Annotated in this window: 69 protein-coding genes, 1 CRISPR repeat array and 1 riboswitch; of the genes, 28 read left to right on the top strand and 41 right to left on the bottom strand. The window is 53.8% G+C overall.

Annotation, left to right across the window (positions count from 1 at the left end):
* Positions 1-89: 89 nt before the first annotated feature.
* Entirely contained in the window at positions 90-467 is a 378-nt protein-coding gene (locus RRY12_03055) for a cupin domain-containing protein (GenBank protein ID MEG2183634.1), read from the bottom strand.
* A 271-nt stretch (positions 468-738) separates the two neighbouring features.
* Between RRY12_03055 and RRY12_03050 the strand changes: the two genes are divergently transcribed.
* Positions 739-2,574: a hypothetical protein gene (locus tag RRY12_03050; protein ID MEG2183633.1), complete on the top strand. Its 1,836-nt coding sequence runs from the start codon at positions 739-741 to the stop codon at positions 2,572-2,574.
* A gap of 128 nt (positions 2,575-2,702) precedes the next feature.
* On the opposite strand, the gene RRY12_03045 is transcribed toward RRY12_03050, so the two are convergent.
* From RRY12_03045 to nuoE, 5 genes are all read right to left on the bottom strand, one after another.
* Complete coding sequence (locus tag RRY12_03045) at positions 2,703-6,620, bottom strand: FG-GAP-like repeat-containing protein (GenBank protein MEG2183632.1); 3,918 nt, start codon at positions 6,618-6,620, stop codon at positions 2,703-2,705.
* 200 nt (positions 6,621-6,820) lie between these two features.
* Positions 6,821-8,566: an NADH-dependent [FeFe] hydrogenase, group A6 gene (locus tag RRY12_03040; GenBank protein ID MEG2183631.1), complete on the bottom strand. Its 1,746-nt coding sequence runs from the start codon at positions 8,564-8,566 to the stop codon at positions 6,821-6,823.
* A gap of 31 nt (positions 8,567-8,597) precedes the next feature.
* Positions 8,598-10,388 carry an NADH-quinone oxidoreductase subunit NuoF gene (nuoF, locus tag RRY12_03035; GenBank protein MEG2183630.1) on the bottom strand — a complete coding sequence of 597 codons (1,791 nt, stop codon included), beginning with the start codon at positions 10,386-10,388 and terminating at the stop codon, positions 8,598-8,600.
* Between the two features lie 19 nt (positions 10,389-10,407).
* The gene (locus RRY12_03030; protein MEG2183629.1) at positions 10,408-10,788 is read right to left on the bottom strand and encodes a (2Fe-2S) ferredoxin domain-containing protein; all 381 of its coding nucleotides are present in this window, start codon (positions 10,786-10,788) and stop codon (positions 10,408-10,410) included.
* Positions 10,789-10,807: 19 nt separating this feature from the next.
* The gene (nuoE, locus tag RRY12_03025) at positions 10,808-11,284 is read right to left on the bottom strand and encodes an NADH-quinone oxidoreductase subunit NuoE (GenBank protein MEG2183628.1); all 477 of its coding nucleotides are present in this window, start codon (positions 11,282-11,284) and stop codon (positions 10,808-10,810) included.
* A gap of 472 nt (positions 11,285-11,756) precedes the next feature.
* Here nuoE and fdhF point away from each other — a divergent pair, with 472 nt between their 5' ends.
* From fdhF to RRY12_03010, 3 genes are all read left to right on the top strand, one after another.
* Entirely contained in the window at positions 11,757-14,453 is a 2,697-nt protein-coding gene (fdhF, locus tag RRY12_03020) for a formate dehydrogenase subunit alpha (GenBank protein ID MEG2183627.1), read from the top strand.
* Positions 14,450-15,133 carry a molybdenum cofactor guanylyltransferase gene (locus RRY12_03015; protein ID MEG2183626.1) on the top strand — a complete coding sequence of 228 codons (684 nt, stop codon included), beginning with the start codon at positions 14,450-14,452 and terminating at the stop codon, positions 15,131-15,133. The genes fdhF and RRY12_03015 overlap by 4 nt, the downstream gene beginning before the upstream one ends.
* 248 nt (positions 15,134-15,381) lie before the next feature.
* A complete protein-coding gene (locus RRY12_03010; GenBank protein MEG2183625.1) occupies positions 15,382-16,317 on the top strand; it encodes a DMT family transporter in 936 nt (311 codons plus the stop codon).
* A 79-nt stretch (positions 16,318-16,396) separates the two neighbouring features.
* A CRISPR array of direct repeats spans positions 16,397-17,087; the repeat unit is 32 nt; unit sequence GTTTTCGTCCCCTCGCGGGGGTGAGTTGAAAT.
* A 164-nt stretch (positions 17,088-17,251) separates the two neighbouring features.
* Here the strand turns inward: RRY12_03010 and cas6 are convergent.
* The 7 genes from cas6 to RRY12_02975 all read right to left on the bottom strand — a co-directional run bounded on the left by cas6 (position 17,252) and on the right by RRY12_02975 (position 25,083).
* Positions 17,252-18,004 (bottom strand): CRISPR system precrRNA processing endoribonuclease RAMP protein Cas6, encoded by a 753-nt coding sequence (cas6, locus tag RRY12_03005; protein ID MEG2183624.1) that lies wholly within the window; start codon positions 18,002-18,004, stop codon positions 17,252-17,254.
* Position 18,005: 1 nt separating this feature from the next.
* Positions 18,006-19,112: a type III-A CRISPR-associated RAMP protein Csm5 gene (csm5, locus tag RRY12_03000; protein MEG2183623.1), complete on the bottom strand. Its 1,107-nt coding sequence runs from the start codon at positions 19,110-19,112 to the stop codon at positions 18,006-18,008.
* Positions 19,109-20,098, bottom strand: coding sequence for a type III-A CRISPR-associated RAMP protein Csm4 (gene csm4, locus RRY12_02995; GenBank protein ID MEG2183622.1), 990 nt, complete (start codon positions 20,096-20,098; stop codon positions 19,109-19,111). Before csm4 ends, csm5 begins: the two co-directional genes overlap by 4 nt.
* Complete coding sequence (gene csm3 / locus RRY12_02990; protein MEG2183621.1) at positions 20,079-20,756, bottom strand: type III-A CRISPR-associated RAMP protein Csm3; 678 nt, start codon at positions 20,754-20,756, stop codon at positions 20,079-20,081. The genes csm4 and csm3 overlap by 20 nt, the downstream gene beginning before the upstream one ends.
* A 17-nt stretch (positions 20,757-20,773) precedes the next feature.
* Positions 20,774-21,265 (bottom strand): type III-A CRISPR-associated protein Csm2, encoded by a 492-nt coding sequence (gene csm2 / locus RRY12_02985; GenBank protein ID MEG2183620.1) that lies wholly within the window; start codon positions 21,263-21,265, stop codon positions 20,774-20,776.
* Between the two features lie 3 nt (positions 21,266-21,268).
* Positions 21,269-23,665: a type III-A CRISPR-associated protein Cas10/Csm1 gene (gene cas10, locus RRY12_02980; GenBank protein ID MEG2183619.1), complete on the bottom strand. Its 2,397-nt coding sequence runs from the start codon at positions 23,663-23,665 to the stop codon at positions 21,269-21,271.
* A 65-nt stretch (positions 23,666-23,730) separates the two neighbouring features.
* On the bottom strand, positions 23,731-25,083 hold the full coding sequence (locus RRY12_02975) for a hypothetical protein (GenBank protein MEG2183618.1): 1,353 nt from the start codon (positions 25,081-25,083) through the stop codon (positions 23,731-23,733).
* 248 nt (positions 25,084-25,331) lie between these two features.
* On the opposite strand from RRY12_02975, the gene RRY12_02970 reads away from it, so the two are divergent.
* Both RRY12_02970 and RRY12_02965 read left to right on the top strand, forming a co-directional pair.
* Positions 25,332-26,858: an L-serine ammonia-lyase, iron-sulfur-dependent, subunit alpha gene (locus tag RRY12_02970; protein ID MEG2183617.1), complete on the top strand. Its 1,527-nt coding sequence runs from the start codon at positions 25,332-25,334 to the stop codon at positions 26,856-26,858.
* A gap of 445 nt (positions 26,859-27,303) precedes the next feature.
* On the top strand, positions 27,304-28,749 hold the full coding sequence (locus tag RRY12_02965; GenBank protein MEG2183616.1) for a sodium:solute symporter family protein: 1,446 nt from the start codon (positions 27,304-27,306) through the stop codon (positions 28,747-28,749).
* Between the two features lie 87 nt (positions 28,750-28,836).
* Here the strand turns inward: RRY12_02965 and citF are convergent, their stop codons facing one another.
* The 5 genes from citF to RRY12_02940 all read right to left on the bottom strand — a co-directional run bounded on the left by citF (position 28,837) and on the right by RRY12_02940 (position 35,196).
* Positions 28,837-30,399 (bottom strand): citrate lyase subunit alpha, encoded by a 1,563-nt coding sequence (gene citF / locus RRY12_02960; GenBank protein MEG2183615.1) that lies wholly within the window; start codon positions 30,397-30,399, stop codon positions 28,837-28,839.
* Positions 30,399-31,283 carry a CoA ester lyase gene (locus RRY12_02955; GenBank protein MEG2183614.1) on the bottom strand — a complete coding sequence of 295 codons (885 nt, stop codon included), beginning with the start codon at positions 31,281-31,283 and terminating at the stop codon, positions 30,399-30,401. The genes citF and RRY12_02955 overlap by 1 nt, the downstream gene beginning before the upstream one ends.
* 4 nt (positions 31,284-31,287) lie before the next feature.
* Complete coding sequence (citD, locus tag RRY12_02950; protein ID MEG2183613.1) at positions 31,288-31,551, bottom strand: citrate lyase acyl carrier protein; 264 nt, start codon at positions 31,549-31,551, stop codon at positions 31,288-31,290.
* A 65-nt stretch (positions 31,552-31,616) separates the two neighbouring features.
* Positions 31,617-32,822 carry an NADP-dependent isocitrate dehydrogenase gene (locus tag RRY12_02945; protein ID MEG2183612.1) on the bottom strand — a complete coding sequence of 402 codons (1,206 nt, stop codon included), beginning with the start codon at positions 32,820-32,822 and terminating at the stop codon, positions 31,617-31,619.
* Positions 32,823-32,859: 37 nt separating this feature from the next.
* Positions 32,860-35,196, bottom strand: a complete 2,337-nt coding sequence (locus tag RRY12_02940) for a hydratase (GenBank protein ID MEG2183611.1) — start codon at positions 35,194-35,196, stop codon at positions 32,860-32,862.
* A 339-nt stretch (positions 35,197-35,535) separates the two neighbouring features.
* A riboswitch (cobalamin riboswitch) is annotated at positions 35,536-35,704 on the bottom strand.
* 397 nt (positions 35,705-36,101) lie between these two features.
* Here RRY12_02940 and RRY12_02935 point away from each other — a divergent pair.
* Positions 36,102-38,933 (top strand): EAL domain-containing protein, encoded by a 2,832-nt coding sequence (locus tag RRY12_02935; GenBank protein MEG2183610.1) that lies wholly within the window; start codon positions 36,102-36,104, stop codon positions 38,931-38,933.
* A 133-nt stretch (positions 38,934-39,066) separates the two neighbouring features.
* Here RRY12_02935 and RRY12_02930 read toward each other — a convergent pair whose 3' ends face one another.
* Positions 39,067-39,540 carry a translation initiation factor gene (locus RRY12_02930; protein MEG2183609.1) on the bottom strand — a complete coding sequence of 158 codons (474 nt, stop codon included), beginning with the start codon at positions 39,538-39,540 and terminating at the stop codon, positions 39,067-39,069.
* A 205-nt stretch (positions 39,541-39,745) separates the two neighbouring features.
* Here RRY12_02930 and RRY12_02925 point away from each other — a divergent pair, with 205 nt between their 5' ends.
* From RRY12_02925 to RRY12_02885, 9 genes are all read left to right on the top strand, one after another.
* Positions 39,746-40,513, top strand: coding sequence for a GNAT family N-acetyltransferase (locus tag RRY12_02925; protein ID MEG2183608.1), 768 nt, complete (start codon positions 39,746-39,748; stop codon positions 40,511-40,513).
* Positions 40,514-40,530: 17 nt separating this feature from the next.
* The gene (locus tag RRY12_02920; protein ID MEG2183607.1) at positions 40,531-40,815 is read left to right on the top strand and encodes a hypothetical protein; all 285 of its coding nucleotides are present in this window, start codon (positions 40,531-40,533) and stop codon (positions 40,813-40,815) included.
* 451 nt (positions 40,816-41,266) lie between these two features.
* Positions 41,267-42,097, top strand: coding sequence for a phosphate ABC transporter substrate-binding protein (locus RRY12_02915; GenBank protein MEG2183606.1), 831 nt, complete (start codon positions 41,267-41,269; stop codon positions 42,095-42,097).
* 44 nt (positions 42,098-42,141) lie between these two features.
* Positions 42,142-42,978, top strand: coding sequence for an ABC transporter permease subunit (locus RRY12_02910; protein ID MEG2183605.1), 837 nt, complete (start codon positions 42,142-42,144; stop codon positions 42,976-42,978).
* Entirely contained in the window at positions 42,975-43,901 is a 927-nt protein-coding gene (locus RRY12_02905) for an ABC transporter permease subunit (GenBank protein ID MEG2183604.1), read from the top strand. Before RRY12_02910 ends, RRY12_02905 begins: the two co-directional genes overlap by 4 nt.
* A 1-nt stretch (position 43,902) precedes the next feature.
* Positions 43,903-44,658: a phosphate ABC transporter ATP-binding protein gene (locus RRY12_02900; GenBank protein ID MEG2183603.1), complete on the top strand. Its 756-nt coding sequence runs from the start codon at positions 43,903-43,905 to the stop codon at positions 44,656-44,658.
* 300 nt (positions 44,659-44,958) lie between these two features.
* Complete coding sequence (locus RRY12_02895; protein MEG2183602.1) at positions 44,959-45,615, top strand: hypothetical protein; 657 nt, start codon at positions 44,959-44,961, stop codon at positions 45,613-45,615.
* Positions 45,616-45,792: 177 nt separating this feature from the next.
* Positions 45,793-47,853 (top strand): polyphosphate kinase 1, encoded by a 2,061-nt coding sequence (gene ppk1, locus RRY12_02890; protein MEG2183601.1) that lies wholly within the window; start codon positions 45,793-45,795, stop codon positions 47,851-47,853.
* Positions 47,850-48,887 carry a hypothetical protein gene (locus RRY12_02885; protein ID MEG2183600.1) on the top strand — a complete coding sequence of 346 codons (1,038 nt, stop codon included), beginning with the start codon at positions 47,850-47,852 and terminating at the stop codon, positions 48,885-48,887. The genes ppk1 and RRY12_02885 overlap by 4 nt, the downstream gene beginning before the upstream one ends.
* Before the next feature lie 129 nt (positions 48,888-49,016).
* Here RRY12_02885 and RRY12_02880 read toward each other — a convergent pair whose 3' ends face one another.
* The 3 genes from RRY12_02880 to RRY12_02870 all read right to left on the bottom strand — a co-directional run bounded on the left by RRY12_02880 (position 49,017) and on the right by RRY12_02870 (position 53,068).
* Positions 49,017-50,510 (bottom strand): amino acid carrier protein, encoded by a 1,494-nt coding sequence (locus tag RRY12_02880; protein ID MEG2183599.1) that lies wholly within the window; start codon positions 50,508-50,510, stop codon positions 49,017-49,019.
* A gap of 357 nt (positions 50,511-50,867) precedes the next feature.
* On the bottom strand, positions 50,868-52,049 hold the full coding sequence (locus RRY12_02875) for a saccharopine dehydrogenase C-terminal domain-containing protein (GenBank protein MEG2183598.1): 1,182 nt from the start codon (positions 52,047-52,049) through the stop codon (positions 50,868-50,870).
* A 371-nt stretch (positions 52,050-52,420) separates the two neighbouring features.
* Positions 52,421-53,068, bottom strand: a complete 648-nt coding sequence (locus tag RRY12_02870; protein ID MEG2183597.1) for a GntR family transcriptional regulator — start codon at positions 53,066-53,068, stop codon at positions 52,421-52,423.
* Between the two features lie 239 nt (positions 53,069-53,307).
* Here RRY12_02870 and RRY12_02865 point away from each other — a divergent pair, with 239 nt between their 5' ends.
* Complete coding sequence (locus RRY12_02865; protein ID MEG2183596.1) at positions 53,308-54,660, top strand: aspartate aminotransferase family protein; 1,353 nt, start codon at positions 53,308-53,310, stop codon at positions 54,658-54,660.
* A gap of 105 nt (positions 54,661-54,765) precedes the next feature.
* Here the strand turns inward: RRY12_02865 and RRY12_02860 are convergent, their stop codons facing one another.
* Together RRY12_02860 and RRY12_02855 are read right to left on the bottom strand one after the other, a co-directional pair.
* Positions 54,766-55,464 carry a lipid-binding SYLF domain-containing protein gene (locus tag RRY12_02860; protein MEG2183595.1) on the bottom strand — a complete coding sequence of 233 codons (699 nt, stop codon included), beginning with the start codon at positions 55,462-55,464 and terminating at the stop codon, positions 54,766-54,768.
* Between the two features lie 141 nt (positions 55,465-55,605).
* Positions 55,606-56,301: a lipid-binding SYLF domain-containing protein gene (locus tag RRY12_02855; protein MEG2183594.1), complete on the bottom strand. Its 696-nt coding sequence runs from the start codon at positions 56,299-56,301 to the stop codon at positions 55,606-55,608.
* A gap of 158 nt (positions 56,302-56,459) precedes the next feature.
* Here RRY12_02855 and RRY12_02850 point away from each other — a divergent pair, with 158 nt between their 5' ends.
* Both RRY12_02850 and RRY12_02845 read left to right on the top strand, forming a co-directional pair.
* Positions 56,460-56,960, top strand: coding sequence for an HIT domain-containing protein (locus RRY12_02850; GenBank protein ID MEG2183593.1), 501 nt, complete (start codon positions 56,460-56,462; stop codon positions 56,958-56,960).
* Positions 56,945-57,607, top strand: coding sequence for a YigZ family protein (locus tag RRY12_02845; protein ID MEG2183592.1), 663 nt, complete (start codon positions 56,945-56,947; stop codon positions 57,605-57,607). The genes RRY12_02850 and RRY12_02845 overlap by 16 nt, the downstream gene beginning before the upstream one ends.
* Positions 57,608-57,634: 27 nt before the next feature.
* On the opposite strand, the gene RRY12_02840 is transcribed toward RRY12_02845, so the two are convergent.
* The 3 genes from RRY12_02840 to ftsZ form a co-directional block, all read right to left on the bottom strand.
* Entirely contained in the window at positions 57,635-58,030 is a 396-nt protein-coding gene (locus RRY12_02840) for a hypothetical protein (protein MEG2183591.1), read from the bottom strand.
* A 207-nt stretch (positions 58,031-58,237) separates the two neighbouring features.
* The gene (locus RRY12_02835; protein ID MEG2183590.1) at positions 58,238-58,738 is read right to left on the bottom strand and encodes a putative metallopeptidase; all 501 of its coding nucleotides are present in this window, start codon (positions 58,736-58,738) and stop codon (positions 58,238-58,240) included.
* A 266-nt stretch (positions 58,739-59,004) separates the two neighbouring features.
* Entirely contained in the window at positions 59,005-60,312 is a 1,308-nt protein-coding gene (gene ftsZ, locus RRY12_02830; protein MEG2183589.1) for a cell division protein FtsZ, read from the bottom strand.
* A gap of 138 nt (positions 60,313-60,450) precedes the next feature.
* On the opposite strand from ftsZ, the gene RRY12_02825 reads away from it, so the two are divergent.
* Both RRY12_02825 and RRY12_02820 read left to right on the top strand, forming a co-directional pair.
* Positions 60,451-61,548, top strand: a complete 1,098-nt coding sequence (locus RRY12_02825) for an AI-2E family transporter (protein MEG2183588.1) — start codon at positions 60,451-60,453, stop codon at positions 61,546-61,548.
* A complete protein-coding gene (locus RRY12_02820; GenBank protein ID MEG2183587.1) occupies positions 61,549-62,118 on the top strand; it encodes a manganese efflux pump MntP family protein in 570 nt (189 codons plus the stop codon).
* Between the two features lie 48 nt (positions 62,119-62,166).
* On the opposite strand, the gene RRY12_02815 is transcribed toward RRY12_02820, so the two are convergent.
* Complete coding sequence (locus RRY12_02815) at positions 62,167-63,234, bottom strand: DUF362 domain-containing protein (protein ID MEG2183586.1); 1,068 nt, start codon at positions 63,232-63,234, stop codon at positions 62,167-62,169.
* Positions 63,235-63,495: 261 nt separating this feature from the next.
* On the opposite strand from RRY12_02815, the gene RRY12_02810 reads away from it, so the two are divergent.
* Positions 63,496-63,843: a cupin domain-containing protein gene (locus RRY12_02810; GenBank protein ID MEG2183585.1), complete on the top strand. Its 348-nt coding sequence runs from the start codon at positions 63,496-63,498 to the stop codon at positions 63,841-63,843.
* Positions 63,844-64,241: 398 nt separating this feature from the next.
* Here RRY12_02810 and RRY12_02805 read toward each other — a convergent pair whose 3' ends face one another.
* The 7 genes from RRY12_02805 to RRY12_02775 all read right to left on the bottom strand — a co-directional run bounded on the left by RRY12_02805 (position 64,242) and on the right by RRY12_02775 (position 72,568).
* Positions 64,242-64,637 carry a desulfoferrodoxin family protein gene (locus tag RRY12_02805; GenBank protein MEG2183584.1) on the bottom strand — a complete coding sequence of 132 codons (396 nt, stop codon included), beginning with the start codon at positions 64,635-64,637 and terminating at the stop codon, positions 64,242-64,244.
* 207 nt (positions 64,638-64,844) lie between these two features.
* Complete coding sequence (locus RRY12_02800) at positions 64,845-65,399, bottom strand: DciA family protein (protein MEG2183583.1); 555 nt, start codon at positions 65,397-65,399, stop codon at positions 64,845-64,847.
* The gene (gene mnmG, locus RRY12_02795; protein MEG2183582.1) at positions 65,377-67,269 is read right to left on the bottom strand and encodes a tRNA uridine-5-carboxymethylaminomethyl(34) synthesis enzyme MnmG; all 1,893 of its coding nucleotides are present in this window, start codon (positions 67,267-67,269) and stop codon (positions 65,377-65,379) included. The genes RRY12_02800 and mnmG overlap by 23 nt, the downstream gene beginning before the upstream one ends.
* A 17-nt stretch (positions 67,270-67,286) precedes the next feature.
* Positions 67,287-68,345 (bottom strand): DNA replication and repair protein RecF, encoded by a 1,059-nt coding sequence (recF, locus tag RRY12_02790; protein ID MEG2183581.1) that lies wholly within the window; start codon positions 68,343-68,345, stop codon positions 67,287-67,289.
* Positions 68,335-69,501: a DNA polymerase III subunit beta gene (dnaN, locus tag RRY12_02785; GenBank protein ID MEG2183580.1), complete on the bottom strand. Its 1,167-nt coding sequence runs from the start codon at positions 69,499-69,501 to the stop codon at positions 68,335-68,337. Before dnaN ends, recF begins: the two co-directional genes overlap by 11 nt.
* A 228-nt stretch (positions 69,502-69,729) precedes the next feature.
* Positions 69,730-71,079, bottom strand: coding sequence for a chromosomal replication initiator protein DnaA (gene dnaA / locus RRY12_02780; GenBank protein ID MEG2183579.1), 1,350 nt, complete (start codon positions 71,077-71,079; stop codon positions 69,730-69,732).
* 766 nt (positions 71,080-71,845) lie between these two features.
* Positions 71,846-72,568 carry a hypothetical protein gene (locus RRY12_02775; GenBank protein ID MEG2183578.1) on the bottom strand — a complete coding sequence of 241 codons (723 nt, stop codon included), beginning with the start codon at positions 72,566-72,568 and terminating at the stop codon, positions 71,846-71,848.
* Between the two features lie 224 nt (positions 72,569-72,792).
* On the opposite strand from RRY12_02775, the gene RRY12_02770 reads away from it, so the two are divergent.
* The 6 genes from RRY12_02770 (at position 72,793) to RRY12_02745 (ending at position 77,815) form a co-directional block, all read left to right on the top strand.
* Positions 72,793-73,323: a chromate transporter gene (locus RRY12_02770; protein MEG2183577.1), complete on the top strand. Its 531-nt coding sequence runs from the start codon at positions 72,793-72,795 to the stop codon at positions 73,321-73,323.
* Positions 73,323-73,859 carry a chromate transporter gene (locus tag RRY12_02765; protein ID MEG2183576.1) on the top strand — a complete coding sequence of 179 codons (537 nt, stop codon included), beginning with the start codon at positions 73,323-73,325 and terminating at the stop codon, positions 73,857-73,859. Before RRY12_02770 ends, RRY12_02765 begins: the two co-directional genes overlap by 1 nt.
* 512 nt (positions 73,860-74,371) lie before the next feature.
* Positions 74,372-75,373: a TRAP transporter substrate-binding protein DctP gene (dctP, locus tag RRY12_02760; GenBank protein ID MEG2183575.1), complete on the top strand. Its 1,002-nt coding sequence runs from the start codon at positions 74,372-74,374 to the stop codon at positions 75,371-75,373.
* A gap of 116 nt (positions 75,374-75,489) precedes the next feature.
* Complete coding sequence (locus tag RRY12_02755) at positions 75,490-76,092, top strand: TRAP transporter small permease subunit (GenBank protein ID MEG2183574.1); 603 nt, start codon at positions 75,490-75,492, stop codon at positions 76,090-76,092.
* Positions 76,089-77,405: a TRAP transporter large permease gene (locus tag RRY12_02750; GenBank protein MEG2183573.1), complete on the top strand. Its 1,317-nt coding sequence runs from the start codon at positions 76,089-76,091 to the stop codon at positions 77,403-77,405. Before RRY12_02755 ends, RRY12_02750 begins: the two co-directional genes overlap by 4 nt.
* Positions 77,406-77,542: 137 nt before the next feature.
* Positions 77,543-77,815 carry a hypothetical protein gene (locus RRY12_02745; protein ID MEG2183572.1) on the top strand — a complete coding sequence of 91 codons (273 nt, stop codon included), beginning with the start codon at positions 77,543-77,545 and terminating at the stop codon, positions 77,813-77,815.
* A 147-nt stretch (positions 77,816-77,962) separates the two neighbouring features.
* Here RRY12_02745 and RRY12_02740 read toward each other — a convergent pair whose 3' ends face one another.
* The 6 genes from RRY12_02740 to rsxC are packed head-to-tail and all read right to left on the bottom strand — an operon-like array spanning position 77,963 to position 83,053.
* Positions 77,963-78,829, bottom strand: a complete 867-nt coding sequence (locus RRY12_02740) for an RnfABCDGE type electron transport complex subunit B (GenBank protein ID MEG2183571.1) — start codon at positions 78,827-78,829, stop codon at positions 77,963-77,965.
* Positions 78,830-78,841: 12 nt separating this feature from the next.
* On the bottom strand, positions 78,842-79,420 hold the full coding sequence (gene rsxA / locus RRY12_02735; protein MEG2183570.1) for an electron transport complex subunit RsxA: 579 nt from the start codon (positions 79,418-79,420) through the stop codon (positions 78,842-78,844).
* Positions 79,420-80,169 carry an electron transport complex subunit E gene (locus RRY12_02730; protein ID MEG2183569.1) on the bottom strand — a complete coding sequence of 250 codons (750 nt, stop codon included), beginning with the start codon at positions 80,167-80,169 and terminating at the stop codon, positions 79,420-79,422. Before RRY12_02730 ends, rsxA begins: the two co-directional genes overlap by 1 nt.
* 4 nt (positions 80,170-80,173) lie before the next feature.
* On the bottom strand, positions 80,174-80,794 hold the full coding sequence (locus RRY12_02725; protein ID MEG2183568.1) for an RnfABCDGE type electron transport complex subunit G: 621 nt from the start codon (positions 80,792-80,794) through the stop codon (positions 80,174-80,176).
* A complete protein-coding gene (locus tag RRY12_02720) occupies positions 80,787-81,716 on the bottom strand; it encodes an RnfABCDGE type electron transport complex subunit D (protein ID MEG2183567.1) in 930 nt (309 codons plus the stop codon). Before RRY12_02720 ends, RRY12_02725 begins: the two co-directional genes overlap by 8 nt.
* On the bottom strand, positions 81,716-83,053 hold the full coding sequence (rsxC, locus tag RRY12_02715) for an electron transport complex subunit RsxC (GenBank protein ID MEG2183566.1): 1,338 nt from the start codon (positions 83,051-83,053) through the stop codon (positions 81,716-81,718). Before rsxC ends, RRY12_02720 begins: the two co-directional genes overlap by 1 nt.
* Positions 83,054-83,400 lie beyond the last annotated feature (347 nt).

The following is an 83,400-nucleotide window of genomic DNA, read 5'->3' as shown; positions in this document are numbered from 1 at the left end:
TATCCCCGCGCCTATTACTGCGCCTATCGTCATCGCCGTCCCCTGCGGCCATGTTATGCTTTTTTTAAGCTCTCTTTTTTCTTCCATTGTCAGCAGACCACTTCGTCTTCGGCGCTCCACGGCGGCGAAACGACGCAGAGGAACTCCAGCTTTTCGTCCCTGTCGTTTTCCACATACTGCACCGCCCCGGGCGGTATCACCACGGCGCGCCCCTTTTTCAGCTCCGCCGCCTCGCCGTTCACATAGATAGTGCCGCCGCCGCTTAAGATGAAGTAGACCTCCGTCGACTTTATCAGCCGGTGCGGCCTCGTGCTGTCGTGCGCCATCACCTCGGCATGGGCTAAAGAATAGCTGTCAAACGGCAGCTCCATCTTCGCCGGGTGAAGCACCTCCGCTATGGAACAGCAATCTCCCGCTAAAAAGCGCTTTTCCTTATTGATGTCTTTTATCATTAGTCCGCCGCTCATTTGACGCACCTCTTTCTTGTACAATATGAGGCCGGCACAGCGGCCTCGGAGTTTGAACGCCTCTATTCTATAATGGGGCTGCCCTTCTTGTCTATAAAACATGTGGCGACGCACGACGCACCCGCGGCGCGCAGAGCGAAAAGTGACATAAAGGGCCAAAAGCATGTATAATAACAATAAAATGGCATTGCCAATCGACGCGCCGCCACACAATAAATATTGCTTAAAAAAGGCAAAAGAAACATAATAGCTGCGAGGGGGAATGATCAACATGCTCTTTTATGAAAAGCTTTCTGCGATAAAGCAATTACTCAACGTAACAAACTCCGAGATAGCAAAAGCCTCAGGGCTGGACGCCTCCTGCGTCAGCCGCTGCTCACGCGCAGGCTATGTACCGTCGCGTTTTAGTTCAAGCATAAGGCGCATGGCAAACGGCATAGCAAGCCTGACGGAGGCCCGGGAGGCAAAAGACTCCATAAGAGAGCTATGCGTCGCCTTCAAAAGCGAGAACCTGACCGCAGCGCTCCTAAGATGGCTCAACGCCGATGATTCCGGCCTAAAAAAAGAGCGCGCCGTTGCAGGGGCAAGGAAAAAGGGCGGCGACAAAAAAATAAAACAGGCGGAGTCGGAGCTGATATCCCAAAAATTGGACTACATTATGGAGGTGCTGGGCGCCTCAAATTCATCGCTTGCGCGCTACATCAATGTCGACTCCTCATCCATATCGCGTTACCGCCGCTGTAAGAGAAACACAAACGCAATGGAGCCGACCATTAAAGAGTCATGCCGCTACTTTGCCTTTCTCTGCCGCTCCCAGGGCATACCGGCGGCGCTGGCAGAAGTGGCTGGCATAAAAAAAGAAGAAAGCGCCGACGAAGAGTCCGTGGCGGCCAAGCTTTTTGAATGGTTTTTCAGCGGCAGCAAAGCGCGCCTCGATTCGACACAGCTTTTTTTCAGCCAGATAGAAACTATCGAAGAAACAACGGAAAACGAGACATACCTGGACGCCGAAGCCGCCGGGCCGCCGGCGGAGAGAGTCAGCCTGTCGGAAGAGATGTATTTTGGGCAAAGCGGGATAAGGGCCGCCTTCGCAAAATTCGCGTCAGCCGTCATGAAATGCGACAGACCCGCCGAGCTATGCGTCTATGCCGCCGACTTCAGTTGGTTCGCAAGAGACGCCGCCTTCTGCCGCGAGTGGAGCTCCATCATGCTCGACATCGCGGCAAAGGGACATAAGATAAAGGTGATACACCATCTCGGGCTTGAAATAGAAGAGATGTTCCGCGTCGTAGAGATGTGGATGCCGCTCTATATCACGGGGCGCATATCCCCCTATTACCTGACGCAGCCACACAGGTCGATATTCAGCGAACACATGGGGACGGTGGACGGGCTGTGCTCGCTCCAGTTCTCCTGCCTGAAGGAAAATGAATCAGAGACGGCGGCCTTTTTCTCTGAGGATCCGCTCAAAGCCTCCTACATAAAAAGACAGTTCGACGGCCTGTTTGCATTCTCAAAGCCGCTCATGGAGATATACACCAGGGACGACATCAAAAAATTATACAAAGACGTCGACAAACGAATCAGGCAAAGCGGCGATATAATCAAAGTGATGCCGGCGCTTTCTCTTGAGTCGATGCCGGAGCATCTTGCGAAAAAAATATTTGAAAGGCACGCGGCGTGCGCCAAAGAACGCGCCGCGCTGACAAATTATTACAGAGACAGAAGAGCCGCCTTCATGCGCTCGCTTGCAGAGGTGGAGGTGACAGAGGTATACCCCAAATATACGGAAGAGGAGATCAAAAGCGGAAAGCTCCGCCTTTGCCGCCATTGGCTGGCTGGCGACGAGGAGAGCTATTACACGCCCGAAGAATACCGCCAGCATGTGGAGGCCATCCAGCAGCTCGCAAAAGAGCATGGCAATTATCACTGCATCTCAAAAAGGGATTTCCCCTTTAAAAACATCGACCTCATATCAAAGCAGGGAGAAATCACCTACATCATAAAAAATGACAGGCCCTTCGCCGCCTTTTCATTCCTCAACTCATACATGAACTACGTCATCGAAAGGTATATCGAACGGTTTGTCAAAATAAAAGAAAAATAGAAGCAATGACAGACGGTCCGCAAGGGCATCGGCAAAGCGCCGCGGCGGGGGGTTGTCCGACCCCCCGCCGCGGCGCTTTTGTCACCCTTTTTGTCACCTTTGCCGCGCTTTTTACACGGCCTCTTGATTTATCTTTTTTTCTTCAGAGCGAAGGGCAGTAGCGCGCCCAGCGCAAGGAATCCCAGGCCCGCGTCGCAGCCGCCGCTTGAACTTGGCGTTACGGGACTTTTGACGGGGAGCGCAAGGAACGGAGAGATCACCTGGACATAGACGCCGGTGCTATTTTCGGCGTATTGGCGATCGATCGGCACCCTTATCTTCGTTATCCTCTTCTCACCGGGCAGCAGCGCTCCGAATGAACGCCCCCGCAGAAGCCGCTCGCTTCCGTCTTTCTGTTTGCTTATCACAAGGACCTTGGCGTCGGGCAGAGCGATGTTTCCTGAAATAGCCACCTCCGCCTCGACAAAATGCTTGTCGCCCTCCGTCACCAGCTTCGCCGAGCCTTTGACCAGCTCCGCTTTGAGCGGGGCGCCAGCTCCGCGTTCGCCTGGTTTGGCCGACAGGCTGGTTGATTTCTTACTGAAATATTTGGCTGGGTCAAAGAGGGCGCACGCGACATATCCCCAGTCGTTATCGTCGTGTATCTGAGAACCTGCCGGAGCTACGAGCTTCACGTGCAGATAACCGGTCTTCACACCATCCGTGTTGTTTTGCATGTCAGCGATGTCGGGAGCAGTGTCCCACGTAAACTCGATCTCCTTGAAGAGCTTGCTGGCTTTGTCCCAACCGTCAAGCTCAAAGGGGGTTGTCTCTGCCACTTTTCTTTCGGGCGTCAGCTCGTCTGCGGTATAGCCGGGCGTCCAGTAGAGCTCAGCCTTTACGTCCTTGATACCTTTGAAGCTGTAGTTGTACACCCTCACCTTGATCTTATATTTTTCTCCAACGGCGACGGCTCTGCGATTTACATCCTCGTAGGTGATATACTCGGAGACATCCGAGTAATTATCACATATCGAAAGCCCGCGAAGCGTGCGCGTCTCCTCCGTGCTCCAGTCGGATGATACCGGATCTTTTTTATACTCCCATGCACTGGTATCCAGACGCTTCGGCAGATTGAGCGCCGGGTCGGCCTTCTTCGAGTATGGACCGTCTACGGGATCCCATATCCCCACATATCTATCCGCGAGCTTATCAATAAGGTTGCACTGTAACAGGGCGCCCGTCTCATCTATCAGTGTCCCCGTATTCAGGTCAAAGCGCATGTCATTCAATTCTTGACCTAGGTATACGTTCTGATAGCTGCTCGGCGCACAGTGAGTAACAAACTTGCTGCACTGGGAGAAGTTTGACTGCGAGACGGAGGTATTGCTCCGCCCTCCATCGATGCCAAACGACACCATGGTGTTGAGCGCGCCCTTTCCCGTATATTTATTGACGTTGCCCATTTTAGCCCCTATTCCGCCTTCGGCGCCAAATTTATTCGTAACGCTCGCCACGTCGCTATTGGTTTCGTTGTGCATTATATCTGTTTCAGAGTCGACGTCGGGGTACTTGTCTCCTCCTATCGTTACTATCGCTCCAGGAGCGGCGGTCTGACGCGTCGGATATTTTGGAAGCTCCTTGATGCTTCTTGGATATGAGAAGAGGTTGTAGTTCTGATGCACCGGCTGATACCAGTCGATTTCGCCTCCAATTCCGGTTTTCGGGTCTTTGGAGTCATCGGGGACGCATATCTGCAAAACCAGGTCGCTCGGCTTCTCGGTGACGTCTACGCTTAGGCCGTATTCCTCCCCGCTCACTACCCTTGTCTCATTCCGCCCCTTGCCTTCGACGGGGTAAATGACGGGGTAGCGATAAATTGTCATGACGTCGGGTTTATAGACGATGCAGTCCACGTCCGTGGTGAGGATAGACATGGACATGCTTGTTTGATAGGCGATGTCCTTCGTATTTGATTGCGCCTCAGTAGAGGCTATGCTTCCGCCCGCATTTGCGGAGGCGCCGCCACTCTGCAGCCACTTGCGCACTTTACCGTATCCGTTTTCGGGGGGCGTTGGAAAAGCGCCGCCGCCGTCAATCTTTGCGCCCACGCTCCAGGATAGAGTCTCCGCCTGCGTGTTGCTTGAGACCGTCCCTTCAGTGTCCTTCACATATACGGCCGTACTATAGACACTTCCCAGGTTGCCATCCACCTTCTTTGCCCTCTGCGAGAGCACGTCGATCGTTTGGCCGTCGATGATGTCAAAGTGTTTTGGAGGGGCCTGCAGTTCGACCAGCATCTGTAGGTGGTCGTTAATGGTCACCACCGTAGGCTCGCCCAGGATCATCGTTTCGTGGTCAAGGTCGACGGCCGTTACGCTGACAGGGACGGCCGGGTTGCCGAGTTCGGTTTTGAAACCCGCCTCCGTGCTGAACGCTCCGTTGACGTAGTCCATGACGGCATAGTCTATGCCATTACCGCCCATCTGCGCAATGCCTATCTGTTTCACATTATTCTGCGTGCATTTGTAGTTGCCAAGCGCAAGGTCGTGGTGGCCGCTATTTTCAGATAATACCCAGCCATAGGCTGAATTAGTGTTCAGGTTCAAGGTCTTGCTCCCGGGACCTTCCAATTTTTTGTCCCATTCCTTGAGGCTCACATATAAAACACCGCCTTGTTTGCCAGACCACCCGGGATGAGAATAGACAAGCTCGTCTCTGCCGTTGCCGTCGAAATCGCCGGCCTCCGCGCGAATGACGGAGGTAAGGTCGTTGCTGCGCCAAAGATTAGAGGCCTCATCCCAGAAGTTGAACATCAATTCTATCGTATTGCCGTTCAGCCTGTAGAAATAAAAGCTCAGGTTGTTTCTGTTTTTCTCATCGGGGTCGTGTTTATTTGTACCATTATATTCACCGCGCACGACGACAATCTCGGACCTGCCGTCGCCGTCAAAGTCGCCTACCGTGATATCGGCCCCTTCGGTAGTACGCTCGCTTTTGTTAGAACTATCGGCTATCTTATGGTACGGGTCGCTTTCGCCGTTGAGTTTAAGGGCGCCTCCGCTGCACCTCACCATTGTCAGCCAGAGGGCGTCGCTGCTGGAGTAGACTATAGGGATCTCAAGCGAGGTGCCGTCTTTGTCAAGATCTGCCGCCGCAAACCGCGCCTGCATCGGCATATAGGCGTCGTTTGCCTGATAAGGGTCGATACTGGCCACAACCATGGTACTCTGTGGCGTTGGCTTTGCGTCGGAGGCCGCACAGTCGAAAAGGTTTTTCCCGTCGAACATATCCACATTGATCGTTATGTTGTACATATTGGGCTGCACACAAGGACGAAGGACAAAGAGGTCACTGTAGCCGTCATTGTTCACATCCCTCATCAGAGCGTCAAGACAAGAGCCTGTGAATATATTGCTATCCGCTCCTCCTTTGGGGTGGTAAACAATGTAGGAAGTGGGGACATCAAGTGCCAGCATCTTGCTTATAGTCACTTTATCTTCGTCCACGTAGCTGTAATTTAATGTACAGTTGCCACCCCAACCAAGCAGCACCTCCGCCATGACGGCCGACGGGACTGTGACGCTGGATGGCTCCATTTCGTTGAGAGGGGAGACCTCTACCGTCACAGGGCGCACGCCGGAGACGCCAGCGCGCAGCTGTGCCTCTGGCATCTTATATTCCATGATAGTTTGTTCGGGGCCTCTTTGCACCGGCCTAAGCGCCTCTATCGTGGCGGAATTTTCGCCGCTCTTGGGCAGCGCGCGAAAAGAAAAGTGCGTGGGGGTGATGCCGCCCATCTTCGCATAGCCTATAACCATTTGATTCTTCTTCGCCACGGAGAGGAAGCTGTTTTTGGCGGCATCCGCCCCCGCCTGATATACGCTCGGTTCCATCGTATTAAGAGGGCCGAAGGGCAGACCCCGGATCGTCTCTGCCTGCTCCTGGGGGGTGGGGTCCTTGTCGTCTGCGGTCGCAAACGGCGCCGACCTGTATCCCGCAAAGGCTATAAAAGCTACGATCAGCAGCAAAGATAGGTGGAGCAAATACTTTTGATATCGCCTCATTATAAAACCTCTTTCTTATCTGATGTGCAAACTGAAGCTAAGCATACCTAAAAAACTAATAGGCCGCAACAAAATATGTGCGGCAACAAAAAAATGGCAGTGCCAAAAGCAGCAAAATTCACATGAAGGCAGCGGCGCCGCGCAGACGCAAACGGGAGGCCTTGAGGCCTCCCGTTTGCGTCTATCATATTTTTTGTAAGCTAAAACTCTCTGGGCTGTGCTCCATAATGCGTGTGGAGAAGGTGGTGTGACTTCTCGCCGAGAGGTTTGCCGAGCCATTTTTCGTATAGCGCGACGATGTCGGGGTTCTTGTGCGACTGGCGCAGTTCCTTCGCTTCGTCGACGCTGTAGAGAGCCTTTGTGCGCGCGGCGCGGATTTCCGCGTTGACGGGCTGGGGCTGTCCGCCGCCGCCGATGCATCCGCCGGGGCAGGCCATGACTTCGATGAAGTGATAGTCGGCTTCGCCCGCGCGAACTTTGTCCATGAGGGTCTTTGCGTTTTTCAGCGTATGGGCGACCGCTATTTTCACTGTGACGGTCTCGCCGTTGATGGGAACGTCGACGGAGGCCTCTTTGATGCCTTCCATGCCGCGGACGGGTTCAAAGATGATCCCGGGGATGTCTTTGCCGTCGTTGAGCACGGCGTAGACTGTGCGAAGCGCCGCTTCCATGACGCCGCCGGTCACTCCGAAGATAGCGGCAGCTCCCGTGGACGAGCCAAGCGGGTTGTCGTATTCTTCTTCGGGAAGGTTCTCGAAGTCGATGCCCGCGTTCTTGATCATGCGGCCAAGTTCACGCGTTGTAAGAACTGTGTCGACGTCGGGGATGCCGGGGTTGCTCTGAAGCTGCGGGCGCACACATTCGGCCTTTTTGGCTGTGCATGGCATGATGGATACGCTGTAAACATCTTCCGGCTTAAGTCCCTGGGTCTCTGCGAAATAGGTTTTCGCTACCGCGCCGAACATTCCCTGCGGCGATTTGGCCGTTGAGAGGTGCGGGAGGAGGTCGGGATATTTGATCTCGATGAAGTTGATCCAGCCCGGCGAGCAGGAGGTGATCATGGGCAGGCATCCGCCGTGGAGGACGCGGTCGAGGAACTCGTGTCCCTCTTCCATTATCGTAAGGTCGGCGCTGAAGTCGGTGTCGAATACTTTGTCAAAGCCGAGCCTGCGAAGGGCTGCCACCATTTTGCCGGTGACGACCTGTCCGGGTTCGAGGCCGAGCGCTTCGCCCAGGGCGACGCGTGTGGCGGGAGCCGTCTGTACGACGGTGTATTTTTTCGGGTCGGCGATGGCGGCGAATACTTTTTCGGTGTCGTCGCGCTCGCAGATGGCGGCTGTCGGGCAGACCGCGGCGCACTGTCCGCAGTAGGTGCAGGCGACGCCGTCGAGGCCGCGTCCGAAGGCGGGTTCGACTATCGTTTTGAAGCCGCGGTTGACAAAGGCGTAAACGTCGAGGCCCTGGCGTTCGTGGCACGCTCTGATGCAGCGTCCGCAGAGGATGCACTTATTGGGGTCGCGCACGAGGCTGGGATTGCTCTCGTCTTTTGTGGCTGAGCGTTTGTCGCCTGCATAGGGGACTTCGCGAATGCCGAGGTCGGCCGCCGTACGCTGCAGCTCGCAGTCGTTGTTCTTCTGGCAGAAGAGGCAGTCCTGCGGGTGGTTCGCAAGGAGCAGCTCCATTACCGTTTTGCGCGTCTCGCGCACTTTGGGCGTGTTGGTGTGAACGATCATGCCGTCCGCCACGGGATAGACGCAGGCTGCGCCAAGTCCGCGCGCCTTTTCTATTTCAACGATGCAGACGCGGCACGCGCCCTCTTTAGCCAGCTCTGGGTGGTAGCAGAGCTGAGGAATGCGGATTCCGGCTTTGGCAGCGGCTTCGATCACGGTAAAATCGGATGGCACCTCTACTGTTTTGCCGTCTATAGTAACCTTAACAAGTTCCATATTATTTTTACTCCCCTTCCATTAGCCGAAATTAGCCGCGCACAATCGCCTTGAACGGGCATTTGGTGAAGCATACGCCGCACTTGATGCACTTTGCCTGGTCGATGACGTACTGCTTCTTCGGTTCGCCGGTGATCGCGTTGACAGGGCAATTCTTGGCGCAGATGCCGCAGCCTTTGCAGGCTTCGGTGATCTTGTAGCTGAGAAGATGCTGGCACTGTCCCGCTGGGCACTTCTTGTCTTTGATGTGCGCTTCGTATTCGTCTCTGAAGTAGCGAAGCGTGGAAAGGACCGGGTTCGGAGCCGTCTGGCCGAGTGCGCAGAGCGCGCCGGCTTTGATGGATGAGGCCAGTTTTTCCAGCTTTTCGATGTCGCCTTCTTCGCCCTTGCCGTCCGTTATCTTGGTGAGGATCTCAAGCATGCGCTTCGTTCCCTCGCGGCATGGCGTGCATTTGCCGCAGGATTCGGACTGTGTGAAGGTGAGGAAGAATTTCGCGACGTCTACCATGCAGGTGTCTTCGTCCATTACGACGAGGCCGCCGGAGCCCATCATTGCGCCCGCCGCGATGAGCGAGTCGTAGTCGACGGGGGTGTCGAGCAGTTCTTCCGGCATACATCCGCCGGAGGGGCCGCCTATCTGCACGGCTTTGAATTTCTTGCCGTTCAGGATGCCGCCGCCTATTTCAAAGATGATCTCGCGCATCGAGATGCCCATCGGCACTTCGGCAAGTCCGGTGTTGTTTATCTTTCCGGTAAGCGCGAAGACCTTTGTGCCCTTTGACTTTTCGGTGCCGAGCTTTGCGTATTCTTCGGCGCCGACGCGGAAGATGTAGGGGATGTTCGCGAATGTTTCAACGTTGTTGATGTTTGAAGGCTTGCCCCAGAGTCCCTTTACAGCGGGGAACGGAGGACGCGGACGCGGCATGCCGCGGTTGCCCTCGATGGACTGCATGAGGGCCGTTTCTTCGCCGCAGACAAAGGCTCCCGCTCCCTCTTTGATGTGGAGGGTGCAGCTGAAGTCTGTGCCTAAGATGTTCTGGCCAAGAAGCCCGGCCTCTTCGGCCTGGGCGATCGCCTGCTTCAGACGCTTGATGGCAAGCGGGTATTCAGCGCGGCAGTAGATGTATCCTTCGTCGGCTCCGATGGCGTAGGCGCCGATTATCATGCCTTCCAGGATGGCGTGCGGGTCGCCTTCAAGCAGCGAGCGGTCCATGAACGCGCCGGGGTCGCCCTCGTCAGCGTTGCAGATGATGTATTTCTTCGGGCCCGGTGATTTCTGGCAGAAGCCCCATTTCATGCCTGTGGGGAAGCCGCCGCCGCCGCGGCCGCGAAGGCCGGTCTTTTTCATCTCTTCGACGACCTGCTCGGGCGTCATTGTGAGGAGCACCTTTGCGAGGCCTTCGTAGCCGTCCGCGCCGATGTATTCGTCAAGCGAGTCGGGGTTGATGTGTCCGCAGTTTTTGAGGACGAGACGGTGCTGCTTTTTGTAGAAGGCGATGTCGGCATAATCGGGCACGCTCTTTGCGGTGAGCGGCTCCTTGAAGAGGAGACGGCCAACTACGCGGCCCTTTATGAGATGTTCGTCGACTATTTCGGGAATGTCGGACTCCTGAACGTGCGTGTAGAAGGTGCCTTCAGGATAAATGATTACCAGCGGACCCTGCTCGCAGAATCCCTGGCATCCGGTTTCTACTATTTTTACTTCTTTATCAAGGCCTTTTGCCTTGAGTTCTTCTTCGAGTTTGGCGATAACTTTTTTTGAGCCCGAAGAAACGCATCCTGTGCCGGTGCAGACCAGTACGTGAGCTCTTACGAGAGCCATTAGAATTCCTCCCTTCGACCTATGCTTCTTTGGCGGGGATCTTAGCTACTACCAGATCTTCCACCACTTGCCCGTTGACGAGATGGTCAGCTATGATGCGCGGCACGTCCGTGGGGCTCACGGGGCCGTAGGTGACTCTGTCTTCTCCAGGGCGCACTATGTCGAGAAGAGGCTCTTTCTGGCACATACCGATGCAGCCGGTCTGGAGCACGGCCACGTCATGGATGTTGCGCTTTGCAAGCTCTTCGAGAACGGCGGTCATAATTTGACGGGCTCCGGCCGCTATGCCGCAGGTGCCCATGCCGATGATTATCTGTCTTTCGTTGAGCTTCCTGGCCTCTGTATGTTTCTTTGCTTCATCTTTTATTTTGCGAAGATCTTCAAGACTCTTGATTGCCATTTAGTGTTCCTCCCTTATCTTAAGCGTACTTGCCCAGAATCACATTGACGGATTCCGGCGTAAGCCTTCCGTGCGTCTCGTCATTCACGACGATGCACGGCGCAAGGCCGCAGGCGCCTATGCAGGCGACTGTTTCAAGCGTGAACTTGAGATCCGGGGTCGTTGTTTCTTCTTCTTTGAGGCCTATCTTGTTGCGAATGGCCTCAAGCACCTTCTTGGCTCCGCGGACATGGCAGGCTGTGCCCTGGCACGACCTGATGATGTTTTCTCCGCGCGGTTCAAGATGGAACTGTGCGTAGAAGGTCACCACGCCAAATATCTGGCTGATGGGGACACTCAGTTCTTTGCTGATCTCAATCAGGACCTCTTTCGGCAGATAGCCGAAGATTTCCTGAGCCTGCTGAAGCACGGGAATGACGCTGCCCTTAGTGCCGCGGTATTTGCCTAGGAGCTCTGCAAGCTGCTCCCACTGCTTTTCCGACGCTTTCTCCACCATAAAACGCACCCTCCTTAATTATCTCCCTTTCAGACCCTCCCGCCTGAAAGGGCGCAGATGTAACCACAAAGTTACATATAAATTCGCAAGTCCAAAACTCTTTTGGAGCTTATATCTACCGCGCTTATGCGCGCGATAGAGAGCACTTGCGAAAAAGTACACAAAGCATAACTATTATATCCCCTCATCACAGGTAACTGCAATAAGAATTTCATTTTTTACTGTAGAATGTACAAAACTCATCAAGAATCTGGCAAACATCGTTCCAAATGATTTTAATTATTGGTATATTCCCGTTACTATCGGACATTCACAACGCTCCTATTATCTTTCATTCGGCAAATAATGCAATAGGGGCGCGCGTTTTTACCGATGAATTTGTAAAACAAAAGGAGCGGGCGCTTCATTTAAGGTTATTTTCTTATATAATTAGGCGGTGGGGAGAAATAAATTGTTTTGTAATTGGGGGAGAATGAATAACATGGGAAAGGCTGTCATAAATGGCAAGAGCGTCGAGTTTACAGAGGGAATGACGATCCTTACGGCGGCCCGCGCCGCCGGCATTTATATACCGTCGCTGTGCGACCACCCGGCGCTTGAGGTCTCCGGCGCGTGCCGCATCTGCCTCGTGGAGGTCGAAAATTCGCCGAAGCTGATGGCGGCCTGTTCTACGCCGATAACGGAAGGCATGGTCATCCGGTCGGAGAGCGAAAAGGCCGTCGAAACGAGGCGCGGCGTCGTGGAGCTTATGCTGCTGCGCCATCCGCTTGAATGTTTTTCGTGCACGTCAAACGGGCGCTGCGCTTTGCAGGACGCAGCCTACGAGCTAGGCGTGGAAAGCTCCGGCTTTGCGGAACATCCCGCGGCGCGCGTGCATAATATAGAAGACGAAAATCCGTTTTTCATACGCGACACTGACAAGTGCGTGCTGTGCGGGCGCTGCATCCGCGTCTGCGACAGGGGCGCGCAGTACCGCTCGATAGATTTTCTGGGGCGCGGCATCGGCACCTCGGTACAGGGGCCGGGGGACTTCGGTCTGGAGGAGTCTGACTGCAAGTTCTGCGGCCAGTGCGTGGCGATTTGCCCCGTCGGGGCGCTTGCGGACAAGCCCGCAATGTGCGGCGGCCGCTCGTGGGAGCTGGAACGCGTGCGCACGGTATGCCCATACTGCGGCGTCGGCTGCGAGCTGATAGCCGAGGTGAACAAGAAAACGGGACGCCTTGCGAACGTCACTACCGACCACGCCAACTTTGATTCTGTAAACAAGGGGCGAAGCTGCGTAAAGGGGCGCTATGCCTGGGGCTTCGTAAATTCCACAGAACGCCTGACCACGCCGCTCGTCAAAGAAAACGGCCTCTTTCGCGAGGCTTCGTGGGACGAGGCGCTTGACCTCACGGCGCGCGGCCTTGCGCGCAACAGAGGGAGCGTTGGCTTTTTCGCCTCGGCGCGCTGCACCAACGAGGACAACTATCTGATGCAGCGTTTCGCGCGCGAGGTGATGGGCACCAACAACGTCGACCACTGCGCGCACCTCTGACACTCCGCCACTGTTGCGGGCCTCGGTGAGGCCTTCGGAAGCGGAGCTATGACAAACGACTTTGAATCTATAAAATCTGCCGACGCCATCATGGTCATTGGGTCAAACACGACGGAGACGCACCCCGTCATCGGGGCGATGATAAAGGAGCGCGTGCGCCAGGGCGCGGCGCTCATCGTCTGCGACCCGCGGAACATCGAACTTGCCACGATAGCCACGGTGGCGGTGCACCAGCGCTGCGGCACGGATACGGCGCTGCTTAACGCGATGATGAACGTCATTATTGAAGAGGGGCTTTTAGACGAAAAATTTATAGCAGAACGCTCGGAGGGCTTTGAGGCGCTTCAAGCTGTGACGGCAAAATACACGCCTGAGGCCGCCGCTGAGATAACGGGCGTGCCCGCGGAGACGATACGGAACGCGGCGCGCGCCTACGGAAAAGCGCCGAACGCCGCCATCTTCTACACGATGGGCATAACGCAGCACACAAGCGGCACAAACAACGTAAGGTGCCTCTGCGACCTTGCCATGCTCTGCGGCAATCTGGGACGCCCCGGCACGGGAGTGAACCCGCTGCGCGGCCAGGGCAACGTGCAGGGCGCCTGCGACATGGGATGCCTGCCGCTGACACTGCCCGGATACATCAAAGCCTCATCTCCCGAGGGCGCGCAGAAGGTGCGCGAGGTGTGGGGCTGCGAGCTGCCGCAGAAACAGGGGCTTTCCGTAGCTCCGATGATGGAGGCGGCGGCGCACGGCGAACTGCGCGCGCTCTTCATCATGGGGGAAAACCCGGCAGTGACGGACGCGGACGCAAAACACACGGAGGCGGCGCTTGCCGCGCTTGACTTCCTCGTAGTGCAGGACATCTTCCTGACGGAGACGGCGGCCCTTGCGGACGTTGTGCTGCCCGCCGCCTGCTGGCCAGAAAAACGCGGCACCTGCACCAACACGATACGCGCGGCGCAGCTTCTGAGAAAGGCCTGCGACGCGCCCGGCGAGGCGCGCGACGACTGGCGCACCTTCGTAGAGCTGGCGCGCCGGCTTGGATACGACTGGAAATACGAAAGCCCCGAGGAAATCTTTGAGGAGATAAGACGGTTCGTCCCCGCCTACGCTGGAATGAACTACGCGCGGCTTGAAAAGGGCTTTATACAGTGGCCGTGCCCCGATGAATCCCACCCGGGCACGCCGATACTGCACACGGAGAGGTTCGCCCGTCCCGGCGGGAAAACTCTGTTTCTGCCCTGCGAATGGGAGCGCCCGCACGAATGGCCCGATGCGGAATATCCTTTCATTGCCTCCACCGGACGCACGCTCTTCCATTATCATTCAGGCTCGATGACGCGCCGAAGCGCGGCGGCGCTTAAGCAAAACGAACTCTATATAGAGATAAACCCGGCGGACGCGGCAGAGCTGGGCGCAGAAGAGGGCGACTTCATCACAGCGGAGTCAAGGCGCGGCGCAGTCACTGGGCGCGCCTCCGTGACGCGCAAAGTGCCGGAGGGCATGGTATTCATACCGTTCCACTTCGCGGAGTCGCCGACCAACCAGATAACGGCGGCGGCGCTTGACCCAACCTCAGAGACTCCGGCCTTTAAGGTCAACAGCGTGAAACTGAGAAAGGGAAAATGACCGGAAGATTCGCCGACGCCTCGCTGCTTTTGCTTGCAGGAGGCGCGGGAAGCAGAATGGGCGGCCGAAACAAACTCTTTTTGAAGACGGGCGGCCTATACCTTGCGGAGCTTGTGCTGGAACGCACCGCTTCGCTATTTTCCGAAACGCTGCTGCTTGCCGCGCCCGGCGAGGCGGAGCTTGCGGCGGAGGTGCTTTCCGCGCTCTCTGCAAAATTTGATTTTCGCGTGGTAGAGGACAGGGCAGCCGGCAGAGGCCCGCTTGAGGGCCTCTGCCGCGGGCTTTCTGAGATGCGCGGCGAATGGGGCTTTCTCTGCGGCTGCGACATGCCGGCCATTGAACCGGCGGCTGTGGCGGTCATGGCGGCAAACCGCACGCCCGGAAGTCAGGTCGTAGCGGCCGAAGTAAACGGCTACATAGAGCCACTGCACGCCTTTTATCACAGGTCATGCCTGCCGCTTGCGGAGGCCGGGCTGCATTGTGGCGATAAAAAGATAAAATGTTTCTACGCTGAAGCGGCGCTCAAAAAGGTGAGCGAAGAGGCGCTTTACGCCGCCTGCCAAAACTTCCGCCGCTCCTTTTTAAACATAAACAGGCCGGACGAACTTGCCCGTTTTGAAAAAACCCGCGCACAATCTGTTTCCGTCATTGCGCCGACGGCGCAGACCCCGCCTCCTTGAGATAGCCCGCTCTTGCCTGCGCCGCCGGCAAAAACGGCTTCTATTGGGCAGGCACTACAGCCATCGCACTTACGGCGGGTCTTGGAGCAGCCAGCGCCTGACGGAAAGGCCTTTTGCGGCGGCCTCTCTTTGCGGCGCGGCAGGCTGTCGCTTCGACATCGGCGCGTTGCGCGCCGCCTGCGTTTGTGGCAAGATATATAGACAGCTTTTTAGAAAATTGAAAAATGACAGAGGAACGGGGCTTTTCAATGCGTCAAAAACTTCAGGAAAATACGGCGGCATCTGCGCGCGCGTGCTGCGCTTTTGATTACGCAAGTATATTGTGCGCCGTCATAATATGGGGCGGCAGCTTCGCCGCCACGAAATACGCGCTGGCCGAGGCCTCTCCCTCCCTCATCCTATTTTTGCGCTTCGTATTCGCAGTGCCGGTGCTCGCCGTCGGCTGCTGGTACGAAGGCAGTCTGCGCCTGCCCACAAAATATGAATTTATGGTGCTCGCCTTCATAGGCTTTCAGGGCATATTCTTCCATCAGGGCATACAGGCCTTCGGGATGCAGACGGCGGGCGCGGGCAACTCAAACTGGATGATGGTAGCCTCCCCCGCGATGGTGGCGCTGCTTGGCTGGCTCTTCTTAAAGGAAAAACTCTCGCTCACCGGAGCTGCCGGAATCGTCATATCAACAGCCGGAGTGCTCTTGGTGCTTGCCATGGGAACGGTGAAGGAAACGGCGGAGACCGGCTCCTTTGGCACGATCGGCGACTACGTGATGCTCTTTTCCGTGCTCAACTGGGCCGTCTTTTTAGTGCTCTCGCGCAAATACCTGCGCGCCGAAATAACGCCCGCCTTCGCCATCTTCTGGGAGATGAACTTCGCTCTGCTCTACGCCGCCGTCACCACATTCGCGGCAGGCACGGACTTTTCCGTCACAGCGCACATATCCTGGCAGACATGGGCCTCGCTCATGTTCCTTGGCGCCCTCTCCTCCGGCTTCGCCTACCTGCTGTGGTACAGAGCGCTGTCGGCAATGCCAGTAGCCCGCCTGATAGTCTTCCAGTTCCTCCAGCCCGTGGCCGGCATGATAATCTCCTACCTGCTGATAGGAGAACGCTACACCCCCTGGCTCGCGCTGGGAGCCGCCCTGATAATGAGCGGCATTTGGCTGGTGAATAGGAGGGGGAATTAAAACCCCACCCGATACCGCAAAGACTGCCTATAAAAATCTCTCGTCCGCGCTTTCGCCGTTAAAGGCCAAAGCGCGGATTTTTCTTGTCCCCTCGCGGGGGTGAGTTGAAATCCAACATTTGATAAATATAGATATATCCGCAAAAGTTTTCGTCCCCTCGCGGGGGTGAGTTGAAATCTTACGGCCGGGAGCGCTGTTTTCAACGGGGTGGTTTTCGTCCCCTCGCGGGGGTGAGGTGAAATAAAACCATATTTAGCGACAAACCGCCTTGTAACGTTTTCGTCCCCTCGCGGGGGTGAGGTGAAATTTTGCGGCGTCCTCTTTCGCCTTTGCCTCATGGAGTTTTCGTCCCCTCGCGGGGGTGAGTTGAAATTTTGTTGCGACGCGCACCTTGCACGGCGCGCAGGTTTTCGTCCCCTCGCGGGGGTGAGTTGAAATCTTGTTTGTCGCAAAACTAACATACCAGCGAGGAGGTTTTCGTCCCCTCGCGGGGGTGAGTTGAAATTGTGCGTTGCTGGCGTGTGGCAAAAGTCGGACTAGTTTTCGTCCCCTCGCGGGGGTGAGTTGAAATCTCCAACGCACGGGCCTCGTTGGGGCTCATAAAGCGTTTTCGTCCCCTCGCGGGGGTGAGTTGAAATCGGTTTGCGAAAGAAAATCATCGTGTGTGTAACAGTTTTCGTCCCCTCGCGGGGGTGAGTTGAAATGCAGGATGAGACATCACCGCTGGGATACGCCATGGTTTTCGTCCCCTCGCGGGGGTGAGTTGAAATATTATCTTATTTATTTACAGAAATAGCCTGCGTTTTTACCTTGCTTTCCGCGAACTTCCATTTTTCATGGTCCAAAAGCGTCGTCTTAAATGGAAAAGCGCGATTTTCTCTTGCAGTGCGTACATCGCGAACCTCGCAGCAAAATTTTGCGCCTGTTTATTATATCATTTTGAAGATTCTTTTACGCTCAAGCCGCCCATTCCCAGCGTCGTCTTTATTCCCACGCCGCGGAGCGTCCCAAGTGAAAGAAAGGCCCTTAGAAGCTGAAGCATCGGAGCGGAGAGACGCGCATTGAGCGTGACCGTCCCAAGGAAGGCCGGGATCTTGTTGCCTTTTAGAGGGTAGTAATAACTTTTCAAATTATAGCTTGTTATTTTAACGCCAGCCTCCAGCATTGACATTGCGTCTTCGTCGTCCATTGAATTGTCCTCAAAAATATAGTTCCACGAAAGAGCCGCACTGTGAATTATATGTCTTACCGTGGGAAAGATTTGATATTCTCCGGCGCTTCTGTATGACGACGGGGATAAAAAACGAAGGCAGAATCGGGAGGCGTCGCGGTTTGTCCCGGGGATATCAAGAAGCTCGGAGATGTTTTTTATTTCTACCGTTTTGCGCTCTCGGACGCAGAGCCGCATCTCCTTTGATTTGAGCAAAAATTCCCCTCTATTTTCCAGCAGCGACGCAAGTTCCGGCTGCGGCTCTTTGAGCAGCGTCACCTTCCATAGGGCGCTTTTTCCTCTCTCTTCCGGTATGAGGTATTGGGAAAGAACGGGCCTTTCTTCGTCGTGTAGGCTTTGAGCCGCATCGGAAGTTAGCATTTCAAGCAGCATTCCGTAAAGAGGATACCCGTCCTCAAAGGAAAGCGGCGCTTTGCCGCTTTCCTGACGCAGGGCGAGTATGTATTCTTTGATCATTTCAGGCGCGCTCCTTTATTTCCGTCATCTCCACGCGGCAGAGCCCCATTTGGCCTTTTACGATTCTTCCGCCTTCGTGCTCTTGGTATTCTGTATATTTCAGCGTATGAGGAGATATGCCTCTGTCCCGATCTTGGTCATGTTTGTGCTTGCTGTAGCGGGAGTGCATGATGGAAGCTGTTGTTTCTAGCGCCCTTTCAAAGTCTCTTCCCGGATAGAGGATATTTTTACTGAAGTATCCGCTGCCGCCGCCAAGGAATATGCAGTTGGTAAAGTCGTTTTCCGCCGCTTCTTTTGGCGTTTTGAATTTTTCCACGTATGTCTTGCGGTAGTAGTGACCAAACTCTTCTATGGCCTTTTTGATGTATTCCGCGTTTAATGAACCGGCCTCTGGTTTGAGCGTGAGGATGAGTTCCGCCTGCGCGCCGGGGCGCAGAGATTCGCGCGCTATATTGAGCCTGCCCTCATCGCCTCCGGTGGAGAGGTCTACTTTCCTGCAAAGCAAAAGCGCCGTGTGGTCAAGCGGCGCGCTGTCGGAAATGGCAACGGCGGACATGACGCTGTTTAGCGCGTTTGCCCCGTCGTTTGTACGCTTCAGCGTATGGAGATATTTTTCTTCTATTTTGGCGGCGGCCTTTGTATCCGCCACTATCTGCGGCAGGGGGGCATTGACGGCCGAATCTCGGAGCATTTTTGTAAGGAGGATAGTTCGCAGCGCGCCTTTAAAAGAGCTTCCGGGGATGTATGGGCGGCCGTCTGCGTTTTTTATGAAGGTTTTTATTTCCATCAGCACCCCCTTCTTCTTGATAGCCACACCCGCGTCAACGGTGTATGTGATAAGTCCGGGAATGTTTTCCGGCCTTATGCGCATTTCGTCAAAAAACTTTGAAAGGTAGCAATCTGTCCTGTTTGAGAGCATGAAGCTCTCAAACGCCTGGGTTTTGTTTTTCGCTACTATCCACCCCAGCAGCGCCTCCTGATTTATGACGGATATTTTCCGCGTCCTGTTGTCGTAAAGGTATTCATTTTTGTAGTAGCTCTGCCCTGAGCCGATGAAGAGAGGGGAGGCGGCCGTCAGTGTTATTTTGTAGTTTTTAGGCGCGTTCATTGATAGTCCACCCCCAGAAAGATGGGCTTGGAGTAGCGGTAAACAGGGTGCGCCCCTCCGCTTGCCACATTGTAGAGAGAGCCCTTGTATTTGCGGCGAAAGAGCGAGCCGGCGCCGAGAAAATATTGCGTATCTTTTTTACGTGCCGCTCCGTATTCTTCGGAGGTTACGAAACCGCCGCGCCGCCTTACGGTGGTGAGAGCGCCAGTTAGAGCCTCCTCCAACTCACCGTCGGTCGGCAAGGAGGTTGTGAGGCTCAGATAGGAGGCCGCGTTTTCCGCAGACAGCATACGCCAGAGCGCCGTCGTCTGTGCATCAACAGCCTCGTTTACGTTTTCCATTTCTATTTCGTCGCCCAGGATTTTAAATTTGCCGTATCCGGAGCTTACTTTGCCGCCTATTCCTCCAGCTCCTAAAAGGCGCAGCAGGCGCTTTATTTTTGTCAGTATTTCTTGATTTTCAGACAGGACGATCCCGTAGAGGCCGCATTTCGCGTTGAATACTGTGGCTGCCACGCAGTAAGGGCTGCTTTCCTCCCGCCCTTTTAAGGAAACTTTTTCTATGCTTTCGGCCGACGCAAAATCTTTGAATATGCCGTCAATTTCGAAGGCCGCTTTGCCCCGCATTGAACTTGCATAGTCATCGAGTTTCAGAATGGGGATGTATTCAAGGCTTTTCATAACTTTCTTTTTGTCAGCCGCAAGCGTTTCACTGAACGCCGCAGGGAGCATGGCCGGCTTTGGAATATAGAGCTCCTCTCCGTGATACGGAAAAAGGTCGCTGAAGAGCGCCTCTCCCTCTTTCGCGGCGGCGCACAGCTCCGATGCGGCCTCCGGCCCACCGTCTACGGCGGCCTGTGAACAAAGCGCGGAGAAGAGCGTGTCCGCGCATATTGAGGCGCTGGAGCTGTCCAGTGATTTTGCGCTTTCTCCCGCGCCGCAGTGCAGAGGCGTCCGGAATGAGAGCTTATAAAGATAGCAGTTCATAATCCTCTATTTCCTTGAAGAATGCTCTTATTGGCTCAAGCTCTTCGTTCTTGAGGCTGCTTTCCACTAAAGAGAAGTTTATTTTTTTAAAGCTGACGCGGCCGCTCCCGCGGCTTCCATGGCCGCCAAGGTAGTCTATCTGTAAAAGGCGCATGGCGGTCGCTAGATTTTTCATGTCCTCTTCGAGTTCCTGCGGGCTCTCGGGCAGGTCGTAGGTGATGACTACGGAAAATTCTACGCCGCTTATGACGCGCTCTATTTGGCGAGGGTTAGGTGCGCATGTAATGCGGTCAAGCGAATTTTCATACTTGACCTCGCGCAGCCCCACCGCCGCCAGCTCGACTGCGTTTGCAACGAAAGAATCCGCAAACTGCAGTCTGGACCTAATTACCTTGGGCTCGCTCGCTCCAAAAAGCCTTTTGATTTCATCGCAGTCTTTGTTAGGCTCCGCGGCTTTTTGGCTGCCTTGCATCTGGGCGGCAAGCAGCGTGCGCAGTTTTCCTTTTAGACTGCTTCCAGGGATTATCGGCTTGCCGGTGCGCGGGTCTTCCGCCACGGGTTTGTTTACCGCGCCGATGGGAGAGAAGGCGTCGTTTCCGCCGATATGCAGACCTGTCAGCACTTTAAGCGTGGTGTTTATTTTTATTTTTCCATTCATTATTTGCCAGCCTCCTTCTAGTTTTCTCCGCCAAGATATCTATGCCACGCAACAAGCGCTTCCATATATTCGGCAAATTTTAAAAACTCTGCCCTGTTCTGTATTCCTTTTATATAATTGAGCAGCTTGGCTTTTTCTACAAACTTTTTGACGTCGGAGTCCCGTCCCGCGTCGTAGGCTATGCGTACACGGGCCATTTGCAGTCTCTGGACGTTTTGCGGCTTCAATTCAGCGTTTTTGTTGAGCCGCTCATCGTTTAGGATCTCTGTTATAAGGGTGAGCATCTTTCTGATTTTTGTGACGGTGATGTCAAATTTTGTCCTGCCGCCTGTTAAATTCATTAAGGAAAGCATCACCTCTTCCGCCTTGTCTACATAGTCGGACGGCAGTTTTTCCGCCGCAATCGGCTGTGCGGACGGCTGCTGCTGCGCGCCTGTTCGCTGAGCGCCCGATGTGTGTGGTTGCTGCTGAGACTCGGAATTGTTTCTGTTGCATACATGATCAGGCATTGATTATGCTCCCCTCTCTCTTGTTAGATAGACATATATTTGTATTGCGGTGATCAGTTCGCCTCTTGCCTTTGGCTCCGTCGCCCACTCATAAATTGTTTGTGAGAACTGGCGGTAGGCCTCCTTTTTTGTCTCGTCGCTCTTGGGCTCCAGCCGCGTCAGCAGGTAGGCGCATCGCGCAATGTTGATTTTGTTATCGGCTCCCCGCAATAGTTGGAGCAGTTTGTATAGGAAGGCCCGGCCGCGCTCAGAATCTTCTGCGTCAAGAAACCCGCCTATCAGGCGCAGTTTTGGCGTAACGCCCGCGGAAAAATCGTCCCATTTATAGGTGTGGCTGCCGTCCGCTGTAAAGAGCGTGATGGAATCTTTTCCTTCCGCCTGCTTTGATTTTGCTTCAAGCTCCGCAGCAAGTCGCGCCCCCCGGTATATTGGAAATTTATAGGGGTAGACGGCTATGCCAGCCGATAGGGTAAGGCTCCCGCCTGTGAATTTTTTAAAGGCGTCGCGTATTTCGACCGCGCTTTCCACTATGTCGTCCCATGCTCCCACCATGAAAACGTCGTCGCCGCCGGAATAAACGATGAGCGCTTTTTTGGCGTGGGGGGAGGCTCCAAAGAGCGAGAAGCAAGGAGCGCCTTCGTCTTTTGCATTCAATAACGTATTTAAATGATATTTGAAGAACATAGAAAGCTGTCTGGAAAGAGCCGCGGTGCGCGAAAGCGTTTTGTAGCGTTCTTTCTCTTCTGCGCTCAACGCGGAGCCTGCGCGCTCAAAGCCGGAGGTGAAGGCGCGCCCGAGGTTGTCCACGTCGGCGCGCAGTATGGCTATCCTTTTGATTCCGGCGGCCTCCGTTGCAAGCCTGTCAAGGTTTTTGTCGTAAACATAGTCTCCCATATATAGGTTGGTGCTGTAGTTCCAGCCGGTATGCGGGTTGTTTTTGCTGTATATTCTTATGACGCCGCCGGTTTTTATTTCAGCAAGTGCCTCTTCGTAGCTTTTAAACTGTATGTACCTGGGCTTTTCGTTGTTATAGATATTGGGGAGGTTTATACATTTGCCTCGCTCCGGCTTCGTCTCACTAACTGCTGCGAATATGTCCGTTTTGAGGATGTCGGAGGATATTTCCGCAAAGGACGCACACCAGGAGCAGATATCCTCCTCCAGACGCAGCGTTTCAGATTTTCCGCATATCCTGCATTCGCGAGCTCCGCTTTGGTTCCCGGCTTTGTTTAGGGCGCGCAGCTCCTGCGCGTCATACCGGCGCAGCTTCTTCTCGGCGACCGTGCGGCTTAAGGTTTTGTATAGGGCGCTGTACGGCGATTTTTCCGCGGGTATGTTTTTCAAGGTGTTTGCGGAGACGGGGCTCCATGCACAGGCTAGATATAAGAGGTTGTCAAACTGCTCTCTAAGCCAACGGTTGACGCCTCTTTCAAACTTTTGAAGCGCGTCCCGCGTTTTACTTGTGTTTGGCAGCAGCAGATAGCTGTGCCCGCCCCCTGTGTATATGAGGTTGGCCCGCGAGAGCCCGCATTCTTCCAATATTTCGTCCATCAGATATTCCATGAGCAGTTCAAGGATGAAAGACCTGCTGCGCAGCGACTTTAGCGCGTCTTTTGAGCCTACCTGGTAGATGAATTTCTGGATGCCGGAGAAGTCACAGGAGAAGAAGAGAAATGCCTCTTCTTTCATAAATTCCCGTTCGTTTTCTAACAGTTCTTTTTTATAGTTTTTTCTGTCGGATTCATCCAAATAGGCGCATATCGAAGCGGCTACCGCCGCCGTTATTTTGCTGTGGTCAAACAGTGAAATATCCGCCACCTCTTTTGTGCAGGTGCTCGACGGTACAAAAGAGAGGATGTTTTCAAGCTGGCATAGGAGAGAATTAATATAAGAGCTGCTGGAGCCGATGCTCTCCAATTCATCTTTCAGCGCTCTGGTCTTTTGCTGGTAGAGCGGAGCCGTCAGCTTTGCCACCTTTTCCGTGGGATAGTTTGCCGCAGGGGAAAGAGAAAGCGGTTCGTATGACAACGCGCGGCGGCCGCCGTTCATCAGATTGAATACGGAGGCTAGCGGAAGAGTCTTTATAAACGGCGCTTGCGCGGCATTCTCTCCCTCCTCCTGCGCCTCTTCGCGGCGGTCGGTTCCGGCTGCGATGTTGTCGGCGATGTAAACTATATAGGCCGGAGAAGATGGGGAAAGCTTGGCTCCTACAAGCGCCTTTTTGTGATGATAGCGCAGACAGTCCAGAATGTCGCCGGCCTCGGAAAATGGGGCTATATTTTTCAGCCACCTATAACCGACCGCGCTGTGAGTGCCGCTGTCTATTTCAGCTCGGTAGACGACCTTTCCTATATCATGGAGCAGGCCGCCTATCGCCGCCGTCTTTTTAGATTCGACCACTTTATCACCCTCCGCTTCATAATATCTGCTGTAGACAACTACGGTCAAACAGCTTTAACGACTTTCTATGCTATGAGCGCGTCTTTTAGTTGCCTGTTCATATCGCTATAAGAGCCGGCTATTCTGCCTTTTGGGATGCCGCAAAGTTCCGCCGCCTCAAAGAGCATTTTCAAAATATCTTTAGGGGTGGCGGAGAGGCCTTTTTCTTTTATCTTTTTCTCTATCAATTCCGGCGTAATGGCTATGATTTCGTGAGCCGCGATATTTCTGACGGCAGATTCTATTTTTCTTATATTTTCTAGGAGAGTCAGGGTCTTCTTGTCTGAGCAAAAGGCCTTTACAGCGCAAAGAAGGTTTTCCGAGGAAAGGTAGCCGTCTTTAAAACCGTTGAATTGACAGTCAAGGGCTTCAAGTATCCTTACGCCCTCTTTTGTAGTTTCGAGCTTGGCGTGGGTAAGCCATAGGCTGTATTCGCCGCGTTTCTCGCAATATTTTTTCATATCGATCTTAAAATGTTTCTGCATATAATATTCAAACAGATCCGCAATGAGCGGAGTGATGCCTCGGATAAAATCAGCTAATTCTTGACGCTTTATTTTTATGTCAAGCCACAGCAGATATTCGGCAATATTTTTCAGCCCCGCCTCCTCCACTGGGATGATTTTAAAGGGGGAATTTTTTAAATAAGAGGGGATGGCGTTTAGGTTGAGCTGCTGACGAGCGGCGGCCGCTCGCAAAAGGTTCATGGCGTCAGGTGTTATCTTGTCTTCCATCTCCTCCGCGATAGAAAGGGCGGCGGTGTAGTCAAAAGCTGCAATGTGTTTAAAAATACTTTCTTTTTTTATTCTCGCCGTAAGATTTAGGCTGCTTGAGAGCTCCGACCTGTCTATAAATGTCGCGTCGTCGTTGTCTGCGTTGCAACCCCATTCAGTTTCTAAGTCGAAAATTTGGGCAACGTCTTTACATGTATTACTTTTTTCTTCAGGAGTGGCAACCTGAATCGCCTTCATCCCCCTTATTGAGCCAAGGGCCGACAGCATCTGGAGGGCGCTCTTCATTGCAGGGGTGCCGGAGGAGACGTTCAGGAGTATTTCGGTGTCGCTGTCTTCCTTTTTTATATCTAACAGGCGCTTTTCCAGGTCTTCATAAAATGGGTCAAATTTGTGTACGTCCTTTTTAAATGGGCAGCGCTGGATTTCTATTTCAAAGCTATGCCCCAGCTTTTCGCCCAGCAGCTCAAGAGCGGCCGTATAACGCCGATCTTTGTTTTCATAGGCCAGCATTTCATCAGAAAAATAAATGATGATTTTTGACGGCCTGTATAATCTCGCGATATGGAGCAACGCTCCGTCGCGGCAGTTTGCTATGGGGTCTGTAGATCCTACAGGAGAGAAGAGAACTTTCTTGTTCTTTTGCATCGTTATCCTCCTTTTTGTCGTCTAAAAAAGTGAATAAGTTGCCGGTCTCTTTGCATGATTATATCAGAATTTACACTCAATCAGCAAAAGGATGATTTTAAGATATTGAAACAATTGAGCGTTTTATAAAACCTTTATTTCATTGCAAGTTGCTATGTGATAATCTAATCAGACAATCAGCGTTTTTTGTTTCTGGGCTTTCTATTAAAAAATATGGACAGACATTTTTATAAAGAGGAGTGTTGTAAATGGCCGTTAGTATTCTTAACAATGTGATAGGGCCTGTTATGCCTGGCTCTTCCAGTTCGCACACGGCGGGGCCGTATCATATTGCCAAGCTTTTTAGAGGCTTTGCGGGGATGCTGCCGGAGCAGATAACCTTTACTTTTGCCCCGGGAAGCTCGATTGCCGGGTGCTGCCGCGAACAGGGCAGCGATTTAGCTCTTATTATGGGTATTTTAGGATTGCCTTTAACTGACCATAGATTTAAGCGGGCAAAGGAATTATGCCGTGAGGCTGGCGTCGCCGTCCTCTTTGACGTTGCGCCCTTCTCGGAGGCATGTCATCCAAACAGTATAAAGATAAGCGCCGAAATGGGCTTTGGGGCGATGCTTACCGCCGTTGCCGATTCCACGGGCGGGGGCGCTTTTTTGATGCGCCGGCTCAACGGCTGCCCCGTTGAGATCGACGGCGGCGCGAATTACCTCTTTATAGAGTCTCAGGAGGAGCTTGAAGCAGGGGTGACAGGTGGCGCGGGTGAAGTCCACACGTCACAGGCCGACGGCAAATTCTTCACGCTGCTTTCATCTTACACGCGCTTTTCGCCCGACCTGATAGAAAAGCTGCGCAAGGAGGAGAGCGTGGTTGATATCAAGCGCGCGGAGGCGGTCTTCTTCCCGCCGGTAGGCTATGAGATATATACGGACGGCGCGGGGATGGTGAAATACGCCACAGAGACGGGGCTCTCTCTTGGGGAGGCGGCGCTTGAATACGAGTCGCGCCTCCTTGGGAAATCAAAGGAAGAATTAAACGCGGCTATGGACGCACGGCTTGCAGTTATGGAGGCAGCGGTGGCGCTTGGGCTTTCTGACGACTGCCCGGGCATGTTCCTGCTGCGACCTTCCGCGAAAAAAATAATGGAGGCGGAGGCCGCCGGCCGCCTTGCGCTTGGCGGCATTCACACTAAGGCCGCGGCGCGCGCTATGGCTGCGATGCAGGTCAACAGCGGACAGGGGATAGTCTGCGCCGCGCCGACGGGCGGCTCTGCCGGGGTGCTCCCGGGCGTGGCGGTGACGCTGCTTGAAGATTTAAAGATGCCGCGCAAAACGGTGCTTAACGCGATGTGGGCGGCGGGGGCGGCGGGATGGGTGCTTGCAAAGCGCGGCACTTTTGCCGCAGAGGTCTGCGGCTGCCAGGTGGAGATCGGAGCTGCGGGCGCAATGGCGGCAGCCGCTGTGACCTGCGCCGCAGGTGGCACGGCCGCGCAGGCTGCGGACGCGGCAGCTATAATGTTCCAGAACGCGATGGGGCTGGTCTGCGACCTTGTGCAGACGACCGTTGAGCTGCCGTGCCACACGCGCAACGCCTCGTTCGCCTCGCAGGCCTTCGTCTGTGCAGACCTCATTCTGGGCGGCTACGTCAACCCGATAGGCATCGACGGCACGGTGGACGCGGTCTATTCAAGCGGAATGATGCTGCCGCCGGAGCTGCGATGCACCTCGCTTGGCGGAATAGCTGCGGCACCCGAAGCAAAAGCGATGAAACGGCTGAGATAGCTGCCGTCAGAAAGATGTTCAAAAGTTTAGCTTGACATCTTTTTGCGGCTCGTGTATTATTCACTTTACTTACGAAAAGCGGTAAAGATTTTCGACGCGAAAAGGAGGCTTTTGTGATGGGAGAGGCAATATCTAAAAAACGTTATTACTATTATTACTCTTATGCTTATCCCCGCACATACGATGCCTCGGGGCTTTTGGTGTTTTCCGCGAAGTAACAGACCGCATAGAGTAATTCATGTGAGTGCCACTTCAAAGGACCGCCGCCCGCAGGGGCAGCGGCCCTTTTTTGTATGCTCGCGAAAGAATTTTATAGTTTATATAGAGAATTTGAGAGGAGAATGTAATATGTTTGGAACGGATCTTTGGGTAGTTTGCGCGGGAGCCTCGCTTCTTTGGAGTACGGCCTGGTCGGTCGTAATGATCGCAAGGAGGGCCGTATAAAATGTTCACCTTCGCGCCGCTTTGGATAGGCTACGCTCTTATACTCGTCCTTATAGCAAAATACTCGCGCAGCCACGACGCGCTGCTTCCAGGAAAGGTCGGCGTCGCGGTGCAGGCGCTGGCATACGTCGCCACCTATATTTCAGCGGTGGCGCTCGTAGGCTTCGGCGGCCTCTGTTACCTTTTCGGGCTTCAGATGCTTCTTGTGGCGGCGGGCAACGTATGGTTCGGAACGTGGTTCGTGTACAAATACCTTGCTTGGCCGACGCGCCTCTGGCAGAGGAAGCTTGACGCGCGCACGCCCGCGGAGCTGCTTGCAAAGGCCTATCAGATACCGGTGCTACAGACGTTCATCGGCGCTATATCCGTCGTTCTCTTGGTCATTTACGGCTCTGCGGTCTTCAAAGGCGCAGCTGTGATGGTGGCGGGGGTTCTTCCAATCTCAGAAAGCGCGGCGCTTTTTGCGCTGGTCGCCGTGGTAGGACTTTCGGTGATCTGGGGCGGTCTGCGCGGGGTGCTTTATACGGAGGCCATTCAGGGACTTGTGATGATAATAGGCGTAGGCGCGCTGCTTATCGCGCTGCTCAAAGCGGTGGGCGGCCCCGTCGCCGGATTGCAGCAGCTTGCAGCTCTTCCGCCGGCTAAGGGCGCGGACAACGGATTTCTCGCCTTAAGCAGCGGGGCGGGCGGCCTCAATGTGATCTTCCTCACGATAGTGACCTCTGTCGGAATCTGGGCGCAGCCGCAGCTTATACAGCGCCATTTCGCGCTGCGCAGCGTTGAAGAGACGAAGAAGGCGGCCCCTCTTGCGATGCTTGCGCTTTCCGTCGTCGTAGGCGGAGCATATTTCGCAAGCGCCCTTTCACGCGTAATGCTCGGCGACGGCATAACAAACCCCGATACTGTGCTTCCGACGCTGGTTCATCTGCTGCTTCCCGCGCTGGGACAACAGTTTTTCGCTCTGGCCATCGTCTCCGCCTCCCTTTCGACGGCCTCTGCGCTGCTTCATATAGCAAGCGGCAGCCTCGGACGCGACGTCTTTAAAAAGGAGCTGAAGGGCTGGTCGTGGCGCGCGGTGGTTATCCTCTGCACTCTGGGAAGCGGCCTCTTTGCTCTCAAGAGCTCGTCAATAATCGCCGTCATCTGTGCGACGAGCTGGACGCTGCTTGCCTGCGCGATAATGGTCCCATACCTCGGACTGCTCGCCTTCGGCCCAAAAGCCGGCCCGCAGGCGGCGCTTTTCAGTTCGCTGGGAGGCTTCTTCGGCTCCATAGCCTGGTACGCCGCGGCCTACGCCTCAACGTCAAAGGCAATTACAGGCCTTGCCGCCCCCGCCCTTCTTGGCGCGATACACCCGATAGTCCCCGGAGTGCTGATCTCCGCCGCGGTATTTGCGCTCTGCGCGGCTTTTGCACAGGCCCCCGCTCTGGAAAAATCACAGGCATAATCCCTTTTCTCCAAAAAGAGCAGGAGGCCGCGCGGACAGATACCGGCGCGGCCTCCTGCTCTTTTTGATTGTAAAAACTGCCTATGCCTATTTCGCCGCGTACACCCCGTCGATCAGAGTTCCGTCTCTGTATTCCACGGCGGCCAGTAGTTTGTCGTAGTTGAATTCTATCGGCTTGGGGACGCCGGTCAGTTTTTCTATTTCGTTTTTTAGATCCGTTATCTCTATTACTGGAAGCTTCGCCTTTCGCGCGGCCTCCGTTATCTCGGGGCGGCGGCTGTTTATGCAGATGCCGCGCTCGGTGACGATGGCGTCTACCGTTTCGCCGGGGGTGGTTATGGTCGTCACTTTATCTTTTATTGAGGGCACGCCTCCGCGGAAGGAGGGCAGAACCACTATCGAAAGCGCAGCGCCGGCCGCCGTGTCCTGGTGTCCGCCTGAGGCGCCGCGCAGAACTCCGTCGTTGCCAGTCAGGACGTTTACGTTGAAGTCTGTGTCTACTTCTAGCGCGGCCAGTATGACGCAGTCGAGGTTGTTGACGAGCGCTCCCGCGTTGAACGGGTTCGCGTACCATGAGGCGTCTATCTCTATGTGGCTCGGGTTTGCTGCCATTGATTTTGTGACGACGGCGTCGAAGGACTGCACGTCAAATACGGTGCGGAACATGCCTTTGTCGTGCATTGCGGCCATGTAGCCTCCAACTCCGCCCAAGCCGAAGCTGCCCGTGATACCTTTTTCGGCCATGTATTCCTCAAGGTAGACGGCTGCGGCAAGGCTCGCGCCGCCAACTCCCATCTGGAAGGAAAAGCCGGGGCGCACGACCTCCGCCGCCTTCATTAGGCGGAAGGAGTCCTGCGCGATGCGGAGGTCTACGGGGCTTCTTGTGATGCGCGCAGCACCCGTCGCTATTTTTGCGGGGTCGCCTATGCTTTCAACGGTCACCACCTGGTCTACATGGTACTGCGGGATGGAGATTTTGGGTGAAAGCGGATATTCGACGAGGTTGTCTGTTACGGCTATGACATGGGCCGCGTTTCTTGCGTCAGTTATGGCGTATCCGAGCGAGCCGCAGGCTGATGGGCCTGTGCAGCCGCTGATGTTTCCAAGACAGTCGCAGGATGGAGCGGCTAAAAAGGCTACGTCTATTTTTATGGAGCCTTCTTCGATGGCGCGCGCGCGTCCTCCGTGGCTGCGGATAACGACGGGGATATCTACTTCGCCGCTTGAAAGCAGCTGTCCCAGTTTGCCGCGCACTCCGCTTGTGTAGAGTTTGTTTATGAGGCCGCTTTTTATGTAGTCGGCGACGCAGTCGTGCGCGTCCGGTATGGAGCTTGGCGCGAAGGTGAGGCCTTTGAAGCCCATCGCCTGAAGCTCAGCAAGCACCATAGGGATGACGGCGTCTCCGTTTCTAAGATGATGGTGAAAAGATATGGTCATGCCGTCCTGAAGGCCGGAGTTTTCTATCGCGGCGCGAAGAGAGGCGGCGCGTTTGTCGCGGCTTGGGAGCGCTGCGCGAAGCGGTTTTTGCGCGGCGGCGGCTCCACGCATTGCCGCGATACGATCAAAGGGCGCGGAGTAGGGCATGAAAGCGCCGACGCCGGGGACTTCCGTCGGAACAAGCCGGCCAAGCGAATTTATAACATTTTTCATTAGAATCCACCTCTTTCAATGCCGTAAAGCTCGGCGAGTTCGAGAAGATGCACGGATCTCGCGACTACCGGCGCGTCGACCATTTTGCCGTCGACGGAGATGACGCCCTTGCCTTCGCGTTTTGCGGCTTCCGCCGCCTCGACGACGCGCAGCGCGCGGCGCAGCTCTTTTTCGGCTGGTATGAATGCCTTGTGGATGGTCGCCACCTGGCTGGGATGGATGCAGGCTTTTCCGGTGAAGCCTAAGCCGACTATTTCTTTCGATTCGCGCAGCAGTCCTTCGTTGTCCTGAAGGTCGGCCCACACGGTGTCGTAGGAATCAACGCCCGCTGCGTGGGCGGCTGCGACTATGCGGCATCTTGCGTAGAAAAGCTCGCGCCCCTCTTTTGTCTTTTGCACGCCCATGTCGGCGGTGAAGTCCTGCCCGCCTATCGTGAGCGCCGTGACGCGCGGGGAGGCCGTCGCCGTCTCAAAGCACCGCTCAAGGCCGAGCGCCGTCTCTATCATGGCGTGAAGCTTCACCGTTCCGGGTTCGATGCCGTTTTTTTCTTCTATTTCGGAGATGCGCCTGTCGGCGGCGAGAATATCCTGCGGGCCGTTGCACTTGGGCAGCCGCACGGCGTCGGGACGACAGGGGACCACCGCTTCCAGATCTTTTTCAAAAAATTCGGTGTCGGCGCCGTTTATTCTGACTGTTACAAAGAGGTCTTTAAAATCGAACCTCGAAAGGAAGGTCGCAACCATTTTGCGGGCGCTGTCCTTTTCTGTGAGCGCGACTGCGTCCTCCAGGTCGAGCAGGATGCTGTCGCAGCCGAAGATGGGCGCGTGCTGGATCATCCCCGGAGCGTCCCCGGGGATATAGAGCATTGAACGAGTGGCTTTCATATCTTTATTCCTCCGCCGCGCGTTCTAAGGCGCATTCAAGCCGCGCCCTTATCGTTATCTCTATGGCGCCCTGGTCCTGTATGGTGATTTTTGCGCCGCTTAAATCATTTTCTTTCAGCACATCGTCGACAAGTTTTTTTGTCCTGTCGGCAAAGATGACGCTGTTTGCTCCGTTGTATTCCAGGATCACGCCGTCTGCCGGAGATACGCAGACGCGGCAGTCGGAGGATTCAAGCGTTCCCGCCGCCGCATTCTTTAGCAGTTTCATCGTTATGGCCACCTTTCAGATGAGCGAAAGGGCGCGTCCCGTCCTGCGGGCGCGCCCTTTGATTTTTAGAGCCTCGCCGCTATCGCGTTAAGGAATTCTTCTGAGGTCAGCGATTTCTTATTGGGAATGTCAGCTATGGTGAATAGATCTTTCGTCATTTCACCGACCTCTATCGTGGCTATCGACGCTTTTTCGAGCCGGTCCGCGAACTGCGCCAGCTCTGCGTTGCCGTCCAGCTCTCCGCGTTTGCGCAGCGCGCCGCTCCACGCGAAGATGGTGGCCATCGGGTTCGTCGAGGTGCTGCGTCCCTCAAGATGCTGGTAATAATGGCGCGTCACCGTTCCGTGAGCCGCCTCGTATTCATAGATGCCGCTCGGGGAGACGAGAACTGAGGTCATCATTGCGAGGCTTCCGAAGGCGGTCGCCACCATGTCGGACATTACGTCGCCGTCGTAGTTTTTGCAGGCCCAGATGAAGCCGCCCTCGGAGCGGATGACGCGCGCCACCGCGTCGTCGATAAGGGTATAGAAGTATGTGATGCCGGCCTTCTCAAAGGCATCCTTATATTCCTTCTCGAATATCTCTTCAAAGATGAGCTTGAAGGTCTGGTCGTATTTCTTTGAGATGGTGTCCTTTGTTGAAAACCAGAGATCCTGCTTGGTGTCGAGCGCGTATTTGAAGCAGGCGCGCGCAAAGCTCGATATTGATTTTTCGAGGTTGTGCATACCCATCGCGATGCCAGGCGCCTTATAGTCGAAGATCGTCTCCTCCTGACGCTTTGCGGCGTCGCCGTCTGCCGGTTCAAAGACCATCTTTAACGTCCCGGCGCAGGGGATGTTCATCTCAACGTCCTTATAGATGTCGCCGTAGGCGTGGCGCGCTATTGTGATGGGCTTCGTCCACGTGCGCACCGTCGGGCTGATGCCGTCTATCATGATGGGCGCGCGAAATACAGTGCCGTCAAGGATCGCCCTTATTGTACCGTTGGGGCTCTTCCACTGTTTTTTAAGGCCGTATTCCTCGACGCGCTGCGCGTTCGGGGTGATTGTGGCGCACTTCACCGCGACGCCGAGCCTCTTTGTCGCTTCGGCCGACGCTGTCGTCACCTGGTCGTCCGTCTCGTCGCGATGTTTGAGGCCCAAGTCATAATATTCCGTCTTTAAATCTACATAGGGCAGGATGAGCGTATCCTTTATCTGCTGCCAGAGTATTCTCGTCATTTCGTCGCCGTCCATCTCTACGATGGGCGTGGTCATTTTGATTTTTTCCATTATATTTATCTCCCCGTCCTTAAATTTTCGTCGTGCGTTATTCTTTGTTTTCGTTCGCGTAGTAGTTCATCAGGCATCCGGCAAGGATGATATCGCGGTCGTCCTGCGTAAGGCCGGGCATCTTGAGCGTGATGGTCTCTTTTTTGCCGTCCGCTCCGATTATCAGCGCCTCGACGCTCTCATCGCCGTATTTTACGGCGCGGCGTATGCCCTCGATAAACACCCAGTCGTCGACACGGAACTTCTCTCTGTCAGCCTTGTCCGCGATGAAGGGGATCATGCCCCAGTTGATAAGGTTGCTGCGGTAGCGCTTTGTGGCGTATTCTTCCGCGAAATTCGCCTGCCCGCCGAGCACCTTCTGCGAGGAGGCGGCCTGTTCGCGGGCGGAGCCGTCTCCCGGCTTCACCGCAAAGATAGCGCTCCCTATCATCGTGTTGCCGAGCATCTCGCTCTCGCCGACGGATTCAAGCAGCGCCCTGGTCTCCGCGTTGAGCGGCTCTCTTTCGTCAAGCGCCGCCATGCGGTTTTCGTTGAGCGCCTGCACCGCCGTAGCACGCCCCACATATTTGGGGTCTTTGCGCGAAAGGGCGAACTGCGCGAGCTTTATAGGATTGGAACGCAGCGACGAGGTTTCGCCGGAGGGGATAAGTTCGTCGGTGGTAGTGACCGGGTCGGTTATGACTGAGGCGACGCGGAGAAGGATATTTTCCGTAAGCGGGTAGACGGCAGGCCACGGGCGTATGTTTGGCCCGTAGACGAGCTCCTGGCTTTCGTCGGCCTTTCCAAAACCGTGATAGACCTTCTTCTCATATATGTCGCCGCGGAATTTATACGGCTCGTCGTGCAGCAGCGAACAGAACTCCGCAGCCGAAGTGAGGACGCCGCCATTTGCCGCGGTCGCCGCGATGGAGCGCGCGTCCATGAGCGCGACCGAGGATATCTGTCCGTCTCCCGGCTTTGAGCCTTCGCGGTTTGGGAAATTCCTCGTTGTATGGCGGATGCTGAAACCGTGGTTCGAGGGAGTGTCGCCAGCGCCGAAGCACGGGCCGCAGAAGGCCGTCTTCACCACTGCCCCGGCCTCCATCAAATCTCCGATGGAACCGTTGCCTATAAGCTCAAGCATCGCGGGCTGGCTTCCCGGATAGACGGAGAGGGAAAATTCCCCGCAGCCTACGTTGCGTCCCTTAAGTATCTGAGCGGCGGCTACGACGTTGTCAAAGGTGCCGCCCGAGCAGCCGGCTATTATTCCCTGGTCGACATGTATCTTGCCGTCCTTTGAGATCTTGTCCGTAAGGTTCAGCGTTATATTTGGATTTTCAAGGCTGTCGCGCGCCTCGTCCTCGACCTTTTTCAGTATCTCGTACGGGTTCGCGCACAGTTCTTCTATTGTATAGACGTTGCTGGGATGGAACGGAAGCGCTATCATCGGCTTTATCTTGTCGAGCTCCACCACGATGGCCGCGTCATACCACGCGACGTCAGCTGGGTCGAGTTTCTTGTAGGCTTCGGGGCGGCCGTGGACGCGGAAATATTCTTCTACTTTGTCGTCCGTGCGCCAGACCGAGGTCCAGCAGGCAGTCTCCGTCGTCATCACGTCGACGCCGTTTCTAAATTCTACGGGCAGGCTGGATACGCCGGGGCCGACAAACTCCATCACCTTATTTTTCACAAAGCCATTCTTAAAAACGGCGCCAATAAGAGCAAGCGCAACGTCCTGAGGGCCTACGCCGGGGTGCGGCGCGCCAGTCAGGTATACGGCTACAACGTCCGCGCGCGGGAAGTCATAGGTGCGCTCCACCAACTGTTTTACAAGCTCCGGGCCGCCTTCGCCCACGCCCATCGTTCCAAGGGCGCCGTAGCGCGTGTGGCTGTCCGAGCCTAATATCATTCTGCCGCAGCCTGTCATCATCTCCCTCACATAGGAGTGGATGACCGCAAGATGCGCCGGTACAAACTCACCGCCGTACTTTTTCGCGGCGGAGAGGCCAAAGAGGTGGTCGTCCTCGTTGATGGTGCCGCCGACGGCGCAGAGGGAATTATGACAGTTGGTCATAACATAGGGGACGGGGAATTTTTTCATTCCGCTTGCGATCGCCGTCTGGATGATGCCGACATAGGTGATGTCGTGCGACGCAAGGCTGTCGAAGCGGATCTTATAATCCTCTTCCGTGCCGGAGCTGTTATGGTCGGCTATGATGCCCGCGGATATCGTCCCGCGCGCTGCCTTCCTTTTATCGTCAGGCAGCAGGCCAAGCGGCGTAAAACCAGCTTCGCTCACCTTCGCGTCTATCTCCGCAAGGCTTTGTCTTTCAATATCTTCCACCAGCACGTTCCCATGAAGCAGATAAGCGCCATTTTCAATAAGCCTGATCATATTTTTCCAGCTCCTTTTGCTGTTCTCTTAAATTTCCCCTAATTTGCTAAATAATTCACACTATTTACATTCCTTTTGACCGAACTTATCCGACAGCCGCGCGCTCCTTTCTTTTTATTTGATGACCCAGACGTCTTGTAAACTCTAAAATATACGTTGGTATATTATTTATTACTTACATTTATCCGGTCATATATTTAATTGTGATAGATGCTAAAGGCGCGCTCCACAAACTGGAGCTAAAAAAAATGCCGCCTGCCATATCCGCGCAGACAACACTTAAAGACCTCTGCAAATACATGCAGTGATGTCCAAAAAACAGCATCCGCCCGCGCGAATTCTTTTCTCGTCGGCTGAAACAGGTCTCCTGGCTTCCAATCCCCCTACTCTCGCATCTTCCCAAAAAATGCCGCTTTTTCAGTGATACCGCGATTTCGTCATGGCTACAGTGGCGGGGCCGCTTTGGCGTTCAACCAAATTCCCTGGCGTTTCAGACGCTAAATTTTTACGATTCGTAATATATTCTAGATATTTTTAAATGTCAAGATACAATCCCACAAAAGATAAAGCTGACATAATTATCTGTTATGATGACCAGATTTTATAAATTTTTGTTACATATAGAAAATTGTATACTACTTTTAATAACAAAAGAACGTCGGGGGCAGCGTAACGCGTATTGTTATTGCGAACGTCGTTTCAACGCGGCAAAAATTTTACCACTTTCTGATATATAATAGGTAGAGAGAGTGTCCCGCGCGAAATTATCCCAGGTTGAGCCGATTACTGCGGCTGATATGAAAGGGAACGGCATGAAATCTACAATGGTTCGCAAAATATCAAAAAACCCCATACAGGTTTTCTGCTTTCCTCCTCCGCGCCCCGTTTGGGGCCGCAGGTAAACGATGCGCGCGCTCATAAAAAAATTCGCGTTTTTGTCCACAGCCCTCTGCGCCCTCTTTTTGATCTGGCATGGCGCGGCGGAGGCGCGCGACGGCTCCGTCGTCCGCGTAGGCTGGTACGCTCAGCCGGGCTATATGGAGACGAGCGCAAGCGGCGAACGCAGCGGCTATAACTACGACTACCTTCAAAATATCGCGCGTTTTACGGGCTGGAAATATCAATTCGTCGACGGCTCGCTTACGGAACTTTACGAGGCGCTGCAAAGAGACGAGATAGACCTCCTCGGATGTATGTTTATGACCAACCGGCGCTCAAAGGAGGCGCTCTTTCCATCCCTACCGGCCGGCGAAGGACACGTTTCGCTTTTCACCGCGGCCACTAGCCCTATCGCAGAAAACGATTATTCCGCCTACGACGGCATGACCGTAGGCTATACGAGCGATTTGAATCTTAACAGATTCAAAGACTTCGCCGTGGAAAATAAATTCACCTTCATTCCCAAAAGCTACGACACCGTAGACCGCATGATGGAGGATATCGGCGCTGGAAAAATAGACGCCGGCATCACAGGAGGCATTCGCACCGGAAAAGATTTCCGCGTGCTATCAAAGTTCGCGCCGCAGCCCTTTTATTTCGCAGTTTCCCCGAAGAAAAAGGAACTTTTCAAAGAGCTTGGCGCAGCTCTTACGGAGATAAAGATACAGCGGCCATTTTTCAGCAAGGAGCTTATGGACAAGCATCTGCCTACCAACAGCACTTTTGTCACCTTCACGAACAATGAAAAGGAATATATCCGGCTCTCAAAGCCGTTCAAGGTGCTTTGCCACGACAACTGGGAGCCGTATGAATACTTTGACGAGAACGGTCAGTTTTCCGGCATAGTTGCGGATATTTTCGAGCGCATATCGGAGACTACTGGACTGCGCTTCGAATATTATACGCACTCGACGCTTTCCGTAAAAGAGGCGGACATAATCACCAGCTTCAACCACGATTATGCGGAGGCGCAGCAGAACGGCCTCTACCTTACAGACATCTATATGAGGGTGCCGTGGGTGGTGGTACGCAAAAGCGGCGTCCCGTACCTGGAGGCTGAGCAGCTCACAACAGCCGTGGTCGACAGGTTTTCCACCTATAAAGAGCTCTCCACCAAAAATTTCAAGTTTAAAAATTTCACAACCGCTTGGGAATGCGCCGACAGCGTCTGCGACAATGTGACGGACCAGGCGCTGCTCACCTCCTTCTCCGCGGAGATGCTGCTGAAAAAAGCAAAATATAAAGACCTTTCCGCAGTCGCATTGCAGGGCTACAGTCTGAACGCGGCCATCGCCATCAGAAAGAGCGCCCCGCACGACCTTTTCAGCATTCTCAACAAGACCGTGAACGCCATCTCCTCGCAGGAGATAGACAATATCGTAATACGCCAGATAGTTGAAAAGAATAAGGTCGACATCCGCGCCGTCATCGACGAGATGCCGCCCGACATCATGCTTCTTTGCATCGTCATCCTCGCCACTCTTACCGTAGCGCTCGGTTTTGCCTTCGTCACCAAAAACGGCTCCATGAAAAAGATACAGGGACTGCTCTATAACGACGCCCTCACCGGCAGGCTTTCGCAGGCAGGCTTTGAGCGAGCGCTTACTGCAAGGCTCGAAGACGGCGCAAACGACAGCCTCTGGCTCATAGATTTCGACATCTCCACCTTCCAGCTCTACAACGAGATATTCGGCAAGGAAAGCGGCGATGAGCTGCTGAAGTTCATCGCGGACAAATTCGCGGCGGCTTTTCCAAACGACCTCTTTTCAAGAATATACGCCGACCATTTTGTGGCGCTCGTGCGCTCGGACGACGCGGAAAGCCTGAGCGACAGGCTCATACAAATGACGGAGGAACTTAAATCGCAGCTTGATGAAAGGTCGGTCACGATCAATTACGGCCTTTATAAGATAGAAGAACGCTCGCTTTCGCCGCAGACGATGATGAACTGCGCCGCCGCCGCAAAACGCATGGTGAAGGGGCAGACTGAAAACTATATCGCTGTCTTTGACGGTGATATACACCGAAGGCTGATGGAGGACGCGGCCCTTATCGCAAGCTTCGACGCAGCGGTGACGGCCGGCGAGATCGTAGCCTACATCCAGCCCAAATATGACAGCGTTTCCGAAAAAATAATAGGCGGCGAGGCGCTCGCGCGCTGGATACCGGAGGGCTCCGCCGCAATACCGCCGGACCGCTTCGTAACGCTGCTTGAAAAGAGCGGGCAGATAATACGGCTTGATTTCTGCATACTGGAGCAGGTCTGCGAAATGCTGCGCCGGCGCATCAAGGCGGGCTGCGCCGTGGTGCCGATCGCGGTCAATTTTTCCAGGATGCACCTTTACGACCACGACTTTACGGCGAAGCTTGAGGCGGTGACCGCAAAATACGGCCTTCCAAACGGTCTCATTGAGGTGGAATGCACGGAAAACATCCTCACCGACGGCACGGCGATGATAATCCCCGTCTTCATGAGGCTCAAAAAAGCCGGCTTCTCAATAGCTATGGACGATTTCGGAAGCGGCTACTCCTCGCTCAGCACCTTCCTTAAAATACCTTTTGACGTCATCAAGCTCGACCGCGGCTTTCTGCTCCAGCGCGACACAGACAGGGCTCGCGCCGACGAGGTGATAAAGACGATCATCACGCTCGCGCACGGGCTTGACTTCCTCGTGGTGGCCGAAGGCGTGGAGACCGACGACCAGCTTTCGTTCCTGCGTTCGGTAGGCTGCGACGTCATACAGGGATTCTACTTCGCACGTCCTATGAAGATAGACGACTTCGAAAACAAAATATAACCGCCGCAGGCGGCGGCACGGCCGGTAATCCGTAAAGCCGTTACTTTGCATTATGCTCTTTTAAATTAGTCAATATAAATCAAATCATATAAACTCTTTTTTTAACACACGGTCGCCGCGCGTTTGCCAAAAATCACCCTTTGACTATCTTTGCGACGCCCTTTTTTGCAAACCATGCCTCCGCTCTGTCCGCAATATCGCCCTGCAAGACTATCGTTCCCTCTTCTATAGAGGAGCCGCAGCCGAGCCCTTTGCGCAGCTCCTTCGCAAGCAGTTCTTTGTCGCCGCTGTAGCCTGCCGGCAGAATGACGAGAGTGACGGTGCGTCCGCCTCGCCCCGCGCGCTCGCGCTTCAGCGATACGCGTGAGATCTTAGCCTCTTTTGCCGCGGGCGCCGGCCGCTCCTCAGGCGCGAAAGAGGCGGCGGCGTCAGCTGCGTTTTTGGCGCGTTCGCCGCTTGCTGCGTCAACAGAATTTTCCGCGCCGCGCGCGCGCGGCGCGGAAGATGCGCCGCCCAGCAGCGCGCCGAGCGAAAGCTCAAGCGGCGCTGCGTTTGACAGCGTGAAGCCCTCTTGTTCTTTTATCTTCTTTTCCTTTTTCTCTCTCATATCAGCACTCTCCCGGTTATTTACGAAATTAGGTCATTGTTATTTTCAGGAATATCGTATTTAATTATAAAGGAGGCTTGTGCGGATTGCATCAACGGGGCGCTTCTCCTGTAAAATCCTTTTGAAGTCTCTTTTCTTTGCCTGATTTTGAAAATTTTAAAGCATATACGGCGCATATACATACCGCACCTATAAGGAGAAAACTATGGACGCAGCATCTCAGTTTAATAATAATTTCCGTTCTTTTTTGCAGATGATAGCGGGCGCTCCGCATGGAGCCTCTCTTCATTTCAAGGACGGATCGCTTGCCGCGGCGAGCGGCGAGCCGTCGGCCGGCGAAAATTATGTCATTTTCAACGAAGAGGCGAGGCCGAAAGATGTGGCGGAGGCGAAGGCCTTTTTTGAGAAACGCGGCGCCTCTTTCATTGCGCCGTGGCTTCCAAGCACGCCCTACGAGCTGGCGGAGGCCTTTCAAGAAAACGGACTGCTCAGAAGGCGCATCTACACCTCTATGTACCTGCCGCGCGAAAACATGACGCCGCTTGACGGCGCGGGCTGCTTTGAAGACATTTCCGGCGCGCAGCGCAGCGACTGGGCCGAGGCGCTTTGGCTTGCATTCGGCGGAGACGGCGCTGACGCAAAGGGCATCGCGGGATATAGGTCCTTTGGGGAATATTTGGCGCAGGCTTCTGGAAACCGCGCGCTGGTGCTCCGCGACGAGGGCAGGATAGTGACGACGGCGCTTCTGCACGAAACGGCGGAGACAATGGGGCTCTATTATTTCGCCACTCTGCCGGAATACCGCAAACGTGGGCACGCGGGACGTCTTTTGGAGGCGCTCGGCGGCCTCTCGCTCAAAGCTGACAAAGAGCTATGCCTGCTCGCCACAGAGGAAGGCTTCAAGCTCTATATCAGCCACGGCTTCAAAATGATAGACAAAATCGCCATATATTCAACGTCGGCGAATATTTAATTTAGGAGGGGTCAAAAATGATCGATTTGGAGGGCCTCTGGCGTCAGGCCGGAGCCGATATGAAGGTCTGCACCACGACCGGCTCTACAAAAAACATGGTGCTTGTCGCAATCACAAACGGCGCGCGCGATTACGAGACGGTTGCGGCTGCCGTCCCGCTTTGCGGCGACAACAGCTGTTCTGCTCACAATCCATCCGGGCGCGGCTGCCATGAAAATGTGGCGGCGCTGCTTGCAGTCTACGTGCCGATTTACGAAATGATGACCGAAGGCGGCGGCTGCCGTCATCATAAAAAAGCCTAGCCGCGCTGCGGCCGGCATAAATTATCAAGTTCTGCGGCGCAGGCGCGGCGTTGAGCCAGCCAGCGCCGTTTTTTGCGCGATTAGTGGCCTGATTTGTCGCTGCGCCCAAATTTTGAAATAATTCAAGATTACGCCATTGACATTTGTCCGATTCAGTGTGATATTATTTCCCGGTAAAAACTAAACGATTCTCGGAAAGGGTGAAAAATTTTGGCGCAGTCTTGATCTTATCCAAATAAAATGCACGGGCTGCATTTTTTAAGCGCCGAAGATATTCATTTCCTGTCCGAACTCTCTCTTTCTCCTATTCTCTAAACGAAAAACGGAGTCTTTCGGCTTTCTTCGGCATTAAAAATACGTCCTATACTGCGCGCCAATAACAACAGGCGCCGCGGCGCTGTGCCGCGCATTCGCGATCATCCTATCAAAAACAGTGAAGGAGAAATTTTAAATGAAGATGAAAAATATCGTTATGACAGCAATGATTTGTATTCTTACGGCATCGGCCGCAACGGCGGCGCCGCTTGATTCCTTTAAAGGGCAGAAGGGCAAGATAGACATAGCCGGCGGCACGGCGCACATCCCCGTCATGCAGGAAGCGGCAAAACGCATCATGAGCGCAAACCGCGACATCCGCATCACAGTGGCGGGCGGCGGTTCCGGCGTCGGCGTGAAGCAGGTGGGCGAAGGACTGGTCGAAATAGGCAACACGGGGCGCGCCCTTAAGAAGGATGAAATAGAAAAATACGGCCTTAAGACCTTCCCGTTTGCGATAGACGGAGTGGCCGTCGTCATCAACCCGGAAAACAAAGTCGCGGAGCTTTCGTTTGAACAGCTCGGCGATATTTACGCAGGCAAAATAACAAACTGGAAACAGGTTGGCGGCGCGGACGCGGAGATAAACCTGTATGTGCGCGAGGACGGCAGCGGCACGCGCGAGGTCTTCACAGAGAAGGCGATAAACAAGGGCGCCGTCTCCGCCAAGGCAAACGTCGTAAGCTCCAACGGCGCGATGAAGACGGCGGTGGCGAAGGACGCGCGCGCCATCGGCTACGTCGGCATCGGCCATATTGACAAGTCGGTCAAAGCGCCGAAACTTGCCGGAATGACCGCGACGCAGGAAAACGCCGCAAACGGCAAATACACCGTCGTTCGCGACCTCTACATGAACACAAAGGGCGAGCCCTCGGGTCTCACTGCTCTTTTCATTGATTACATCTACTCGCCGGAGGGGCAACAGATAATCAAAGAGAGCAAATATATCCCCCTCAAAAGAAAGTAACTGCGGGAAAAGAGGCGGGGCCGCAACCGCGGCCCCATACCGTAATGAACGATAAAAAACCGCTGTGGCTTTCGGCGTCCGCGCTTTACGTGACGGCGCTGCTTTCCACAGTATTCGTCTTTATAATATTCTGCGCGGCGGAGGGGCTTTTTATGAGCGGCCCCACGCTCTTTTCCTCTGTCTGGGCGCCAGACTCACAGCAGTTCGGTATTCTTCCGATGGTTGCGGCCACCCTTGCGCTTTCTTTTTCCTCGCTCATCATCGGATGGCTTTTGGCGCTCGGCTGTCTTTGCTACATACACGGATTTGGCGGAAAAACGAGCGCGTCGCTGCTTTCGGCGCTGCTGCGCATAATGACCGCCATTCCCACCGTCGTATTTGGCTTCGCCTCCGTCTTCCTGCTGGTGCCGCTCATCCGAGACGCCTTTGGCGGCTCCGGCTTTTCGTGGCTTACGGCAACTCTGGTGCTGTCGCTGCTCATAACGCCTACAATGGCGATCGCTATGGAGGGCGCAGCCGCACAGACGGCGGCGGAAACCTCTCTTACCGCGGCGGCGCTGGGGCTTTCGAAGGCTGAAAATTTCGTCTGGGTGGTGCTGCCCGCATCACGAAAATGGCTGCGAGGCGCCGCTCTTTTGGGCTTCGGGCGTGCGGCGGGAGATACGATGATACCAACGATGCTTGCCGGAAACGCGGTGCAGTACCCCGGCTCGCCTATAGAATCATTCAGGACGCTCACCGCGCACATCGGCCTTGCGCTCTCGTCTGACGTTGGCGGGACGGCCTACTATTCGCTGTTCGTGGCGGGGGGCATTCTGCTTGCGTTAAGCGCGGGCGCAAATCTGCTCCTGCGATCGTTAAGAGGAGACGGCGAAGAATGATAAAGCTGCTAACTAAGATAACTAAAGAAAAAAGAACGCGGTCAACGCTGCGGATAAAATTTTACGCATTGAAAGCGCTTGCCTTTGCAAGCGCCGCCGTAGTCGCCGGAGGCTGCGGGGCGCTCATTTTCTTCATTTTCCAGCAGGGATTTCAGACGCTTGACGTGAGACTTTTCTTCGGCGACACGCCGCCCCTTGAAGCCATTTTTCACGCGGCTCCGGTATGGGAGGGGATATGGCCAGCCTTCGCCGGAACCTTCTGCCTTGTGGCGCTCACAATGCTTATGGCGCTTGTCCCTGGCATCGGATGCGGCCTCTTCCTCGCCCGTTATTCCGAAAGCGGCCTCGCGCGCACACTTTCCTCCGGCATAGAGCTTTTGGCAAGCGTCCCGTCGATCGTGATGGGGCTTTTCGGCTTCGTGCTCATCATAGCGCTGCGCCGAACCATAGCGCCCGACGCCACAACCTCCATCGCGCTCGCCGCCTTCTGCCTCGCGCTGCTCGTCATGCCGGCGCTTGTCGTCACGACGCGCGCCTCGATAGAAAGCCTGCCGCCGATGCTTGAGATCACCGGCGCGTCGCTTGGGTTTTCGCATAACGCGATAATGCTTCGGCTTCTCGTTCCCGCCGCGGCGCGCGGCATCCTGGGCGGCGTCATGCTCGCCATGGGACGCGCCGCAGAGGACACCGCCGTGATCATGCTCACCGGCGTCGTAGTAAATTCAGGGCTTCCCGCGGGGCTTGCCTCAAAGTTTGAGGCTCTGCCCTTTCTCATATACTATACGGCGGCGCAGTACGCAGACGAAAGCGAACTGCTGCGCGGATTCGGCGCGTCGCTGGTTTTATTGATGCTTTCGGCGGCGCTGATGGGCGCCGCGTGGCTTTGCCAGCGCGGCATGGAACGCAGATTCAGGGGGAATTGAGATGGAACTTTGCGCCAAGATAGATGGCCTTTGGGTGGCCTTCAATAAAGAGCCTGCGCTTTGCGGCGTAAGCGCCGATATTCCAAAGGAGGGCGTCACGGTGCTGCTTGGGCGTTCCGGTTCTGGAAAGACGACGCTGCTGCGCTCGCTGAACCGCCTAAACGAAAGCTTTCCCGGATACGAAGGCGGCGGCTCGGTCCAGGTGCGTTTGGGAGGAGCGCTGACAAACGTTTACGGCAGCGACGCACCGGATTTAACGTACATCCGCCGCAGCGCCGGAATGGTCTTTCAGACGCCAAACCCTCTGCCGCTTTCTCTTGCAAAAAACATAACGATGCCGCTGGAGCTGGTGCTGGGCCTTTCGCGCGCGGAGGCGGCGCGCCGCATGGAAAAAAGCCTGCGCGAAGTCGGCCTCTGGGACGAGGTAAAAGACCGTTTGAACCAGCGCGCCGCAAGTTTTTCGGGCGGTCAACAGCAGCGCCTCTGCCTCGCGCGGACGCTTGCGATGGAGCCCGACCTGCTGCTGCTTGACGAGCCGACCGCGTCGCTGGACAGAAAATCAACAGAGCTGATAGAAGAACACCTGATGAAATTAAAAGAACGCATCCCCATGATAATGGTCTCGCACAGCCTGACCCAGGCAAAAAAACTTGGTGAACACTTCATCGTCATGGGCGAAGGCCGAATAATAAAAAAACTTAGCAAAGACGAACTGCCAAAAGAAGAGGGCGAGGCCTTTCTGGAGACGCTGTTGTAGAAAGCGGCCTTAAACGAAGGACGGCGCAAAACCAGCGCGGCGCCGAAATTTTAAACAAAACGGGCGATTTGCCCCATAACAAAGCCGCCCCTTTCCATGGCTCACGGGCGGCTTGCCTCGTTTTTTATATAAACATCACGCCGCCTTTCCGTCACCCCTGCGCAATATAAGAGGCTCCGTCTTGATTTCATCAATTTATTGGAATAGACTGTAGATACGGCGGAATCTTAAAAAATGGCCGCGCGCGGCCAGCGCGCGAAATCTATTTACAAAAAGACAACGGTGAAAGGAGCGGCTTAAATGAATATCAGACTGATATTATTGGCGGCCGTCCTCTTTACGGCGGCCTTCGTGACGCCGGCATTCGCAGGCGCGGACCTCCGCATGGAACGCACCCCAATGCAGCCGGACGGAAGCTCCATTACAATAAAAAACTGCGGCGACGAGCGGGCGCACTGGATACAAAATAAAGAAGGCTTCGTGCTGCTCTATGACGAGGCGACAAAATGGTGGAACTACGCCGGCCTCAAAGATGGCAAGGTCATGTCGCTATGCATTCACGCAAAAGACGGCGTCCGCGCTCCAAAAGGGGCCGTCACCGGCGCGGAATACGCCCGCGCCGCGCTCTGTGCAAAAAAAGAAGCCGCCCCGCAATACGCGCCGGGCGAAGCGCTCGTAGTCCTCAAAAGCGGCGTCTTGGCAGAGCAATATGCGGCGGATAAAAAACGCGCAGAGCGCTCTATGAAAAAAACGGCCAAAACCACCGCCGCCAAAGCTGCAGCGGAGATAATACAGACCTTCACGCCGGTGGCCGACGCCTCCGTGCCCCCGCAAATGCTGATAATGCTCCACCTGCGCTCAAAAACAGACAAACAGACCATGACCTTCATCGAGGAACTGAACAAACTCCCCGAAGTGCTAAGCGCAACCCCAAACGGCATAAGCCGGTTGCACTGATAGCGCACTATAACGCGGGAGCTCCTTTCTTTGAGCGTGGTTGGTTGGTTTTTTCGCAAAATACATAAATTTAACATTAATTTTACGTTCTTTTAACTTTGCGTTTCCTTCGCGGCCTTAAGATAATGGGGTAATGGCTACATTAACGTTGTGCCCCACGCGGGGGAGGATACTCTAATGATAATGAACAACAGGGAGCTGAGCTGGCTGGTTTTCAACGACAGGGTGCTGCAGGAGGCGCAGGACGGCGACGTTCCGCTTATGCAGCGTCTCAGGTTCCTTGGGATTTTTTCAAATAACCAGGACGAATTTGTAAAGGTGCGCGTAGCGAAGCTGATCCGCATGAGCCGCATGAAGGGGCTGCGCGGCGGGCAGGCTGCCAAGATACGCGCCGCGGCCGAGGCGCTGCCGCAGATATACGCGCTGATGGCGAAATCGCAGCAAAAATTTGACGCCGCCTACGACGGCATCTTGGCAGAGATGGCGGAAATAGGGATACGCGTAGTGAACGAGCGGCAGCTGACGGAGGAGCAGGAGAAGTTCTGCGTAGACTATTATTCATCCGTCATCAGTGAGCGCATCGTTCCCGTGTTGATACGCAAGACGACGACGATGCCCTTTCTAAGCGACGGGGGCATCTACCTCGGCGTGAAAATGACTGGGCCAAAGTCAAAAAACAAACGCTTCGCCTTCATACATATACCGGTCAGCAGCGCATGCCCGCGTTTTGTGGAGCTGCCTTCGGCTCCCGGACAGAAAGACATAATCTATATCGACGACATCATACGGCTCTGCCTGCGGGAGATATTCTTTATGTTCAACTGCGAAACCATAACGGCCCACACCTTCCGCGTCGTCAGGGACGCCCAGATAGACTTGGACGACGATATCTCCAAAAGCCTGATGGAAAAGATGGAAGAGGGCATAGAAAACAGATACCGCGGCAATCCCGTGAGGCTCATCTATGACAGACAGATGCCGGAGGATCTGCTTTCGCTGATCGTCTCAAAGCTTTCACTGAAGGGCGGCCCGTCGCTCGACCCGGGCGGCCGCTATCACTTAAAGCACGACCTTATGAAGTTTCCGCGCGTCTGCGACCGGCTTGAAGAAAAGCTGCCCGCTCCGATGCGCCATCCGGCCATCGCGCCGTTCTCCAGCATTCTGAAGGTCATTGCGAAGGGCGACGTGATGCTGCATTTTCCTTATCATACCTTCAACCACCTTATAGATTTTCTGCGGGAGGCCGCCATCGACCCAAAGGTGGAAAGCATCGCGATCACGCTGTACAGGACGGCGGAACATTCCAAGGTGATAAACGCGCTCATTGGCGCGGCGAAGAACGGCAAGTGCGTCACCGTCATCATCGAGCTGCTGGCGCGTTTTGACGAGGGGCAGAACATCGAGTACGCCGACATCCTTCAGCGCGCCGGCGTGCGCGTCATAGACGGCGTGGCCGGGCTTAAGGTGCACTGCAAGCTGATACTGGTCGAACGCCGCGAGCGCGGAGGCCTGAAAGGCTACGCCTATATCGGCACTGGCAATTTCAGCGAATCGACGGCAAAGATATATTCAGATTTCGGCCTGCTTACGACGCGGCGCGAGGTCGTCTCCGAAACGCGCGCGGTGTTTGACTCTATCATCTCGCACACGCCGATGTCCTGCAAAGAGCTTCTGGTCGCGCCCTACAACATGCGCTCACGCTTTGAGGAACTTATTGAAAATGAGATAAAGCTGGCGAAAAAAGGCAAAAACGCCTACATCAAGGCGAAATTCAACAGCCTTACCAACCCGGAAATGATAAATCTACTCTATAAGGCAAGCCGCGCCGGCGTTAAGATCAGCCTTATAGTGCGCGGGGCCTGCTCTCTCCAGCCCGGTGTCGAAGGGCTCAGCGAAAACATCCGGGTGATAAGCATCGTCGACATCTATCTTGAACACGCGCGAATGGTAATTTTCGGCGGCGGCGGCGCGGAAAAAATGTATATCCTGAGCGCCGACTGGATGACGAGGAATTTAAGCCGAAGGATAGAGGTCGGCGTTCCAATCTTCGACCCCGCGATACGCAGGCAGCTGAACAAGGTCTTTGACTTGCAGTGGAGCGACAACGTAAAGGCGCGCGATATGGCGGTCTTCGGGGCAAACGAATATGTAAAGCCCATCGGAGAACAAAAATGCCGCTCCCAACTGGCGCTTCATGAATTTTACAAAAAAACGGCGGAAAAGAGTGATGAAAAATGAGAGATATGAACACAATAGCTGCCATTGACATAGGCAGCAACGCGGTACGCTTCATGATATGCAGCATAGAGCCGACCTGTGACGAAAAAAAATGCCGCAAAGTCGCCTTTATGCGCCTGCCGGTGCGCCTTGGCGAAGACGTCTTCACCGACGGGAAAATAAGCGCGAGAAGGCGGGGCATCCTCTGCGAGGGGATGCAGGGCTTCGCGCACACCATGAAGGCCTTCGGCGTCACAGAGTACCGCGCCTGCGCCACAAGTGCCATGCGCGAGGCGAAAAACGGCACGGAGGTCATGGAGGAGATAAAGCAAAAAAGCGGCATCGAAATAGAGATAATCACCGGACTCGAAGAGGCTGAGATAATATACGCCGCGGGCGAGGCCTGCGCCGGAAGCGAGGCGTGGAAGAACTCCCTCCGCGTAGACGTAGGCGGCGGCAGTACGGAGGTGGTCGTATACGCGGACGGCCATGTCGCCGAATCGCGTTCCTTCCGGCTCGGCACTGTGCGAATACTGAACAACGCCGTAAAAGACGAAGACCACGACCTCTTCAAGGCTGAGATGAAAAAAATCGGCGAAAAATACAGCGGACTTACGATAATAGGCTCAGGCGGCAACATAAACAAGGCGCAGAAGCTGCTCAACAAACGCGAAGGACAGCCGATAGACCGTATCGAGCTTAAAATGCTCTATGACACATTGAAAAAAATGAGCTTTGAGGAGAGGATACGAAATTTCAAGCTGAACCCCTACCGCGCAGACGTCATCGTACCGGCGCTGAAAATATTCCTCAGTATCAGCAAACTCTGCCTGGCGCCTACGATAATAGTGCCGCAGGTGGGGCTTGCCGACGGCATCATCTCGATGCTGCGCGCAAAGAAAAACGAAGCGGCCGCCGCCAACAAAAAGGCCCATAAGCACCAGCATCAGCCGGAGGCCCAGCCTTCAGCCGTCCTCCCAGCCATCGAAACGCCAGAAACCGCTCAGGCGGCGGAGATAACTGAAACCGCAGAAAAGGCTGCGCCCGCAAAATAAAGGCCGGAGCCGTGCAAAGCGCGCCTGAAACCAACCTGCGCAGCCAATTAAAAGGAGAGGCCATGAGAGCCTCTCCTTTTAACTTTTATGATCTTTTGCCGCTTTATGCGGTTCTCTGCGAAGGCTGCGTTACGCCGCCTCTTCGTCTGCCTTTTTCCCCGCGGACTTGCGCTCTTTGCGAGCCACGCGTTCGGGATCAAGGAAATCCGTCTCAAATTCCCTGACCTTTTTAAAGATGACAGGCGAGAGCAGCGTCAGCGCGATAACGTTGACATAGACAGGTATCGCGGACTGGATGTCAAGAACCATCCAGGCTACGGCCGGCACGGTGCCGTGCGCAAAGAAGAACATCGTGGCGCCAAGGCCGAAGAGCGGGCCTGTAAACGTAATGAATTTAACGATCTTCATACGGACGGCGGCTGGTTTGTCGCGGGTCAGATATCCTACAAGAGCTTCAAGATAGGAGTACCAGCCCGTTGAAGTTGTAAGCGAGAAGACGAAGATGAAGATGGCCAAAGTAATTCCGCCGATGGGCCCGAACACCTGACTGAGCGCCTTTCCAACGGAACCCGCGCCGCCCTCTCCCGTCTGCCATACGCCCGTTATGACGACGATCAAACCGGTGATCGTGCAGACGATTATCGTATCGACGAACACTTCAAAGGCGCCCCACATCCCCTGACGCGCAGGATGGTCGACGTCGGCCGCGGCGTGGATGATGGGAGAACTTCCCCAGCCGGCCTCATTGCTGTAAACGCTTCTTGCGACGCCGACCTGCAGGGTCATCATGATGCTGGCTCCGGCAAATCCGCCGATCGCGGCCGCCGGTTTGAACGCATAGTAGAAAATCTGTTTAAACGCCTCGACCGTAGCTGGGATATCACTCAGGAAAATAAAGATCGCTACGCCAAAATAGGCTATGACCATAAAGGGCACGGCGCTTTCGGCAAACTTGACTATACGCTTTATGCCGCCGAGAATTATGGTGAACTGTAATATTACATAGATGAAAGAGAAAACGATCGCGCCCATGGGGGAAAGGTTGAATCCGGCCTGAATAGATTCAGCTACGACATACGGTCCGGGCGTGAAGTAGAAGGCGCATAGCATCGCCGTTGTAAAAATGAGGGAAAGGACTTTGCACCATTTCCAGCCCTTTTCTTCGACAAGCCCCTTCTGGATATAGTAGGCCGCGCTTCCGCGGGGAATGCCGGTGTTGTCCGTCTGTCTATAGGTCTGGGTGAGGACGATCTCGCTCATCTTCGTCGCCATGCCGACAAAAGCGCACATCCACATCCAGAATATGGCGCCGGGGCCGCCTAACGCGATGGCGCTTGCGACTCCCGCAATGTTTCCGTTGCCCACCGTGCTCCCAAGAGCCGTAGCAAAGGCGCCGAAGGACGAAACCTTGCTGTCGCCATTTTTCCTTGCGCCGTCATTTTTAACAAACAGTGTCCCGACCGTGTTGCGCATAATATCCCCAAAACGGCGAAACTGGAAGAAGCGAAGGCCTATTGTAAGATATAGCCCCAGCACAAGGAACATTACAGCAAAATACTTATTCCATAATATTGTCCATGCTACATATTCAAGCACATGTTGGACTTGATCCCCGATATTCATATAAAAATACACCCCCTGATTATTTGTCGAACAAATGGCGCAAAAACAAATAACACTGTGAAACCAACTGAGCGAGGAGCGGGCGTGGTAAGCCGGCTCCCTGTAAAACGAGTCGGACATGTGGGAAGAGGTTGAAACTCAAAAACCGGAGCTGAGGAAAGTGGCGTGGTCTTTTATTTGCGGTCTTTGGATAGTGGAATCAATAAGATTTGTTCTTTTAGAAGCCAGTCACACAGTGAAAGGCTTCCATTTTTTTATTTCTGTGCAGGGCTCGGGCCGGCTACTTCGCCGGCTTTCTTTGAGAGCCCTGCACAGAGTGTTTTATCTATTTTTTAAAGCTTCTGCGTGCGTAAGGCGCTATTTGTTGTCCCAGAGCTTTGCGTTCTTTTCGATCTCGACCTTCTCTTTATAGAACATGCCGAGCTTGCGCTGCTCTTCCAGCACCCAGTCATAGAACGCGTCGTCCTTTGCGAGCTGTTCGCAGTTGAGGATGCCTTTGCCCGTAAGTTTGCCGTCGACCATCGCGCGCGCGAAGATGGCGCATGTCGTCGCCGTCGTCCATGCCATTGACGTGTAGCCAGTCTCCGGTATCTCTCTCTGCGCGATTTCAAATGTATATGTGATGCGGTCGTTGCCCTTAAGGCCCTTTGTGACTATCCTCAAGATGGACATGTCAGCTTCGCCGGGCTGTCTCTGGTATTTCTTGCCAAAAATATCCATCAGGATGTCGCGGGGAACCTGATCGACCTTGCCGAGCCTGCGCTCTTCTTCGTCAAAGAGGTCAAGGTCGTTGAGGAAACGCATCTGGTCCGCAATTCCGGGCCAGCGGACTGTATAGGCTGCCATTTCAGGCACGTCTTTGAAGCAGCGGAAGAGTCCGCCAAGTCCGTCGCTGGTGAAGCACTCAAGGTTCTTGTATTCCTCTATCTCAAAGGGCATGACCTCGCTGAGAGCCGGGATGCGCTGTGTTTCACCGCCGCGCACAACCATTGCGGGCTGGTTGAACTGGTTGATGTTGTCATAAAGCGACCAGGTTGTGAAATAGTTGAAGGGCGGGCGCGGTTTGATGGGAAGTCCGCCGCCGACATAGAGGTACATCTCCTCGCAGGTATCCAGCTTGGAATACCCGCGGCCGGCGAAGAAGCTGCTCATTCCGGGTTCAAAGCCGACCATGGAGATACCGAGGCCGCCTGTGGCGAGGCCGATTTCATGGTAAGCTGCATCAGAACGGCCGTTCATAGCGGAAACGCTGGCTATTTTTCTTCCAAGTTCTATAGCGAGTTTGGTGACTTTATAACCTATGGTCCCGGGCATTGCGGCTGTGATGATATCGCAGTCCTCAGATACCTTGCCGACAAAATCCTTATCGAGAGCAGAACCCTTCACTACTTCAACAGAAGGATAAAGCCTTTTGACCTCTTCCAAATTCTCGTCGCTCATATCGAGCACGCGAACATCGAAATAAGGAAGCAAGTTGTGAACTACGCAACGACCTACCATACCTGCGCCAATATGAAGTGCCTTTTTCTTTGCTGCCATGTTACTACCTCCTCACAAATTTTTTCCAATAGCATCCGCTATTAAAAAATGCCTCTAGTTGCTACCTGTAGTACCTGTACTTCATGCTCTACATGAAAACATAATACACATCCTTATTTTGCTTGTCAAGTGTTTTCAATAATCTTGAAAATATAGATAATCGGATAAAAATATTACGAGCTGGAGAGAGGCTTTCAGCGCGGCACCGCACGGGCAAAGAGGCGGCCGCTCTTTTGCGAGGCGCGGCGTCTTTAAAATAGTTGAATGGAATATGTAGGAGGCATAAAAGAAAAGATGGGCATTTCACGCGGAAACGCCCAGAAATAAAAACTATAGGCTTTGCTGAGTCAAGGCTGCTGTAAAGCGGACCTCTATTGCTCCTGCGACCAGGGATATATATCCTGCTTTATTAACTTGACGCAGAGCTCTTCATCTCTGGACTCAAGCGCCTTCACAATCTCTTTGTGCTGGTTGAGAGTCGGGTTCGTGTCAAATTTAAACAAAGAATCGTCAAAGAAGAGCAGCTGCGTGACAACTTTGGCAAGCACCTGTTCCAGCAGCTCCAAAAGCGTTTTGCTTCCTGACGCTTCTGCGATGACCAAATGGAAATTGTTGTTTGCGGCGATATAGGCGTCGACGTCATGCTCTTCGGCCGCTTTTTGTTCAAGGAGGATCTGTTCCTGCAGCTTGTAGATATAAACGGGGGTAATGAGCTGGACGGCCTTCTTGATGGCAAGCTCCTCCAGTACACGCCGCATCATGCTGGTATCGGTGACCTCTTCCTGCGTCGGCGAAACAAGGTGCGCTCCCCAACGAGGTATTATGTTTACAAGCCCGTCATTTGCCAAGCGCCGCAGCGCCTCGCGCACCGGAGTCCTGCTTACGTTAAATTCCTTTGCGATGGCCGTTTCGGCCAGTCTTTGGCCCTTTTGCAGCTCTTTACAAATGATTTTCTTCCGTATCTCCGAGTAGATACTATCTACCGCGGTGGAGCCCATTGCTTGATAATCTGTACTCAAAAGCCAATTCACCGCCTTAGAAAAGAGTATGTACTCCACCCGCCGAGGCCTTTGTGGTTGAGCCAGGGTCATCTCACGTACACCTCATATTATCTGGTAATTAGCCTAGGTGTCAAGAAATAAAAAGAGACGCCATGTTGACAACGATAAAAAAAGGGTATATAACAATCATGTGCTACATGAAGAACATGTCCTACAAGAACCATGGGCCGGAAATAGTATAGTAGGAGGAATGAAAAGTGTATGAATTGTTCGAAAAAAGAAATGTAAAATCGAAGCAGCTTTTTGACAGGGCGATGAAGGTTTTTGTCGAAGGCGCTAATTCTCCTTCCCGCGGGATAGCTACGTGTAAGCCCTATCCGATTTATATTCAGGACGGCAAGGGTGGAACGGTGGTTGACGCAGACGGGAACTCATATATAGATTTGATGCTTGGCTTCAGCGCCAACATCATGGGACACGGGCATCCTAAAATCGTGGAGGCTGTAACGCGGGCAATTCAAGGCGGGTCGCACTTTGCCGCCTGCACAGAAATCGAAGTAAAATGCGGCGAGAAGTTCCTCAGCATGATCAAAAACGCGGACAAGGTCCGTTTTGGCAATACCGGCACGGAAGCTGTCATGATGGCGGTAAGGCTTGCGCGCGCGGTAACGGGAAAGAAAAAGATCCTCAAGTTTGAGGGACAGTATCATGGCTGGTATGACGGCCTTCTGGCAAATTGCCACACGCGTCCGGTAGATACCATGGGGGCGAAAATGGATCCCGTGAAGATGGTCGAAGGTTCAGGGATACCGCAGGAGCACATCGAAAATCTTGTGATATGCCCCTGGAACGATCTCGAGGTCCTTGAGAAAACGGTTAAAACGCACAGGCACGAGCTTGCCGCGATAATCACAGAGCCGATAATGGCAAACGTTGGTGTCATTCTTCCGAAGAAGGGTTATCTTGAAGGGCTTCAGAGGATAGCGAAGGAAAACGACGTACTCTTCATTTTGGACGAAGTTGTAACCGGGTTCCGCTACGGTAACGGCTGTTATCAGGATATGGCCGGTTTAAACCCTGACATTTCCACGTTCGGAAAGGCCTTGGGCGCGGGACTGCCAGTTTCGGCCATTGCGGGAAGAGAAGAATATATGCAGGAGATGCAGTGGGGCAAGGCGCTTAGCTACGGCACCTTTAACTCGGCGAGGCTGCCTATGGAAGTCTCCTATGTGAACATGACGGAAATGACGAAAGACGACTGCGCCGGATACAAACATATCCGCGAACTTGGAGAAACGCTCATAAATGGATCAAGGCAGATAATCAAGGATCTAAATATTCCTGTTATCGTGCAGGGCTGCGGGCCAATGCTTCAGTATTACTTTACTGAAAAAGAGGCTATAAACGACGTCAGAGATTACGCCGCCTTTGCGGATAAGGAAAAATACCAGGTATTTGCAAATAAACTCCTTTGCCGCGGACTCTATGTCACGTCGTCGAACGGTCTGCACCACTGCCCCTGCCTGCAGCATACAAAGGAAGAATTTACTGAGGTTCTCAATATAGTTGAGGATACCTTCAAGGAAATGAAGTCGGAAGGGCATTTCTAGCCTCACGGCTTTACATAAAAATCTAAAAATAAGGGAGGCCTCCTTTGGGGGCCTCCCTTATAATTATATGAGACGCGCCAGCTAAACGGGCTTTTGACCGCGCTGTTATTTCGCCTGTGTCAGCAGGCTGTTGAGCGCCTGGATAAGAGGGAGTATCTTTGCATTTTTGGCGGGCTTTGAGAGCGCCTTCTGCGCGGAGATGGCCGTTCCCCAATAGGCGCGGTTCAAATCGCGGTTCTGGTTGATGATGGAGCCGCCGACGGAAACTCCGGCAAAGACGCCCTTGGTCATGGAATAACTGTATATCGAAGCCTTCATCGGAGCGTTCGTGCCAACTCCTACGCTGCGGCCTATCGGCCCAGCCGCTATCGCGACATCGGCTCCGAGTTTGAAGCTGTTGCCTCCGGTGAACGCGGTGAGTCCCTTTTGGTTGTTGATGACAAGAAGCAGGCCTATTGATTCAATTCCCGCCTGGAAGCCGAACGACGCGCCAGATATGCCGACAAAGGAGGGGCCGGTCCAGCCTCCGTTTGGTGTGCGGAGCAGCACAAGGCCCTGTCCGTCTTCCGCGCCGAAGATGAACCCAGCCTTTGTAACGTGCGGGAAGAGGGCGATGCCCTTTGCGTCTTTGATGGCGGAGGCCATCGCCGCCGCGTCGGACTGCTGGGACATTTCGTTTACAAGCTGCGTCGCCAGATTTATCCTCTTCATGTAAAGAGGTTCCGCGGCGTTTGCCGCGTCTTCCAGAATGACCGTAAAGGTGAGCGCGATGATGACGCCCAAAAGCGCGAAAATTTTCTTCATTATCAAGTACCTCCTGAGGTGATGTCTGTATTTTAAACGTCTTTATTTTTACACCAACACGAAGGGGCGGCGAGGGAAATATACGCCTCACCGCCCGTTGATTGTGCCTGTTTTTGGCTATGTTGTTTTACTTAGTCCCGTCTATTTCGGAGCCTTTTTCTGGAGATTGTTGAGCGCCTGGATGAGCCCTCTCACCTTGGCTCCCGTCGCCGGCTTTTTCAGAGCGTTTGCCGCCGACATGTCGCGCCCCCAGTAGGCGCGGTTTGCGTCGCGGTTCTGGTTGATGACGCAGCCCTCTATCGAGACTCCGGCAAACAGCCCTTTCGCTATCGAGTAGCTGTAGATCGAGGCTTTCGCACGTCCGTCGGTTGCAGCGGAGGCGTCGCGTCCCACGGGGCCCGCGGCGATGGCTACATCCGCTCCGAGCTTGAAGCTGTTGCCGCCGGTAAACGCGTGAAGCCCCTCTTCATTCGTTATTACAAGCACCAGTCCAACGGACTGAACGCCTATCTGAAAGCCCACAGAGGCGCCGGATATCCCCATGAAAGCAGGCCCCGTCCAGCCGTTTCCCTTTTTGATGAATACAAGTCCTTCTCCGGTCTGACCGCCAAAGCCAAGGCCTGCCTTCGTTACGGCAGGAAAGATGGCCACTCCTTTGCCGGACTTTATGACGTCGGCAAGCGAACCGGAATCGTCCTGCGCCGCCATTTTATTTATCAGGTCGGTTGCGAGCCTGATGCGTCTTTCATGAGCTTTCTCCGCAAATGCGGCAGAGGCCGCGGTGAAGACCAAAAGCGCCGCCAGAGCAAAAAGCGTTATCCTTTTTCCTATCCTCATAATGATCCTCCTCATATTAACTATTGATTTTGACGCACCTTTACGTTCGTTTATATTATCATGTTATGTAAGAGTGCGCGTCAAAAACCGTAAAAACAAATATAATTAGTATACGGCCATGCGCCGCGTGAAATAAACTATGAAGGGACGCGCTGAAAATGGATAAAATTTTTGCTCCGTGGCGAATGCAGTATATATTATCAAACTCGGACGATAAAGAACCGCGCTCACAGGAATGTATCTTCTGCAAATTCCCGAAGCTGGACGAGGACGAAAAGAGGCTCATCGTCGAACGCGGAAAATATTGCTTCGTCATTTTGAACGCATACCCGTACAACCCGGGGCATCTGATGGTGGTGCCGTACCGCCACACGGCGGACATAACCGGACTTACCGCGGAGGAACTGGCGGAGATGACCGCGCTTGTGCAGAAATCTGTAAAGGCGCTCACTGAGCTTATGCAGCCGCACGGCTTCAACATCGGCATGAACCTGGGCAAGGTGGCGGGCGCCGGAATCGACCAGCATCTGCACATGCACGTCGTACCGCGGTGGAACGGAGACACAAACTTCATGCCGGTCATAGGCTCCGTGCGCGTCGTCTCCGAGTCGCTCGCCTCGGCCTATGGGCGCCTGAAAGAGACATGGGCGAAGATATAACCTTTCGCGCGCCGCTGCGCGAGGCGGACGCTGAGTTCACGGAAAAGCGTTCCCGCTTCATCGGCTCCGTGCGTGCGGTGGCCTCCGCGGAGGCCGCGGCGGAGATAATAAAGGGCTTCCCGCTCATTTATCCAAAGTCAAACCATCACTGCTGGGGCTACAGGATAGGCGTGAAGGATCCCCTTGAACACTGTTCGGACGCGGGAGAGCCCGCCGGCACGGCGGGGCGTCCTATTGTCGGCGTGCTCAAAAAATATGAGCTTACAAATACGCTGCTTGTCGTAACGCGCTACTACGGCGGAATAAAGCTCGGCGTGCGCGGCCTCATCGACGCCTACAAACACGCGGCCGAACTTGCGGTCGAGGAGGCGGGCGCTGCCGAGATGGAGTTTTACAACGACCTCACGCTGCACTGCGGCTATGATTTTTCAAAGACGCTGACGAACACTCTGCGAAAATGGGGCTTTGCCGATGACTGCGTAAGCTGGGAATACGAAAGCGACGTCACCGCGCGCCTTGAAGCGCCGGTCTTCATGCGGGAAGAGATGTCGCAGACGCTGCAAGAACTGCGCGAAAGAGGGCTGCTTACTGCGATGCTGTGGTCCGACACACCGCTTACAAGACCAAAACGGCGGCGCGGAGCGTAACGCTCCCGCCGCCTGAGCGTCGCTTCATCAACTATTGTTGCTGATTATGCCGCCCAAAATCATTCCGCCTAAAAGCCCGAGCATTAATTTTCCGCCGTCGCTGCCGTTGTTTCTGTTATTGTAATAATAGTACGGACGCGGATAGGGACGTGTGTGCCCCATCCATCCTGGGCGCCCGAAGTAGGGCGTCTGTTGTGCGGGATAGACTGCGGGGCCGGGGCCTCCCGCCATCCAAGGGTTTCCCGCGCCGGGACCGTAATAGCCGCCGTGCATGATAGGCATCGACGGATTTAGCCTTACCGGGCCCGGGCCCATTCCAGCCCAGGGCTGCGGGCCCTGCTGCCACGCGCAGGCTGGCCCCGCGGCCAGCAAAAGCAGCGCGGCGACCGCCGCCGTTATTCCCCTCATTTTTATTGTTTTCATAGTAGACTCCTCCCAGCGCTCATGTTTATAAAATCATAAACAAAATTCTAGGAGGAAGGTCTCTCTTCTCAAGGCTCTTTTGCTTATGCGCGGGCGCGTGAAGAGGCCTATTCAAACTAAAGCCGCGTCAAAAAACAAGCCCCCGCCGTAAACGTGCGGGAGCTTGTTTGATAACAGTCAAATCGTTGCGCAAACGAACGGGCGCCGCTACTCTGCGTCGCGGCTTTCCTCGTAGTAGGTGCCCATCAGTTTTCGCCAGTCAACGTTGTCGTCCAGCAGATTCGGACAGCTGCTGTCGGGGTAGAACCATTTGCGGCCCAGCCCCATAAGTATCTGCCACCAGTCGTGAACGTCAGGCGTCAGCAGCTCTCCTTCCGGCCCTATGCGGCGAAGTTCGCGGTAGACGAGCGCCACCATCTGGTTTTCATCCATCGCGGCCGTAGTCTTTGAATAGAACTCTATCATATAAAAATAGCTGCATGAGCCGAGCTGATAGAGCAGCTCCGTCCATTTTGGAGATATTTTGCTGGTCTTCGCAAGCGTCATCTGCTTTTTGCTGCCGGCGCTCTTATGATTCACCACAAAGAGGATCTTATCTATATCAATGTGGTGCAGCTCGTCATATTTTTTTATGAGGGCCTCGGCTATTGGCCGGATCTTGCTTGAACATATTTCGTAATCGAATTCCGAATCTACCTTTGCGGACATTTTGACCCCTCCGTCAGTACAGCTTTGCGCCTTTTGTGCGCCGTCTTGAAGCTCGTTTATTATACCATCTGTCCGCCGCGGCAAATATGCCATAATTAGGCCATTTATCCACTATATCCACATAAAAAATGTGTATATTAGTTTTGATTTATACTGACTTATCTTAAAACACCGCGCCGCGCGCGAAGACAGAAGACAGAAGACAGAAAAAAAGAGCCCCCTGCGGGGCCCTTCTTTCATCTTATTGATTTATGCCGCATAGCCGACTACTGCTGTTTTTTGAGTTTGTGACCCATTCTTGCGAAGGCCGGACTTTCGTAGATGTCATAGGTCGAGACCTTGCTGTTGTTTGCCGGTCTTTTGTTTCCCGCGGCGCGGTCTTCGGCTATTGTGTTGTCTTCGCGCAGCCACGCTGGCGTATGCGTCTCTTTTATGGGCGCGCGGACTGGCTCGCAGACCTCGGCCGTCTGCACCTGCGGCGCTTCCGGCTCCGCGCGGCGCGCCGGCTGCGTTCTTACGCGCATCGTGGGCGCGGCCTGAACCGTTTTGGGAACGCTCGGCGCACACGGCGTGCAGCTTTCAACGTCGTCGAAGCCGGCCGCGATAAGCGTCACCTCTACGTCGTTTGCTATGGTGTCGTCTTCGATGCAGCCCCAGATGAAGTTTGCGTCAGTGGATTTAACGTCTTCTATTATTTCGGAGGCGCGGCTTATTTCATAGAGCGGAAGCTCGCCTTTGTAGGTGATGTTCATGAGCACGCCTTTTGCGCCGTGCATGGAGCATTCCATGAGCGGGCTTTCGAGCGCGTTTTTGACCGCCTTGACGACGGCCTCCTCGCCTGTGCCGGAGCCTATGCCCATCACAGAATGTCCGGCGCTCTTCATAATCGCTTTAAGGTCGGCGAAGTCGACGTTTACCAGGCCGGGGCGCGTTACAAGGTCGGTGACTCCCTGCACCGCCTGGCGCAGTATCTCGTCGGCCAGGGCAAATGATTCCGTTATCGGCGTATTTGCGCGCGCCATGTCAAGAAGCCTGTCGTTGGGGACGACTATCAGCGCGTCGACCTCGGGGAAAAGCTTTAAGATGCCCTCTTCGGCGTAGCGGCCGCGGCGTCTGCCCTCGAACGAGAACGGTTTTGTGACCACCGCCACAGTGAGGATGCCCATCTCCTTCGCGGCGCGCGCTATGATCGGGATTGCGCCCGTGCCAGTGCCGCCGCCCATTCCGGCCGTAAGGTAGACCATGTCTGCGCCTTTGAGGTAGGAACGGATGTCCTCAAGCGATTCAAGCGCCGCCTTCGCGCCTACGTCCGGCATCGCGCCGGCGCCCAGCCCCTTCGTCGCGCATTCGCCCAGCACGATTTTTGCGCTGCACAGCGACATGTCGAGCGAACGTATATCGGTGTTGACGGCGAGCATGTCCACGCCGTCTATCCCGTGGGAGATGATGTGGTTCAGCGCGTTTCCGCCGCCTCCGCCGATCGCTATGATCTTTATTGCGTTTTTAAAGAAGGCCTGGCTTTCTGCGGAAATGCCTGCCTTTTTTTGTGCTTTTTCTTCAGGTTTATGTTCCATTCGGGGGACGGCCGCCTCCGTTTCATCACGATAAGATAATTCCTCTGCAGGCATGCTCAAAACACCCACCTCTTTCTGTTAGTGGTTGATGTATAATAAACTCCGTTTATATTATAGCATTGGTGGAGGCAATATTATATGAGTACTAAGTGCGGGAACGAGAATTTTATATCACAAAATCTGCCGTTTTTGATTTTTTTCAGCTTTTTTGCGCTGCTTGCGTGGGATGTGGCGTCAACTATGACCTCTCCAATAATTTGGGCCGCGATGCTTTCGTTTGTATCGATGCCGATATTTCATTTTATAAATAAAAAAATGTTAAGGGGACACGCCCAGACTCTCTCCGCGATGCTTACGCTTCTTGTACTGCTTATTCTCTGCGTCGTGCCCGTGGCCTATATAATCACGACGCTCGGAAGCGAGGCGGCCGGCATGGGCGTGAAGCTGACGCATTTTTTATCGGCGCTGCAGGCGCAGGCCTTTTCAGGAAAGAGTATCGACCCTCCGGCGTGGATGCCTCTTTGGGCCTCTGATTACATCCGGTCCTTTTTAGAAAATTCGGCGGCGGTGAAGAACCTCTTAAGCGGCGCCGCGCAGTGGGGCGCAAAGGCGCTGAGCTCGCTTTCGGCCTCCGTCATAGAACAGGGCTCCTCTTTTTTGTTCAGCACGATGGTTACTCTGATGGTTTCCTTCTTCTTTATAAGGGACGGAGGCAGGATAATAACGTGGATAATGGAGATCGTGCCGCTTTCAGAGGATGAAAAGGGAACTTTTTTCACAAGGACGGCCTCTATCATGAACTCTATAATCTACGGCGCAATCCTTACAGTTGCGGCGCAGGCCATCCTTGGCGCTCTTGGCTGGTGGTTCGTCGGGCTCGGCAGTCCCGCGCTGTTTGGGATGCTGATGTTCTTTTTTGGAATGTTTCCGATGGGAACGGCGGTTGTATGGGGGCCAGGCGCTCTCTACCTCGCACTTTCCGGCGACGCGAAACAGGCTGTCTTTTTGTTTATCTGGGGCGCCTGCGTCGTAAGCGTAGCGGACAACGTGCTGCGGCCTTTTCTAATAAGCGGGGGCGGCGCCAAAGAACATGAGATACCGACGCTGCTCATAATCCTTGGCATCTTCGGCGGCCTGATAAAATGGGGCTTTCTTGGCATTTTCATCGGCCCTCTTGTGCTTGTGCTTTTCGTCTCTGTCTGCGATCTATACAAAAAAAGATGGCTTGAGCGGTAGATGTTGTTTTCTGAAAATCTCGCTGTAACAGCGACCGCGGCCTCTATTGCGATGGACGCGTTTTCCGTTTCTATCTGTCTTGGGCTTTGTCACGAACATCTGACAAAGCGCGAGGCGCTCATACTGGGGACGGCCTTCGGCGGCTTTCAGTTTTTCATGCCGCTTCTTGGCGGCCAGATAGCGCAACACACCTCCGGCGTTTTCGGGAGCTGGACGCCGTGGATGGCCGCCGCGCTCATCGTCTGGGTGGCGATAGGCATGATACGCGAGGCCGGCAAACAGGACGGGTGCGCCAACAGCTGTATGACTGTAACTGTGAAAAACGTCATCCTGCTTGCTTTCGCCACGTCGCTTGACGCGCTCGCCGTCGGCTTTTCAATAGAAAGCACCGGCGGTTCCGCATGGAGGCTATCCGTCATTGCGGGCGTCATAACATTCGCGCTTTCGGTAATAGGCGCGCTCGTCGGAAAAAGGCTCGGCGAGCGCTTTGGAAAGAACGCTGAATATTTCGGCGGCGCCGTGCTGCTTTTGATAGCCGCAAAAATAATCTTCGACGTGCAGGCTATGTAAAAAACAAAAACCAAAGCCGCACGTCAAAAATTTAAATTTAATATGAGCTTATACCTCTATAAGCTCATATTTTCTTGTTCCCACGCCTAGCCTTTCACAGTGCTCAAGCATCGTCTGCCAGTGCGTGGACGGGTGCATCGCGTGGAAGTTGTCGCCGTCCACGCCGTTTTCCTTTATTTTTTCAGAAAGATAGGTGTTGCAGACGGCTGGCGCCGCCATGACCGCCTCCGCGCAGGCCTGATCGAGCGCCACAGGGTCGAACGAGGCGAAAAAGCCGATGTCCGCAATCACCGAAGCGTCGTTTTCCGCGTGGCAGTCGCAGAAGGGTGCTACGTCCACCACTATGCTTACGTGGAAGGAAGGTTTTCCGTCAAGCACGGCCTTTGCGTACTCCGCCGTCTTTTTGCAGAGATTCTCGTTGCTGCTGTAATTGTTTTCTGAGATCGCGTCAAAGGGGCAGGCCGAGATGCAGCGGCCACAGCCGACGCATTTGTCCTCTTTTACGGCAGCCTTGCCGCCGGAAAAGGATATCGCGTGCTGCGCGCAGTTTCTCGCGCATCTTCCGCAGCCGATACATTTATCCTCCGAAACGGAGGGCTTTCCGTCGCAGTGCATCTCCATTTTTCCGGCTCGCGAGCCGGAACCCATTCCGATATTTTTTATGACGCCGCCAAAGCCCGTCAGTTCGTGCCCCTTGAAGTGCGTCAGTGAAAAAATGACGTCCGCGTCGGCTATAGCGCGGCCTATTTTCGCCTGCTTCACAAGTTCCGCGCCCTTTATCGGAACAAGCGCCTCGTCCGAACCTTTCAGTCCGTCGGCTATGATGACGTGGCAGCCGGTGCAGAACGGATTGAACCCGTTTTCATAGGCCGCCTCAAGATGTTCGAGCGCGTCCTTTCTGCGTCCTACGTAGAGGGTGTTGCTGTCCGTCAGAAAGGGCTTTCCTCCAAGCGATTTTATAAGGTCCGCGCAGGTCTTTGCGTAGTTCGGGCGAAGATAGGCGATGTTGCCTGGTTCGCCAAGATGCATTTTTATCGCGACAAACTGATTTTTAAAGCTGATTTTTTCGATCCCGGCCCTGCGCATCAGCATATCAAGCTTTTGAAGCAGATTCATCTCTGGCGCCGCCCGCATATTTGTAAAGTATACCTTAGAGCTATCGCACATATCCATTTCTCCTCACAAAGGGCCGTACACGGCCCAGTCTTGGTATATTTTATCATGCTGCTTGCCGGCCCAAATTTAATCAATATTAGTCAATTATATTTCACACATAACTTATCTTATTTTAATAGACAAGCCGGCCTTTTTAAATATAATTTTAGTTATTGACTGCCTTAATCGGCCATTATCTTGAATTTTAGGAGAGCGACAGAGATGATATTGAAAAATCAGGAAGAGGGAATACAGAGGGAAAAACTTGGAGGAACGGGAAACGGCCGCGCGCTTGCCTTCCCCATAGATATACCTGACACAAACGGCGCCTTCATAATGACGACGCGGCTCGAACTTGAACCAGGCGCGTCGATCGGCTACCACAAGCACGAGGACAACGAAGAGGTCTACTTCATTATGGCTGGAAGCGGCCTCTACTGCGAAGAGAACGAAAAAAGAACGGTAAAGGCGGGGGACATACTGCTGTGCCGCCGCGGCAACTCGCACGGCATAGAAAACACGGAAGCGGAGACGCTTAAGATCGGAGCCGCTATCGCTAAACGTTCATAGGCCAGTTGTTCGCTTAAACAACAAGCGGAAGAAGTTGCCCCGCTTTATAAAGAAAAGCGCGGCGGCAGATGCCGTCTATCCACGTACTTATCTACATTCTTATACACATAATGTGTATAAGAATGTGAGCAACGCGGTTTTTGCGGACGATATCGCTCTTATTTGCCGGCATTTTAAAAAGCTCCGATGTGAATAAGTTGTTTTTACCGCTTTTGCGGCGCGCGGCATCCCTTATTTAATGATTTTAATATTAAAAATGTAAGCGGCAATATTTAAAGCTTTTCGCAAAGCAAAGCCCATGATCTTAAATATCGTAAGCGCACAAAAGAGCGGGCATTTGCCCGCTCTTTTGTTAAAATGCAATTTTTAAAACTTTATCTGTTGTGGCGCGCGGTGCGTTATTCCGTGACCTCGATTTTCTTTGAGCACTCCCACGGCCCGTGGACGTTACAGAAGCTCTCCGCGATGAGCGTGCCTGACTTTGTAGGCTTGAATCTTACGCAGCTTGCGGGTTCGGTGACGGCGCATCCGGGCTTTTCAAGATCCATCGTGTCGCCGTGGCTGTTGAAGCTGAACTTCGCTACGTCTACTGCCGGAGTCGCATCGTCGGGCTTGAAGTAGAGCTGTATCCAGCTTATGTGATGAAGCGGCGTGTTCGGGTGCTTGATCTCTTTGCCTACCATCACTTTGACGAGCGCCTCTTCACCCTTTTTTATTGACTCCGGCGCTTCGATGGTCGGAACGTGCTTCTCCGCTTTAAAATCTCCGTCTTTCATTATTTCGCCTAATTTCATCTTTAATTCCTCCATTGTTAGAAATTTAAATTTATTATCGTTTAACTGGATATATTCTATCATATATGATTTAGTTTGTGTGGGTATTGGTAAAAATACATAGATTTTTGCGGATATAGTTATACGAGGCGTAAATAGTTAAGAAAACCTCTGATGTTTCTGTTTTCTTCTTAAATAAACGCCGCAGCCTGTGGGAGGCGCGGATTTTTATTTTTGCCCGGTATCTCTTCGCTTTGCAAGTTTTTCAAGCGACAGCTTTATGCGCGCGAATTTTTCCGCGGCCTCGACGGAGAGCCCCTCGTCGGAAAATTTAAGCGTCTCATCGCGCACCTCGGCGTCGGAAAGCAGCACGGGAGGCCTTCTGTCCGCAGCGGCTGCAGCCTCTTTGGTCTCTGGAGGCCGAACTACAGGGCCTACTTTGAAATCAGCCCTGACGCTTGGCACGCCGAAAAAACCGGCCAGACGGCGCTCCAACTGATTTTTGCGAAAGCGCACAGAGGAAAGCACCGTCTGGTCGGCAACGTGTATGAGCACTGTCATCACGTCGCCTGAGGCGTCGCAGGCTGCGGGACGGCTTTTTGAGGCAAGAGCTGTGCCCGCCGCCTGTTCCCATTTTTCTTCAAGCTCGGCCATTTTGAGGGCGAGCCGCAGCTGCGCCCAGCGTCCAGCGTCAGGCAGCGCGCGCGAGGCGTCGCTTCCAAAGATGGCGGAGCTTACAATGTCGGCCGCGCTCTTAAATTTATCCTCTTTCGCGCCGCTCATCGTTTTTTTCTCTTCTTCCGCCTTCAATGGCTACCCACAAAAGCTGTATGTCCGTCGGCGGGACGCCGGGGATGCGCGAGGCCTGTCCAAGCGCGGCCGGCTTTATTTTCAGCAGCTTCGCGCGGCCCTCCGCTGAGAGGCCGGTCAAAGTCTCGTAGTTTATATAGTCCGGTATTTTCAGCAGCTCCATGCGCCTGAATTTTTCGACCTGACGAAGCTGGCGTTCTATATACCCCTCGTATTTTAGGCCATCCGCTATTTTTTCGCCGTATTCTTTTTCCAGTTCGGAACCGGTCATCGAAGCGATCAGATCCCATGATATCTCAGGACGTCTTAGCAGATTTTCCGCGGATGTCGGTTCCGTTATCGAAGACGAGCTGGCTGCGGTAATTTTTTCGTTGTTTTCAGGCGTTGGCTCTATCCTAAAGAGCTTGATGCGGGCGGCCTCGGCCTCGGTAAGTTTTTGGGACTCTAAGAAACGGCTCCATTTTTCCTCTGGAAGAAGCCCCGCCTTATATCCTTTTTCGCAAAGCCTGTCGGCCGCGTTGTCGTGACGCAGCAAAAGCCTGTATTCGCAGCGGCTCGTAAGCATTCTGTACGGCTCTTTCGTACCCTTCGTAACAAGGTCGTCTATGAGCACTCCTATGTATGATTCGTCGCGCCTAAGCACAAACGGCTCTTTTTCTTTCACCCTCATAGCGGCGTTGATGCCGGCTATGAGCCCTTGCGCCGCCGCCTCTTCGTAGCCGGAGGTGCCGTTTATCTGGCCCGCCAAAAAGAGATTTTTTACCGGTTTTGCCTCAAGCCACGCCGTAAGCTGCGTAGGCTGCACGAAATCATATTCTATCGCATAGCCGGGACGCAGGATGTGCGCCTTTTCGCAGCCTTTTATGGTGCGTACAGATTCAAGCTGAGCCTCAAAGCACATAGAGGTCGAAAAATTCTGTACATAGACCTCTTTGCCCTCAGGAGCTATCGGTTCGAGAAAGATGGGGTGGCTGTCCTTTTCAGGGAACTTGATTATCTTGTCGTCGATGGAGGGGCAATATCTGGGGCCTTCGGTGCCGAGCCTGCCCGTCCAAAGGGGCGACTGTTCAAAATATTTTCTTATGATGGAATGAGTCTGTTCATTTGTGCGCGTCATGCCGCAGACCATCTCGTCGTAGATTTTTTTTTCGCCAAAAAAAGATAGCGCCTGCGGCTCCGTTATGCTTTTTTGACATTCAAGCGACTCCCAGTCGATGGTGTCAAGGTGCAGCCTCGGCGTCGTGTCCGTGCGCAGACGCCCAGTTTCAAGGCCGGCTTTTTTCAGGCTGCGCGAAAAATCATAGGCGGAGACCATTCCAAGCGGCCCGGATTTGTGGCAGGTGAGGCCTATGTGGATCTTTGAGGCGAGGTATGTGCCTGTCGCAAGTATTACGCACGAGGCGTAAAAGCTCTGTCCCGTCTTTATTTTTACGCCGCGCGCCGCGCCGTTTTCAACTATAAGCTCTGACGCCTGAGCCTGATGGAGCTCAAGATTGTTTTGGCGCAGCAGCGCGCAGCGGTAATGGTCGCTGTACCTTCTTGGGCTGCACTGGGCGCGAAGCGCGCGTACAGCCGCGCCCTTTGAGGTGTTCAGCCAACGCAGATGGCGGGTCGCTGCGTCCGCCGCAGCCGCGCATTCGCCGCCAAGCGCGTCTATCTCGCGCACCATGTGGCCTTTTGCGGGGCCGCCTATCGATGGATTGCAGGGCATCATCGCTATGCTTTCAAGATAGAGGCAGAGCAAGAGGGTGCGGCAGCCCATTCTTGAGGCGGCAAGCGCCGCCTCACATCCGGCATGTCCGCCTCCTATCACTATTACGTCGTATTTGTCGTTTATTTTCACTTAGATCACACTTCTTTTTAAGAAAAATTCTCAGAAACCGCGCCGTTTGTCACGGTATAGACGGCGCCTGGAAACGAGGCCGCAGATTCAGCAGTAGCTGCGAATACCTGCGTACGCCTTGCAGTGAGCGCGTCAAAAAGCAGCGCGCGCCCGATGTCGTCAAGCTCCGCCGTCACCTCGTCCAAAAGCAGCACTGGCGAGCGGCCCGTCTTTCGCCTCACTCCGTCCGCCGCGCAGAGCAAAAGCGCTATCGCGGTGCGCCTCCGCAGCCCGCGGCTTTGCGAGTCGGCGGCAAGACGTCCTCCCGCGGTGATTATGACGTCGTCGCGGTGCGGGCCTACAAGCGGAAATTTCAAAGCGCTTTCCCGCTCCCTATTGGCAAAAACGGCTCTTGCGTAATCCTCTTCGTGTTCCTGACAAAATCCAGCGCCTCCGCGCTTCAAGGAAAGCTCTATTTTCGCCGGCGTAAGATCCGAAAGGTCGTCGAGGCACGAAGAAAGCAGCCGGACTCCCTCTTCGCGCATCTTCCATATCCAGGAGGCAAGAGGCATAAGGACGCGGTCCGCGACAAGTGAAGGCATTCCGCGTTTTAAAAACTGCGCCTTCTGGCGGACTCCGCGCCTGTATTCCGAAAGCCGCAGAGCGTATGACGGAATGATTATCGCAAGCAGCATATCTATCAGCCTGCGCCTTGACGCGGAGGCGCCTTCGATTATCGACATGTCCTCGGGAAGAAAGGTGAGTACCGGTATCTTCCACCTGAGGTCCGAGGCGCTCGTCGTCTTTTCGTCTATTTTCAGCATGAAGCGCTTTGCTATTTTGACTCTGATTATCTCTTTTGACTCAAGCTCGCCGGTAAGCTGTATCTCCTGCGAGCCGCTGTTCCACGAGGCAAGAGACGAGGCTTTCGCCCCCCCGTCAAGCGGGCCCCAGCCGGATATTATGTTTATGCCTTCAAGGATGTTCGTCTTTCCGGCGCCGTTTTTGCCCGTTAGCAGATTGAGCCCCGGGGACCATCTCATCTCCCGGGGCTCTATGTTTTTAAAGTTGTTGAATCTTACCCGACTAAATCCCATCTGTCCCGTCTGAATCAGGATCGGCCGCTCTGAGCTCGGCCTCGGTGAGGTTTATCGGCGCTATAAGGCAGAGGAAATCGTCGCTTGCGCTTCGTTTGACCGCCATGTGGCCCGCCTGTCCGTTGAAGGAAAGCTTGACGTCAGGCTCGCGGAGCACCTTAAGCGCTTCAAGGAAGAACTTGGAATTTATTGCAATGCGAAGTTCCGCGCCGCTTATGTCCGCCGCCACCTCTTCCTTGGCCTGTCCGAAGTCAGGCGCCTTCGCGCGGAGCATCAGGCTCTCTCCCGGAACTATGTCCATGATTACCATTCGGTTGAAATCGCGGACGATTACGTCTGCGCGTTCAAGCGCGGAGATGAGCGCGCCGCGGTCTGTAAGTACCTCAAGCGTGCTGCCTTTCGGCAATATCTTCTCGTAGGGGGGAAATTTTGATTCGACGCGGCGCACGGTAAATTCAAGTGAGTCGGTCTTGAAATAAAACTGCGCGCTGTCGTAAAGGACGGAGACAGTCGTATCTGGAGCAAGCGACGAAAGGATGCGCTGAAGCTCCTTCACGCCCTTCATCGGAAGCAGCGCTGAGGCGTCTCCGCCTGGTTCCGTTACAGATACGGAGGCAAGCGCGAGGCGTCTCGTATCGGTGGAGACGACGTCCAGCCTGTTTTGAACTATCTGGAGATTAGCGGAGGAGAGGTAAAGCGGAAATTCCTCGCCGGAAGAGGCGGCAAGCGTACCTTCGTCTAGCACGCGCGCAAGCTCTGAGGCGGAAACGGTGCAGAACGGACGTGCTTTTTCGGAGCTTGGAAGCACTGGAAACTCAGCAAGCGGATAGGTCGAGAAATTATATTTGCTCTTGCCGGCACGCAGAGTGACCTTGCCCTCTTTGACCTCAAGCGTAAATTCCTCTCCAGGCGCCTTTTTGAAAAGGTCGCTCACCATCTTTATCGGAAATACCGCGTCTCCAGGTTCATAGACGGTTATCCCGGAGGTGCGGCAGATTACGGAGGTCTTGATGTCGGTCGCCTGCAAAGTGACCTCATCAGGCCCAGCCTTAAGCAGGATCGATGAAAGAATGCTGACGGACCCGGTTGTCGAGGTGCTCCTCTCGGCAAGACCCCAGCTTGCGAGAAACAGTTTTTTATTGATGGTAAGCTTCATGACGTCCCCTCCTATTAATACACCTTATTTAAATAAAAAATCGTATTCGTCGTAGTAGTGGCTGTGGAAATGTGGATTTCTCGTGTAAATCCGCTCCCTGCCGACTTTTTCGATGTGGAGAAGTATTTAGTTATCCTCAAAACTTATCCACAGTATACACATTTTTTGTGTGGAAAATTGCGAGAGTAAAACTGCCCACAAAATAATCCACCAAAATGTGGTGAAAAATTATAATTTATTCACAATGTTATCCACAAATGATCGGACGCGAAGGTCGCTCTTGATAAGCTCCGTTATTTTCCGGCATGCGTGGATGACAACAGTATGGTCTTTCTTGTTGAACGCATAGGCTATCTGGATAAGCGCCTCGCTTGTTTTGTTGCGCGCGACGTACATAGCGGTCTGGCGTGCGAGCGCGAGATCTGCCGTTCTTTTTTTGGAAAGCAGTTCGTCCATCGAAAAGCCGAACGCCTCCGCTGTAAGCTGCTGTATGAGGCCTATGCTGACCGCGCCTGTCGGGTGCTCTTTTATGAGGTCCTTCAGCCAGACGCCGGCGTTTTCGATGTTTATCGGCTCGTGGTTGAGGTCGGAGCAGGCGACGATCCTGTTCAAAGAGCCTTCAAGCTCCCTTATGTTGCTTGGGATGTTCTGCGCTATGAACATAATGACGTCGTCCGGGATGTTCATGTATTTTTTCATCTCGGCCTTTTTTTGGAGGATTGCGACGCGCGTTTCAAGATCCGGCGGCTGGATGTCGGTCACTAGACCCCATTCAAAACGCGAAACGAGCCTGTCGGCTATGCCGTCTATGTCCTTTGGAGGACGGTCCGCGCTTATTATTATCTGTTTTTTTGCGTCATGCAGAGTGTTGAAGGTCCAGAAAAACTCCTCCTGCGTCTGCTCTTTGCCGGCGATGAACTGCACGTCGTCTATCATCAGCACGTCCAGCTCGCGATAGCGCGCTCTGAACTCCTGATTTGTATTGTTTCTTATTGCCGTGATAAGGTCGTTTGTGAATTTTTCCGCGCTCACGTAGAGTATTTTTGTATTCTGGTTCGCGGCCTCGATGTGATGTCCTATGGCGTGCATAAGATGCGTCTTGCCAAGGCCGACCTTTCCCCAGATGAAGAAAGGGTTGTAGGTGTTGCCTGGAGATTCGGCGACAGCAAGGCTCGCGGCGTGCGGAAGCCTGTTTGACTTGCCGACTACGAAGGAGGAAAATACATAATTTGGATTGAGCCCGTTGCGTCCGGCCGACGTTTTTTGCGGTTCCGGAAGGCGAGGTTCTGAGAGCCGGCTTTCCTTATCGGTTGGAAAGGCGGTCTCAACAGGCACCTTGAGCTGTATGTCCGACCCGAAGCTCGTCTCGACCAAAAGCTCCTTCATCCGCGGCAGATACCGTTTCGCTATCTGATCCATTGCGAATTGTGTGGCCACGTCCAGCACCAGCACCCCCCCGTCAAGGGAGATGGGCATACAGGTCTGGAGATATATCTCGGCGGTCTTGTCCTCAGGCCCGAGTTTCTCAAGACAATATTTGTAATACTCTTTCCAAATTATATCTAAATCTTTCGACATTCACTTCACTCCAAAAGAAGAGCATTATTGATATTCTTCCAACTAAAGATTTTATCATGAATCGGCCAAACAAAAAAATAAAAATGCTCACTTCAAACGACAAGGCGGTCATTTTTTGATTTTGGCGCCCCTCTCTTTATCTTCGGCGTTCATAGGTAGGAAAGCACATAGAGGGCGACGCGTCAACACCGCAAGCCGAAAAAACAAAAGAAATACACAAAACTTATACACATATCCACATTATAATCCACAGAGCTGTAGACAAATCTAAAAATCCAGTCGTCTCAACGTAAAAATTTTGTAAATGTAAAAATCAGACAATTTGATTTTTGTTGATTTCCTACATTGCGATGGGAAAAATGGAAAATCACAGTAGTCTGTGGATATATGGGGATGATGTGGATAATATACATACTATATATTTTTATTGAACTAGAAACACTTACTATTTTTATCTCAGTAAAAACTATAAAGCGCGGCGCTCACGTAAATTACGCAGCTTTTTATCAAATAGGGGAATATTATACACATGATGTGAATAGATTTTGTGTTTAGTTTTCCCCAATTCAGAAAACTAAGCCTTTTCCATTTACTTCCCGTCGTTTTCTGCCTCGGATAAGGAAACAAAAGCGTTATAAGAGATTGATTAATGCTGATGAATATAAAGAAAAAAATCGCGGGAAGATAAATCGAAGCTCTTTGATCTATCTTCCCGCCTTTAAGGGGCCTGTGAGTATTTATGTAAGCAAAAACGCCGGTGGAGTTATTATTTTTTCCAGCTCCAGCGCCAGCCTTTTTCTATTTTTTGCGGATGCCCGGTAAGTATCGCCTCGTTCTGGTTCATCGTTATGTTTTCAAATTCCACCGGGAAGGTGATCTTTGAAAAGGCCAAAAGCGGATTGACGCGTCCGGTCACCAGCTCCGTTATGTTCTGCGGCTGCTTGATATTTTCCGCGTACAGCTCTGTCTCTTCAAGATATACGCCGTCTTTTTTCAGTCCGAGGCGTCCTGTGGCCATCAAGTTCAGCTTCAGCGTAATAAATACTGCGTTCATCTCAAAGACGCCCTTTGCCGTATAACCGTTTTTCGCGAATGAAAAGCGCAGTTCCTTGAAACCCCGCACCTCCGGGCCCGCCGCAAAATATTTGTTGACGTCCGATACCTTGAGCGTCATCTCGCCCTTTGAGGCCGTGATGAGGTCCGCAAGCGCCTCGCCGCCTGCGGTATTTGCGTCGGGAAGTTTTCTAAGCTGCGCCCTCAGCTTCAGGCTTTCTACCCTTATGCCGGAAAGGAGGGCGCCCGTGCATTCGACCCACGCCTCTTTTTCATCCTCCGCCACCGTCACTTCGATTTTTTCCGGCGCCAGCTCCGCCGCGAGCATCGTTCCAATTTTTTCGGCCGCCGCCGCGCCGCGTTCCGCCGCGCAGGCTCCTTGCGCAAAGCAGGCGAAAATCAGCGCGCATAGTATCGCCGCAGTTTTTTTCATCAATGATATGCCCCCAGCTTCCTGTTAGTATTAACCCGTCTATTTTATTACTTATTCCTTCTTTAGTCATTTGGCCTTAAAATAAACGAAGGTGTCAAAGATTTGTTTTTTTCACGATATATGTTATATTATCTGATATATCTGTTATCTAGATATATGTGCGCGAAATGGTTGAGTTGATCGAATGATTGCCGCCTAAACCAGCAAATGAAATTGGAGATTGAAATATGAGCCTGACTCAATTATTCTTTTTCTTTTTTAGAATAAGCGCCGTCACCTTCGGAGGCGGCATCGTCATACTCGGCATGGTCCAGCTCGAAGAGGAAAAAAGAGGCGATATAGACCCGGAGGTCTTTGCCGATATGGTGAGCCTCGCCGCCTCGATGCCGGGGCCGATCGCCGTATCCATAGCATGGCTCATGGGGCGCCATTACAAGGGGCTTTCAGGCAGCCTTGCGGCCGTAGCCGGCGCAGTTCTTCCTCCGTTTCTCATCATACTTTTTCTTTCTCCGTTCATCATCAAATATTCCGACCTGCCAGCGGTCCGCGGCTTTTTTCACGGCGTGCTCGCCGGCACGAGCGCTATAATCGTGCTTGTAATTTTCGACAACGTAAAGTCTGCGCTTTTGGGCAAGTGGTGGAACCTCGTGCCCTTTTTGCTCGTCATATCGCTCATAGGAGTGCTGCATATCCATCCGCTCTTTGCCATGGCCGGAGTCATCGCGCTGCAGTTCGCGCATGAAAGGTTCGTCTCCTGATGGGGCGCGTCATCCTTGAACTCGTCTGGGCCTTTATGCAGGTCGGCATCACCGCCTTCGGCGGCGGCCTTTCCACGCTGCCGCTCATAGAATATCAGCTTGTCACCAAAAACGCGTGGATGACGGCCGAACAGTTCAATCAGATGGTCGCCGTCTCTCAGGTGACGCCGGGGCCTATCGCTATAAACGCGGCCACCTTCGCGGGCTACGAAAAGGCGGGCGTCATTGGGTCGTTCGCCGCTACTCTTGCGCTCGTAGCGGCGCCAGTCGCCGCCCTCTGCGTCGTCCTAGCCGTGCTCAAACGCGTCTCCCCGGAGGGCAGCCGCGCCTTTAAGATGATGCTGCGCCCAGTCGTAGCTGGGCTGCTTACTCTGTCTCTCGTTTCGCCGTTTTCGGCGACATTAAGAAATGGATTTTTCGCGGTAGCGCTCTTCTGCGCCGGCGTTCTTTTGATAAAGTACTGTAAGTTTTTTAAGGATCATCCCGCCGCTATGCTCGTATCGTTTGGAGCGATAGGCGCGATTTTTCTTTCGTGACGCGCGAAAAATGAAAAGTAAATAAAATTTTACTTTTTATTTTTGGTTTGGAACAAAAGAGCTAAATAGTATTTTTTTAGACTATGCTGCCGGGGGAAATTTTAAAATCTGCACTAAAAAAGGGGGATAACAAGAAAGAGAAGGTTCTCTGACCAATTGTGACCTGAGTTTGGTGCCAAAGATTTTCGAACCATGATAATTTAATAGGTGAAAGTGTTGCGCCCGTCTTTGCCATTGTGAAAAAAATAATATGAAAGTTTATTTTTTATAATTTATGGCAAAACGGCTTTAGGAACGGCCATGTAATTGTGTAAAATAGATTGACGAAATAGGATGTTTGTTGTAACTTATTTTTAGTCAGTGCTTTTTATATACTGTTTTACACATTACAATTTCAGGCAGAGGGAAGGAGGCGCGTTTGGGCTGCGTAATGTTGTAAGCAAGAGTTTTTTCTGATCCGAAACTTTAACAGAGTCACCAAATATTTACGATTCTGAAGGGAGAGTTTTTTCGTGAAAAAATTTGCACTTATGCTTGCAGTATTGTTCCTGTTTGTAGCCACAGTATGCCCTGCAACGGCCGCCCCTGTAACATTCCGCTTCGCGGGCCAGTCGCCGCCTGATCACATGGCGACGAAGACGATGGACGCCATGGCGAAGGAAATCACTCAGAAGACAAACGGACGCGTAGAGATCAAAGTATATCCCGCAAGCCAGCTTGGAAACTATTCGCTGGTCATGGAAGAGATGATCCGCGGCACAGTCGACATGGCCTGCATGTCGGTCGCTACGGACTTTGACCCACGCCTTGAAATAATCTACACAAACGGATTTGTAACAGGTTATGAATCAGCGAAGAAGGAGCTCGTCCCTGGGGCGTGGCTTCCGGAAAAACTAAATGAATTCACGTCAAAGCTCGGCGTGCGTCTTATCGGCTCCTACGTTGAAGGATTCATCGGAATCGGTTCAACGAAGCCCGTCAAAGAGCCGCTCAACCCGAAGGTCGACAAGGGCGTTCTCACCCGCGTACCGAACATGGTAGTCTATACGCTCGGCGCAAAAGCAATGGGCTATCGTCCGATAACCATCCCGTATCCCGACGTTTATCAGTCAATGCAGACCGGCGTCTGCGACGCAGTTGACGGATATCCGACAGCAGCCGCCTACACGATCCTTGGCGACGTTATCAAAAACTGGTACGCGACGAACTACTCGATGGAATATCTTGCCTACATGGTAAGCGACAAGTCATGGAAGAAACTGACCCCCGAAGATCAGAAGGTCTTCATGGACGTAGCGAAGAAATACACGCTGAAATCCATCGACAACGCGAAGGCTGAAGACGAGAAGTACATGAAGCTCATGGAGAAGAAGGGCATCAAAGTCCACAGGTACACAGAAGCACAGCTGAAGCCGATAAAGGACGCCTGCGTTTCGACATGGGAAGAAGTCGGCAAGGCCGGTACCGGTGTAGAGCTTATGAAGGAATTCAAGAAAAATCTCGGCGGCAAATAATATTTAATAAAACTTATGGGCAAACGATATTTGCCGTAATGGTAACAATAAAGAAAAGCCGGAGCGCCCATATATAAAGGGCCTCAGGCTTTTCTTTTCTGAAAGGAGTTGCGTACATGTCCTTGGGAGAAGAGATAAAGGATATCAAGGTGGAGCCTTGTATACCGGCGGATGAAGAGGTTCAGTCGTCCGTAAGAAAACCAAAATGCTTTTTTGATAAGCTCACCATAAGCATCTATTCAATGATCTGCTTTACGATGTGCATGCTGCTTACCGTCATAATAAGCGCCGCTACAGTAATGAGATACGTTTTTGAAATGGACCTTTACGGCTATGAGGAATGGATAAAGATATTCGCCTTCTGGCTCTATTTCATGGGCGCGGGATACGGAGCCTTCGCGGGTTCGCACGTTTCCGCGGACCTTGTCCAGTCCTACGTCAAAGAGGGGACCCCAAAAAGGCTGCTCATGTGCGTGAAGACATTTATCACGCTTACCGTGACGCTTCTTTTCACAAAATACGGCTGGGATTATCTCGTCTTCGGATTTATGGGACCGCTTGGCACTGGCGTCGCGATACCGCGTACAGTCGCCTGGCGTATTCCGCTGTGGACAGCATATATCTCGATTTTCCTGGGGCTTCTGTCCATGTCCTACTATTTCCTTTGGGACTTTATAAGGGCGGCTCAAGCTCTGATTTCGGGAGGTAAAAACAAATGATTTATATAGCATTGATAATACTCATAGCAACACTCGTAATAGGCGTTCCAGTGCCTGTAAGCTTCATGGCTTCATGCGCGTGGCTCATATTCTTCGGCGGCCCAGATATGACGGGCTATCAGCCGACCCAGCTTCTGCCTTATGGCTTCACTCAGATGAATTCCGTCTCGCTCATAGCTATTGCGATGTTCATACTGGCCGGCGGCATCATGGAGCGCGGACGCATCGCTGAAAAGCTAATCGATATGGTCGACGTCTTCGTTGGACACATCAAGGGCGGACTCGGTATCGTCGGCACAGTCTCCTGCGCGGTATTCGGCTCGATCTGCGGCGCCGCCTGCGCGACGCTCTCCTGCATCGGCGCCATCATGTTCCCGCGTTTCAGGCAGGGCGGATATCCTATGGGACACGCCTGCGCGCTGATGGCAAACGCCTCTCTGCTTGGACTGCTCATCCCGCCGAACGCCACGCTCATCATCTTCGCGTGGATAAGCGGCATCTCGGTGCTGGCCTGTTTCCTCTCGACGATAGGCCCAGGCATCGTGACCACGATCCTTATCTCGCTGGTCAACGTCTGGATGCTTCGCGACAATAAGCAGGTCTTCGTCACACAGAAGCGCACAGGCAAAGACCGTATGGATATGTTCCTTTCACGCGGACGCCTCGCCATCCCCGCCCTCTTTATGCCTGTAATGGTGCTTGGCGGCATCTACGGCGGCGTAATGACGACGACGGAAGCCTCGGCGCTGGCGGTGCTCTACTGCATCCCGATAGGCCTCTACGTCTATAAAGGGCTCACATGGAAGTCGCTCTATCTCATCGTCGTGGAATGCTCCATTACGACAGGCGTCATCATGGTAATGCTCTATTCCGTCTCAATGCTCTCAAGGCTCTACATACTTGAGGACCTTCCCGGAAAGGTGCTCTACCTCTTCTATTCCATCTCCACCAACAAGTGGGTCATCATGTTCATGATCAACGTCTTCCTCGTTCTGATGGGGATGCTCATGGACGACATCAGCGTCGTCGTACTCACTACGCCGATACTGCTGCCGATAATAATGGAACTTGGCATCAACCCCGTCCATTACGCGGCGGTCGTTGGCGTCAACACCGCGCTTGGCTGCATAACGCCGCCTGCGGCGCCAGTCTTGTACCTCTCCGGCCGAGTTGGAGGGGCCGCCATCAACGAGATAATGAAACCGGCGCTCACCTTCATGGTGCTCTGCTGGATACCGGTGCTGCTCGTAACGGCCTACATACCGAAGCTCGTTCTCTTCATGCCGCACTTCATTCTCGGCGTGCCGTGGTGATCTGAATCAAAACAACAAAAGCGCCCCTTCATCGGGGCGCTTTTTTAATGGCCTTTAGGATATAATAGAGAATAAGAGGCCCGGTATAAGAGGCGGCTAGATCAAGTTAAATCGATAGATGAAGGACGGCAAAAAAAATGTTTTACAGAGATTTGTTTGCATCGTTATGTTTTATATTTTTCGCAATAGCGCTTGCGACGCAGCACCCATACTTTTATTTCGGCGCGATGATGTCCGCCTGTTTTTCCATAACTGCAAAAAAGAAGCTGTGGGAAAATCCGTCGTGGTCCGACGCCTTCTACGACAAGGTTGAAAAATGGGTGGACGACAAAGTTGAGGCGGCCCAGCCGCACACGGAGTTCCAGGAAGACGAAGAGATAAAGCCGCTGCCGCCGCTTGAGAAAAAGTAAAACCGTCACAACAAATAAAAGCCGCTAGATAGCGGCTTTTTTCATCTCTTGCGCTAAAGGAAAAGGGCGCGCAGCCCGCCGCTGTACACAAGGCAAAAGGCATCCATGATATATCATGGACGCCTTTTATTATTGGTATCGTATTGTTTATGCGGAGACGGGCTGCGAGCTTTTTTCTTCCGCAGCGTTCACAGGCGGCATTGGGGGCAGCACGCGCGGCGGGCGTGAGTCCGTTATGGCCTTTACGGGGCACTTTGTGGCGCACAGGCCGCAGTTTATGCAGGTCGCGGGGTCTATCTGCGCAAGCGCGCCGTTTAACGTAGCGGCTTTGACGGGGCAGACCTTGGCGCAGATGCCGCACCCTATGCAGCCCACGGAGCAGACCTGTTTTACCAGCGGGCCTTTCAGCGGGTTACTGCAGGCGACCTGGACCTTTGATTTCCTGGGGACGAGCGTGATGACGCTGCGCGGACATTCGTTTACGCAGGCGCCGCATGCGACGCATTTTTCCGGGTCGACTTTAGCTACGCCGTCCGCTATTTTCACTGCGCCAAAGGCGCAGACAGAGACGCAGGTGCCAAAGCCCATGCAGCCGAAGGTGCAGGCGCTGGGGCCCTTGCCAGGCACTACAGCGGCCTCGCGGCAGTCGTGGACGCCCATATAGACGCAGTCCTTGACGGTCTTCTGCGTCGTGCCCTGACATTTTACGTAGGCCACCATCGGTTCGGCCTCCTCGGCCGCTACGCCCAAAATGGCGGCTATTTCCGCCGCTACTTCGGGGCCTGCCGCGGCGCAGAGGTTAGGTTTCGCGCCGGCGTTGACGCAGGCGTCGGCGTAGCCGTCGCAGCCGGGAAATCCGCAGCCGCCGCAGTTGGCGCCGGGAAGTTTCGCGCGTATCTCACTCTGGCGCGGGTCGACCTCGACCTTGAATTTTTCGGAGGCGAAAGCAAGGAGGCCGCCGAAGACTACTCCCAGGCCGCCCATTACAAGCATTGGATAGAGCATACCTTCCATAATCATTCCTCCTTACTTGATGAGGCCGTTGAAGCCCATGAAGGCTATCGACATGAGCCCCGCCGTCACCAGCGCTATCGGAAGCCCGCGCAGGCAGCGCGGCATCTCCGTGTTCATCTCAATGCGTTCGCGGATGCCGGCCATCAGCACGATGGCGAGCAAAAAGCCCGCGGATGAGCCTACCGCGTTTACGATCGACTCAAGCAGTCCGTATTTTTCGTTCATGTTTATGACTGCCACGCCGAGCACGGCGCAGTTTGTCGTAATGAGCGGGAGGAAGATGCCAAGCGACTTGTAAAGCCCCGGCATCACCTTTTTGAGCACTATCTCTACGAACTGGACGAGCGCCGCTATTATCAGTATGAAGGCCAGCGTGTAGAGATATTCGAGCCCCATCGGAACGAGGATGAACTCATAGGCCAGCCATGTCATTATCGCGGCGAAGGTGGTTACGAATACGACCGCGACGCCCATGCCCTTCGCCGTCTCAAGCTGGCTTGAGACCCCAAGGAAGGGGCAGCAGCCGAGAAAGCGCGCGAGCAGTATGTTCTGTACGAAAATGGAGCTTATAAACAGTGCGAGGTAGGACATTATTTAACGGCCTCCTTTGTTTCAGCGGCCGATTTAGCGCAGACGACCTTTGCGTCGCCGCCGCCGCAGATATTTTTCAGCGAGCAGCCGGAACAGGCGCTGAGCTGCTGCCAGCCGTCAAATGACGACGGGATGCCCTCGTTTGCCTTCTCTTCTTTTTTTATCTGATGATTGCGGAAGAGCGCCATCAGTATGCCCAGCGTGATGAAGCCGCCAGGGGCCAGGATGACGAGAAGCGCCGGCTGGTAGAGCGCGGCGGGAAGCAGCGTATGTCCAAAGACGCTGCCGTTGCCGAGCAGTTCGCGTATAGCGCCTATGACGGTGAGGGCCAAAGTGAAGCCGAGCCCCATTCCAAGGCCGTCAAATAGCGAGTCTACGACGCCGTTTTTGAAGGCGAAGGCCTCAGCGCGCGCGAGAATTATGCAGTTGACGACGATGAGCGGTATGAATATGCCAAGCGACTGGTTCAGCGCCGGAGCATATCCTGAGATCAGAAGCTGTACCACCGTTACGAAGCCCGCTATCACTACGATGAAGGCCGGGATGCGTATCTCGTCCGGTATGAACTTCCTGATGGCGGAGACGGCGACGTTTGAGCCCATCAGAACGGCGGTAGCCGCAAGGCCCATGCCGATGCCGTTTATGGCGCTCGACGTTACTGCGAGCGTCGGGCACATGCCGAGCACCAGCACGAAGGTCGGGTTTTCCGTTATTATGCCGTTTGTGATCAGTTTAAGAGGATTCTGCATCGTCCTATTCCCCCTTCTGGCTTGCCGAGCTTGCGGCGTCGGGCTTATCGTCTTCCGCAGGCGCAGCGGCGCCCTGTATGTCGCGCTTCAAATATTTGGTGGCCGCGTTGACTCCGGAGGCCACGGCGCGCGAGGTTATCGTGGCTCCCGATATGGCCTGTATCTGATCATCCGCTTCGACGGGAGTCTTGGAGACGAATATCTCCTCGACCTTCTTCAGCTTGAACTGTTCGGTGAAGGCCGCGTCTACCGCCTTCGCGCCGAGTCCCGGAGTTTCCGTGTGCGCCAGTATCTTGATGTTTGTCACCTGGGCGTCGGGCGTCATGCCTACTACGAGAGTGATGAGGCCGCCGTATCCCTTCGGCGTCACAGTGAAGTTGTAGCCTATCAGTTTTCCGTCGGCCGTGCCTTCGTAGGCGTCTTTTACGATGCCGGAGCCTGGCTTGACGGGTATTTCTTTGAACGCTGTTGCGCCCGGCAGCGTCGAGGCCAGAGCTTCGTTCTTTTCGCGAAGCTGCGTCAGGCGTATAGGTTCAAGCGTCAGAGTGTAGACGCCGCCAAGAATGATGCCGGTGACGGCCGTTATTATAAAAAGCACAAGTCCCAGCCTTAAGATTTTAGCCATTTTTCTTCACCTCTCCAAAGATGTGCGGCTTTGTAAAACGGTCTATGAGCGGCACAACGAGGTTCATTATCAAAATAGAGTAGGAGACGCCCTCTGGATATCCGCCCCATGTGCGTATGAGCGCGGTCAGAAGTCCGCAGCCCGCGGCGAAGATCATCTGCCCTTTGACTGTTATCGGCGACGTCGTGTAGTCGGTTGCCATGAAGATGGCGCCAAGCAGCAGGCCGCCCGTCAGCACCTCGTAAACTGGGCCGACCGGTCTGCCGTATACCGTGCATAGCACCGCCACCGTCGCCACGTAGATGACTGGTATCTGCCATTTTATGATGTCTTTCGCAAGCAGGATGCCAAAGCCGATAAGCAGCGCTATAGCCGAAGTTTCTCCGATGCAGCCTCCGATGTTGCCGATAAAGAGGTTTTGAAGGCTCGGCAGCTTGTCCACCGCGCCCATTTTGATGAGGGCAAGCGGAGTCGCGCCGGATACGCCGTCAAGCGTCCATGTAGTCATGGGCACGGGCCAGCTTGTCAGCATCGCGGCGCGCGCGGCAAGCGCAGGGTTCACGAAGTTCGCCCCAAGTCCGCCGTACATCTGCTTAACTATTATTATGGCAAAGGCAGAACCGGCCGCCGCCATCCAGAAGGGGATGGTCGGCGGCAGATTGTAGGCAAGAAGCAGTCCCGTCACCGCGGCGGAAAGGTCGGATACCGTCACGGGACGTTTTGTCAGCTTTTCCCAGAGATATTCAAAAAACACGCACGACGCGACGCAGACTGCCATGACGGCCGCCGCGCGAAGCCCGAAGAAGTAGACTCCCGCCAAGCCCGCCGGGGCGAGCGCCGCTAGCACCCAGCCCATTATCTTGGGCGTCTCAAGCGGTGAGTGTATATGCGGGGAGCTTGATACTACCAGTAATCTTTCCATTATTTAGCAGCCGCCTTTCTGCGCATTGCGTTGACCGAAGCCTTGCCGTCGCGGCAGCCCTGGGTCAGCGGGCGGTTTGCCGGACACATGTAGGTGCAGCTTCCGCATTCGATGCAGTTCATGCCGCCCTCCTGTTCAAAACGGTCGTAAAGACGCGCGTGTACAAGCGGGTCGAGCGCGCTTGGCACAAGTCCCATCGGGCAGGCGGTGACGCAGCGCCCGCAATGCAGACAGGCCGTGATGGGCCGCAGCATCGCCGAATTTGCCGTAAGGGCAAGGATGCCCGACGTGCCCTTTACGACAGGTACGTCGATGGAGCGCATTGACGTGCCCATCATCGGGCCGCCGGAAAGTATTTTCACAGGCTGTTCTCGGAAGCCGCCGGCAAGCTCTATCAGCTCGCGCACGCAGGTACCAAGAGGCGTCTTTATGTTTTTCGGCCGCGCTATCGCGTCTCCCGTTACCGTCACTATACGTTCGACCGCGGGCTTTCCCTCTACGATCGCCTCGTATATCTGGTGCGTCGTGCGGACGTTGAAGATTATGCAGCCTACGTCGGCCGGCAGCTTTGAAAGCGGATATTCCTGCCCGGTGATAGCCTCTATGAGCATTTTCTCAGCGCCCTGCGGGTATTTCACCATAAGGGGCTGCACCGTCATGTTGTTGAAGCCGCCCTTTACGATCGCGTCGTTCATAGCGGCGATCGCCGCGGGTTTGTTGTTTTCGATTGCTATTACGCCCTCCGCCCCGGGGAAGAGACGCAGCATCAGCCGGAGGCCTTTGAGTATCTTGTCCGTCTCCTCAAGCATCAGCCTGTTGTCGCAGTTGAGGTACGGCTCGCATTCCACGCCGTTTATGATAAGCCATTTGATCTTAGCGGTCGGAGGCGGCGAAAGTTTTACCGCGGCCGGGAAGGTGGCGCCGCCGAAGCCGACTATTCCGGCATCCCGCACGCGTTTGATATATTCCTTCGGGTCGGCGCTTTCGTAATTTTCAAGGGGCTTCCATTCCGGCGCCAGTTCGTAAAGCCCGTCGTTTTCAACGACCACGCAGTTCTCAAAGAGTCCCGGCGTCGTCATCCTCATGGCGACCTCTTTGACTGTGCCGGAGACGCTCGACAGTATCGGTGCGGAGACGAAGGCGTCGTTGTTGCCGACGCGTGTGCCGACAAGCACACGGTCTCCCTTGGCCACCACGGGCGAGCAAGGAGCGCCTATGTTCTGCGCCATTGGAAAAACCAGCTCTCCGGTTGGAAGATATGACTCGATCTCCTCATTTACGGTTAAATCTTTGTTCTGCGGCGGATGTATTCCTCCCCAGAATGTCGGAAGCCTCATTAAATCGTTCCTCCTTATATATATGGTAAAAAATTTTAGTAAAGTCACTCTCAGCGAATAACCAACCATAAATCCAAAGCATTATTCTATCATTTATGTCGAAAAACAGAAGTATTTTATGTAAGGAAAAAAGGCGCTTTCACAAATAAACAAAAGAAAAAGCATCGGTCAATAGGTCCAAATTCCAAAGATATATACGGTAAAAAGGGCCGTTTTATAATTTTCTTAAAAAATTATCCAATTTCGCATAAAATATACCTCATAAAACATTTAAAAGAATTTTTAATTATGAAAAATTTGAATACTTAAGGCCGCCATAAAGATGGCGGCCGTTTAGCGCAGCGCTG

Source organism: Cloacibacillus sp., assembly GCA_036655895.1.
Lineage (GTDB): Bacteria > Synergistota > Synergistia > Synergistales > Synergistaceae > JAVVPF01.
Note: the sequence above shows the minus strand (reverse complement) of the source record. Positions and strands in the feature narration are given on the sequence as shown.

Coding starts and splice junctions, on each gene's coding strand:
- RRY12_02800 (MEG2183583.1), bottom strand. CDS start 65,399: ATGAGCGGCGCGAAAGAGGATAAATTTAAGAGCGCGGCCGACATTGTA.
- RRY12_02900 (MEG2183603.1), top strand. CDS start 43,903: ATGGAACTTTGCGCCAAGATAGATGGCCTTTGGGTGGCCTTCAATAAA.
- citF (MEG2183615.1), bottom strand. CDS start 30,399: ATGAAAAATGTTATAAATTCGCTTGGCCGGCTTGTTCCGACGGAAGTC.
- RRY12_02765 (MEG2183576.1), top strand. CDS start 73,323: ATGGGGCGCGTCATCCTTGAACTCGTCTGGGCCTTTATGCAGGTCGGC.
- RRY12_02720 (MEG2183567.1), bottom strand. CDS start 81,716: ATGGAAAGATTACTGGTAGTATCAAGCTCCCCGCATATACACTCACCG.
- rsxC (MEG2183566.1), bottom strand. CDS start 83,053: ATGAGGCTTCCGACATTCTGGGGAGGAATACATCCGCCGCAGAACAAA.
- RRY12_02965 (MEG2183616.1), top strand. CDS start 27,304: ATGTTCACCTTCGCGCCGCTTTGGATAGGCTACGCTCTTATACTCGTC.
- RRY12_02810 (MEG2183585.1), top strand. CDS start 63,496: ATGATATTGAAAAATCAGGAAGAGGGAATACAGAGGGAAAAACTTGGA.
- csm4 (MEG2183622.1), bottom strand. CDS start 20,098: ATGAACTGCTATCTTTATAAGCTCTCATTCCGGACGCCTCTGCACTGC.
- RRY12_02945 (MEG2183612.1), bottom strand. CDS start 32,822: ATGGAAAAAATCAAAATGACCACGCCCATCGTAGAGATGGACGGCGAC.
- RRY12_02860 (MEG2183595.1), bottom strand. CDS start 55,464: ATGAAGAAAATTTTCGCGCTTTTGGGCGTCATCATCGCGCTCACCTTT.
- RRY12_03015 (MEG2183626.1), top strand. CDS start 14,450: ATGACCGGAAGATTCGCCGACGCCTCGCTGCTTTTGCTTGCAGGAGGC.
- RRY12_02730 (MEG2183569.1), bottom strand. CDS start 80,169: ATGCAGAATCCTCTTAAACTGATCACAAACGGCATAATAACGGAAAAC.
- RRY12_02850 (MEG2183593.1), top strand. CDS start 56,460: ATGGATAAAATTTTTGCTCCGTGGCGAATGCAGTATATATTATCAAAC.
- cas6 (MEG2183624.1), bottom strand. CDS start 18,004: ATGATCAAAGAATACATACTCGCCCTGCGTCAGGAAAGCGGCAAAGCG.
- RRY12_02970 (MEG2183617.1), top strand. CDS start 25,332: ATGGCCGTTAGTATTCTTAACAATGTGATAGGGCCTGTTATGCCTGGC.
- RRY12_02750 (MEG2183573.1), top strand. CDS start 76,089: ATGATTTATATAGCATTGATAATACTCATAGCAACACTCGTAATAGGC.
- RRY12_02905 (MEG2183604.1), top strand. CDS start 42,975: ATGATAAAGCTGCTAACTAAGATAACTAAAGAAAAAAGAACGCGGTCA.
- RRY12_02745 (MEG2183572.1), top strand. CDS start 77,543: ATGTTTTACAGAGATTTGTTTGCATCGTTATGTTTTATATTTTTCGCA.
- RRY12_02845 (MEG2183592.1), top strand. CDS start 56,945: ATGGGCGAAGATATAACCTTTCGCGCGCCGCTGCGCGAGGCGGACGCT.
- RRY12_02855 (MEG2183594.1), bottom strand. CDS start 56,301: ATGAGGATAGGAAAAAGGATAACGCTTTTTGCTCTGGCGGCGCTTTTG.
- dnaN (MEG2183580.1), bottom strand. CDS start 69,501: ATGAAGCTTACCATCAATAAAAAACTGTTTCTCGCAAGCTGGGGTCTT.
- RRY12_02880 (MEG2183599.1), bottom strand. CDS start 50,510: ATGAATATCGGGGATCAAGTCCAACATGTGCTTGAATATGTAGCATGG.
- RRY12_02940 (MEG2183611.1), bottom strand. CDS start 35,196: ATGATCAGGCTTATTGAAAATGGCGCTTATCTGCTTCATGGGAACGTG.
- RRY12_02740 (MEG2183571.1), bottom strand. CDS start 78,829: ATGGAAGGTATGCTCTATCCAATGCTTGTAATGGGCGGCCTGGGAGTA.
- RRY12_02875 (MEG2183598.1), bottom strand. CDS start 52,049: ATGGCAGCAAAGAAAAAGGCACTTCATATTGGCGCAGGTATGGTAGGT.
- nuoF (MEG2183630.1), bottom strand. CDS start 10,388: ATGGCTCTCGTAAGAGCTCACGTACTGGTCTGCACCGGCACAGGATGC.
- RRY12_02835 (MEG2183590.1), bottom strand. CDS start 58,738: ATGTCCGCAAAGGTAGATTCGGAATTCGATTACGAAATATGTTCAAGC.
- RRY12_02955 (MEG2183614.1), bottom strand. CDS start 31,283: ATGAAAGCCACTCGTTCAATGCTCTATATCCCCGGGGACGCTCCGGGG.
- RRY12_02885 (MEG2183600.1), top strand. CDS start 47,850: ATGAGAGATATGAACACAATAGCTGCCATTGACATAGGCAGCAACGCG.
- RRY12_02895 (MEG2183602.1), top strand. CDS start 44,959: ATGAATATCAGACTGATATTATTGGCGGCCGTCCTCTTTACGGCGGCC.
- csm3 (MEG2183621.1), bottom strand. CDS start 20,756: ATGAATGGAAAAATAAAAATAAACACCACGCTTAAAGTGCTGACAGGT.
- csm2 (MEG2183620.1), bottom strand. CDS start 21,265: ATGCCTGATCATGTATGCAACAGAAACAATTCCGAGTCTCAGCAGCAA.
- RRY12_03055 (MEG2183634.1), bottom strand. CDS start 467: ATGAGCGGCGGACTAATGATAAAAGACATCAATAAGGAAAAGCGCTTT.
- RRY12_03050 (MEG2183633.1), top strand. CDS start 739: ATGCTCTTTTATGAAAAGCTTTCTGCGATAAAGCAATTACTCAACGTA.
- dnaA (MEG2183579.1), bottom strand. CDS start 71,079: ATGTCGAAAGATTTAGATATAATTTGGAAAGAGTATTACAAATATTGT.
- RRY12_02840 (MEG2183591.1), bottom strand. CDS start 58,030: ATGAAAACAATAAAAATGAGGGGAATAACGGCGGCGGTCGCCGCGCTG.
- RRY12_02825 (MEG2183588.1), top strand. CDS start 60,451: ATGAGTACTAAGTGCGGGAACGAGAATTTTATATCACAAAATCTGCCG.
- RRY12_03045 (MEG2183632.1), bottom strand. CDS start 6,620: ATGAGGCGATATCAAAAGTATTTGCTCCACCTATCTTTGCTGCTGATC.
- RRY12_02920 (MEG2183607.1), top strand. CDS start 40,531: ATGATCGATTTGGAGGGCCTCTGGCGTCAGGCCGGAGCCGATATGAAG.
- nuoE (MEG2183628.1), bottom strand. CDS start 11,284: ATGGTGGAGAAAGCGTCGGAAAAGCAGTGGGAGCAGCTTGCAGAGCTC.
- RRY12_02915 (MEG2183606.1), top strand. CDS start 41,267: ATGAAGATGAAAAATATCGTTATGACAGCAATGATTTGTATTCTTACG.
- RRY12_02755 (MEG2183574.1), top strand. CDS start 75,490: ATGTCCTTGGGAGAAGAGATAAAGGATATCAAGGTGGAGCCTTGTATA.
- RRY12_02925 (MEG2183608.1), top strand. CDS start 39,746: ATGGACGCAGCATCTCAGTTTAATAATAATTTCCGTTCTTTTTTGCAG.
- csm5 (MEG2183623.1), bottom strand. CDS start 19,112: ATGAACGCGCCTAAAAACTACAAAATAACACTGACGGCCGCCTCCCCT.
- RRY12_02725 (MEG2183568.1), bottom strand. CDS start 80,794: ATGGCTAAAATCTTAAGGCTGGGACTTGTGCTTTTTATAATAACGGCC.
- RRY12_02910 (MEG2183605.1), top strand. CDS start 42,142: ATGAACGATAAAAAACCGCTGTGGCTTTCGGCGTCCGCGCTTTACGTG.
- RRY12_02935 (MEG2183610.1), top strand. CDS start 36,102: ATGCGCGCGCTCATAAAAAAATTCGCGTTTTTGTCCACAGCCCTCTGC.
- RRY12_02930 (MEG2183609.1), bottom strand. CDS start 39,540: ATGAGAGAGAAAAAGGAAAAGAAGATAAAAGAACAAGAGGGCTTCACG.
- RRY12_03040 (MEG2183631.1), bottom strand. CDS start 8,566: ATGGAACTTGTTAAGGTTACTATAGACGGCAAAACAGTAGAGGTGCCA.
- RRY12_02815 (MEG2183586.1), bottom strand. CDS start 63,234: ATGAATCTGCTTCAAAAGCTTGATATGCTGATGCGCAGGGCCGGGATC.
- RRY12_02975 (MEG2183618.1), bottom strand. CDS start 25,083: ATGCAAAAGAACAAGAAAGTTCTCTTCTCTCCTGTAGGATCTACAGAC.
- citD (MEG2183613.1), bottom strand. CDS start 31,551: ATGAAACTGCTAAAGAATGCGGCGGCGGGAACGCTTGAATCCTCCGAC.
- recF (MEG2183581.1), bottom strand. CDS start 68,345: ATGGGATTTAGTCGGGTAAGATTCAACAACTTTAAAAACATAGAGCCC.
- RRY12_02805 (MEG2183584.1), bottom strand. CDS start 64,637: ATGAAATTAGGCGAAATAATGAAAGACGGAGATTTTAAAGCGGAGAAG.
- RRY12_03010 (MEG2183625.1), top strand. CDS start 15,382: ATGCGTCAAAAACTTCAGGAAAATACGGCGGCATCTGCGCGCGCGTGC.
- RRY12_02820 (MEG2183587.1), top strand. CDS start 61,549: ATGTTGTTTTCTGAAAATCTCGCTGTAACAGCGACCGCGGCCTCTATT.
- rsxA (MEG2183570.1), bottom strand. CDS start 79,420: ATGTCCTACCTCGCACTGTTTATAAGCTCCATTTTCGTACAGAACATA.
- RRY12_02770 (MEG2183577.1), top strand. CDS start 72,793: ATGAGCCTGACTCAATTATTCTTTTTCTTTTTTAGAATAAGCGCCGTC.
- RRY12_03030 (MEG2183629.1), bottom strand. CDS start 10,788: ATGGCAATCAAGAGTCTTGAAGATCTTCGCAAAATAAAAGATGAAGCA.
- ppk1 (MEG2183601.1), top strand. CDS start 45,793: ATGATAATGAACAACAGGGAGCTGAGCTGGCTGGTTTTCAACGACAGG.
- ftsZ (MEG2183589.1), bottom strand. CDS start 60,312: ATGGAACATAAACCTGAAGAAAAAGCACAAAAAAAGGCAGGCATTTCC.